Below are 83,486 nucleotides of genomic sequence, written 5' to 3'. Positions count from 1 at the left end.
CCCGAAAGCTGGCCAGAATTGCATTCGCCTTGATGAAGACTCAAGGCGAATACATGAGCAAAGGGGGCAAAAAGCATTGCCCACAACCATAGAATCTCCCACAGGGTATGCGGTGTGCTCACTGTTTCTTTGCTGCCGCCCATCGCGCGGCATTGCAACTCTCAGTAAACTGCACGCTCCAACACCAACATCCGTTGAACTCGAGGTTTCTGCATGACGCTCAGTCCTTTGGCAGGCAAGCCGGCTCCGGCCAGCGTGCTGGTCGATATTCCCCGACTGCTCACCGCCTACTACACCGGCCGCCCCGACGCTGCCGTGGCGGCCCAGCGGGTGGCCTTCGGCACCTCGGGGCACCGTGGCACTTCGCTTGAATTGAGTTTCAACGAGTACCACGTCCTGGCCATTACCCAAGCCATCTGCCTGTATCGCCAGGAGAAGGGCATCGGTGGCCCGCTGTTCATCGGCGCCGACACCCACGCACTGTCGGCACCGGCTACTGCCAGCGCCCTGGAAGTGCTGGCGGCCAATGGCGTGCAGGTAATGCTGTCCAAGGACGACGAATACACGCCGACGCCGGCTGTTTCCCATGCCATCCTCTGCCACAACCGTGGCCGCCAGCAGGGCCTGGCCGACGGCATCGTCATCACCCCGTCGCACAACCCGCCGCAGAGTGGTGGCTTCAAGTACAACCCGCCCAATGGCGGCCCGGCCGACAGCGACGTGACCAAGTGGATCGAGGCCAAGGCCAACGAACTGCTGGCCGCTGACCTGGCGGGCGTCAAGCGCATGGACCACGCCCAGGCGCTGCAGGCATCCACCACCCAGCGCCACGACTACGTGAGCAACTACGTGGCCGACCTGGAAAACGTCATCGACTTCGACGTCATCCGCGGCGCCAAGCTGCGCCTGGGCGTCGACCCGCTGGGCGGGGCAGGGGTGCGCTACTGGTCGGCGATTGCCGAGCATTACCAGCTGGACCTGGAAGTGGTGAACACCGAGGTCGACCCGACCTTCCGCTTCATGACCGTCGACTGGGACGGCCAGATACGCATGGACCCGTCCTCGCCCTATGCCATGCAGGGCCTGATCGGCCTGCGCGAACGCTTCGACGTGGCCTTCGCCTGCGACCCGGACCACGACCGCCATGGCATCGTCACCCCTGATGGCCTGCTGCAGCCGAACAACTACCTGGCCGTGGCCATCGACTACCTGTACCGCCACCGCCCGCAATGGCGCAGCGATGCCGCCGTCGGCAAGACCGTGGTCTCCAGCGGCCTGATCGACCGCGTCACCCAGCGCCTGGGCCGTGAGCTGTACGAAGTGCCGGTGGGCTTCAAGTTCTTCGCCCAGGGCCTGTTCGACGGCACGCTGGGCTTTGGTGGCGAGGAAAGCGCGGGGGCTTCGTTCCTGCGCCGCGATGGCTCGGTCTGGGCCACCGACAAGGACGGGCTGATCCCGGCCTTGCTGGCTGCCGAGATGACTGCCCGCACCGGGCGCAACCCGAGCCAGGCCTACGCCGACCTGACCGAGGCGCTGGGCAAGCCGTTCGCCACCCGTGTCGAAGCCAAGGCCGATGCCCGGCAAAAGGCTTTGCTGAGCAAGCTGGCGCCGGAGCAGGTGAAGTCGACCGAGCTGGCGGGTGAGCCGATCGTGCAGATCCTCAGCCATGCACCGGGCAACGGCCAGGCGATTGGCGGGCTGAAGGTGATGACCGCCAATGGCTGGTTCGCCGCGCGCCCTTCGGGCACCGAGGACATCTACAAGATCTACGCCGAAAGCTTCATTGACGAGGCGCACCTGCAGCGCCTGGTGCAGGAAGCGCAGGTGCTGGTGGATGCGGCGATTGCCTGACAGGTAACAAACCGCTTGGTTCTGCGGCATGGTGTAAATTAGAATTAATCTTATTTACGCCACCGCAGGGCCTTCCCCATGATCGACGCCGCGCCGCCACCGGAGCATAGCCTGCCTGCCCTGTACCGGGAACACCGCGGCTGGCTGGAAACCTGGCTGCGTCGGCGCATGGGCAATGCCTGGGATGCCGCCGACCTCAGCCAGGATACCTTCCTGCGTATCCTGGCCAGCGCCCAGCCGCTGGCAGACATTCGCGAACCGCGTGCCTACCTGCTGACCGTGGGCAAGCGCCTGCTGAGCAACTTCCACCAGCGGCGCAGCCTGGAACAAGCCTACCTCGATGCACTGGCGCAGTTGCCCGAGCAGCATGTGCCCTCGCCAGAGCAGCGTTGGCTGCTGCTGGAAACCCTGCAAGCCCTCGACGAGTTGCTCGACGGCCTCAAGGCGCCGGTACGCAAGGCCTTTCTCTGGAGCCAGCTGGAGGGCCTGGGCTATGCCGAGATCGGCAAGCGCCTGGGCGTTTGCGAGCGCTCGGTCAAACGCTACATGGCGCAGGCCTACGAGCATTGCCTGCTGGCCGAACTGTAATGACCAGCCATTCCCCCGAAACCCGCGAGGCACTGCAGGCCGCTGCGCGCTGGCTGGCGCTGGTGGACTCTGGCTCTGCCAGCGAGGGTGACCTGCAGCGCCTGGAACAATGGCGCACCAGCAGCACCTTGCACGAACACGCCTGGCAAAAGGCACTGCTGTTGCGCCAGCGCTTTTCCGCGCTACCCGGCGCATTGGCCATGGCCACCCTGGACCGCCCGGATAGCGGCCGCCGGGCGCTGCTCAAGCAGGCCCTGGGCGTGGCGGCATTGTTGCCGGCGGCCTGGCTGGCAAGCCGCGAACTGCCGCTGGAGGCCTGGACCGCCGACATGCACACCGCGGTCGGGGAGCGCCGGCAAGTGCTGCTGAGCGATGGCACTTTCGTGCAGTTGAACACCGACAGTGCGGTGGATATCGACCTGGGCGCGCGTCGCCTGACATTGCTGCGTGGCGAAGTGGCAGTCAGGTTGCCCGGCAATCTGAGCCTGACGTTGCAGGTGCCCTATGGCCAGGTCGCGCTGGATGCCGGCGAGGTGTGCCTGCGCCTGGTCGATCAGGCTTGCCGGGTATCGGTGCTCAAGGGCACGGCCAACTTGCAGCCGCGGCAAGGCCCGGCACTGTTGCTGCAGGCCGGGCAGCAGGCCAGCCTGCAAGTGGCCGGGGTTGGCCCTGTCACCGGCCTGGACGCCTGGCCGCTGGGCTGGCGCGAAGGGGTGCTGCGCCTGGAGGACCGCCCCTTGGGTGAACTGCTGCACGAGCTGCGCAGGTACCGCCCCGGCGTGCTGCGCTGGGCGCCCGAACTGGAGGCACTGCGCGTGACCGGTACCTTCCGCCTCGACGACACCGACCGGGTGCTGGCCTTGCTCGCCGCCAGCCTGCCGTTGCAGGTGCACACGCGCACGCGTTACTGGGTGAGCCTGGCCGCGCAAGAAAATCGCGCATGAGGCTGTCCCCTTTTTTTCGCTCACCGGTCATTACCGGTAGGAGCAAATAAAGGGGAGCCTTGTTCAATGCCTGTTGTCATGTCCTGCCGCCTGCGCCCACTGGCGCGTGCGGCACATCCGTTGTTCGCCATGAGCCTGTTGTTGTGTGCACCGGCCTGGGCCGATGAACCTGCCCGGCGCAGCTATCAGGTGCCAGCCGCCAGCCTGGGTGCCGCACTTACCCAGTTTGCCGACCAGGCCGGGGTCAGCCTGTCGCTGGACCCGGCGCTGGTCAACGGCCGGCAGAGCAATGGCCTGTCCGGCAGCTACAGTGTCGACGAAGGCTTCACCCAGCTGCTGCGCGGCAGCGGCCTGCAGTTGCTGCCGGTGGGCGAGGGTGCTTTCACGTTGATGCCGGCCCCCCAGGCGGGTGGTGCCCTGGAAATCGCCCCGACCAGCATCGTCGGCGGCCTGGCCGCAGGCAACGAAACGCAACCCTATGCCGGTGGCCAGGTGGCCCGTCAGGGTTCACAGGGTCTGCTGGGTACGCGCGACTTCATGGAAACCCCGTTCAGCATCACCAGCTACACCAGCGAACTGGTGAAGAACCAGCAAGCGCGAACCTTGGGCGAGCTGATCGCCAGCGACCCATCGGTGCGCGCCACCAACCCGGCGGGTGGGCGCTTCGAGCAGTTCACCATTCGCGGCTTCAGCCTGTTCAACAGCGATGTGGCCTACAACGGCCTGTACGGCATCCTGCCGACCTACTCGATCGACATGGAAATGGCCGACCGGGTCGACATCATCAAAGGCCCCAGCCAGCTGATCAATGGCATTTCACCGCGGGGCAGTGTCGGCGGCGGCATCAATGTGCAGCCCAAGCGGGCCGGCGACCAGCCACTCACCGAGTTTACCGGCAGCTACGCCTCGGCAGGCCAGGCAGGCGGTGCGGTGGACGTTGGCCGGCGTTTTGGCGAAGGCCAGCAGTTCGGCGTGCGTTTCAATGGCGTGAAACAGGCGGGCGACACCGAATGGGACCACCAGCGTGTCGAGCGCGAAATGGCGGTGCTGGGCCTGGACTTTCGTGGCGAGCGCCTGCGGCTTTCGGCAGACCTCGGCCATACCGAGCGCGACACCGATGCACCGCAGGAGCGGGTGCTGGTCGGTGCCAACGCCAAGGTGCCGGATGCCAACGACGTACGCCACAATTACGCCCAGGCCTGGAGCAAGGCGCGCACCAACGACACCTTCGGTGCGCTGCATGCCGAGTACGATATCAGCGAGTCGCTGCTGGCCTATGGCGCGGTCGGTGCGCGCAAGAGCAACCATGACTTCCTGCGCCACAACGTGTCCATCAGCAACGATGCCGGCGACTTCACCGTGCAGCCGCGCGACTTCACCCGGGATGAAACCGTGCGTACCGCCATGGCCGGCGTGCGCAACTGGTTCCATACCGGGCCGGTCAGTCACGAACTGAACCTGGCCGCCACCTACTTCTACATGGACTTCACCAACGGCGGCGCCCGCTATGCCTCGGCGCCCAGTAACCTCTACCACCCGGTGGCCACGCCGACACCGGGCACGCCAACCCGCATCGACCCTGAGGTGTACACGGAAAACCGCTTTTCCGGCGTGGCCCTGGCCGACACCCTGGGCTTCTTCGACGACCGCCTGCTGCTGACCCTGGGCGCGCGCTGGCAGCGGGTGCAGGTGGATGACTGGAGCGACGGTATCAAGGGGGATACCGCCTACGATGAAGAGAAGGTGTCGCCCTCGGGCGGCGTGCTGCTCAAGGTTACCGACCAGCTGTCGTTGTATGCCAACTACATGGAGGGCCTGAGCCAGGGCAAGATCGCGCCCTCGACATCGGTCAACGAAGACCAGATCTTCCCGCCGTTCACCAGCCGCCAGGTCGAGGTGGGGGCCAAGTACGACCTGGGCCAGGTCGCCGTTACCGCCAGTGCCTTCCGCATCCGCCAGCCCGCCTACGAAACCAACCCCACGTCGCGGGTGTTCGGCCCCAATGGCAAGCGCGACAACCGCGGTATCGAACTGAGCGTGTTCGGCGAGCCCGTGCAAGGCGTGCGCGTGCTGGGCGGGGTGATGTACATCGACAGCGAACTGACCGACACCATCGGTGGCGCCTACGATGGCAACCGCGCGCCGGCCACGCCTGAGTACAACGTCAACCTCGGCGCCGAATGGGACGTGCCTGGGGTGAACGGCCTGACCCTGACGGCGCGGGGCATCCACTCGAGCTCGCAGTACCTGGACCAGAACAACAGCAAGCAGATCGAGGGTTGGGAGCGTTACGACCTGGGGGCGCGTTATGCGTTCAAGGTGGAGGCCACCCAGGTTACCTTGCGCGCCAGTGTGGAGAACGTGCTGGACGACCGCTACTGGAGTTCGGCCGGGGCTTCGGATGACAGCGAGCCGGGGCTAACGCTGTCTACGCCGCGTACCTACCTGCTGTCGGCGACAGTGGGTTTCTAGCCCATTCTAAATGCTGGCGCATTCCCTGTAGGAGCGGCCTTGTGTCGCGAAAGGGCTGCAAAGCAGCCCCAGCAATTTCAACTGTTGCGCATCAATCCTGGGGCCGCGTTGCAGCCCTTTCGCGACACAAGGCCGCTCCTACAGGTTGAACCGATCGGTCAGACCGAATCAGGCACCACGGCGATCACATCGATCTCCATCAGCCACTCGGCCTGGGCCAACCCGGCCACCACCAGCCCGGTGGAAATCGGGAACACGCCCTTGAGCCACTTGCCTACCTCCTTGTACACCGGCTCGCGGAAGCGCGGGTCGGTGATGTAGGTGGTGGTCTTGACGATGTGTGACAGGTCCGAGCCGGCTTCTTCAAGCAGTTGCTTGACGTTCTTCATCGCCTGCTCGGCCTGCGCCCGTGGGTCACCCAGGCCCACCAGGTTGCCTTCGAAGTCGGTGCCGACCTGGCCGCGCACGTAGATGGTGTTGCCGGCGCGTACCGCCTGGCACAGGTCGTTGTCCAGGGTCTGGTTGGGGTAGGTGACCTTGGTGTTGAACATGCGGATGCGAGTATGGGTAGGCATCAGTGGGCTCCGAGGGTGCTGACGTTGCTGATCTTGGGTTGTTGCTGCTCATCCGCTGCGCGTTGTTCGCGGTCGCGGTAGGCGGTATAGGTGCGTTGCGTGGCGATGTGGCCGGCGACGTGCTTGGCGTCGTGCCACACGCCCCAGATGAACGACGAGCCACGGCGCGACAGCCACGGCAGGCCAAGGAAGTACACGCCCGGCTCGCGGGCCACACCGCGTTGGTGCTGGGGCTTGCCGTTGGCGTCGAAGGTGTCTACCTGCAGCCAGCTGAAGTCGACACCGTAACCGGTGGCCCAGATGATGCTGGTGACGCCGGCCTTGGCCAGGTCCAGTTGCTGCAGCGGGTTGCGCATGCACTCCGGGTCGGCCAGGCGTTTGCGGGCTTCGGGCTCCTCCGGCAGGTCCAGGCCGTTGCGTTCGATGTAGGCATCGGCGGCATCCAGCAGGGCCAGGTAGTTTTCGTCGCCGCGGTTGATGTTCTCGACCAGGTTGTCCTGGAAGCGCGCCACGCCGTTCTCGAACGACTGGGTCAGGCCGACCAGGGTCATGCCCTGGTGGGCGAGGGCGCGGAAGTCCACGGTGTGGCCGCCACGGGCACCACTGACGGCAATGGTCACGTGCTCGCGGCCAGGCTTGGCGATTTCCGCATCCCACTCACCCAGTACGCCCAGCCACCAGCAGAAGTCGCGGTTGCGGTAAGCGCGTGGCGGGCGATCGTGGGCGCCGACCGAGAGGTACACCTGGCGCCCGGCACGCATCAGTTCTTCGGCGATCTGCACGCCGGAAGATCCGGCGCCGACCACCAGCACAGCGCCTTCTGGCAACTGCTCGGGGTTGTAGTAGGCAGCGGAGTGGATCTGGTGCAGGTTGCTGTCTTTCGGCGCGATGGCCGGGATCACCGGCTTCTGGAACGGGCCGGTGGCGGCGACCACGCGGTTGGCGCGAATCACGCCTTCATTGGTTTCGATGGTAAAACCGGGGCGGTCGCTGTTGCGCAGCACTTTCTTCACTTCGATGCCGGTGCGTACGGGCAGGTTGTACTTGCGTACGTACTGCTCGAAGTAGTCGGCCACCTGGTCCTTGCCGGCGAAGGCGTCGGCGTCGAGGTTGAATTCCAGCCCCGGGAAGCGGTCGTGCCAGACCGGGCCGTTGGCCACCAGCGAGTCCCAGCGGCCGGTGCGCCAGGCCTCGGCGATACGCTTGCGCTCCAGCACCAGGTGCGGCACGCCAAGCTTGCTCAGGTGTTCGCTCATGGCCACGCCGGCCTGGCCGGCGCCGACGACGAGGGTGTCGATTTCGAGGTTGTTCAGTGTCATGTCCGAGCCCTTGTTCAGGCGGTTTTTGTCAGGTCGGTTTGGAGGACCGCCGTTGCCTGGGGCCAGACTAGGGATGCCGTGGAAATGGCGAAAATAGTATTTAGCTGGGGCTTGCCGATAAAACGGCGAAGGCCTTGATTCCTGCCGCCTGCAGCGGTTCCCGCAGCAGCTTTGCCGGGGTTTTTTCCGAACGTTTCGTGGTCATAGTTTTTTCCTCTGCAAACCCTCGGAAAAAGGTCGTTTCGCCGGCCGAAAGGTTCAACCCAGAATGCCGTGTATCGCACAGCACAACAGGAACCATGACATGACTTTTTCCATCATCGGTCGTTGCCAGGAAACCGGCCAGGTCGGTATCGCCATCAGCTCTTCGAGCATCGCCGTGGGCGCCCGCTGCCCGTGGGTGCGTGCCGGTGTGGGTGCGGTCGCCACCCAGAACATCACCTTGCCGGCGCTGGGCCCGCAGATTCTCGATGCCCTGGAACAGGGCCAGTTGCCGCCTGCCGCTGCGCTGGACCGGGTGCTGAGCGCCAATGGCTGGAGCGAGTACCGCCAGCTCACGGTGATCGACAGCCATGGCCAGGTGGCGCTGTTCACTGGCAAGGAAGCCCTGGGCACGCACTACGCCCTCGCCGGTGAGCAATGTGCGGCGGCAGGCAACCTGTTGGCCTCGACCCAGGTGATCGAGGCGATGGTGCAGGCCTTTGAACAAGCCGGCGGGCATCTGGCCGACCGCCTGCTGGCGGCCATGCACGCGGCGATGGCCGCAGGCGGCGAGGCGGGGCCTGTGCACTCGGCGGCGTTGAAGATTGCCGGCGAGCTGACCTGGCCGCTGGTGGACCTGCGCGTGGACTGGGCCGAAGCCGACCCGATCGGCGTGCTCGATGGCCTGTGGCAGGCGTATCGGCCGCAGATGCAGGACTACGTCACCCGCGCCCTCAACCCGACTGCCGCGCCAAGCTACGGGGTGCCGGGCGATGAGTGAATTTGCCAGCCGCGCGCTGCTGGCCAGGCTGATCGGCTTTGCCACCGTCAGCCGGGATTCCAACCTCGAACTGATCAGCTTCATCCGCGACTACCTGGCCGAGCTGGGGGTGGAAAGCGAACTGTTCCATAACCCGGAAGGCACCAAGGCCAACCTGTTCTCCACCATCGGCCCCCGGGATGTTGGCGGCGTGGTGCTGTCCGGGCATACCGATGTGGTGCCGGTGGACGGCCAGGCCTGGACAGTCGAGCCGTTTGCCCTGAGTGAGCGCGCCGGGCGCCTGTATGGCCGCGGCACGGCCGACATGAAGGGTTTCATCGCTTCGGTGCTGGCGGCTGTACCGGCGTTTCTCGCCCAGCCGTTGCGCATGCCGGTGCACCTGGCGTTCTCCTACGACGAGGAAGTCGGCTGCCTGGGGGTGCGCTCGATGCTGGCCGCGCTCGAGCAGCGCCCGCACAAGCCACGGCTGTGCCTGATTGGCGAACCCACCGAACTCAAGCCGGTGCTGGGGCACAAGGGCAAGCTGGCGATGCGTTGCCAGGTGCATGGCGCGGCCTGCCACTCGGCGTACGCACCGTATGGGGTGAATGCCATCGAGTATGCGGCGAAGCTGATCGGCAAGCTGGGTGATATCGGTGATGCCCTGGCGTTGCCGGAGCATCACGACGAGCGCTTCGACCCACCGTTCTCCACTGTGCAGACCGGTGTGATCAAAGGGGGCAGGGCGCTGAACATCGTGCCGGCGGAATGCGAATTCGATTTCGAAGTGCGGGCCTTGCCGGGGTTCGAGGCGCAGGCAGTGGCCGACCAGTTGCAAACCTATGCCGAGGCCGAATTGCTGCCGCGCATGCGCAAGGTCAATGCCGCCAGCGCCATTCGCCTGCAGCCGTTGAGTGCGTATCCGGGGCTGGCCACGCCTGCGGATAGCGAGGCGGCTGGCCTGGTGGCGTTGCTCAGTGGTTCGGATGAGTTCGGTACGGTGGCGTTTGGTACCGAAGGAGGGCTGTTCGACCAGGCGGGCATCCCGACTGTGGTGTGTGGGCCTGGGAGCATGGACCAGGGGCACAAGCCGGATGAGTTCGTCAGCGTCGAGCAGTTGCGGGGGTGTGATGCCATGTTGCTGAGGCTGGTGGATTACCTCAGGCAGGGTTGATTGCGCTGGCTTCTTCGCGGGCACGCCCGCTCCCACAGGATCTCGTCAGTCTCGAGGGCTGTGCAGTATCTGTGGGAGCGGGTTCACCCGCGAATGGGCCGCAGCGCGGCCCCGGGTATTCAGAAGGTAGCCTTGACCTGCAGGCCAACCACCAGCGCGTTGTCGATGTCCTTCCCGGAGAACGCGCCCGGCTCGATGATGTACTGCACATCCGGGCGCAGGTTCAGCCACGGCGTGGCCTGGTAGCCATAGCTCAGCTCGACCAGTTGCTCGGCGCTGTCGATATCGGGGAACTGCTGCCCGGCATTGAACGCGGCATCTTCCAGCACGTCGCGGCTACGCGGGTTGGGCACGGCACGGCCATAGCCCAGCGCCACGGTATCCTTCGGGCGGCCTGCGAACGGCTTGTACAGCACCACGCCGGCGCCATACCACTTGGTGAACGGCGAGGCGGCCTTGCTCGACGCCGAGTACTGGCCGAAGGCATGCAGGCTGCGGCCCGGCAAGCCCTGGTCGTTCCACACGGCCTGGTCGACCAGCAGATAGTGGCCGCCACGGCCGGACACTTCCTCGTCGCTGCCGATGCGCTTCACATCGGAGCTGTCGTAGTAGTAGCCCAGTTTGTACTCGCCAGGCAGCTCGCCCTGCAGCTTGTACACCAGTTCTACCGGTACCACGGTGCCGGTGGTGTGCTTGGGGCCCAGGTGCCAGGCGCGGCTGGAGTTGCCGTTGCTTTCCGGGTCGACGTTGAACGCCGCCACACGCAGTTGCCAGGACGGCGACAGGTCGTACTTCACCCGCACGCCCAGGTGGGCATTGGGGTAATTGGTCCAGCCACTGCCGCCAGACATGTTAAGCGGGTGGCCGCAGAAGCCGGCGTTCATGAAGTTGCACAGGATGCCACTGTCCAGGCCGCCCAGGTCGTTGCCCATGGCCATGTAGCCGAGCTTGACGTTGAGTGCCGGGGTGAACAGGGTGCGCTCGTAGCTCAACTCGGTCAGGCGGGTGTACAGGCCGCCGAAGTTTTCCTGGATCGGCAGGCGGTTGCCCACCAGGTCTTCCGAGGCGCTGTTGCCGCGGCGGTCGTTGATGGTCAGCTGGACCTTGCCGCCGTTGTCCAGGCCATACAGTTTCGACAGGTCGAACTGCACGCCCAGTTTCAGGTTTTGCGAGTAGCGCGCCGAGCGGTGCAGGCCACCGTGGGCGTTGTAGGCGGTTTCGCCGCTGTAGTCGCCGGTGAACTTGACGCCGTCTTCTTCCAGCTGGTGACGCAGGCCGCCCCAGTCACCGGTCAGGGTGCTGCGGGTCATCAGGTCGCCGTCGGCCAGGGCGGTGCTGCTGGCCAGGGCCAGCAGCAGGGTGGGGGTGATGCGAATTGCGGATGGCATTGCTGAATCTCAGGTTGTTTTTCAGGGACTCATCGCCGGCAAGCCAGCTCCCACAGGTCTGCGCTGCCTTTGCAGGTGGCACGATCCTGTGGGAGCTGGCTTGCCGGCGATGAAGGCGACGCGGTCTTACGGCAAGGCGTAAGAAATCACGTAGTCGCCACGGTCAGTCGACTGGCGCGCGCCGCCAGCCGTGATCACCACGTACTGCTTGCCGGTCTTCGGCGAGACGTAGGTCATCGGGCCGCCCTGGCTGCCCACTGGCAGGCGAGCCTTCCAGATTTCGTTGCCGTTGCTGCTGTCGTAGGCGCGCAGGTAGAAGTCCTGGGTGCCGGCGATGAACACCAGGCCACCCTGGGTCGACAGGGTGCCGCCGAGGGTCGGCAGGCCGATCTTGATCGGCAGGTGCATGCGGATGCCGAGTGGGCCGGTGTCCTCGACGGTACCCACCGGTACCTGCCACGCCACCTGGCGGGTCTTCATGTCGATGGCGGTCAGGGTGCCGAATGGCGGCGCCTGGCACGGGATGCCGGCCACCGACAGGAAGCGGTTCTTGTTCACCGCATACGGGGTGCCCTTGAGCGGTACTGCGCCCATGCCGGTGTTCAGCGCTTCGCCACCGGAAGCGGCGCCGCCCTTGTTCTGCGACGGGATCATCTGGATCCACAGGCCCAGGCGCATGTCGTTGACGAAGATGAAACCATGTACCGGGTCGGTGGAAATGCTGCCCCAGTTCATGCCACCCAGCGAACCCGGGAAGCTCAGCGACAGGTCGGTGCCCGGCGCGGTGTACAGGCCGTCGTAGCGCATTTTCTTGAAGTCGATGCGGCACAGCAGCTGGTCGTACGGGGTTGCGCCCCACATGTCCGATTCGGTCAGGGTCTGCGCGCCGATCTGCGGCATGCCCACCGACTTCGGCTGGGTTGGCGAGTACGGCTCGTTGGGGATGTTGCTTGGCTTGACCGGTACTTCGTCGACCTGGGTCAGCGGCTTGCCGGTGGCGCGGTCGAGCACGTAGATCTGCCCGGCCTTGGTGCCGATTACCACTGCAGGTACCGACTGGCCGTCGTCCTTGGTGAAATCGATCAGGCTCGGCTGCATCGGCAGGTCGAAGTCCCACAGGTCGTTGTGCACGGTCTGGAACACCCACTTCTGGTTGCCGGTGGTGGCGTCCAGGGCCAGTACCGAAGCGCCATAGGTGTGGTCCAGCTTGCTGCGTTCGACACCGTAGATGTCGGTGGACGACGAGCCCATCGGCAGGAACACGGTATTCATCGCCGGGTCGTAGGACATCGGGGCCCAGCTGTTGGGGGTGCTGCGCACATAGGTGCTGTCGCCCTGCGGCGCCTGGCGATCTTCCGGGTTGCCGGGGTCGAAGGCCCAGCGCATTTCACCCGTGATCACGTCGAAACCACGGATCACGCCGCCTGGCATGTCGGTCTGGACGTTGTCGGCGACGCGGCCGCCGACCACCACGGTGGTACCGGCCATCAGTGGGGCCGAGGACAGCTGGTAGTAGGAGTCCGGCACATCGCCCAGGCCGGCCTTGAGGTCGACCTGGCCGTTGTTGCCGAAGCCCTGGCAGAACTCGCCAGTGTCGGCGTCGACGGCAATCAGGCGGCCATCGATGGTGTTGGTCAGCAGGCGACGCTGGCAGTTGGCACCGGCCGGTACGCTGGCCGCGGTGATTGGCGAGCTGTTCGGCTGGGTCGGCTGGGCGATGGCGGCAGTGGCGTCGAAATAGGCCATGCCACGGCAACGCTGCCAGACCTTGGACTGGGCGTTGATCGCGTTCTTCCACAGCTCTTTGCCGGTGTCGGCATCGAGGGCGATCAGGTTGTTGTGCGGGGTGCAGATGAACACCTTGTTGCCGACCTGCAGCGGGGTCAGCTGGTCTTCTGCACCGTTGCCGTCGCTGAGCGCCACGTCACCGGTGTGGTAGGTCCAGGCCACTTTCAGCTTGTTGACGTTGTCGCGGTTGATCTGGTCCAGCGCGGCGAAGCGGCTGCCGCCTTCGGTGTTGCCGTAGTGGGCCCAGTCCTTCTGCGCCTTGTCGGCCTCGACCGGGGTCATGCCCGGGCCTTTGCCGGTGGGGGCGACGCTTGGGTGGGCGACGAACATGTTGCCGGCGGCGATCACCAGCAGCACGGCCATCACCCCGGCAACGCCATAGGCACCGCGGCCGGCGCTGGTGCCACTGGCACGGGCCAGCAGCGGGTAGACCAGCGCCACCACCATGCCGATTGCGCCGAACATGAACAGGCGCGAGAACAGCGGCCAGAACACCAGGCCAGCGTCGATCAGCGCCCAGATGGCAGTGCCGACAAGGAACGCCGCGTACAGCCAGGCGCCAGCCGGTTTGCGGCGAGCGATGAGGACGCCGGCGATGGCCATGGCCAGGCCGCCGACCAGGAAGTACCAGGAACCGCCCAGGCCGGCCAGCTTGACGCCGCCCGCAGCCAGGAGGAGGCCGAGCAGGGCGATGATCACGCCCAGGCCGACCAGGATGATGTTTGTGGCGCCAGAGGCGCGCGGTGTTTCTTTCATGCCAGGGATCTCAGCAGGTGGAATGCGCGCAGTGTAATCTCTTAGCTTGCTAATTAACAAGTTGGTACATAATTTTGTGGGGCGGATTGTCGCAGGGCTGAACTTTGCAAGGTGTGGCTAAAAGTCTAGATCATGCGCTTAAAATTGCAGTAAACAGGGTGTTCATGTCGGCTGCGTAACCCCGTTCGATTTTCGATTACCGGATTCACGCCGGCCACGGAGTGCCGCTGCTGTAGAACACCGCGAGCCAGATGGTGGCGGTGCCGGGGGCGGTCCATTCCACGCGGTGGCGGTAATGCGGCGGGATATCCAGGCAATCGCCCGGCGCCAGCAGGCGGGTGTGGCTCTCGTGCTCGAAGCGCAGGCCGGCGGCGCCACTGAGCAGCACGATCCATTCGCCTTCGGCCTGGTCGTACCAGAAACCGGGTGGGCTGGCCTGGCCGCTGGAGACGATACGTTCCACGCGCACGCCCGGGCGGCTGAGCAGTTGGTCGACCCATTCGGCGCTGGTGGGGTCGCAAGGGGGCAGGGCGGTCAGCAGGTTGGTCGGGATCATGGAAAACCTCGTTTGGAAGGGGGTGGTTCCACTATGGACGCAATTGCCGTGCGCCGCGCTTCTTGACCGGCCCGGCTGTTTGTAAGAACTTTCCGGGATTTGGAAGACGGGCAACAAATGGACAAACTCCTGGCGATGAAGATGTTCGTGGCCACCGTCGATGCTCAGGGCTTTTCTGCCGCTGCACGCCGGCTCGGGCTGGCGACATCGTCGGTGACGCGCCTGGTCGATGCCCTGGAAGCGGCGTTGGGCGCCACCTTGCTCAACCGCTCCACCCGCCAGGTCAGCCTGACCGAGGCCGGCGCCCGTTATTACGAGCGCGCGCGGGGTATTTTCGAGGCCCTGGACGAAGCCGATGCCAGTGTCGCCGATCGGGGCGAGGAGCCTGTCGGTGTGCTGCGCCTGTGCTTGCCGGTGGAGTTCGGCAGGCGGGTCATCGCCCCGCACCTGGGGCCGTTTTTGGCGCAACATCCGGCTCTGGAGCTGGACATCGATCTCAGCGACCGCCTGGATGACCTGCTTGACGGGCGCTATGACCTGTCGATTCGCCTGGGCGACCCCTCGCCCAATGACGAGCTGGTATGCCGCCAGCTGGGTCGCTTCCAGCGTTGGCTGGTAGCCAGCCCGGGCTACCTGGCCGGGCATGACGCGCTGGAGCATCCGCGGCAGCTGCTCGAGCACGCCTGCCTGCGCTTTCGCTACGGGCAGAAAGGCCGCCCCTGGCGCCTGGCCCGTGGGCAGGACAGTCTGGAACTGGACGTGAGCGGGCCGTTGCGCAGTGCCAATGCCGACATGTTGCGCGAAACCGCACTGGCGGGCAGCGGTATCGCGCTGTTGGCCGACTGGCTGGTGCAAGAGGATGTGGCGGCCGGGCGCCTGCAACGGCTGTTCCCCGATTGGCAGGCCAGCCCCGGCGCGGCCAATGACAGCATCAACGCCCTGTACCTGCCCAACCATCGTGGTTCGCGGCGGGTGAATGCCTTTATCGACTTTTGCGAAAATTTGCTGCAGCGCAGCACCTAGTGTTGCGCAGTGCGCAAAGCCCTGTTGCGCCAGCGCTGGATTCTCGCCAGGAGTGCGTCTGGGTAAGGTGGCCGGCATATTCCAGCCATTGTCGAGGACACTCGCATGAATCCCTCCCTTGCCGCCGCGCAGCCTGCAGTCACCGGCCTCAGCCGGGCCCTGGTCGCCCTGCTGGCGTTCTGCTGCGGCGCGATCGTCGCCAATATCTACTATGCCCAACCCATCGTCGGGCTGATCGCCCCGGACCTGGGGCTGTCCACCGAGCATGCCAGCCTGATCGTTTCGCTCACGCAGCTGGGCTATGCGTTGGGCCTGCTGTTGCTGGTACCGCTGGCCGACCTGCTGGAAAACCGCCGCTTGATGGTGGCGACCGCCGTGCTGGCCTGCGTCAGCCTGCTGCTGGCGGGCACCAGCAGCAGCGGCCAGGGCCAGCTGTTCCTCGGCTATGCACTGCTGATCGGTTTCAGTTCCGTGGCGGTGCAGATGCTCATCCCGCTGGCGGCGCACCTGGCGCCGGAGCAGCAGCGTGGGCGGGTGGTCGGCAACATCATGGGCGGCCTGCTGCTGGGTATCCTGCTGGCGCGTCCGTTGTCCAGCCTGGTGGCCGACTACTTCGGCTGGCGGGCGGTGTTCATTGGCGCTGCCGGGGTGATGCTGGCGATCATCCTGCTGCTGGCCCTGACCTTGCCGCGGCGGGTGCCCGAGCACAAGGCCAGCTATGCCGGGCTGATGCTGTCGCTGCTCACGCTGCTGCGCCGTTATCCCTTGCTGCGCCAGCGCTCGCTGTACCAGGCGTTGATGTTCGCGGCGTTCAGCCTTTACTGGACGGCGGTGCCGATGGCCCTGGCAACCGAGCATGGCCTGTCGCAGAGCCAGATCGCGGTATTCGCCCTGGTGGGCGCGGTGGGCGCCGTTGCCGCACCCATGGCCGGCCGCCTGGCCGATGCCGGGCATGCCCGGGCCGGTTCACTGTTGGCGTTGTTGCTGGCGCCGGCGGCACTGTTGCTGGGGCTGACGGTGCCGGGCTACAGCGTGATCGGCCTGGGCCTGACCGGCGTGCTGCTGGATTTTGCGGTGCAGATGAACATGGTCATCGGCCAGCGTGAAGTGTACGCGCTGGACCCGGCCAGCCGCGGGCGGTTGAACGCGGTGTACATGACCAGCATCTTCCTCGGTGGGGCGCTGGGTTCGGCGGTGGCCAGTGCGGTGTTCAGCCAGTTTGGCTGGCAGGGTGTGGCGCTGGTGGGGGCGGGGTTGCCGGGTGTGGCCTTGCTCATCTTCCTGGCCAAAGCGCGCCGGGGTTGAATGGTAGCGCGGTCACCTGTGGGAGCGGCCTTGTGTCGCGAAAGGGCCGCAAAGCGGCCCCGGCAATTCTGAAGTGATGCATAGATCGTGGGGGCGCTTCGCACCCCTTTCGCGACGCAAGGCCGCTCCCACAAAAAGAACTGCACACGCCTGTATCAGACGCTACCGCCCAAGCGGCAACGCCACACCAATCAAGGCAAACAGGCTGCCGCAGCAGCGGTTGAAGCCTTTGCCGCCCTTGGCCAGCCATGGCCGGATACGAAACGCCAGGCGTGCCAACAGGTATTCGACCAGGAACTCGACGCTGGCAAAGGTTGCCGCCATCACCACGAACTGCAGCAGCAACCCACGCTGCGGGTCGATGAACTGTGGCAGGAAAGCACCGTAGAACAGCAGCACCTTGGGGTTGGCCATGGCCGACAGCAGGCCTTGGCGGAACAGGCCGGCATTGCCCAGCCGCGCGCTTTGCGCGGTCAGTTCCAGGTGCAGGCCCGGGCTGCGCCACAGCTGGATACCCAGCCAGATCAGATAGGCGCCACCCACCCACTTGAGCACGCTCAGCACCGAGGCCGAGGCCTGCAGCAATGCGCTGAGGCCAAACATGGCCAGGGCGATCAGGGCGCTGAAGCCAAACACCCCGCCGACGATGGTGAACAACGTCCGGCGTGCGCCATACAGGGCGCCGTGGGTCAGGGCCAGCAGGCTGTTGGGGCCCGGGGTCAGCGACAGGCCGATGCTGGCCAGCAGGTAGATGAGCCAGGTGTCCAGTGCCATGGTGGGGAATGCCTTGTTGATGTGGAGGGCGCCAGTCTATGGCGCCGACCTTGGCCGGCCAGGGTATGATCCGGACATTGAATGGTCGATTCTGGACGCGATGCCAATGCTGCCCGATATCCGCTTGCTGATCTTGCCGTTACCAGATTTTGCCCTGCTGCCGTTCGGCGCCTTTCTCGACAAGTTGCGTTTCAGCGCCGACGACGAGGACTACAGCCAGCAGCGCTACTGCAGCTGGACCGTGGCAGGGCTGACCCTCGACCCGGTGCCGTCGAGCAGTGGCGCGGTGGTGCAGGTCGAGGCCGTCGCTGGCCAGCTCGAGCTGGCCAGTTTCGACTACCTGGTGGTGTTCGGCGGGCGCAACGCCATGGCCACTGCCGCGCTGGCGCCTCGCTACCGGGCCTTGCTCAGGCAGGCCGGCAAGGCTGGCGTCAAGCTGGTGGGGGTCGACAACGGTGCTTTCCTGTTGGCCGCCTGCGGGTTGCTGCAGGGGCACAAGGTAGTGGTGCACTGGCGCCACGAAGCCGAATTTCGTGCGGCCTTCCCGCATTTGCAGGTACTGAGTGAGCAGCTGTATTGCATCGACGGTAGCCGCATCACCTGCGCCGGCGGTACCGCGGCCATCGACCTGGCCGTCGCGCTGTTGTCACGCGCCTGCGGGCGGGCCCGGGCGCTCAAGGGCCTGGCCGACATGCTGGTGGATGAAACCCGCGATAGCCGCCATGCCTTGCGCTCGCTGGAGCTGGGGGCCGGGCAGGGGCGGCAGGTGCAGCGCGCGCAGGCGTTGATGCGTCATCACCTGGGGACGCCGTTGACCGCGGAGCAGCTGGCGGCGGAGCTGGGCATCAGCCGGCGCCAGCTGGACCGGCAGTTTCACGCCAGCCATGGCATGAGCGCCAAGGCCTGGTGGCTGGAGATGCGCCTGCAACAGGCGCGCTGGCGCTTGCTCAATTCCAGCCACAGCCTGGCGCAGATTGCCGATGAAGTGGGCCTGGGCGATGCCAGTTACCTGGGCAAGTGCGTGCGGCGACGGTTTGGTTGCACGGCCCTTGAACTGCGCGCAGGCACGAATCCGCTCTGAAACCGCGCGCGGTTTCCTGTGGGGGATTACCCAGCCCTTTGGGCTGCGCTGTCGCGCAGAGAACTCAGTGCGCAAGCGATCCGCGTACCGTGTGGGAGCGGGCGTGCCCGCGAAGAATCCAACGCGGTGCCTGGCACCGGCTCCGCCGGTATTCGCGGGCACGCCCGCTCCCACAGGGTCCCTGCTATTTCAATGAGTCCTGTGAGAGCCGGCCTACTGCGGCGTCCCGAACAACCCCGTCCAGTAAATCCCCGCGTCACTCTTCGGGTCCACTGCATACGCAGCGCCCAGTTCGCGGAAGTCCGGGTTCATCAGCGTCGCGCAATGCCCCGGGCTATCCAGCCAGCCATCGACCACCTTGCGCGCGGTATCCCGCCCGGCGGCGATGTTTTCGCCGATCTGCTGGTACAGGTAGCCGGCCAGCTCTGCCCGGTCACCGGGGGTGCGGCCATCCTTGTCGATGTGGTCGAAGAAGTTCTGGTTGGCCATGGCCCGGGTGTGGTTGGCGGCAACCCCGGCCAGCACCGTGCTCCAGCTCAGCGCGGGGGCGGCGGCGAAGGGCTGGCCACCGCATTGGCGCGGCACCTTGCGCGCGGCGTTGATCTCCTGCAGCACCTTCTGTCCCTCGGCCTGCCAGTCGCCCAGGCGGCCACTGAGCAGCGGCCGGGCCAGCACGATGCGCCAGTCGCGGCCTTCCTGGCTGACGCCGATATCGACGAACTGCGGGTCGAGCACCACCTGGCAGAAGCTCTCTTCGATGGCATGCATGGCAGCGCGCGCATCACGCGGCCCCGACAGGCTGATGGCCTGCACGTTGACCATCGGGTAGGCGGCGCGGGTCATGGCCTGCTGCAGGTCGCGGGTACCCTCTGGCGACAGCGCCAGGCGGGTATCGCTGTTGAGCGGCGGTAGCTCCAACGACGCTTCGCCACCGCAGGGCTGGGCCTTGCTGCGGTAGACATTGATCGAATCGATCAGTTGCGCCTCTTCGCCGGTGGCAGCCAGTGCCCCGGCCGAAACGACCAGGCCCAGCGACAAGGCGGCAACGGATGACAGGACGCGCATGTGGATCTCCCTATGACTGGCAGCGTCGTGGTTTGCGCTGCTCATCCTACACAAGCCCGGGGCTTTTGGCCCGGGATCGTGCAAAGCAATGAAAACGCCGGCATTCGTTGCTGGCGGCAAAAGAGGGAGTAGACCACTGATCATCGGAAAAGTGCGAACAGTTGGTAATCATTCTTATCAAAGCACAGCTGTCGGCCCGTTTGTCGGCGCCCGGCGGGTATCAGCGCGCCACCGCCTGGTTCGGTTTGTAGAACAGAAAATGCCGGGTCTGCGCCGTCCGGCGGTAGGCTTTGGCCCAGTCCGGGCGCACATTGCGGTCATGGAAGTACAAGGCACCCCCGGTGCGGTCTTTCAACTGCTGGTTGAGCGCCTTGCGCGCGATTTCCTTGGCAATGCCATAGCGTTGCGCTTCTTCGACCTGGTCCGGGCGCCCGTCGCACCACCAGGAGAACTGGCAGGCCTTGCTTTCCACACCCTGCTTGACCACGCCGCAGATGGTATCCGGGAAGCCATCGTGGCCCAGGCGGTTGAGCACGACGTTGGCCACGGCGGCCATGTCTTCGGCGTCGGCACCCTTGGCCTCCCAGTAGATGGTGCGGGCCAGGCAGGTGATGCTGTCATCCAGCGGCGCCTGGCCGGCCGGGTCCACTGCCTGCGCTTCGCCCGGTGTGAGGGTTTCGGCCTTTTTCGGGGGTGGTGTGTCATTCACCACTTTTTCCTCGAGCACCTCGGCCTTGTCCTCGGCGACGGCAGCCTTGGCCGTGTCGGCCGCGTGCAAGGGGCCTGCGAGCAGGGCCGAAACCAGGCCGATCACCATCCACGAAAGGCGCATGATGCAAGCTCCCGAACTGTGGGCTGGTTCACAGTCTAGCCAAGCGCGAGCATCAGCACCAAAGGCAGGGTGGCGGCGGCCAACACGGTCTGCAGGGCGATGATGGTGGCCATCAGCGGTGCGTTACCGCCCATTTGCCGGGCCATCACATAGGAAGATGACGCGGTCGGCAGTGCCTGGAACAGCACCGCCACCACCGCTGCCTGGCCACCCAGGCCAAGCAGGCGGCACAAGCCCCAGGTGGTCAGCGGCATGACCAGGAACTTGAATGCCGACGCCGCCATCAGCGGGCGCACCTGCTGGCCCAGGCGGGCACCACCCAGGGCTGCGCCGACGCACAGCAGGCCCAGCGGCAGGGCGGCCTGGCCCAGGGCCTTGACCGTGGGTTCGATACCCGCTGGCAGGCCCAGCCCGCTGGCGCGCAGCAGCAACCCGCCGGCGCAACCGACGATCAAGGGGTTGGCGAAGATGGCCCGCAGCACCGTGGCCGGTGAGCTATGGCGGGCGCTGAAGCGGGCGAACACCAGCACGCAAAGCAGGTTGACCAGTGGCACGATGGCGGCGTTGGCCACCGCCGCCAGGGCGATGCCGGCGCTGCCGTAGATACCCGCTGCAAGGGTGGCGCCGATGTAGTTGTTGAAGCGGATGCCGCCCTGGAACACCGAGGTGAAGTCGGCACCGTCGTGGTTGATTGCGCCCTGGTACAGCACCAGCAGCACGGCCCCGGCCAGGGTCGAGAGCATCAGCACGCCGACCATGCCCAGCACCGGCACGCCATCGAGGTTGGCGGTGGCCAGGCCATGGAGGAACAGCGACGGCAGCAGTACGTAATAGCTCAGGCGCTCGGCGCCGGGCCAGAAGTTATCGGCGAGAAAGCCGCGCAGGCGCAGGAAAGTGCCCAGGGCAATCAGCAGGATGATCGGCAGCAGGGTAGTCAGCAGCAGGTGGAGCATGATCGACGTTCCGTGGTCGGGTACGGGGCACAGACTACTGGTACGGATCGATCTGTAAAAACGTTGTTTTCTGCACTGACCATTGAGAAAAAATGCATGTTTCTGGCGGTGGTCTCTGTGGGAGCGGGCGTGCCCGCGAACACCGGCGCAGCCGGTGCCATCCACCGCGTTGAATTCTTCGCGGGCACGCCCGCTCCCACAGAGACCCTGCCAATACAACCAGACATGTGCAGTCACAAGAAAGTCGAGCCGTGCTGTTCACGCCTCCAGCGCAGTCTTCAGCACCGCACTCAAATGCCGCCGCTGGCTCTTCTCATGCTCCAGCAACACCACCCGCCGGGTCAGCTGCGGGTCGCCAAACGGCAGGCAGGTGGCCGGTGGCAAGCGTTGCAGGTCGTCATCGGCCATGGGGATGATTGCCACGCCCAGGCCCATCACCGCCATGCGCGCCAGCGCTTCCTGGCTGTCCAGCTCCATCTGCTCGCTCACCTGCAGATGCTGGCGGCGCAGCTCCTGCTCGATCTGCCGCCCGGCCCAGGCTCGCTTGTCGAAGCGCAGGAACGGCTGGCTGGCCAGCAACTGCGGCACGCTTAGCCCGGCCAGGTCGGGGCTGGCGATGGCCCAGAAGCGGTCTTCGAACAACGGCGTGAAGTCCAGGTTTTGCGGGTAGGGGCTGACCGGCTCGGTGGTGATCGCCGCATCGAGTTCGCCGTCTTCCACCCGCCGTGCCAGTTCTGCCGACATGCCGGAGGCCACGCTGACATGCAGCTGCGGATGGTGCGCCTTGATCCACACCAGCGCCTTGGGCAGGCGCCGCGCCAGCACCGTGTGGATCGCCCCCAGGCGCAGGCGGCCGCGCAGGCTCGGGCCGCTGGCCAGGGCGTCGGCCAGTTCGTCATAGCTAGCCAGGATGGTCTCGGCGCGGGCCACCGCCAACTGGCCGGCTTCGGTCAGCGACACCTGCCTGCGGCTGCGGTCGAACAAGGTCACCTGCAGTTCGTCTTCGAGGGTCTTGATGTGCAGGCTCACTGCCGAAGGGGTGAGGCTTAGCAGGTCGGCGGCACGGGCGAAGGTGCCGTGGCGGGCGATGGTCACCAGGGTGCGCAAGGCTTTGAGGGACATGCGGGTGAGGTCCGGTTTCAAGCTGACAGAGCTGCATTGTCAGGCCCGGCCCTATCGCCGGCAAGCCAGCTCCCACAGGGTGCCGCAATGGCCACCGCCGGTGGAGTACCTGTGGGAGCTGGCTTGCCGGCGATAGGGCCGGGGCAGGCAGCACTGCTCAACGCCCACCACGCCCATAAGCCTGGCTGATCCGGTCGATTACCATGGCCAGGGCGACGATCGCCAGCCCGGCCTCGACGCCTTGGCCGACATTCAGGGTCTGGATCCCCGACAGCACGTCCTCGCCCAGCCCGCGGGCGCCAATCATCGAAGCCACCACCACCATCGACAGGGCCATCATCACCGACTGGTTGAGCCCGGCCATGATGCTCGGCAGCGCCAGCGGCAGGGCGATGCGCCGCAACCGCTGCCAGCGGCTGGCCCCCAGGCCATGGGCGGCTTGCAGCAGCGAAGGGTCGATCTGGCTCAGGCCCAGTTCGGTCAGCCGCACCAGCGGTGGCAGGGCATAGATCAGCGTGGCGAACACGGCGGGCACCTTGCCCAGGCCGAACAGCATCAGCACCGGGATCAGGTAAACGAAGGCCGGCAAGGTCTGCATCACATCCAGTACCGGCAACAGCAACCGCTTCGCCAGTGGCCGGGCAGCCAGCAGGATGCCCAGCGGCACGCCCACCAGCACGCAGAGGCCGGTACTGACCAGCACCAACGCCATGGTCTGCAGCAGTTTGTCCCACAACCCGAGCATGCCGATCAGGGCCAGCAGCGCCACCAGTACCGCGCTGCGCAGTACGCTGCGGCTGGCATGCCAGGCCAGCAGCCCGATCAGCAACAGCAGCAGCCACCACGGCAGCAGGCGCAGGAGGGTTTCCAGGCCGACCAGCAGTTGCAGCAACTGGTCCGAGACGCTGCGCAGGTGATCGCCGTAATGCAGCACCAGCCAGTCGACCAGGCGGTTGACGCTGTCGGCAAAGGAGAATTGCAGGGCTTCGGGGAAGCCGCCGCTCACAGGCTGCCCTCGACTTTGCTGGCAATGTCCGCAGGCAACCAGGCTTTCCACACCTCGCGGTTATCGCGCAGGAAGGTGAGGGCAGCGTCGCGGGGCGGCGTGCGCTTTTCGCTCATGTCGGCCAGTGCCTTGTTCAGTCGGTCGATGGGCAGGTCGACCCGCTCGAACACGCTCACCAGCTCCGGGTAGCCCTCGCGAAAGGCCTTGGATACGCCAATCGACAACTTGGCCGGCAGCGAACTGCTGCCCTTGGGCTCGGGGTTGCCGGCATCGGTGAGGGTGGCCCAGGCCTGGGCATCGAACGGCGGCTCTTGCAGGCGTATGAGCTTGTAACGCCCCATCAAAGGGGTCGGGTTCCAGTAGTAGAACAGCACCGGCTGGCCACGGCGGATGGCCGAGCCGATTTCGGCATCCATTGCAGCCCCGGAGCCACTGCGGAAGTTGGTATACAGATCATTCAGCCCGTAGGCCTTGAGTTTCTGGCTGTTGACGGTTTCGGATGTCCAGCCGCTGGGGCTATTCAGAAAGCGCCCTTTGCCGGGTGACTCGGGGTCGCGGAACACCTGCGGGTAACGTTTCAGGTCCTCGACGCTGCGCAATTCCGGCGCCACGGCTTTCAGCTTGCGTGCGTCATCGCCCTCGATCACGTAGGCCGGCACCCACCAGCCTTCTTCGGCATTCTTGACCGTGTCGCCCAAGGCGAACACCTGGCCGGCCTTTTCTGCCTTGACCCAGGCAGGGCTGCGCCCGGCCCATTCCTCGGCGATTACCTGCAGGTCGTTGCGTGCGAGCGCCACTTCCATGCTGACGGTGCTGCCGGGCAGGGTGTCGGTGGTGTAGCCGTAGCCACGCTCCACGATCAGCCGCAGGATCTCGGTGGTGAGGGCACCGCTTTCCCAGCCGATGGCACCAAAGCGGATGGGCGTGGTGCGTTCTGCCGAGGCGGCGCTGTCGGTGCTGGCCAGGCCGACGGCGAGCAGCAGGCCGGCCAGCAACGTCGGAATCTTTTTCATGGGGCCTCTTGGAGTGGCGCTACTGAGTTGCCGCAAGTGTAGACGACCGGCTCCAGGCCCGGCAGGAAGGCCGCTGCACGCGATTGGCAGCGGCCTGCAAGTGACTCAGACGCGGAACTGGTCCATCAGCGCCTGTTGCTGGTTGGCCAGGCTGTTCAGCGACTGGCTTACGCGCGCCGACTCGTTGGCCTGTCCCGACAGCGATTCGGTGACATCACGGATGGTTGCCACGTTGCTGTTGATTTCCTCGGCCACTGCGCTCTGCTCCTCGGCGGCCGAGGCGATCTGCAGGTTCATGTCGGTGATCACCGTCACTGCCTGGCCGATGCGCTGCAGCGCGGTGACGGCCTGGCCAACCTGCTGCACGCCGCCTTGGGCCTGGCGGTGGCTGTTGTCCATGGCCCCGACCACTTCGCGGGTGCCGTTCTGCAAAGCCTCGATCACCTGGCGGGTTTCTTCCACCGATTCCTGGGTACGCTGGGCCAGGTTGCGCACCTCGTCCGCGACCACGGCAAAGCCACGGCCGGCTTCACCGGCACGGGCCGCCTCGATGGCGGCATTGAGCGCCAGCAGGTTGGTCTGCTCGGCGATCGAGCGGATCACTTCCAGCACCGAACCGATCTTCTCGCTGTTCTGCGCCAGGCCCTCCACCTCGGCCATGGCGTTGCTCATGTCGGCGGCCAGGGCATCGATGCTGTGGGTGGTGCGGTCGATCACCGCCAGGCCTTCGCGGGTGGCCTGATCGGCGTCGCGCGCGGCCTGCGCGGCCTGGGCGGCGCTGCGGGCGACGTCCTGGGCGGTGGCACTCATCTCGTGCGAGGCAGTGGCCACCTGGTCGACCTGGCGGTACTGCTGCTCCATGCCGGCGCTGGTCTGGGTGGCAATTGCCGAAGACTGGTCGGCGGTGCCACGGGCGGCCTGCACCGAGCGTTTGACCTCGGCGATGGTCGGCTGCAGCTTGTCAAGGAAGCGGTTGAACCAGCCGGCCAGTTCGCCCAGTTCATCCTGCTTCTGGTAGGTCAGGCGGCGGGTCAGGTCACCTTCGCCGCTGGCGATGTCCTTGAGCATGCTTGCCACGCCGAGGATCGGCCGGGTAACGCCGCGGGCCATCAGCCACACCATCAGCAGGCCGGCAATCGCCGCCGCCAGGCCCAGGCCAAGCTCCAGCAGGGTGCCGCTGGTGTTCAGCGCGTCCAGTTCCTGTTTCAGCGCTTCGGCCGGCCCGGTCAGGGCGTTTTCCGGCACATCCAGCAGCACGCCCCAGGGCTGGGCATCCGGAATCGGCCGGAACGCGGCCAGCACTTTCAGGCGCTGCTGGTCGTGCACGATGGTCATCTTGCCGTCAGCCAGCTTGCGCACCAGTTCGGCACCCTTGGCGGTGTCGACCTGGTCGAAGCGCTGGGCCAGCTTGCTGGCGTCGGCGCTGTAGCCGGCCAGCAGGCCGACCGGGCTGAGGATGCCGACCGTGGTGCGGCCTTCGTACAGGCTGCGGCTGGCCTCCTGGCTCAGGGCCTGCAGGCTGTTGAGGTTGATGTCGATGGACAGGGTGGCGATCACCTTGCCGTCGACTGCCAGCGGGAAGACGATGCTGGTCATCAGCACCTGCTGGCCATCGATGTCGTAGAAGTAGGGCTCCACCACGCACACCTTGCCGGATGTGCGCGGGCACACCCACCAGGTATTGGCTGGCTGGCCGCTGGGACCGATCTCGGTGTTGGCCATGTCATGCTCGGGCAGGGCCATGGCCGTCAGCTGGCCGACACGCGGCTGCGACCAGTACAGGGCGAAGCGCCCGGTTTCGTTGCTGCCCAGTTCCGCCTTGCCGGCGAACAGGCTGTCCTTGTTGTCCAGGGCGTTGGGCTCGAACACCAGCGACAGGCCGAGCAGATCAGGGTTGGCCTGCAGGGCGGCGCGCACCTGGCGGGTCATGTCCTCGCGCAGGTCGAAGGCATCGAGAAAGCGCTTTTCCGCCTGCTCGCGCAGGAACAGCACCTGGCGGGCAAAACCGGCGCCGTACTGGTAGGCGTCCATGAACTGGCGGCGGATGTTCTGCGCCTGCACCTCGCCCTGCGACTCGATGCGCGACTGCGCCGACTCGGTCAGCATCTGCATGCTGCTGGCCTTGACCAGGTCCGAGCTGTGGTCCATGCGGTACAGCGACAGGCCGACGAGCAGGGTGACGATGCCGGCCAGGCAGAGACCGGCGAGCAGGGTGATCTTCCACTGGATGGAAAGTTGTCGCAAAGGCATGGGGGTGGGTCCCTTGTAATAAGAGTGTGGCTGACGAATGTGTCGGCTGGCGCGGGCTTTTCTTTATTCAAACGTTCAATTTAATCCGCAGGTCGCGCGAGGCGTTGGTAATCCGCCGCAACATGGCGCTTTTGACATCTGCTGCCCACTGCTTCAGAGTGCGCGCTTTTTTTCTGTCGCAATGAGGTAAGCCAACCATGAATGCAGTGATCGCCGCAGTCGGCATCATGCTGATACTCAGCCTGTCCCGCGTGCACGTGGTCATCGCCCTGATCATCGGGGCCCTGGCCGGTGGGCTGGTGGGCGGCCTGGGTATCGAGGGTACGCTCAAGGCCTTCAACGGCGGCCTCGGCGGCGGGGCCACGGTGGCCCTGTCCTATGCACTGCTGGGCGCCTTTGCCGTGGCCATCGCCAAGTCCGGCCTGGCCCATGCCCTGGCCGACCGCGCCCTGGCCATGATCGACCGCCAGGGCCATGCCAATGGCGGCAAGGTCAAATGGTTGCTGGTCGGCCTGATGCTGGTGGTGGCGGTGTCGTCGCAGAACATCCTGCCTATCCACATCGCCTTCATCCCCTTGCTGGTGCCGCCGCTGCTGTACGTGCTGACCCGCCTGCGCATCGACCGCCGGCTGATCGCCTGCGTGATCACCTTCGGCCTGATCACCCCGTACATGTTCCTGCCGGTGGGCTTTGGCAACATCTTCCTCAACGAAATCCTGCTGGCCAACGTTGCCCGCGCGGGTGTCGACGTGAGTGGCGTGAATGTCACCCACGCCATGGCCATTCCGGCAGCCGGCATGCTGGCTGGCCTGTTGCTGGCGGTATTCATCAGTTACCGCAAGAAGCGTGACTACGACCTGGCGCGCATCGAGCAGGTGGAGCAGGTGAGCGTGCAGTACAACCCGCTGACCCTGCTGGTGGCCGGGCTGGCGATTGCCTCGGCGTTCATCGTCCAGTTGTGGCTGGACTCGATGATCATCGGCGCCATGGTCGGCTTCCTGATCTTCTCGCTGTCGGGCATCGTGCGCTGGAAGGACACTGACGACCTGTTCACCGAAGGCATGAAGATGATGGCCATGATCGGCTTCATCATGATTGCCGCCTCGGGCTTTGCCGATGTGATGAAGGCCACCGGTGAGGTGAAGAGCCTGGTGGAAACCTCGGCGCAGTGGATCGACCACAGCAAGGGCGTCGGTGCCTTGCTGATGCTGCTGGTGGGCCTGCTGGTGACCATGGGCATCGGCTCGTCGTTTTCCACCGTGCCGATCCTGGCCGCGATCTTCGTGCCGCTGTGCGTGCAGCTGGGCTTCGACCCGCTGGCCACCGTGTGCATCGTTGGTACCGCCGGTGCCCTGGGCGACGCCGGCTCGCCTGCCTCGGACTCGACCCTGGGCCCGACCTCGGGGTTGAACGTGGATGGCCAGCACCACCATATCTGGGACACCGTGGTGCCCACTTTCATCCACTACAACCTGCCACTGCTGGCGTTCGGCTGGTTGGCGGCGATGACGCTGTAGGGGGAGGGCGTCAGCCCTTGTCGGGCGGCGGCGAGATGCGGTTGAGCACGGTGCTGCCGTCCTTGCTGCGGGTCAGGTAGACCGGCAGCACCTTGGGCAGGTTGTTGACCAGGCGCCCCACCTCACGGGTGTTGTAGATGCCGCTGATGCGGATGCGGCCGGTGCTGGCGTCGGCCAGCAGCAGCGGTGCGTCGAGGTAGCGGTTGATAATCGGCAGGGCCTGTTCCAGGCTCAGGTTGTCGAGTACCAGCTTGCCGTCGCGCCAGGCCAGGCTGTTGCCGTAGTCGTCGCTCTGCTCCAGTTGCGGCTCGAAGTCGCCCTTGTGATAGCTGGCCTGCATCCCCGGGCCCAGGCGGTAGCCACCGGCGCTGCCGTCGCTGGATACCAGTACCGAACCCTCCACCAGTGTGACCTTGACCTGGTCCTGGTACTTCCACACGTTGAACTGGGTGCCGGTGACGCGGGTCTGGCCGCGACCGGCATGCACGATGAACGGGTGGCTGCTGTCGTGCTGCACCTTGAAGAACGCCTCGCCTCGCTTGAGCGTGACCTGGCGTTGGTCCTTGTAGTTGAGGTAGGTGAGCTCGGTGTTGAGGTTGAGCTGCACCGTGCTGCCGTCGCTCAGCTGCACGGTCTGCATGTGCGCGCCGGCTTCGAAGTGCTGGTAGTGGTTGGGCAGCCAGCCTTGCTCCCAGCCCACCCAGCCGGCCAGCGGCAGCACCGCCAGGGCGATCGCGGCAGCGGATGCCAGCGGCCGCCAGTTGCGCGGGCGTGCGGACTGTTGCACGGGCGGGTTGAAGTCGATGACGGTGGCATTGCGTGGCAGCAGGTCGGCGGTTTGCCAGATTTCCAGCATCGCCTGGTATTCCTCGGCATGCCGCGGGTCGGCCGCCAGCCAGCGGGCGAACGCCTCGCGCTCGCCCGCCGTGCAATCTTCGGCGTGCAGGCGCATGCACCAGTGCGCGGCGGCGTCGGTGATGGCATCGTCTGGGCTGGGATTGAGGCGGTCGTGGTTCATTGCGGCTCCGGGTTTTGCGCATTCTACCCTTGCTGGAGGGCTCCCGAGAACCGAGGTAATGGCGAATGACTATCAGTTGTGCCGGTTTTCGTCGGATTGGTGATGGTTTTCCAGCGTTTGAGAACCCTTCGCGCAGGTAAAACAATGGCTGAAATCGTTGGGGCTGCCTTGCAGCCCATCGCGACACGAGGCCGCTCCTACATGGAATCGCGTTCCCCTGTAGGAGCGGCCTTGTGTCGCGATGGGGCGCAAAGCGCCCCCATGGCCTCTCAGAACTGCGCCGCCTCCAAACCATAAAGGCTGCCACTACCCGCCCGGATACTGGCCTCCAACCCCAACCCCCGCGGCAAGACCCGCTGGAAGAAGAACTCCGCACACGCAAGCTTGGCCCCATGAAACGCGGCATCCTCGTCACGCCTGGCCAACGCCACCGCCGCCATCCGCGCCCACATGTAGGCATACGCAGTCAGCCCGAACAGCTGCAAATATTCCACCGCCACCGCGCTGACCAGGTTGGCATCCTCGCCGGCCCGCGCCCGCAGCCAGGCGCTGGTGGCCTCCAGCCGCGCCAGGCTCGCTTGCAGGGCTTCACGGTGCAGCGGCGCATCCACGCTGAAGGCCCGCACCTCGGCGGCAAAGCTGGCCAGCGCCTGGCCACCGTCGGCCAGCACCTTGCGCCCGAGCAGGTCGAGGGCCTGGATGCCGTTGGTGCCTTCATAGATCTGCGCAATGCGCACGTCGCGCACCCGCTGCTCCTGGCCCCATTCGCGGATGTAGCCATGGCCACCATACACTTGCTGGCCGAGCACGCAGCTTTCCAGGCCGTTGTCGGTGAAGAACGCCTTGGCCACCGGTGTCAGCAGCGCCACCAGGCGCTGCGCATGCTCGCGCTCGCCGGCGTCTTCGGCGTAGCGCGCCAGGTCCAGTTGCTGGCCGACGTAGGCGGCAAACGCCCGCCCACCTTCGGTGAGGGTGCGCATGGTCAGCAGCATGCGCCGCACATCGCCGTGGTGGATGATCGGGTCGGCAGCCTTGTCTTGTGCCTGCGGGCCGCTGGCGGCGCGGCTTTGCAGGCGCTCGTTGGCGTAGCGGGCGGCGCTCTGGTAGGACGCCTCGGCACAGCCGATGCCCTGGATGCCGATGGACAGGCGCTCGTAGTTCATCATGGTGAACATCGCCGCCAGGCCCTTGTTCGGTTCGCCCACCAGATAGCCGACGGCACCATCGAAGTTCATCACGCAGGTGGCCGAGGCCTTGATGCCCATCTTGTGTTCGATCGAGCCGCAATGGGCGGCGTTGCGCGCGCCCAGGCGGCCATCGGCCTCGACCAGGTACTTGGGCACCAGGAACAGCGAGATGCCCTTGGCGCCGGTGGGTGCATCCGACAGCTTGGCCAGCACCAGGTGGACGATATTCTCCGTCAGGTCCTGTTCGCCGCCGGTAATGAAGATCTTGCTGCCGCTGATGCGATAGCTGCCGTCGGCCTGGGGCTCGGCGCGGCTGCGGATCAGCCCCAGGTCGGTGCCGGCATGGGGTTCGGTGAGGCACATGGTGCCGGCCCAGCGGCCTTCGTACAGGGGCGGCAGGTAGGTGGCCTTGAGCGTTTCGCTGGCGTGGGCATCGATCGCCAGGCAGCTGCCGGCGCTCAACGCCGAATACAGGCTGAAGCTGCAATCGGCGGCGTAGAGCATTTCTTCGAACAGCACACCGAGCATTTTCGGCATGCCCATGCCGCCATGTTCGGGGTTGCCGCCCAGGCCGACCCAACCGCCTTCGCGGTAGGTGTGCCAGGCCTCGCGGAAGCCGTCAGGGGTAGTGACTTCGCCTGCGGCAAAGCGCACGCCTTGCTCGTCACCGTTGCGGCTGAGCGGGGCAATCAGCTGGCCGGTGACTTTGGCTGCTTCCTCGAGGATGGCATCGGCGGTATCGGCGTCGATGCGCTCGGCCAGGGCAGGCAGGCGGGCCCACAGGGCCGGGGCGTTGAACACATCATGCAGGACGAAGCGCATGTCGCGCAGGGGGGCTGTGTAGGTGGTCATCGGGGGCTCTTGGAAGATTGATGTTGTCTGTGCGGGCCTCATCGCCGGCAAGCCAGCTCCCACAGGTACTGCACAGGGTTTGAGACCTGCACAGTCCCGCTGCAGCCGGCAAGCCAGCTGCGACAGGTACTGCACAAGGCTTGAGGCTTGCACGATCCCTGTGGGAGCTGGCTTGCCGGCGATGAGGCCGCTACGGGTTCAGAGGGCTTTGGCCCGGTCGCGCAGCACGTACTTCTGGATCTTGCCGGTGGAGGTCTTGGGCAGTTCGCCGAACACCACGGTCTTCGGCACCTTGAACCCGGCCAGGTGCTCGCGGCACCAGCTGGTGATGTCGGCTTCGCGGGTATCTTCGCGGCCCGGCTTGAGGGCAATGAAGGCGCACGGGGTTTCCCCCCATTTTTCATCCGGGCGCGCTACCACCGCGGCTTCAAGCACCGCCGGGTGCTTGTACAGGGCGTCCTCGACCTCGATGGTGGAGATGTTCTCGCCACCGGAAATGATGATGTCCTTGAGCCGGTCCTTGATCTCGACATAGCCGTCGGCGTGCCACACGGCCAGGTCACCGGTGTGGAACCAGCCGCCACGGAAGGCTTCGACGGTGGCCTCGGGGTTCTTCAGGTAGCCCTTCATCACCGTGTTGCCGCGCATGAAGATCTCGCCCAGGGTGTCGCCGTCGCGCGGCACCGGCTCGAGGGTTTGCGGGTCGGCGACCATCAGGCCGTCGAGGGTCGGGTAGCGCACGCCCTGGCGGGACTTGATCCGTGCGCGCTCTTCCAGCGACAGGTCATCCCATTCGTCATGCCAGGCACACACGGTCACCGGGCCGTAGACTTCGGTCAGGCCGTAGGTGTGGGTGACCTGGATGCCCATCTCTTCCACGGCGCCGATGACCTTGGCAGGTGGCGCGGCGCCGGCGACCATGGCCTGCACCGGGTGCTCGATGGCCGCCTTGGCCGCCTCGGGCATGTTGACCAGGGCGTTGAGCACGATCGGCGCGCCGCACAGGTGGCTGACCCGGTGCTCGCGGATCAGGGTCAGGATCTTCTGCGGGTCGACCCGGCGCAGGAACACATGGGTGCCGGCCAGCGCGGTGATGGTCCATGGGTAGCACCAGCCGTTGCAGTGGAACATCGGCAGGGTCCACAGGTACACCGGGCGATGGCCCATGCCCCAGACCATCTGGTTGCCCAGGGCGTTCAGGTAAGCACCACGGTGGTGGTAGACCACGCCCTTGGGGTTGCCGGTGGTGCCGGAGGTGTAGTTGAGCGAGATCGCCTGCCACTCGTCATCGGGCCATTCCCAGGCAAAGTCCGGGTCGCCTTCGGCGAGGAACGCCTCATAATCCAGTTCGCTGACCGCACGGCCTTCGCCGTACTCCGGGTCATCCACATCCACCACCAATGGCGGGTGCTCGAGCAAGGCCAGGGCCGCCTCGATGACGCTGTGGAACTCGCGGTCGGTGATCAGTACCTTGGCCTCGCCATGCTGCAGCATGAAGGCGATGGCCTCGGCGTCCAGGCGTACGTTCAGGGTATTGAGCACGGCGCCGGTCATGGGCACGCCAAAATGGGCTTCGAGCATGGCCGGAATGTTGGGCAACATCACCGCCACGGTGTCGCCACGGCCGATACCCCGGCCCACCAGGGCGCTGGCCAGGCGTCGGCAGCGTTGGTAGGTCTGCTGCCAGTTGCGGCGGATGGCACCGTGGATCACCGCCGGATAATCGCCATATACGGCAGCGGTGCGTTCGATGAAACTCAGCGGGGTGAGGGCGACATGGTTGACGGCAGCGGGCATCAGGCCCTGGGCATAGATCGACATGCGGTAATCCTGTAGAGGAGGCAGGCACAACCTGTGCGCTTGACCCCCGGTGGCTGATTGTTAGCTCTGTTCAGGGTGCAGGGAGGCGGACGGTGGGCCGCTCCCCCTTGTCGCAGTTTTACGCGAGTCGCTATGGTATTAGGAATATCGACTATAGCAATATAGTAAAACTACTATAACAACGAGCCGCCTACCGTGGACAACACTGCCTATCCCTTGCTCGCCAAGGACCCGCAACCCAGCCTGATGCTGGCCGGCGACGCCAGGCCGCTGGCACTCAACCCGGCGCTGCAGGCCTGGGTCGATGAAGGCCCGGCACTGGCCAGCTGGCTGCCGGGCAACTGCGCCTCACTGGTGCGCGCCTGCCTGCGCCAGCGCCGGGCGATCGCCGATGTCGAGGTGCAGGTCGGCGAACGCATCGTGCTGTGGAGCTTCATCCCTGACGACCAGGGCCAGCAAGTGCTGGCGCGTGGCCGCGATGCCAGCGACGAGCGCCATGGCGCACGCGAGGCCAGCCGCGCCCGGCGCCTGTACCGGCTGATCATCGAGAACACCACCGACCTGATCTCCCGGCATAGCCCCGATGGCCGTTTCCTCGATGCCTCGCCGGCGGCATTCCGCCTGCTTGGCCTGTGGCCCGAGCAGCTGCGCGGCATGGCCGTGCATACCTTGCTGCACCCGCGCGAGCGCCGGCAGGTGCTGCGCCAGGCCGCCGCCGCGCTGGACCAGGACGGCTACCACACCATGACCTGCCGGGTGCGCCAGGCCGCAGGCGGCTACCGCTGGTTCGAGATCGCCAGCCGGGCCATCCGCGAAACCTACACCGGCGCGGTGGTGGAGGTGGTCAGCGTGTCCCGCGACATCACCCTGCGCATCGAAGCCCAGGAAAGCCTGGCGCACAGTGCCCGCTTGGCCACCTTGGGCGAGCTGGCTTCGGGCATTGCCCACGAAATCAACCAGCCGTTGGCCGCAGTGGTCAACTATGCCAACGCCAGCCAGCGCTACCTGCAGGGCCTGGAGCGCGACCCGCAGGCCCGCGAGCGGGTGGGGCAGGGCCTGCAACGCATCAGCGAACAGGCCACCCATGCCGCCGAAGTGATCCGCCGCCTGCGCGCCTTCCTGCGCAAAGGGCCACGCCGCCTGCAGGCGCTGGACGTGGCCGAGGTGGCCGGCGAAGCCATGCGCCTGTGCGCCTGGGAGGCCGCGCGTGACCAGGTGGTGGTCGAGTTGCGCATGAGCGCGCAGTTGCCCTTGGTGTATGCCGACCGGGTACTGCTGGAGCAGGTGCTGTTGAACCTGCTGCGCAACGCCATCGATGCCAACCGCGAGCAGCATGGCGAGCGGCCGTCACGTATCCTGCTGGGCGCCGCGCGCGATGGCGATGGCGTGCTGGTCGAGGTGGCCGACCAGGGCCCGGGCGTGGTGCCCGAGCGCCTGGATGAAATCTTCACGCCGTTCACCACCAGCAAGGCCGACGGCCTGGGCCTTGGCCTGAGCATGAGCCGCAGCCTCATCGAGGGCTTTGGCGGCAGCCTGTGGGCGCGTGCCGGTGACAATGGCGGTCTGGTACTGTGCTGCCGCCTGGCGGTCAGCAGGGGATAAGGGGAGATGGCGGTGCAAGCGAAAGTGTATGTGGTCGATGATGACCAGGGTATGCGCGACTCGACGGTGTGGCTGCTGCAGTCGGTGGGCTTGCAGGCCTTGCCGTTCGCCGGCGGGCAGGCGTTTCTCGACGCCTGCGTCGACGATGGGCCGGCCTGTGTGCTGCTGGATGTGCGCATGCCTGGGCTGGGCGGGTTGGCGGTGCAGCAGGCGATGCGCGAGCGTGGCCTGGGGTTGCCGGTGATCTTCGTCAGCGGCCATGCCGATGTGCCGATCGTGGTGCGGGCATTCAAGGCCGGCGCCTGCGACTTCATCGAAAAGCCCTACAACGACCAGTTGCTGCTCGACAGCGTACAGGCCGCGCTGGAGAACGCCGGGCGGGCACGCCAGGACGACCAGGCGCTGGCCCGTGTGCAGGCGCGCATCGACGGCCTGACCCCGCGCGAGCGTGACGTGTTCGTGCCGTTGGCCCAAGGGTTGAACAACCGCGAGATTGCCGAGCGGCTGGGCGTCAGCGTGAAGACGGTGGACCTGTACCGGGGGCGGGTGATGAAGCGGTTGCAGGCCGATAGCCTGGCGGAGTTGGTGGGCATGGCCATAGCCTGCGGGGCGGTGGAGGCACTGGGCCTGCGATTGCGGCAGTGACAGCAGTCACAGTTCCCTGTGGGAGCGGGCGTGCCCGCGAAGCAGGCACCGCGGAGGATGGCACGGGCTTCGCCCGTGTTCGCGGGCATGCCCGCTCCCACAAGGGCGCGCAGGTTTTAGGTGTGCTTAAGCAATTCATGAAATTTTCCATAGCAACCTAATCAAAGCTTTGACATTCACTGCCTAGGCAGTAATATTTTTACACAATTACCCGAGCAGCCTCCGATGGCCCATTTCTCCCCCGAAAACTTCCAGACCTGCGCCATCGGCATGCTGCTTGGCCGCGCGGCGATCCTCAAGGACCGCATTCTCGACTGGCACCTCGAATCCGAAGGCGTCACCGCCGCGCAGTTCAAGGTGCTGATCATCGTCACCCAGTACCAGGTGGACACCCCGGCCGAGCTGTGCCGCTACCTGGGCCTGGACAGCGGGTCGATGACCCGCATGCTCGACCGCCTCGAGCAGAAGGAGCTGATCGTGCGCAACCGCTGCGCCGACGACCGTCGCCAGGTGCGCCTGGCCCTTACCGCCGATGGCCAGCGCCTGGCTGACCGCCTGCCGGAAATCGGCGCGGCGGCCATGAACGAGTTGTGCGGCGCGCTGGCAGCCGAAGAGCTCGAGACCCTGGAAGGCCTGCTGGCCAAGGTCCTGCTCGCTGCCGGCGACCCGTTGACGATCCGCCGCTTCGGCGATCGTTGAACCCTGTCACGAATTTTCCAAGGTATTGTCATGGCCACTCCCGCAGACACCCCGACTCCCTCCGCCGCGCCCGAACCGTCGCGCAAGCGCAAGGCCTGGCTGCTTGGCCTGGTGTTGCTGCTGATCCTTGCCGGCGTCGGTGCCTGGGCCTGGTACAGCCTGGTCGGGCGCTGGCACGAAAGCACCGACGATGCCTACGTCAACGGCAACGTGGTAGAGATCACCCCGCTGGTCACCGGCACCGTCACCAGCATCGGTGCCGATGACGGCGACCTGGTCCACGCCGGCCAGGTATTGCTGCAATTCGACCCGGCCGACAGCCAGGTGGCCTTGCAGGCCGCCGAAGCCAGGCTGGCGCGCAGCGTGCGCCAGGTGCGCGGGTTGTACAGCAACGTCGACGCGCTCAAGGCGCAGCTGGAAACCCGCCAGGCCGAGCTGCGCAAGGCCCGCCAGGACTTCAACCGGCGCAAGGTGCTGGCCGACAGCGGTGCGATTGCCGCGGAAGAATTGTCCCATGCCCGCGATGACCTGAGCGTGGCCGAGGCCGCCGTCAACAGTGCGCGCCAGCAGCTCAGCACCAGCAGCGCGCTGGTCGACGACACCGTGGTGTCCTCGCACCCCGAGGTGATGGCCGCCGCCGCCGACCTGCGCCAGGCCTACCTCGACCATGCCCGCACCACCCTGGTGGCACCGGTCACCGGCTACGTCGCCAAGCGTACCGTGCAGCTGGGCCAGCGCCTGCAACCGGGCACCGCAACCATGGCGGTGATCCCGCTGGACCAGGTGTGGATCGACGCCAACTTCAAGGAAACCCAGCTGCGCGACATGCGTATCGGCCAGCCGGTGCAGATCAGCGCCGACCTGTACGGCAGCGAGGTCAGGTACAGCGGCACGGTCGACAGCCTTGGCGCCGGCACCGGCAGCGCCTTCGCCCTGTTGCCGGCGCAGAATGCCACCGGTAACTGGATCAAGATCGTCCAGCGCGTGCCGGTACGCATCCACCTCAGCCCCGACCAGCTCAAGGACCACCCGCTGCGCATCGGCCTGTCCACCGTGGTCGAGGTCGACCTGCACGACCAGAGCGGCCCGGCCCTGGCCCAGCAGCCACCGCAGCAGGCCAGCTACACCACCCAGGTGTATGACCGCCAGCTGGTCGAAGCCGACAACCTGATCGCCCGGCTGATCCACGAAAACAGCGCAACCGGCAAGACGGCCCAGCGATGAGCAACAACGCTGCTGCCCAGTTCACGCCACCGAGCCTGCTGCTGACCACCATCGGCCTGTCACTGGCGACGTTCATGCAGGTGCTCGACACCACCATCGCCAACGTGGCCTTGCCGACCATTTCCGGCAACCTGGGGGTGAGCTACGAGCAGGGCACCTGGGTCATCACTTCGTTCGCGGTGAGCAACGCCATCGCCTTGCCGCTGACCGGCTGGCTCAGCCGGCGGTTTGGCGAGGTGAAGCTGTTCATCTGGGCCACGCTGCTGTTCGTGCTGGCCTCGTTCCTGTGCGGTATCGCCCAGTCGATGCCGGAACTGGTCGGTTTTCGCGTGTTGCAGGGCGTGGTGGCCGGGCCGTTGTACCCGATGACCCAGACCTTGCTGATTGCCGTCTACCCGCCGGCCAAGCGCGGCATGGCCCTGGCGCTGCTGGCGATGGTCACGGTGGTGGCGCCGATTGCCGGGCCGATTCTCGGGGGCTGGATCACCGACAGCTACAGCTGGCCGTGGATCTTCTTCATCAACGTGCCCATCGGCCTGTTCGCCGCCGCCGTGGTGCGCCAGCAGATGCGCACCCGGCCGGTGGTCACCAGCCGCCAGCCGATGGACTACATCGGCCTGCTGACGCTGGTCATCGGCGTTGGCGCCTTGCAGGTGGTGCTGGACAAAGGCAATGACCTGGACTGGTTCGAGTCGTCGTTCATCATTGTCGGCAGCCTGATCTCGCTGGTGTTCCTGGCGGTGTTCGTGATCTGGGAACTGACCGACCGTCACCCGGTGGTCAACCTGCGCCTGTTCGCGCACCGCAACTTCCGCGTCGGCACCATCGTGTTGGTGGGGGGCTATGCCGGGTTCTTCGGCATCAACCTGATCCTGCCGCAGTGGCTGCAGACGCAGATGGGCTATACCGCTACCTGGGCCGGCCTGGCGGTGGCGCCGATCGGCCTGTTGCCGGTGCTCATGTCGCCGTTCGTGGGCAAGTACGCGCACCGCTTCGACCTGCGTGTGCTGGCCGGGCTGGCGTTCCTGGCGATCGGCAGCAGCTGCTACATGCGTGCCGGGTTCACCAGCGAGGTGGACTTCCAGCATGTGGCGCTGGTGCAGCTGTTCATGGGCATTGGCGTGGCGCTGTTCTTCATGCCGACCTTGAGCATCCTGCTGTCCGACCTGCCACCGCAGCAGATTGCCGATGGCTCGGGCCTGGCGACCTTCCTGCGTACCTTGGGCGGCAGTTTCGCGGCGTCGCTGACCACCTGGATCTGGATTCGCCGGGCGGACCAGCACCATGCATACCTGAGCGAGCACATCAGCCAGTTCGACCCGGCCACGCGGCATACCCTGGAGCAGCTGGGCGGGGCCAGCCCGCAGAGCTATGCGCAGCTGGAGCAGATACTCAACGGGCAGGCGTACATGATGTCGACGGTGGACTACTTCACCCTGATGACCTGGGTGTTTGCCGGGTTGATCCTGCTGGTGTGGTTCGCCAAACCGCCCTTTACCGCCAAGGCGGGGCCGGCGTCGGCAGGGCATTGAGCCGGGCCAGAACAAGGCCCAGGCTCTTGCCCTTGCCAAATGCCATGTCAGGCACTCGCTGCTGCGTACCAGGGCCGCTGCATGCGCAGCACCAACCGGTCGATTTGCGGCACCAGCAGGTTGCCGGCCAGCACGGCGAAGCAGAGGCCATCGGCATACAGCCCGAATTCGCGAATCAGCTCGGTCAGCGTGCCGACGGTCACGCCGAAGAGGATGCGACCGGCGCGGGTATTGGGGCTGGTGACCGGATCGGTGGCGATGAAGAAGGCGGTGAAGAGGTAGCCGCCGAGGCTGAGGTTGTACACGGCTTCCTGCAGGCTGTGGCCGGCGGCCATGCACAGCAATACCGTGCTCGTGACCATCGCCAGCGGAATCTCGATGCGGATCACCCGCAGCAAAGCCAGCAGCAAACCGCCGGCAATGTAGCCGTACCCCGACAGGTTGTGGGTGACATGGGTGAACTCGTTCTGCGCCAGTTGTGTGGCACCGGCGAACGCATCGAGATCCAGGCGTGGCGCCAACTGTAGCTGTTGCAGCAGAACCGCCTTGGCGTCCAGGGCTGCGGTCCAGGGGGCATGGTTCGATGGCGCGGGGTACAACTGCTGGTAGAAGCAGATGGCAACCACCCCCAGGCCAACCATGGCAGGGTTGAGGCGGTTGCGACCAAGGCCTCCACTGGCGTGCTTGCACAGTGCCAGAGCGGCAAAGCTGGCCAGGGCGATCATCCACAACGGCACCATCAGCGGCAATGCCCGAGCCAGTATCAGGCCCAGCACCAGCCAGCTGAGGTCGCTCAAACCTTTGCGTACGTCATGCCCACGCAGGCGCAGCAGGGCGGCTTCGAAGCCCAGGGCGAACAGCACGCACCAGAAGGCCTGCAACCAGACCACGACGCCGAATTGCCAGGCATACAGGACGGTGCCCGGCAGCAGGCACAGGACGACCAGCAGCATCACCGTGCGCAGTCGTTGCGGGATGGGGTGGCGTATCAGGCTCATGCGCGGACCTCCGTCTTGCTCTGGCGGAAGCGTTCGCGCAGCGGGATATTGCTCGGGCAGATGCTGCTGCAGCTGCCGCATTCGATGCAGGCATCCAGGCGCAGTTCCTGCAGGCTGGCCTTGTCCTGGCGTTCGGCGGCAGCGTAGAGGTCCAGCGGCCGCAGCGACATCGGGCAGACATCCACGCAGCGCGTACAGCGAATGCAACTGCTGGCGGGGCGAGCAGCCGGCAGGTAGCGCTCGGCGCCGAATATCAGGCAGCTGCTGGTCTTGCTGACGAAGGCGTTGGCGTCCGGTAGCGGCTGCCCCATCATCGGGCCGCCGACCTGGGTCAGCTGCCCAGTGGGGGACGCGCCAGCAATCGCGCGCAGTTCGCTGACCGGGTAACCCACCGGCACCCGCACATTACCCGGGCGCTCGCAGTCACCGGTCAGTGTCAGCACGCGGCTGGTCAGTGGTTCGCCCTGGAAGACGGCCCGGCCCAGTGCGTAGAGGGTTGCGACATTCAGCGCCAGCACGCCGATATCGGCGGGGCGGCTCCCCGGGGTCAGGTTGCGGCCACTGAGGCTCTTGATCATCAACGGCTGCCCACCTGCCGGGTAACGCTCCGGTAGCGGACAAATCTCGACCCGGGTGTGCGCCTGGCGAGCGGCGGCACGTAACGTGGCCATCGCCTCCGGCTTGTTGGTTTCGATGCCGAAACGGGTTGTCGTTATTCCCAGCAGCGCGGCGACATAGTCGGCGGCCTCGATCAACGCTTCGGCATTCTCACGCATGAGGCGGTCATCGCAGGTAAGGAAGGGCTCGCATTCGGCACCGTTGATCAGCAGCAGATCGGGCTGCTGTGCGCCGGCCAGCTTGAGGGCAGTCGGGAAACCCGCACCACCAAGGCCGACTATGCCCATCTGCAAGGCGCGCTCGACCAGCGCCTCTGGCGTTTGCGGCAGGCCCGGCGCCGGGCGTTCGAGCCACTCATCCAGGCCATCTGCGTTCAGGATGACGGCCATGACCGGCTCGGCCGAGTCGGCCGCGAAGACGTGATCGATCCGTTCCACGATGCCGGAGGTACTGGCATGCACCCAAGCGGTGGTGTTGTCGCCAATACCGATCACTTCGCCCTTGCGCACGTACTGCCCCGGCTGCACGCAAGGCTGGACAAACCGCCGACCCCGCCCGAGCGGGATCGCCAGCTGGATTTTTCCGATTGCGACCGGGGCAACCGGCGTGGCGTTGGATAGTTCCTTGTATCCCCTGAGCTCGATCCCTCCATGCCAACTACGCTGAGAGGATGAGGCGATGGCCAGCAGACGGCGCCAGAAAGGTTTCTGTTGCGGCTGACGCTGGGCGCGGATGCGGCTCTGCAGGCGTTCGACGCTCTGCAACGAATGGCTAGACATTTACTGTCCTCCAATTTTTGGGCAAAGAACGCCCCTATGCGCTTATGCGCATGATGGTTTTGTAGCTTCCGGGACGTTAAGCGGAAAGGGAGGGGGGATGATTGATCACCCGCGCAGATCAGAGTGCTCAATGAGGATTTTGTTCGGTTTTTGACCAGGTTTGCTGATGAACGGTAGGCCAATTGCCATCTCGCAATTCTGGTGAAATAGCCTGCGCCGCGAACGGGCGGGCAGAGTCGGCGAGGTGTCCAATGAAGCGCGCAAGCCTGCTGGTGATGCTGGTGACGTTGCTGTATGGCTGCGGCGAAAGGATCGAACGCTTTGGCGGGCCGACCATGGGCAGCACGTATTCGATCCAGTACGTACCCACCGCGCAGGCGCCCGGCGCGCAGCAGGTAAAGGCCGAAGTCGAGATGATTCTCGAGGCGCTCGACAAGCAGTTTTCCAACTGGCGCGGCGATTCCGTGGTTGCCCGCTTCAACGCTCTGCCGGCCGGCGCCTGTCAGGCGGTGCCGGAAGAGATGCAGCACTTGCTGGTGTACGGTGTGTCTCTGTTCCGCGAGAGTGGCGGGGCTTTCGACCTGACGGTCTTGCCATTGATGAACCTCTGGGGCTTCGGCCCGCAGTCACGAGGCAGGCAGGTGCCGGACGCCAGCACGCTGGCGCGAGAACAGGCACGGGTAGGCCTGCAGCATTTGCACCTGGATGGAGAAAAGCTGTGCAAGGATGTGGCGGCGCAGCTGGATTTCGACAGCATGCTCGCCGGTTATGCAGTGGATCGGGTGGGTGACCGGCTTGCGGCCCTGGGTATCCAGGCCTATCTGGTCGAGATCACCGGCGAACTCAAGGGTGTCGGCCGCAAGCCGGATGGCTCGCCCTGGCGCATCGCCCTCGAGGTACCGAGTGGCGGGGGCGAGCAGCAAGTGGAGCGCGCCATCGCCCTGGATGGCTACGGCGTTGCCACTGCCGGCGATTACCGCAACTATTTCGAGGAAGGTGGCCAGCGCTATTCGCACACCTTCGACCCCCGTGTCGGCAGGCCGGTCAGGCACGCGCTGGCGGCAGTGTCGGTGGTCGACCCTTCGGTGCTGCGTGCCGATGCCCTGGATACATTGTTGATGGTGCTCGGCCCGGAGGAAGGCTATGCCTTCGCCGAGCGGCATGAAATAGCTGCCTACTTCATCATGCACCAGGGGCTGGGTTTCGTTGCGCGGGCGACGCCGCGATTCGAGATGTTGTTTCCCCAGCAGGGCACGCCCAGGCAGTAGCAGAAGGAAAGGTCATTCCCACGCGCAGCCTTTTCCCCTATTGTCGATGCTCCCTTTTTAAAACGATTGGCAGACCCATGGAGAAAGTCATCGTCATCACCGGTGCCAGCCGCGGCATCGGCGCCGCCACGGCGCTGCTGGCCGCCCGCCAGGGCTACCGCATCTGCATCAACTACCACGCCGACGACCAGGCCGCCGAGGACATCCTCGGCCAGGTCCGCGCCCTGGGCGCCAAGGCCATCACCGTGCGCGCCGACGCCAGTGTCGAAGATGAAGTCATCCAGCTGTTCCAGCGCGTGGACGAAGAACTCGGCCCGGTTACCGCCCTGGTCAACAACGCAGGCACCATCGGCCAGCAAAGCCGGGTCGAGGACATGTCCGAATTCCGCCTGCTCAAGGTCATGAAGACCAACGTCGTCGGCCCCATGCTCTGCGCCAAGCACGCACTGAAGCGAATGGCCCGCAGGTACGGCGGGCCGGGCGGGGCCATCGTCAACGTGTCGTCGGTGGCCGCACGCCTGGGCTCGCCCAACGAATACGTGGACTATGCCGCTTCCAAGGGCGCCCTCGACACCTTCACCATTGGCCTGGCAAAGGAAGTGGCAGGCGAGGGCGTGCGGGTCAATGGTGTGCGGCCAGGCTACATCCATACCGGGTTCCACGCGCTGTCGGGCGACCCCGATCGGGTCAGCAAGCTCGAGCCCGGCTTGCCCATGGGCCGCGGCGGGCGCCCCGAGGAAGTGGCCGAGGCCATACTCTGGCTGCTCTCGGACAAAGCCTCGTACTCCACCGGCAGCTTCATCGACCTGGGCGGCGGGCGCTGAGCGTGCCGGTCAATCCTCCAGCAGCGTGCGTACCCGTTCGGCCAGCACTTCCAGCTCGAACGGCTTGGTCAGCACCTGAGTGCCTTGCAGCAACTGGCCGTCACTGAGCGCCGCGCTTTCGTCGTAGCCAGTGATGAATAGCACCTTGAGGTCGGGGTGGCGCTCGCGACAACGCTCAGCCAACTGGCGGCCATTCAGGCCGCCGGGCAGGCCGATATCGCTCAACAGCAGGTCTGGCCGCTCGCCAGCTTGCAGGTGGGCAAGGGCGGCCGGGCCGTTCTCGAATGCATCGACCCGATAGCCCAGTTCTTCCAGCACCTCGCAGACGACCACGCGCAAGGCGGCCTGGTCTTCGACCAGCAAGATACGCTGCGTGGCGCTGCTGCTTTTTTCCAGCAGTGTGCGCGGTGGCCTGGGTGCCGGGGCTTCGGGGTGCTGGTGGTGGCGGGGAAGCAGCAGCTCGATGCGGGTGCCTTCGCCAAGTGTCGACAACACCCGTAGCTGCCCGCCCGACTGGCGCACGAAACCATAGGTCATCGACAAGCCCAGCCCAGTGCCGTGGCCCATCGGCTTGGTTGTGAAGAACGGGTCGACGGCGCGCTCGGCCACCTCCGACGACATGCCTTTACCGTTGTCGCTGACGCTCAGCCGCACGTATTCGCCAGCTGGTAGTTCCAGTGCACGGGCTTGCTGGTCGTCGAGCAGCAGGTTGTCACCGAGGATATCGATCACGCCGCCGGCGGGCATGGCATCGCGGGCATTGATGCACACGTTGAGCAGGGCGCTTTCCAGTTGCGGCGGGTCGATGAAGGTCGGCCACAGCTGGCAAGGGAATTGGCTGGTGAGGGTGATGGAGGGGCCGATGGTGCGGCGCAGCAGCTCTTCCATGCCGCCCACCAGCGTGGCCACCTGCGTGGAGCAGGGCTGCAGGGTCTGCTGACGAGAGAATGCCAGCAGCCGGTGTACCAGCGAAGAGGCCCGCTGCGCCGAGCCGCTGGACAGCTTCAGCAACGGCTCCAGGGCGTCGAAACGGGATTGCTCCAGGCGTTGGAGCATCAGCTCCTGGGCACTGAGGATGCCGCCCAGCAGGTTGTTGAAATCGTGGGCGATGCCGCCACTGAGATGGCCGATCGCTTCCATCTTCTGTGCCTGGCGCAGGGCTTCCTCGGCCTTGGCCTGTTCTGCCAGTGCCGCATTCACCCGTTGTTCCAGCTCCTCGTTCAGGCGCTGCAGGGCCTGCTCTGCCCGTCGGCGTGCGGTGACGTCCTTGAACAGTACCGCCACCTGGCGCTTTTCGGCCGGCTCTACGCGGAAGGTGGTCACCGACAACACATGGCCGGTGGCGACCAGCTCCTGCTCGAAATGCAGCGGCTCGCCCGTGCGCAGCACCGCGCCATAACGAGCGACCCAATCGTCGGCCTCATCGGGCACCATCTCGCGCAGTTTCTGCCCGACCACGTTGGGGATGCCGGCGTGCTTGGCATAGGCCGCGTTGGCCAGCACATGCACATAGTCGCTCAGTGGGCCGTGCGGGCCGTCGAAGAACTCGATGATGCAGAAGCCCTCGTCCATGGTGTCGAAGAGCGAGCGGTAGAAGTCCTGGTCGTGTTGCTGATGGCTTGCCAGGCGGGCTTCCAGCAGCGCGTTCTGTTGCTGCAGGGCTTCGACTTGTTGGCGCAGTGAAAGCAGGTCGCGGGAGGGCATGCCGACGTCCGACAGTGGATGAAGCCCAGACTTTAGCGTGTTCGGCAACAGGCGAATAGCCAGTCAACGCGGGTGTGGCGCAATGCCCAGCAGCCGCTCGATCCGTTCGCCGAGGGTGCTCAGGTCGAAGGGTTTGTGCAGCAGTTCGGTGCGCCTGTCGGGCCGGGCAACGTGCACCGTATCGGCAGCGTCGTAGCCGGTAATCAGCAATACCGGGGCATGCTCCACAAGGTTTTGGTAGGCCTCTGCAAGCTGGTAACCGTCAACCCGCCCAGGCAGGCCGACATCGGTGATCAGCAAGTCCGGTAGCGGCCCTTCCTGCAACGACTCAAGCGCCGAGTGGCCGCCCTCGAAAGCTTGCACCTGGTGGCCCAGCTCCGTCAGCACTTCGACCAGCACCAGGCGCAAGGCCGGTTGGTCTTCCACCAGCATGATCCGGCACCCGCGCGCCTGCAGGGGCGCGGTGGCGGATGCGGCTGGCTCGTCATTGCCGGTTGCGGGAGCGCTCCGGTCCCGGGGCAGGTACAGGTGAATGCAAGTGCCTTGCCCGGTGACGCTATCGATCAGCAACTGCCCCCCGGACTGGCGGACAAAGCCATAAACCATGGACAACCCCAGGCCGGTGCCCTGGCCCAGTGGCTTGGTGGTGAAGAAGGGTTCGAGGGCGCGTTGCAGCACTTCACTGGGCATGCCCATGCCGGTGTCCTCGACACTAATGTGCAGATACTGGCCCGTCGGCAGGTGCAGGCGCTTGGCCTCGGCCGCTGCGAGATCGGCGTTTTCGCAGCCGATGCGCAGGGTGCCGCCCAGCGGCATGGCGTCACGGGCGTTGATGCACAGGTTGAGCAGGGCGTTCTCCAGCTGTTGCGGGTCGATGCGGATCGACCATTGGGCAGCCAGTGTGCGGTCCTGGAAGTCAATGTGCCGGCCGGTCGAACTGCGGATCAGGTCATGCATGTCGGCGACCAGGCGCTGCACATCCACCGCTTGTGGCATCAGCGTCTGCTGGCGCGAAAAGGCCAGCAACCGCTGCACCAGGGCTGTGGCGCGCAGTGCGTTGCTGCGGCCGAGCTCGAGCATGCGGGCGGTGTCGGCAAAGCGTTGCTGGGCCAGGCGTTGCTCTGCCAGTTCCAGTGCGCCAAGCAGGCTGCCCAGCAAGTTGTTGAAGTCGTGGGCGATGCCACCGGTCAACTGGCCGACCGCCTCCATTTTCTGCGACTGGCGCAGGGCTTCTTCGGCCTGGCGCAGGCGTTCCTGCTCGGCCACGCGCTCGGTGATGTCATAGGCGAACAGGTACCCGCCCTGGACTTGCTGCTGCGCATCGTGCAACGGGTGGTAGCGAATCTCGTAATGGCGCGGGGCGTCAGGCGGGCCGAGGGTGATGGTGTCGATGAAGGCTTCGCCGGCCAGCACGCGTGGCCACACCGGTGCCAGGCGGCCCATGATGTCAGGCTGGTTGAGCAGGAACTGCGGCACGTAATCGCCGATCTGCGGCACGAAACCACGGTAATGCGCGAAGGTTTCCCGGGCCATGCGGTTGATCGCTATCAGGCGCATGCTGCGGTCGGCAGCAAACACGTTGGCCAGGCTGTTGTCGAGCAATTCGCCCAGTAGCCGGTTGTGGGCCTGTGCAGTGTCGTCGCGCTCGGCCAGGCGAGCTTCCAGTTCTGCGACACGCGCTTGCAGCTGTGCCAGGGACGGGAGCGAATCTGCTTGCATGGCGAGGGCCCGGTGAGCGGATCGGGCAACTATAGTCGCCCACCGGGGTACCAGCCATCAGAACGAGCGGATGATCCGCCCCAGGGTTTCCATGGCCCGTTCGGCATCCTCGTGCCAGGGGCTGCCGTAGTTCAGGCGGATGCAGTTGCCGAAGCGCCGGGTGGGCGAGAAGATCGGCCCGGGGGCGATGCTGATGCCTTGGGCCAAGGCCATGTGGAACAGCTTGAGGGCGTCCATCTGTTCGGGCAGCTCCAGCCACAGGAAGTAGCCGCCGGACGGTTGGCTGACCCGCGTCTGCGCCGGAAAGTGCCGGGCAATGGCCGCCAGCATGTTGGCCTGCTGGCCTTCCAGGGCATAGCGCAGCTTGCGCAGGTGGCGGTCGTAGCCACCGTGCTGCAGGTAGTCGGCGATGGCCGCCTGGGCCGGCATCGAGGCACACAGCGAGGTCATCAGCTTGAGCCGTTCGATCTTCTGTGCAAAGCGCCCGGCTGCCACCCAGCCGATGCGGTAGCCGGGTGCCAGGCTCTTGGCGAACGAGCCGCAGTGCATCACCAGACCCTGGGTGTCGAAGGCCTTGGCCGGTTTGGGTGCCTGTTGCGAGTAGTACAGTTCGGCGTACACGTCGTCTTCGATCAATGGCACCTGATGACGCGCCAGCAGCTCTACCAGTGCCTGCTTTTTCGCTTCCGGCATGCTGGCGCCCACCGGGTTCTGGAAGTTGGTCATGCACCACACGGCCTTGACCGGGTGCTTTTCCAGCGTTTGCGCCAGCACGCCCAGGTCCATGCCTTCGCGCGGGTGCACAGGAATTTCCACGGCCTTGAGCTTGAGCCGCTCCAGTACCTGCAGGCAGGCATAGAAGGCGGGGGCTTCGATGGCCACCAGGTCACCGGGCTGGGTGACGGCCTGCAGGCACAGGTTCAGGGCTTCCAGCGCGCCGTTGGTGATCAGCAGCTCCTCCATCGGCAACATCAGCCCGCCAACCATGTAGCGCAGGGCAATCTGCCGGCGCAGTTGCGGGTTGCCGGGTGACAGGTCGGTCACCACCATGCGCGGGTCCATGCTGCGGCTGGCGCTGGCCAGCGAGCGCGACAGGCGTTGCAGCGGAAACAGCTCGGGGCTGGGGAAGGCCGAGCCGAACGGCACGGTGTTGGGGTCCTTGATCGAGTCGAGGATCGAGAACACCAGCGCGCTGACGTCGACATCGGTGGACTCGCTGACCGGCTGCAATGCCTGCGGTTCGCTGAACTGGCGCGGGGCGTGAGCGTTGACGAAATAGCCCGAGCGCGGCCGGGCGCGGATCAGCCCGCGCCGCTCCAGCAGGTAGTAGGCCTGGAACACGGTGGACGGGCTGACCCCGTGGGTCTGGCTGGCATAGCGCACCGAGGGCACGCGCTGGCCGGGGCCCAGCACCCCGGAGCGGATCAGTTCGGCGATGTCGTCGGCAAAGCGTTCGTAGCGTTTCATTCTGGCCTTCTGTCGAAGCCTGGCAGGCAAGGTGGAGTCAGTGTAAGGGATCAACGGTTCAGCGGTGCGACGAAGCGGCTGTGGGCCACGCTGCGGATGGCGGGGTCGTCGCGCTCGCTGATCTCGAAGCTCAGCGTCTGCGAGCTGCTGGCCGGGCGCTCGGCGAGCATCGCCACCGACACCGGCAGTTCACTCATTTCACCGGCCGGGATCATGAATGAGGTCTTGCCCTGCAGGCTGAAGCCGTCGGCGTCCAGCAGGCGCAGCTGGTAGTGCTGGGTGCTTTCGGTCTTGTTGATGACCTTGAGCAGGTAGATGTTCTCGATCTGGCCCTGGGCATTCTCGCGGAACAGGCCGCGGTCCTTGATCACGTCCAGCGACACCATCGGGCGCAGCTGCAAGGCCACCACCAGCGCCGCGATCATCACCCCCAGCGCGGCGGCGTAGCCCAGCAGGCGCGGGCGCAGCCAATGGGTGCTGCCACCTTGCAGGCTGCGTTCGGACTTGTAGCCGATCAGGCCACGGGCATAGCCCATCTTGTCCATTACCCCGTCACAGGCATCGATGCACGCCGCGCAGCCGATGCACGCCATTTGCAGGCCATCGCGGATATCGATGCCGGTGGGGCACACCTGCACGCACAAGGTGCAGTCGATGCAGTCGCCCAGGCCCTGGGCGCGGAGGTCGCTGCCTTTCTTGCGCGGGCCACGGGCTTCGCCGCGACGCGGGTCATAGGCGACCGCCAGGGTGTCCTTGTCGAACATCACGCTCTGGAAGCGTGCATAGGGGCACATGTGCAGGCACACCGCTTCGCGCAGCAGGCCGGCATTGATGTAGGTGGCGGCGGTGAAGAACAGCACCCAGAACAGCGCCACGCCGCCCAGTTGCAAGGTGAACAGCTCCGCGGCCAGTGGGCGGATCGGGGTGAAGTAGCCGACGAAGGTCAGCCCGGTGAGCACGCCAATGGCCAGCCACAGGCTGTGCTTCAGCGTGCGCCGGGCCAGTTTGTTCAGGCTCCAGGGCGCGGAAGCCAGCTTGATGCGCTGGTTGCGGTCGCCCTCGGTGACCTTTTCGCACCACATGAACAGCCAGGTCCAGGTGCTTTGCGGGCAGCTGTAGCCGCACCACACGCGGCCGGCATACACGGTGATGGCGAACAGGCCGAAGGCGCAAATGATCAGCAGCGCCGACAGCAGGATGAAGTCCTGCGGCCAGAAGGTGGCGCCGAAGATGTGGAATTTGCTGTTGCCCAGGTCCCACAGCACGGCCTGGCGGCCGTTCCAGTTCAGCCAGGCGGTGCCGAAGAACAGCACGAACAGGGCGCCGGCGAAGCCGATTCGCAGGTTGCGGTACAGCCCGGTGAAGCTGCGGGTATGGATGCCATTGTCGGCGCGGCGCGGCTGGGGGCTGGCTGGGGCGGTGGCGATCTCTGTGAAAGGGATTCTATCGTTCATGGCTCGGTGCTCATCAGGCCTCGATCAGGCATGAGCACTATGGCCCTGAGGCTGTTATCAGCACAGGCTCAGATTTTGCGATAAAAACCGTATCAGATTTCCGGGCAGGCCCCGCCAGGCCTCAGATTACCGAGCCTGGCGTGCTTGCCTTCAGATGCCTGCGGCTATCCACCGCACCCGCCACGGTCAGTGCATCGGCCTCGGCTTCGGTGATGGGCACACGCTGGCCGGCGAGCAGGGCCACGGACATGCGCAGCTGTTCGTCGGTGACGATTTCGATGGATGGGCCATCACCCTCGATGCGCAGGTCTTCGGCGATCAGGGTGCAGCGGCGGGTGGTTTCGTCGATTTCAATGGGCATGGAGTGGTCCTCCTGGGGGTGGTTACAGGGTGGACCGTGCTGAGGGGAAGGTTGCTGCATCAGCAGGCTGAACGGCACTTTGTCATTTGTTCGGGGGTCAACCCTTGCAGATGGCAGGCCTGGCCTCTTCGCGGGCACGCCCGCTCCCACAGGGATCTGAGAAACACTGTGGGAGCGGGCGTGCCCGCGAAGAGGTCGGGCCTGACAACACAATGCTCAGCATGGGAAAAAAGCAATGGACCTCATCTGGCAAGCAATCCAGGCCGAATTCGCCGATATCACCGACGAGCGCGAGGTCACGCAAATCCTCGTACGCCTGCTGATGGCAGCCCTGCTCGGCGCCGTGCTGGGCTTCGAGCGCGAGCACAAGGGCAAGGCCGCCGGGGTGCGCACGCATATGCTGGTTTCGCTGGGCGCTGCACTGTTCGTGCTGGCACCGAGCATGGCCGGGGCCGATGAGCAGGCGCTGAGCCGGGTGATCCAGGGCATTGTCGCCGGTATCGGTTTTCTGGGTGCGGGCACCATTCTCAAGGGTAACGGCCAGGACGCCAGCCATGTGAAGGGCCTGACCACTGCCGCCGGGTTGTGGATGACCGCCGCCATCGGTACGGCAGCCGGCATGGGCCGCGAAGCCACGGCGTTGATCAGCACGATACTGGCCCTGCTGGTGCTGGGCACGATGCCGTTGCTGGTGGACAAGCTCGAAGGGCAGGATGAGGGAAAGCAGGAGGAGGAGAAGGAGGAGGAGGGCAGGAAGCACTGAGGGGAGCCGAAGCTCCCCTCAAAGCGTTGTTGCCTGCTCTTTTTTTATTATTGGGACCGGCCTGTTGTTGTTTTTGTCAGCCTGTCCTGGTGTTGCGGGCGACCCCCATGCGGGGTCAAGAGCAAACGTATTTTTTTGAGCGCTGACCTGCCTTCATCATTGCTGATCCGAACCTGGCTGCCGCTACCTGGAGGTAGTTTTATTGTTCTGTGCCAGACCGCGGGGCCTACCCCTGAAAAGCGTGTCGACTCCAAAAAAATCTGCTTGCTACGCCTCTGCCGTGTTGTTCTTGTTATGTCAGAGCCGTTACCTGTTGTTTTTATTGGGTGTCACATTCTTTTTGTTGTTGTACCAGAGATATAGCAGGGTGCGTGCCAACTTTTGCAAACCCTTTAAAATCAAGCACTTGGCGATTTCGGTCGAAATCGACCGGCCTGAAATTCTCCCGATTTGTTTCCCTGTTACCCGATTTTTTGCTGCAAAACGTGGGGGCGGTAACACTTCACCCACACCAATGTGACACCCGTATGACTTATTGCGCGCTGCGCGCCCGCGCTACCCGCGACCCGTTGTCGCGGCCCAGCACACTGCTGATGCGGCGGCCGGCGGCGATCAGCAGGTCCAGGTCGATGCCGGTTTCAATGCCCAGCCCCTGCAGCAGGTACACCACGTCTTCACTGGCGATATTGCCGGTAGCGCCTTTGGCATAGGGGCAGCCGCCCAGCCCGGCCACCGAGCTGTCGAACACGCTGATGCCTTCGAGCAGGCTGGCATACACGTTGGCCAGGGCCTGGCCATAGGTATCGTGGAAGTGCCCGGCCAGTTGCTCGCGCGGTACCTGTGCCGCGACCACCTCGAACAGGCGCCGGGTTTCGCCGGCGGTGCCGGTGCCGATGGTGTCGCCCAGCGATACCTCGTAGCAGCCCATGTCGTGCAGGGCACGGGCCACCGGGGCGACCTGCTCGGCGCTGACCTTGCCTTCATAGGGGCAGCCGAGCACGCACGACACATAGCCGCGCACGCGCACACCGTGGTTGCGCGCGGCTTCCATGATCGGCTCGAAGCGCTTGAGGCTGTCGCTGATCGAGCAGTTGATGTTGCGTTGCGAGAAGGCTTCGGAGGCGGCCGCGAACACCGCCACTTCCTTCACACCGGCGGCCAGGGCGTCCTCGAAACCGCGCAGGTTGGGGGCCAGCGCCGCATAGGTGACACCCGGGCGCTGCTGGATGCCGGCGAACACTTCGGCGGAGCCGGCCATCTGTGGTACCCACTTGGGCGAGACGAAACTGCCCACTTCGATATAGGCCAGGCCCGCCTCGGTGAGGTCGTCCACCAGGCGCACCTTGTCGGCGACGCTGATGGGCTGGGCTTCGTTCTGCAGGCCGTCGCGGGGGCCTACTTCGACCAGGCGGACGTGTTTGGGCAAGGACATGGCGGGTTTCCTGTGGCGTTCAGCGGTTGTCTTTGTTGTTCAGGGTGGCGGCCAGGGCTTGTTCGCAGCGCTCCTGGGCGGTGTCCAGCTCCAGCTGCATCTGGTGGATGTCGAGCATCTGCTGTTCCAGCTGGGCGCGGCGCTCGGCGATTTTCGCCAGCATGCTGTTGAGCTGCTTGAGGTTGCCGCTGGAGGGGTCGTACAGCTCGATCAGCTCGCGGCATTCGGCTAGCGAAAAGCCGATGCGCTTGCCGCGCAGGATGAGCTTCAGGCTGACCTTGTCACGCGCCGAATAGATACGCTCCAGGCCACGGCGCTCGGGGCTGAGCAGGCCCTGTTCCTCATAGAAACGGATGGCGCGGGTGGTGATGTCCAGCTCGCGGGACAGGTCGGAGATGCTGTAGGTCTGGGTGCTCATGCTGGGGCTCGGCGTGGGGTATGCGGGTATCCTGAGGGCAGGTTGACGTATACGTCAAGCAGGGGCGCGGGATGTGTGTTGCTTGTGCCGGCCTCTTCGCGGGTAAACCCGCTCCCACAGGAAGTGCACAGGCCTTGAGGGCACCGCCGTCCCTGTGGGAGCGGGTTCACCCGCGAAGAGGCCAGCACAGGCGAAAAAATTACTCGGACAACCCCGACCTGCGATACCCATTCGGTGTCTGCCCACTCAACCGCTTGAACCACCGGGCAAAATAGGTGGGGTCGGTAAACCCCAGGCTATCCGACAACTGCCCGATGCTCATCCGCGTATAGATCAGGTTGCGCCGCGCCTCCAGCAGCAAGCGCTGGTGCACCACCTGCAGCGCGGTCTGCCCACTCAGCGCCCGGCACAGCTGGTTCAACTGCAAACTCGGAATATTCAGCCGGGCGGCAAAGTCCTCCACCGACAGGTGCTCACGGTAATGCGCCTCGACCAGGCGCAGGTACTGCCCCAGCAACTGGCGGTCGCGTTCATCGCGGTTGCGCGGCGCCTGCCCCAACTGCTGGCGGCGGCTGATCCACACCATCAGCGCCGTCACCAGCGCTTCGAGCAGTGCCGCCCGCGCCGGGGCGTTGCCCTGGTACTCCTGCTGCAGGGTCTCGATCAGGCTGCGCAGGTGCACCCGGTCCCGGCCCAGCGGGTAACACGCTGCCTTCGCCAGCACCGCCAGCGGCGCACCCAGGCGCTGCTCCAGGTTGGCCACCAGTGCCGTGCCGAAGGTCAGCACATGCCCCTGGATATCGGCGCTGAAGCGAAAGCCGTGCACGGTCATCGGCGGCACCACCTGGATCGCCGCTTCGCTGATGGCGCTGCGCACCCCCTCGACCTCCACCTCGGCCCGCCCGCGTTGCACATACAGCAACTGGAACAGCTCGGCATGCTGGTGCGGCTTGATTTCCCAGTGGTGCAAACGGCTACGCGCCGGGATCGACTCGCAGTGCAGCAGGTCGGTGCCGGGCCAGGCCTGGTTTTCGCCATACAGCTTGAACAAGGGGACGCCGGGGAGGGTGGATTTCATGCGTGCAGGCCTGTCCGTTAATCGAACGTTTTTTGTAAAAGTGCAGGTTATGCATGGAATAGCACACTTCAATGGCTGTTTTTGCCAGTAAAAATGCAAGGGCAAACCCTAACAGCAGATGCCGCCCCACTGCCAGTCCAGGGCCGGCATCGTCCGCACAGAGACAACAACAATGAAAACTCAGGTCGCAATTATTGGTGCAGGTCCGTCTGGCCTGCTGCTGGGCCAACTGCTGCACAAGGCCGGTATCGATACGGTCATCGTCGAACGCCAGACGCCCGAATACGTGCTTGGCCGCATCCGTGCCGGGGTGCTGGAGCAAGGCACGGTCGACCTGCTGCGTGAAGCCGGTGTGGCCGAGCGCATGGACCGTGAAGGCCTGGTACACGAGGGTGTAGAACTGCTGGTCGGCGGGCGCCGTCAACGCCTGGACCTCAAGGCCCTGACCGGTGGCAAGACGGTGATGGTATACGGCCAGACCGAGGTCACCCGTGACCTGATGCAGGCACGTGAAGCCAGCGGCGCGCCGATCATCTATTCGGCAAGCAATGTCCAGCCGCACGAACTCAAGGGCGAACGGCCCTACCTGACCTATGAAAAAGACGGCCAGGTGCACCGGGTGGACTGCGACTACATTGCCGGTTGTGACGGCTTCCACGGTGTCTCGCGGCAGAGCATCCCCGAAGGCATCCTCAAGCAGTACGAGCGGGTCTACCCGTTTGGCTGGCTGGGCATGCTGTCAGACACGCCACCGGTCAACCACGAACTGATCTACGCCCACCACGAACGCGGTTTCGTGCTGTGCAGCCAGCGTTCGCACACCCGTAGCCGCTACTACCTGCAGGTACCGCTGGAAGAGCAGGTGGAGGCGTGGTCCGACGAGCGCTTCTGGGAGGAGCTGAAGGCACGCTTGCCCGAAGACGTGGCTGCACGCCTGGTCACCGGCCCGGCGCTGGAGAAGAGCATCGCGCCGCTGCGCAGCCTGGTGGTCGAGCCGATGCAGTATGGTCATCTGTTCCTGGTCGGGGATGCCGCGCATATCGTCCCGCCGACCGGCGCCAAGGGCCTGAACCTGGCGGCATCGGACGTCAACTACCTGTACCGCATCCTGGTCAAGGTGTACCGCGAAGGGCGCACCGACCTGCTGCAGCAGTATTCGCCGCTGGCCCTGCGCCGGGTGTGGAAAGGCGAGCGTTTCAGCTGGTTCATGACCCAGCTGCTGCATGACTTCGGCAGCCACAAGGACGCCTGGGACCAGAAGATGCAGGAGGCCGACCGCGAGTACTTCCTGACCTCGCCGGCGGGGTTGGTGAACATTGCCGAGAACTATGTAGGGCTGCCGTTCGAAGAAGTGGCCTGAGGTCCTGTGCTGCCTGCCCTGGCCTCATCGCCGGCAGGCCAGCTCCCACCTCGACCGCATCGGCCTCGAGCCAGGCGCTATCCCTGTGGGAGCTGGCTTGCCGGCGATGAGGCCAGGACAGGCAGCACAGGACAGTTGCTCCCACAGGGACCGCGTATAGCTTGGAGTCGATGCGGTCCTGGTGGGAGCTGGCTTGCCGGCGATCACGGGCGAAGCCCGTGCCATGCAACCTTGCCTAGCGGGCCAGTAACGCCTCCATCTCCTGATACCCCCGCTGCCGCGCATGCTCCAGCGCGGTCACCCCATCCTTGTCGGCAATCTGCCGATCCGCCCCGGCCGCCAGTAGCCGGCGCACGATCTCCACATGCCGCGGCCCGCCGTCACCGAGGATCACCGCCTCCAGCAGCGCAGTCCAGTGCAGGCGGTTGAGATGGTTCACGTCCACCCCGGCATCGATCAGCAACTGCACGGTCTCGACATGCCCGCGTTCGGCGGCGGGTATCAGCGCAGTGCCTCCGTACCGGTTGGTGCTCTTGAGGTCGGCACCGTGGCTCAAGGTCAGCCGCAGGATGTCGTTCAGGCCTCGCGCCCCGGCATACAGGTACGGGCTGTCGTCGATGTTGTCCTTGGCATTCACATCGGCACCGGCCTCGATCAGCGCTTTCGCGGCCGCAACCTGGTTGCCGTGGGTAGCCACCAGCAGGGCAGTGCGCCCTTGCTCGTCTCGGCTCTCCAGCTTCGCACCTTGTGCCAGCAGTTGTTGCAGGGTGCGCACATCATCGTGACGGGCAGCGTTGTGCAGGCGGTTGTCCATGGCAGTGCTCTCGGCGTGGGCGGCAAGGCTGGTGCACAGGGCGAACAGCATCGCAGCAAGTAGTGAACGCATGGGGCAGGCTCCTCGATGACCTGCCCGCATCCTAGAAAAAACATGCCAGGGCTTGAAGTTAAGTTTGCGCATGACAGACAGTGCCTTGCTGAATAGGTAATGGCAGGAAGCATAACGATGACATTCTCCACCCCCCTGATGGGCGCCTTGTGCCTGGTAGCTGCCAGTGGCTGGGCCTGTGCCGACCAGGTGCTGCCCGCACCACCGGAACTGGCCTCCGGCTACCGTACTGGCCTGCAGCCGGTGCATGCCAGCCGGCACATGTCCGCCGCCGCCAACCCGCTGGCCAGCGAGGCGGGGCGGGCGATGCTGCGCGCCGGTGGCAGCGCCATCGACGCGGCCATCGCCATGCAGATGGTGCTGACCCTGGTCGAACCGCAATCCAGCGGCATTGGCGGCGGGGCGTTCATCCTCTACTGGGATGGGCAGCGCGTACAGGCGTTCGATGGCCGCGAGGCAGCCCCGGCGGCGGTGACGGAAAACCTGTTCCTGCAGGCCGATGGTTCACCGATGCCATTCAGGGCGGCGCAGATCGGCGGGCGTTCGGTGGGCGTACCGGGAGTTCTGCGTGCCCTGAAGCTGGCCCATGAGCAGCACGGCAAGCTGCCCTGGAGCGACCTGTTCGCCCCGGCCATTGCGCTGGCACGTAACGGTTTCGCGGTTTCCGAGCGCCTTCACACGCTGGTGGCGGGCGACCCGTTCATTGCCCGTTCACCCGCCATGGCCCGCTACTTCCTGGATGAACAGGGCAAGCCACTGGCGGTGGGGGCTACCTTGCGCAACCCCGAGCTTGCGCAAACCTTCGAGCAGATTGCCGCGCACGGCCCCGAAGTGTTCTACAGCGGCGAGATCGCCGAAGCCATCGTCGCCAAGGTGCGCAGCCATGCCAATGCCGGCTACCTGTCGTTGCAGGATATGCAGCAATACCGGGCCAAGATGCGCGAGCCGCTGTGCGGCCCCTACAAGGCCTGGCGCATCTGTGGCATGCCGCCGCCGTCGTCGGGCGGGGTGACGGTGCTGCAGACCCTGGGCATCTTGGAGGCACTGCAACGGGCTTCGCCACAGCGCGACCTTGCCGCCATGCGGCCGCTGCGCACTTCGTCGGTTGCCGGGCTGGAAGCCCCGCCGCTGGCCGTGCACCTGGTTGCCGAGGCCGAGCGCCTGGCCTATGCCGACCGCGCCCAGTACCTGGCCGACAGCGATTACGTGCCGGTGCCGCTCAAGGCCCTGACCGACTCCGCGTACCTGGCCAGCCGCGCTGCGCAGGTCGGCGAGTACAGCATGAAACGCGCCCGCCCGGGCCAGCCGCAGGGGGCCGACCTGGCCCTGGCGCCTGACCGCTCGCCGCTGCGCATATCCACCTCGCACCTCAGTGCGGTGGATGACCGCGGCCAGGCCCTGGCCATGACCACTTCGGTGGAAGCAGCGTTCGGCTCGCACCTGATGGTCAAGGGCTTTTTGCTCAACAACCACCTGACCGACTTCTCGTTCATCCCCCGGGAACAAGGCAAGCCTGTGGCCAACCGGGTGCAACCGGGCAAACGGCCACTGTCGGCCATGGCGCCGACCCTGGTGTTCTCGCAAGCTTCCGGCGAGCTGGTGGCCAGCCTGGGCTCGCCCGGCGGCTCGCAGATCATCGGCTACGTGAACAAGGCGCTGATCGGCCTGCTGGATTGGCAGCTCGACCCGCAGCAGGCCGCCGGCCTGCCCAACTTCGGCAGCCGCAATGCCGGCACCGAGGTAGAGGCGGGGTTGGCCAGCCCGGCACTGATCCGCCAGTTGGCAGCCTGGGGGCATGAGGTGACGCCGATGACCATGACCAGTGGCATGCAGATTATCCTGCGCAGTGGCGAGGGTTGGTCGGGTGGTGCCGACCCTCGGCGCGAAGGCGTGGCAGTCGGCGACTAGCAGTGCGCGTTGCGGTGCAGCAGGTGGCGTGATAGAAGTCAGTCTTGTCATTCAGAAGTTGAATATCAAGATGTCCATCAGCGTGAAATCGAATAGGGCCCTGTTCGACCTCGACCTGTTGCGTGCCATTGTCGTGGTGGCCGATTGCGGCAGCTTCACCACGGCTGCTGCGCGCCTGCACTCCACCCAATCGACTATCAGCCAGAAGGTGCGCCGCCTGGAGGATATGGTTGGCCACCGTCTGCTGGTGCGTGGCAATCGCGACGTGCTGCCGACCGACGCCGGGCAGACCCTGCTCGGCTATGCCCGGCACATGCTGGCCCTCAACGACCAGATGCTCGAAGCCTTGGCCGGGGCGATGGTTGGCATGACCGTGCGCCTTGGCGTGCCTGAGGACTTCGTGGGCGGGCGTACCACCAATGCGCTGTCGGCGTTCAGCCGGCTGCACCCGCAGGTGAAGCTGGAAGTGACCAGCGGCCTGTGCCGCGACCTCAGCCAGGCCTACGACAACGGTGAGCTCGACCTGGTGTTGCTCAAGCAGCGGCGCAACAGCCGCGAAGGCGTGGCCTGCTGGCCCGAGCGCCTGCAGTGGATCGACAGCGCGCGCACGCCCGCCTTCGAACTGGACCCGATCCCGCTGGTGACCTTCCCGCCCCGCGGCCTGTACCGCGACGACATGATCACCGCCATCGAAGGCATGGGCCGGCGTTGGCGCATCAGCTTCACCAGCTCCAGCCTCAGCGGCATCCAGGCAGCGGTCGCCGATGGCATGGGTATCAGCCTGCTGCCGCCACGGGCGGCCACTGGCGAGCACCGGGTGCTGGGGGCAGGGCAAGGGTTGCCGGAGGTCGACAGCTATGAAATCGTCATCGTCCACCGGCCGACGGCGGATGTGATGGTCAAGGCGTTGGCCGAGGTGATGACGCAATTGCTTGCGGGTGGCGGGATCTGACAGGGTTGGGGCCGCTTTGCGGCCCATCGCCGGCAAGCCAGCTCCCACAGGGTTTGCGTATGGCATTGAGGCCAATGCGGTCACGGTGGGAGCAACTGTCTTGTGTTGCCTGTCCTGGCCTCATCGCCGGCAAGCCAGCTCCCACAGGGTTTGCGTATGGCTTGAGGCCAATGCGGTCGAGGTGGGAGCTGGCTTGCCTGCGATGGGCTGCGCAGCAGCCCCAAAAAATTGCAGCATCAACGCTAGCTTCTGGGCGACAAATGAATCCCGGCAATCATGCAGCGCACCGAGCCCCCTGCCATCTCGATGGTCGGTACGTCCAGTGGCACCAGCCGCGCCGAGCGTTCGATGCGCTGGCGCTGTTCGCCGGTCAGGCTGTCGAAGGCCTTGCGTGACAGCGCCAGGATGCGCCCGTCACGCCCGGACAGTTCGATGGCATTGCCGGCGAACTGGCTGATCTGCCGGTTGCTCAGGTCGATCACATCGCGGCCCGACTCAAGCAGGCGCATGCGCACTTCCTCGGCCCGCACCTTGTTGGTGAAGGTGCCAAAACCCACCAGCGCAAACTCCGTCGCCACGCACATCAGCACATTGGTGTGGTAGATCGGCGTGCCTTGTTCATCGGCGGTGTCGAACACCATCGGCTCGAAGTTGAAGTGCGTACTGAAGCGCTCCAGGGCAATCGGGTCGGCGCGGTTGGAGCGCGCGGTGTAGGCCACCCGCGACAGGTGGTCGAAGACCATGGCGCCGGTCCCTTCAAGGAACAGTTCGTCCTGCTCCAGCCCCGAATAGTCGATCACATCCTGCACCCGGTACTCGTGCTTGAGCATCTCGATCACATCGGCGCGCCGTTCGCGGCGGCGGTTGCGCGAGTACATCGAGTAGATCGCGATGTGCCCCCCGGGGTGGGTGGAAAACCAGTTGTTGGGGAATACCGAGTCGGGGGTGTTGTGCTCGCCGAAGTCGTCGAACAGATGCACCCGCACGCCCTCGGCCTCGAGCCTCCCGGCAGCCTGGGTGACCTCATCGCGTGCCACCTCGGCCAGGGCCTGGGCGGCGATGTCGGGGTTGCTGCGCTGGAACGAGTTGTCGGCTGCGGTTTCCGGGTTGGGGGTGAAGGCATGCGGCCTGACCATGACCACTGCTGCAGGTGCCTGAATGGAACGCGTTGGAAATGCCATGTGAAATACCAGGTTGGGAGCAGGGTTAGGCAACGCGTCGGATGCGGCTTTTGGCAGCGCGACCGCGGGTATGGCTGAACAGGTCCTTGGGGTCATCCTCCACCCAAGGCACCAGGTCGATCTTGCTGCCCATGCCGCGTTTTTCGGTCTGCTGTAGTACGTACCGTAGTACGGTGTAGTCCTCCAGGGCGAAGCCCACCGAGTCGAACACGGTGACCTGGGCGTCACTCTGGCGGCCCTCGGTCTCGCCGCGCAGCACACGCCACAGGTCGACCACCGGGAAGTCCGCCGGCAACTGCTGGATATCACCTTCGATGCGGGTTTGCGGCTCGTATTCGACGAACACCCGGGCGCTGCGCAGCACATCGGCATGCAGTTCGGTCTTGCCCGGGCAGTCGCCACCCACGGCATTCAGGTGCATGCCAGGCTCGAGCATGTCGGGGGTGATGATGGTGGCGTAGGCCTTGTCGGCGGTCACCGTGGTGATGATGTCCACGCCTTTCACCGCTTCTGCCACCGAGCCGGCGCGGCGGATGGTCAGGCCGCTGTATTCCTTGAGGTTGGCGATCAGCTTGGCGGTGGCCTGCGGGTCGGTGTCGTAGGCGACGATTTCTTCGATGCCCAGGTGCTTGTGGAAGGCCAGTGCCTGGAATTCGCTTTGCGCACCGTTGCCGATCAGCGCCATCTTGCGCGAGTTCGGCCGGGCCAGCGCCTGCGCTGCCATCAGCGAGGTGGCCGCAGTGCGCAGGGCGGTGGCGATGGTCAGTTCGGACAGCAGCACCGGGTAGCCGGTATCGACATCGGCCAGCACGCCGAAGGCCATCACCGTATGCAGGTCGCGGGCGGTGTTGGCCGGGTGGCCATTGACGTATTTGAAGGCATAACGGCTGTTGTCGGCGACCGGCATCAGTTCGATCACGCCGACTTCCGAATGGCTGGCAACACGCGCGGATTTATCAAACTCCTGCCAGCGTTTGTAATCTTCGCGAATGGCTGCGGCCAGTTCGCCAATGAACGGCGCTACGCCAATGTCATGTACCAAGTCCGACATGGTTGGAACATCAATGAAATACGTCATGCTCTTGCACCTTATTATTGCGCTTTCACTCCAGTGGCCTGCGGGGTGAACGCTTGAGATTGTTGAAGTGGCGTGAACATTTTGATGAAAGGTTGCGTCAAGATGAAGAGAGCAGGTTGCCAGTTTCATCAACTTTCTAGACAATCTGCCACCCCAAAATAGCAATCTGATTATTTGGCAGGCATCCATGGATACTATCGATCGGGAACTGATTGCGCTGTTGCGGGACAACGCGCGCACCCCCGTGCTGACCCTGGCGAAGAAGCTCAAGGTAGCCAGGGCAACCGTGCAAAACCGCATCACCCGGCTCGAAGAGCAGGGCGTGATCATTGGCTACACGGTACGCCTGCGCTCCGATGCGCTGGAGCAGGGTGTGCGGGCCATCACCAGCATCGGCATCAGCGGCCACCACGCCGCAGAGGTCAAGCACGCGCTGCGTGGGCATCCCAACGTGGTGGCCATCCATACCACCAATGGCCGCTGGGACCTGATGGCAGAGCTGCGTGCCGACACCCTCGAGGCCTTCGACCGGGCGTTGAACACCATCCGCTCGATACCGCACATCGAAAACACCGAGACCAGCATCCTGCTCTCGACCTACAAGATGTGACCGCTGGGTCAGGCCTTGTGGCAGGTGCATTGTGCAAACTGTCACCCAGGCTTTTCACACTGCACAAAATCCCTTTGGCTGTGTGCATTCTGTAGCGTTCCGCTTGACCCGGGCCGCTGGCAGAATGAAACGGCTTTCGCGGGACTGTATCGGGCGCGCCACTCTGGTGCGTTTCAATAGAATAAGTAAGCCCGCTGCGAAGTTGCATCGGGAACTGTTCTTCATCTGTGTCAATACCCACGCTTCGACAGTCTTGAATGACTAAAAGCCTGCGCTTGAGTACCAACTAACTGGTGCGGCGCGGGGCGCTGAGGTTTTACAAAAAAAGAATAAGAGGTCAACTATGCAGCAAACGTGCAACGCGCAAAGCGCAGTTCCGGAAGATGGCCGCGTGCTCAAGCGCCGGCTGGAAAACCGGCATATCCAGCTTATTTCGATCAGTGGCGCAATTGGCACCGGCCTGTTCATGGGCTCGGGCAAGATCATTGCGCTGTCCGGCACGTCGATCATCCTGGTGTACGCCATCATCGGCTTTTTCGTGTTCTGCGTCATGCGGGCCATGGGCGAGATGCTGCTGGCCAACCTGCAGATGGAATCGTTCGCCGACCTGGTGCACAACTACCTGGGGCCAAGGGCCGGTTACATCCTCAGTTGGTCGTACTGGCTGAGTTGGGTGGTCGCGGCGGTGGGCGATGTGGTGGTAGTGGCGGGGTTCGTGCAGTACTGGTACCCGGATGTACCCACCTGGCTACCGGCATTCGCCACCATGTTCCTGCTGCTGGGGCTGAACATGCTGGCGGTGAAAGCGTTTGGCGAGGTGGAGTTCTGGTTCGGCCTGATCAAGATCGTGGCCATCGTGCTGCTGGTGGTAACCGGCCTGGTGATGGTCGCCACCTCCTACACCTCGCCGGCCGGGGTGACCGCCTCGTTCAGCCACCTGGTGGCCCCGGGCGTGGTCATGCCGCATGGCATCCTCGGTTTCCTCGCCGGGTTCCAGATCGCCATATTCTCCTTTGTCGGTACCGAGCTGATCGGCACCGCAGCCGCGGAGGCCAAGGATCCGGAGCGGACCTTGCCCAAGGCCATCAACACCATCCCGGTGCGTATCCTGCTGTTCTACATCTGCTCGCTGGTGTGCATCATCAGTGTCATCTCCTGGGCCAATGTGCCGGCCAATCGCAGCCCGTTCGTCGAACTGTTCCTGCTGGGTGGGTTGCCCGCCGCCGCTGGCATCATCAACTTCGTGGTGCTGACCTCTGCGGCCTCGTCGGCCAACAGTGGCGTGTATTCTGGCTCGCGGATGCTCTACGGCCTGTCTCACCAGCAGCAGGCACCGCTGGCGTTCGGGCGGTTGTCGGGCTCGGGTACGCCGGTACGCGCGCTGGTGTTCTCGGGGGTGTGCATGGCGATCGCGCTGACGCTGCTGTTCGTGATCCCCGAGGTGATGACCGTGTTCACCCTGGTGTCGACCATTTCCGCGGTGATGATCATCGTTACCTGGTCGCTGATCCTGCTGTCCTACTTCGCCTACCGCCGACAGGATCCGCAGGCGCATGAGCAGTCGACGTTCAAGCTGCCTGGTGGCAAGGTCACCGCTGCGCTGTCGCAGCTATTCCTGATCTTCGTGCTGTGCCTGCTGGCGCTGGAGCCGGATACCCGCACCGCGCTGTACGTGATGCCGCTGTGGTACGCAGGCCTGTTGCTGGCCTATCGGCGCAGGGCCAGGGCCTGTGCTCGGCCGCAGGCAGCTACTGCCGCTTAGCACTTTGGGGCTGCTGTGCAGCCCATCGCCGGCAAGCCAGCTCCCACAGGTACTGCGCAGGCTCAAGGGCTGTGGTCCACCTGTGGGAGCGGCTTGCCGGCGATGGGCCGCAAAGCCGCCCCAGTTACTTGTTCAGCTGGCAGGCAAAGTATCGCGCAGCCAGTCCACCAGCCCCAGAATGGTCGGGGTAGTGGTGCGCCCGTGAGGCACCACCAGGTAATAGGCCTCACGCGGCCGCACCACCAGGTCGGTCAGGCGCACCAGCTCGCCGGACGCCAGCAGGTGGTCGAGCATGCGCCCCCAGCCCAGTGCCACACCATGCCCATGCAGTGCGCCCTGGATGGTGTCGGTATACAGCTGGCAGCGCAGGTTGTAGTGCAGCTTCGGCGGGTTGCCGCCCAGTGCGCGGAACCAGGTGGGCCAGGTCATCCAGCCTTCGGTGGTGGCATCGGCGTCCAGCAGGTCGGCCCGGTACAGCGCCTCCAGCGAGTCCGGCAGCGGGTTGCGCGCCAGCCAGGCCGGCGAGCACACCGGGAAGATCTCTTCATCGAACAGGTGCAGGGCATTGCCGTCTTCCCAGCGGCCATTGCCATAGCGCACCAGCAGGTCGACATCGTGGTTGCGCAGGTCGCCGGTGAACATCTGCGTGGCCAGGCGCAGGCGCACCTGGGGCAGGGCGCTGCGCAGGCTGCCCAGGCGCGGCATCACCCGCAACTGGGAGAAGGTGGCGGTGGAACTGAGCACCAGTTCCTGCTCGCTGTCGCCTTCGCTGAGGCGGTCGAAGACCGAGGCGATCTTCTGCATGGAATCGGAAACCACCGCGTACAGCGCCTGGCCCTCGCTGGTCAGGCGGATGCCGCGGTGCAGGCGCTGGAACAGTTGGCGGCCGAGGTTTTCTTCAAGCTGCCTGACCTGCTTGCTGACCGCGGCCTGGGTGACGCCCAGCTCCTGGGCGGCCAGGGTGAAACTGGTGTGACGGGCTACCGCTTCGAATTCGAGTAGCGCGGTCATCGACGGGATGATGCGCCGGTAGCCTTTGTGCGTGTTGCCATTTTCTTGTGTTTTCATGTGACGTCCTGGCCAGGCGCGGCGCGCTGGTCCGCGCCGCGCGGGCACAGTGGCAGAAAAAGCGCGATGGCGGTAGCCCGAAAGGGCCGTTGGAGCAACTGTCTTGTGTTGCCTGTTCTGGCCTCATCGCTGGCAAGCCAGCTCCCACCTCGATTGCATCGACCTCAGGCTTTGCACAGTACCTGTGGGAGCAACTGTTGCGCACCAAATCCTGGGGCCGCGTTGCGGCCCTTTCGCGACACAAGGCCGCTCCCACAGGTACAGCGACAACCTCGAGAGCAACGCTACCTGTGGGAGCTGGCTTGCCGGCGATGAGGCCGGTGCAGGTTTTCAACACCCTCTAGGGCTGGCGCTCGGCCACCGCCCGCAAGGTCCGCAACGTCACCACTGGCGCATCCACCACAAACCGGTTGGCCAGCCACCCCGGCACATCCCCGGCAGGGTCGGCCTGCAGTTGGTAGGTCACCTCGGTCCTGCGCTCACCCAGCGGTTTCATCCGCCACTCGCCGTTGAGCTGCTGCACACGGATCAGCCCATCTACCTTGGGGATCCTGTCTGGCTCGGCGCTCAGGTGGCGCAACAGCGTGCCGTCGTCCAGGCGTTCGGTGGTGACCTTCAGCACGATGTCCCGCGGCATTGTCGGCCACGGCAGGTTGGTGGTCAGGTACACCCAGGTGTTTTCGCCCTGCACATCCAGCAAGCGCATCTCGGCGCAGGCGTACAGCCACTTGCAGGCGACCCGCAGGTTCTCCTGCAGGTCGGTGAGCGTGCGAACGCTGGCTTTCATGGTGCTGACACCCCGGAATTGCTGGTAGGGCGAGTCGGGGGCGGCGCTCAGGTAAACGCGGATGCCTTCGCGGTCGTAGGCCAGGTTCCAGTCATCGGCGGCTGGGGCGGGGGTGCAGAGCAGCAGGGCGGCGAGCAGCAGGCAGCGGTTCATGGCTGGTACCGCGCGGGGGCAGGATTTTCAGTATGCGGCTAATGGGGCTGCTTTGCAGCCCTTTCGCGACACAAGGCCGCTGCCACAGGGTTCGGCGTACACCGTACTTTTGTGGGAGCGGCCTTGTGTCGCGAAAGGGGCGCAAAGCGCCCCCAATGCATCAACGCTTAGGGTTGAGCGTCAGGTGCACGTGACGGTTCACGTCCTTGTACAGCAGGTAGCTGAACTTGCCTGGGCCGCCGGCGTAGCAGGCTTGCGGGCAGAAGGCGCGCAACCACATGAAGTCGCCGGCTTCCACTTCGACCCAGTCCTGGTTCAGGCGGTACACCGCCTTGCCTTCCAGCACGTACAGGCCGTGTTCCATCACGTGGGTCTCGGCGAACGGGATCACGCCGCCCGGCTGGAAGGTGACGATGTTCACGTGCATGTCGTGGCGCATGTCGGCCATGTCGACGAAGCGGGTGGTGACCCAGCGGCCTTCGGTGCCCGGCATCTCGATGACGGTGGCGTTGTCACGGTGGGTGACGAACGACTCGGGAACGTCCAGGCCTTCGACCTTCTGGTAGTGCTTGCGCAGCCAGTGGAAGGTGACGTTGGACTTGCTGTTGTTGCGCAGGCTCCACTCGGCGCCCGGGGCCAGGAAGGCGTAGCCGCCCGGTACCAGGGTGTGGTGCTTGCCTTCGACGGTGATGTCCAGTTCGCCTTCGACGATGAACACCACGGCTTCGGCGTTCGGGTCCAGCTCAGGGCGTTCGCTGCCGCCTTCCGGGGCCACTTCGACGATGTACTGGGAGAAGGTTTCGGCAAAACCGGTCAGCGGGCGGGCGATGACCCACATGCGCATCTTGTCCCAGAACGGCAGGTGGCTGGTGACGATGTCACGCATCACGCCCTTGGGGATGACGGCATAGGCTTCGGTGAACATGGCACGGTCAGTCAGCAGCTCGGTCTGAGCCGGGTGCCCACCGTGGGGGGCGAAGTACGAATGGTTCGACATGGACGATCTCGACTTGTTGTTCTCTCCCCATGCCGTGAACCGCACCGGCCGGTGCGGCGCAGGGGATGTGGCGACAGAATAGGGTCGAGTGTGCGCCATCCACAAATTAAATGTTGGAATACCCGGTATTTGCCGGCTGAATGCGAACCTGCCGGCCAGCGTGCCCTTCCGGCAAGCGGTCGCCCTGGCCGAACAGCTTGTGGCGCAAGGTGCCTTCGGCATGACTCAGCGGGTAGCGGCCACGGCGTTGCAACTCCGGCACCAGCAGCTCGACCACATTTGCCAGGTCGTCCGGTTGCACTGCGTAGGTCAGGTTGAAGCCATCGATGCCGGTCTGGTCCAGCCAGCTTTCCAACTGGTCGGCCACCTCGCTGGCAGCACCCACCAGCACCGGGCCACGGCCGCCCAGGCCAACGAACTCGGCAGCCTCGCGCACGGTCCAGCGGCGGTTCGGGTCGGCGGCGGTGAAGGCGGCCAGGGCTGCGCGGCCGGCATCGTTCTCGACGTATTCGATGGGCGCATCGGGGTCGAGGCCGGCAAAGTCGATGCCGGTCCAGCCCGACAGCAGTGCCAGGGCGGCGTCCAGGTCGACATAACGGCGGTATTCGGCGAAGCGCGCCTCGGCCTCCTCCCGGGTAGGGGCGACGATCAACAGCGCCTGGGCGTAGATCAGCACCTCGTCCCGGCCGCGCCCGGCCACCTCGCTGGCCTGGCGGATGCCGTCGGCGTAGCGGCGCAGTACCGTGGGCGTCGGCCCGCTGATGAACACGCATTCGGCGTGCCGCGCCGCGAACTGCTGGCCGCGTGCCGAAGCACCGGCCTGGAACAGCACCGGCGTGCGTTGCGGCGAAGGTTGGCACAGGTGCATGCCCGGCACCTGGAAGTGCTCGCCCACATGGTTGATGGGGTGCACCCGGGTGGGTTCGATATAGCGCCCGCTGTCACGCTCCAGCAGCACCGCGTCGTCGTCCCAGCTTTTCTCCCAGAGCTTGTACAGCACCTGCAGGTATTCCTCGGCCAGGTCATAGCGCTGGTCGTGGCCCAGCTGGCGCGCCAGGCCCAGGTTGCGTGCGGCGCTGTCGAGGTAGCCGGTGACGATGTTCCAGCCGACCCGGCCATTGCTCAGGTGGTCGAGCGTCGACATGCGCCGGGCGAACGGGTAGGGGTGTTCGTAGGTGAGCGAGAAGGTGACGCCGAAGCCCAGGTGCTCGGTAACCCCGGCCATGGCCGGCACCAGCAGCAGCGGGTCGTTGACCGGCACCTGCACGCCACCGCGCAGGGCGGCTTCGGGGCCGCCCTGGTAGACGTCGTAGATGCCCAGCACATCGGCGATGAACAGGGCATCGAACAGGCCGCGTTCGAGCAGGCGGGCCAGGTCGGTCCAGTAGCCCAGGCGGTTGAAGGCCACGCTGGTGTTGCGCGGGTGGCGCCACAGGCCGGGGGACTGGTGGCTGGCGGCATTCATGCTGAAGGCGTTGAAGCGAATCGGGCGGGGCATGGTGGGCGCGCTCCGCTCAAGGCAATACGGAAGCCGGGTAGACCGCGTCGGCCACCTGCAGCTTGCGTGGAATCAGGCCCAGGCCCTGGAAGGTATCGGCCAGCTTCTGTTGCTCGGCAACGATCTGCGGGGTAATGGCCACGGCGTTGTAGTTGCGCCGCTCGCTGGCCACTTGCAGCACGTTGGCGTTGATCCCCAGTTGCGGGGCCAGCAGCGCGGCAACTTCCGCAGGCTTGGCATTGGCCCACTGGCTGACCTTGCCCAGTTCGGCGAAGAAGGTCTTCAGCAAGGCGCGATGCTGGTCGGCGAAGCTGGCGGTGGACAGGTAGAAGGTGCGGTTGTTGGACAGACCGCTGCCGTCGCGCAGGTTCTTCAGGCCCGGCTGGCTTTCTGCCGCGGCGAGGAACGGGTCCCACAGGGTCACGGCCTGGACGCTGCCCGATTGCAGGGCAGCCACGGCATCGGCGGCGTTGTTGACGTAGGCCGGGGTGATGTCCTGGTAGCTGAGGCCGGCCTGTTCCAGGGCAACGGCCAGCAGGTATTGGGCGTTCCAGCCGCGGCCGGTGGCCACGCGCTTGCCCTTGAGGTCTTGCACGCTGGCCAGGTGGTCCTGCTCGCGCACCACCAGGCCGATGCCGCGTGGGTAGGGTTGCTCGGCGGCCAGGTACACCACCGGCTTGCCTGCGGCCTGGGCGAACACCGAGGGTGCGTCGGCGGCATGGCCGAGGTCGATGGCGCCGGTGCTCAAGGCTTCGAGCAACTGCGGGCCGGCGGCGAACTCGTGCCAGCTGACTTTCACGCCTTGCGGTGCCAGGGCCTTTTCCAAGGCGCCGCTGCCCTTGAGGATGTTGATGCTGTTGAACTTCTGGTAACCGATGCGCAGGGTCCTGGCCTCATCGGCCAGGGCTTGGGACCAGGGCAACAGGGTACTGGCGACACTGGCCAGCAAGCCGCCGATCAACAGGCGGCGCAGGGGGGAGAAGGCACGGGCGGGCATGGGCATTGCTCCTTGAATTGGAAGGGAAACGATGTGCCCAGACTAAGGAGGTGGCGTTTGGCTTTCAATTTTAATATTCCTGTCTGTTAGATTGTTTTGTTATTTTTATATCCTTTTGTTTTGTAATGGTTGGTCCATTTCGACATTTTTTTCACATTCGCTTGCTAGGCTCCCCGGCATTCCCGAGGAGCCCCACATGTCGTACATCCTGCGCAAGCGCAGCACCCGCATCGCCTTGGCCGCCACCGCCGGCCTGCTCACGGCCACCCTGGGCTTCTTTGCCTGGCAGAGTTTCTACCCGGTCCAGGCCGCCTCCGGCTGGGGCGTCGAGGTGCTGCACCGCGACGTGACCAAGGCCGCGTCGCTGTTGCCGCAAGCCGATGGCAGCCTGCTGGTCAGCCGCGAACTGGACGATGGCCGTGGCAGCATCCTCAGGATCACCGCCCAGGGTGATCGGGTGGTGGTCATCGACAACCTGTCCAAGCCCGACGGCATGGTCGCGGCGCAGGGAGGCTGGGTGTTCAGCCAGGAAGGCGGGTTTGCCCCGGTGAGCCTGGCCCGCGATGGCCAGGTCACGCGGCTGTTCGATGGCGAGAGCGTGCAGGGCCTGTGGAACGACGGCGAGCACCTGTACGCCATCGAGGACCGCAAGGGCAATGGCCGTTTGATGCGCTATGACTGGCGCAGCGGCCAGCTCGATGTGCTGCGCTCCGGCCTGACCGAAACCGAAGGCCTGACCCGCTGCAGTGACGGGCGTTTGCTGTATACCGAAAAGGCCAACGGCAAGGTCCGCGCCCTGTCCGACGATGGCCGGGACCCGGTGGTGGTCGATGGCCTGCGCAACCCGACGTTCCTGTTCTGCGACCAGCGCGGCCTGTGGATCAGCGAAGACAACACTCACCGGGCCCGGCTGCTGCGCATCGGCGCCGACGGCACGCGGCAGACCGTGCTGTCGTTCCTCAAGGCGCCGCAGTCGATCGTTGCCGATGGCAAGGGCGGCTACCTGCTGGCCGAAGGCGGGCGCAACCGCGTCCTGCACCTGACCCCGCCGCTGGAGCGCAATACCGCCCAGCGCGACTGACCCCGCGTCTGGCTGGGCAGACGCCGTTTGCGGGTGGGCAGCCGCCGCGGGTGATGGCTACCCGACCAACAGCGCGCTTCCCTGCATGGCCGCGCTCGCGGATAATCCCTCCATTCCAATAAACAGCCTGTGAGTGGGTATGAGTGATTCCGTAGTCAGCCTCGGCCAGCCTGAAACCGAAGGGGGGCGCAAGACGCGCAAGAACAACCCCGAGAAAACGCGCGAGGACATCCTCCAGGCCGCCATCAACGAGTTCGTCCAGCAAGGGCTGGCCGGTGCCCGCGTCGACGCCATCGCCGAGCGCACCGCCACTTCCAAGCGCATGATCTACTACTACTTCGGCAGCAAGGAGCAGCTGTACTGCGAGTGCCTGATCAAGCTGTACGGCGACATCCGCAAGACCGAGCAAAGTCTGGACCTGGAGTCGCTGCCGGCCGAGCAGGCGATTCGCCGGCTGGTGGAGTTCACCTTCGATCACCACGACCGCAACGTCGATTTCGTGCGGATCATCTGCACCGAAAACATCCACTACGGCGAGTACGTCAAGCAGTCGCCGGCGATTCGCGAAATGAGCAGCCTGGTGCTCGAGGCCCTGGGCAGTACCTTGCGACGTGGGGTGCAGGAAGGTGTGTTCCGCGCCGGCATCGAGGTCATCGACCTGCACATGCTGATGAGCTCGTTCTGCTTCTACCGGGTTTCGAACCGCCATACCTTTGGCGAGATCTTCCAGATCGACCTGTCCGATGAGCAGGTCAAGCTGCGTCACAAGGCCATGATCTGTGATGCGGTGTTGCGGTACATCCAGATCGAGCGCCGCCCCTGAAGGTTTTCCAGTGCCTGGGCTGGCCCCTTCGCGGGCATGCCCGCTCCCACAGGTACTGCATCTGCCTTGAATGCTGTGGTGATCCTGTGGGAGCGGGCGCGCCCGCGAAAAGGCCCGTCCAGGCCATACATATCTGACATTTTTCCCGTGCTCACTCGCCCAACCGCTGCTCACGCGACGGCGGGTAGCCAAAGTAAGCCGCGTAGCATTTGCTGAAGTGCGACACCGAAACAAACCCGCAAGCCACTGCCACTTCCATCACCGACAGGTCGGAATATTGCAACAGGCGGCGGCTCTTGGTGATGCGCAGCTCCATGTAGTAACGCCGCGGCGAAGTGCCCAGCTGGGCCTGGAACAGGCGGTCGATCTGCCGGCGCGAGCGCCCGCTGTAGGCGGCCAGCTGGTCGAGGCTGAGGGTTTCCTCGAGGTTGTTCTCCATCAGTTCGACGATGGTGCGCAGGTGCAGGCTCATGGATTTCTTCGCGCCTGGGCCGACCTGGCGGTAGCGGGCACCGGAGAACGACAGGATTTCCTCGACGCCTTCGGCCAGGCCGTCGCCATACAGCCGGCGCACCAGGCCGAGCATCAGCTCCATGGCGCCATTGGGGCTGGCAGCGCTGAGGCGGTCGCGGTCGAGGGTGAAGCTGGCCGGGGTGATCCGCGTCTGCGGGCTGCGCTCGGACAGGCTGGCGCGCTGTTCGGGGTGGATACTGCAGCCATAGTCGTCCAGCACCCCGGCGCGGCCAAGGAACCACGCGCCGTTCCACAACCCGCCCAGGGCCATGCCGTGGGCCGCGCAATCACCCAGCAGGCGGTCGAGCTCGGGGTACTTCAATGGCGTGCGCAGGCCGCCGCAGATCACCAGCAGGTCCAGCTCCTTCAGCGCCTCGGCGGACAACTCGGTGGCCACCAGCTCCAGCCCCAGGTCGCTGAGCACGCGGTCGCCTTCCAGCGACAGCGGGGTGAACTGGAAGCTGTCGGCGCGCAGCAGGTTGGCCGTGACCAGCACGTCCATGGCCACGGTGAAGCTGGCCATCGAGAAGTGTTCGAGCAATACGAAATCGACCCGATAGGGGGCCTGGGCATTGGCGCTGGTGGACTTCAGCCGCAGCATGTTGCTGGTACTGGTCTTCTTGCTGAACTGGCGTGGCGTGGGCACTCTGGACTCCGCTTCCTGGCTGGCCTCGAGAGTGTGGCGGGTGGCCGGGGGAAAGACAATCTCCCGGGTGGCCGTGTCGTGTTCCAGGTCGTGTTCAGGCAACCTGTCTGGCTTGGCCGGTTGCCGCTATGCTGATGCTCCCGTGACTGAGGATACCCTTGATGAAGTACGCCGCTGCTCTGTTGCTTTGCCTGATGCCATTGCTGGCCAATGCCCTGGAACCGGGCGACAAGCTCGCCCCGTGGACGCTGCTCGACCAGCACGACCAGGCTTACAGCCTCGGCGCCGGTACGCACATCCTGCTGGTGGCGCGCGACATGGACGGTGCCAAGCTGGTGAAGGCGGCGCTGGCCGAACAGCCCAAGGGTTACCTGGAAGCGCGCGATGCGGTGTTCGTTGCCGATATCCAGCGCATGCCGGCACTGATCAGCAAGCTGTTCGCCATCCCCGCCATGCGCGATTACAACTACCGGGTGCTGCTCGACCGTGACGGGCGGGTGGCCAGCCGTTATCCCGGGCAGGATGGCCAGGTGCAGTGGTTGCAGTTGGAGCAGGGTACGCTGGTGAGCCAGCGGGCCTTTGCCGATGCGCCGGCGTTGAAGGCGGCGCTGGAGACTGCACCACGGCATTGAGAGCTGTCACTGCACCCTGTAGGAGCGGCCTTGTGTCGCGATGGGCTGCAAAGCAGCCCCCTGCGGTCTTTCGTAGGGCAAAAATCCTGGGGCTGCTGCGCAGCCCATCGCGACACAAGGCCGCTCCTACAACGGGCCGCGGTGCCATGCCGCCAGCCAAATCAATCTGAACCCTCGGCAGCCTCTGCAACCCAACCCATTACATGCCAAATGGGAGAGCGCTATGGAAATCGGAACGATCTGGATCATCGTCGCGGCCTTTGTGATCCTGCTGGAAATCTGGGCCATCTGGCACATCATCGGCAGTGACCGGCGCGCCGAACGCAAGATGCTGTGGATCGTGTTCGTGGTCTACGCGCCATTCCCCGGTTTGCTGTTCTGGGCCTGGCGCGGGCCTCGGGCGGTGAAGGGCAGGGCGGTACTGCAGGAAAAATGACGGTGCGCGGCATCAGGCGCGGGGGCGCCTGATGCCATCGCTGTTCATTTGGGCAGGATGTCGAAGCGAATGGCTGCGCCCAGCCCGTCCACCATCAGGCAACCGTAGAACTTCACGGTCGACAGCACACGCAGTTGCTTGAGCGCTTCATGGATGTAGTCGTGAAGCAGCTTTTCGGCTTCGCGCTTGCGCTCTGCAAGTGTGGCGCCTTTGAGTGTGACCATCCCGAGCAGGGTGGTCTCAATGTGCTCGACGGTGTCCAGGCCAATTTTCTCGCGCAGGTGCAGACGGGCCTGCGCCGCATCGGTTTCATCTCGGGCAGGGTTGTTTGGCTTGATGGTGTAGGCCAGTTGAAAATTGTATTTGCTCATCGCTTTATCCTTGTTACGTACAGGCCTCCATGCCGGGCCTCGCAATCTAGCGCCTGATGGCCACTTCGCATATGAACGCGTGGTTCACGGAAGCTCGTGCGCTGTGCGAAACGTCCTACAGTCGACGCCTGTTTCGCGGGCAAGCCCGCCCCTGAAAACCGCGCTTGACCTCGAGTTAACTCAAGGTTCGATACTCCGTCCCTCTTCCAACTGATCGAGGGTTTACCGTGAGCCATTCAACCGCGTTTCAGCTGAGCAATCCCGAAGGCCTGTACGACCCCAGCGGCAATGCCTATTCCCATGTCGCCGAGGTGCATGCTGACAGCCGCCTGCTGTTCATCGCCGGCCAGGGCGGGGAGGGCCGCAACGGGCAGCTGTCGCCGCTGTTCGCCGAGCAGGCGCGCCAGGCACTGGCCAACCTGGAGGTTGCCCTGGCGTCGAAAGGCGCCAGCCTGGCCCAGGTGTTCAAGCTGACCCTGCTGATCGTCGAGCATTCCGAAACGCGCCTGCGTGAGTGGGTAGCCGAGGCTGACAGGGCCTGGGGCCCTTGCATGAAGCCGACCTGCACGCTGATACCGGTACCCCGGCTGGCGCTGGACGGCATGCTGGTGGAGATCGAGGCGGTGGCAGCGGTATAGGTCCGGGCGATTCGGTGGTGGCGTCAGATAAACACTATGTTGTATATCGGTGCTGGCCCTACCAGCATGGCCGCCATGACAACAATTGATCTCAGAGGTGACCACACCATGAGCAGCGGCACCACCACGCTCACCGACCGCAAGGCCCGGGCCTGGGTCTGGCCTGCGCTTTTCAGCCTGGTGGCCTTCGCTGCCAACTCGGTGTTCTGCCGGCTGGCACTGAAGGACGGGGCCATCGACCCGGCATCCTTCACCGTGGTGCGCCTGGCCAGTGGTGCATTGTTTCTGCTGCTGTTGATCCGCCTGCGCAAGCCCGCGCTTGCCATGGGGGGCAGCTGGCGCGGCGGCCTGGCACTGTTCCTCTACGCATTCCTGTTTTCTGCGGCGTACCTGCAGCTGGGCGCAGGCGCGGGGGCGTTGCTGCTGTTCGGCGCGGTGCAGATCACCATGTTCGGCTTTGCCTGGCACAAAGGCGAACCTATCACCGCGCGGATGCTGCTGGGCATGCTGATCGCCTTCGCCGGCCTGCTGGTGCTGCTGTTGCCCGGTACCGCGGCGCCACCCTTTGCCAGTGCCTTGCTGATGGCCCTGTCCGGCGTGGCCTGGGGCGTGTACACGCTGCTGGGCAAAGGCTCACCCAGGCCGCTGGCCGACACTGCCGGCAATTTCGCCCGGAGCCTGCCGTGCCTGGTGCTGCTGGTGCCGATGCTGTTGCTGGGCGCCGGCTTGCACCTGAGCCCGCTCGGCTTGCTGTATGCGCTGGGCTCCGGTGTGCTGGCCTCGGGTGCGGGCTATGCCGTGTGGTACGGCGTGGTCAGGCAAGTCAGCGCGCAGCAGGCGGCGACCATGCAACTCAGCGTCCCGGTGATTGCGGCGTTGGGCGGGGTTGGCCTGATCGGCGAGCCATTGTCGTTGCGCTTGCTGGTGGCGTGCGTGGTGGTGCTGGGCGGTATCGCCCTGGCGCTGGCGCCACGGCGTTAAAAGAAACTGCGTTGCGCCTTGAGCGTGACCATGCTGTTGCAATAGGTGTTGATGCCCGAGTACGCATCACACCCGCCTCCACTGAGGTTGGAGTTGCTGTAGATCAGGTTCAGGTCGATGCCGAGCCAGGGCCGGGACAGCTCCAGCGACCAATCGGAAAAGGCATTCACTTGGCTGCCATCACCAATGGTGAATGGCGTACCCAGACGGTGATGGGCGAGCTTGACGCTCAGGTCGACGTCAAACAGTGGCAATTGGCCGAAGTCTGCGAATAGCGTGCCGGTGCGGTTGTCGGGGTTGTTGCGCAGCGCTCCACCGAAACGGCTGCCCAGCACCGAAACGCCGCCGTACAGGGCATAGCTGTCGGGGCCTGAGATGTTTGGCTGACTATAATGGATCAACCCCACCTCGTAACCCAGGCTACTGTCGAACTGGTGCTTGTAGCCCAGGTAACTGTCCAGCCGCAGGGTGGAGTCGGGCGTCACGCCCATGCTCGGGGCGTACTGGCCAAGGTACCAGCCGCTGGGGTGGCTGAAGTCGAGGCCGCCGTGGAATGCACCGATGGCGCTGGGCGATATCAGCCCCTGGGCCATGCTGCGTGAGGGGGTGGTGCCGAGCGTGAAGTCGAAGCCGCCCAGTTCGCGTTTGATCTGTTGGGCCAGCAGCATGGGGCTGAACAGCAGTGCAGCACTCAGCAACAGAAGGGGCCTGGTCATGGTCTCCGTCCTGGAAGGCTTGCGGTTGAGCGGTAGAGCATACCTGTGCAGGTAACGGGAGGGAACCGCTGACTAGCCCACTCAGCCTTTGGTCGAACGGTCGGCGTCGGCAGCTTCGGTCACCACAGGCAGGTTGCCGGCACGCTGGATTACCCGCCGTTGCTGCTCGTAGTCGTCCAGCGACAGGCCACGGCGTTGCAAGGCTTCCAGTTGCAGCTGACGGGTTTCTTCGGCGGTGTAAGGGCGCAGTTCGGGATGGCTGGCACAGCCGCTGATGATGGCGATGGCAATAACGGCGAGGGTGGCGGACAGCAGGCGGGCCAAGGTGTTCATCAGGTAGCTCCAGGGGCCGGGGTGGTGGGCGGCGAGTCGATGGAGCTAGGTTATTCGGCCATGTCGTTCGGCAGAAATTGCCATTCTCGATAGTGACTATCGATGGTTCCTGGGAGGGTGCGATGGGGCAAGACGAGCAACCGCGTAAATGGGGCGTGCTGGAACCGATCGACCGGATCACCGAAGTCATCTTCGGCCTGTTGATGGCGATGACCTTCATCGGCTCGCTGAGCGTGGCCACCGCAGGGCGCGAAGACGCGCGGCTGATGCTGATTGCCGCGCTCGGCTGCAACCTGGCCTGGGGCCTGGCCGATGCCGTCATCTACCTGCTGCGTACCTGGACCGAACGCACCCGCAGCCGGACCTTGCTGGCCCGCCTGCAAGCCGGTGATATCACCCAGGGGCGCAGGCTGATTGCCGATACGCTGCCAGAGCGCATCGGCCTGGCGCTGGATGAAGACGGGCTGGAGATGCTTCGCGGGTGCATGCTGCGTGATGCTGGCCGCCCGCTGCCGGCACGCCTGGGGCTGGATGATTTCAAGGCTGCCCTGGCCACTTTCCTGCTGGTGGTACTGGCAACCTTCCCGATGGTCATTCCGTTCCTGCTGATCGAGACCACCGGTACGGCCATCCGTGTATCGAACCTGGTCGCCCTGGCCATGCTCTTCCTTGCGGGCTGGCTGCTGGCACGCTATTCCGGTGGCCGTACGCTGTTGACCGGCGTGGTCCTGGCGGTAGTCGGTGCGTCACTGATCCTGGCGATCATCGCCTTGGGCGGCTGAGCACCGCCCGCTCAATATTTCATGTCGCGGGCGCGCTCACGGCCTTGCTGCTTGGTGTGGCGTTTGTCCTGTCGGCAGCCGGCGTTGCTTTGCTGGTCGGCGTGGCGGCAGTCCTGTTTGGTCTGCCGCGCGTCCTGGCGGGTTTCCTGCCGCACATCGCGGGCCTCGCGGCGCCGTTCGGCACGGTCGGTGGCCGCCCAGGCCGAGGTGCAGAGCACGGCCAGCATGATCACGGCGATGAGGCGGGGCGTGTTCATCAGGGTGGGCTCCTTTTTTTTTGGATACGGTCTTGTGCATGCGCCGGCCTCTTCGCGGGCACGCCCGCTCCCACAGGTACTCCACAATGTTCGAACCTGTGGTGGCCCTGTGGGAGCGGGCGTGCCCGCGAAAGGGCCGGTACAGTCAATTACAGATCTCAGCCCAGCCCTGGTATAGATTCAAAAGCAGCAACCACCCTCACCTTTAGAGCGCGAAAAGTTTGCGCCCGCACATCTGGCCAAAAGCATCGCCATTGCTACCCTTAATCCACGCGGTCTGATCTCATGGAGAGAAGCGATGCGCATCCCACTGTCAGCGGTCCTGTCGGTAATCCTGTATCTGAGCGCCACGCCCGGCCTGGTGCTGGCAGAAGACGTACCTGCCCCCGACCCGGCACCACAAGCCGACACGGTCGCGGCCAAGGACCCGGTGTTCACCCAGGAGCAACTGGACCAGATGCTCGCGCCCATCGCGCTGTACCCCGATGCGCTGCTGGCCCAGGTATTGATGGCTTCCACTTATCCGGGGCAGGTGAGCGAAGCGGTGACCTGGTCCAAGGCCAACCCCAAGGCCACCGGCGACGATGCCGTCAAGAAGGTCGCGAACCAGCCCTGGGACCCAAGCGTACAAGCGCTTGTGGCCTTCCCGCAGGTGCTGGCAACCCTGGGGCAGGACCCGGTCTGGGTGCAGCGGCTGGGCGATGCCTTCCTCGCGCAGCCCGACGATGTCATGGGCGGCGTGCAGCGCCTGCGTCACCAGGCCCAGGCCGCCGGCAACCTGCAGAGCAACCAGTACCAGAACGTGACCGTGCAGACCGCCCCGGCACCGGCACCGGCCTCCAGCGGTAGCAGCACCCAGGTGGTTACGGCCAGCAGCCCGCCCACCACCATCATCATCGAGCCCTCCGACCCGCAAGTGGTTTACGTGCCCAGCTACAACCCGACCACCACCTACGGCACCTGGGCCTACCCGGCTTCGCCGCCGGCGTACTACCCGCCGCCGCCCATGTACTACCCCGGTTCCGCACTGGTGGCGGGCCTGGCCTTCGGTACCGGCGTGGCGATCGTTGCCTCGCTGTGGGGTGACTGTGACTGGGGCAACAACGACATCGACATCGACGTCAACCGCTACAACAACATCAACGCCAACAACCGCATTACCAACAACCAGAACAAATGGCAGCACAACGCCGCCAACCGCGACGGCGTGCCGTACCGCGACTCCCGCAGCCGCCAGCAGTACGGTCGCCAGCTGGACGGTGCCACCCAGCGTACTGCCTTCCGCGGCGATGACGCCCAGCGCGCCCAGGCGCGGGACAAGGCCAGGGCGTCGATGGACCGGGCCGGCATCGAACGGCCGGCCACCAGCAACCGCCAGGCACGCCAGCAGATGCGCGAGGCGCAAGCGGGCAATTCGGTCGGCAACCGCATGCAACCTCGTAGCGACAACCCGCGGACGACCGACCGCCGACAGGAAACCCGCAACACCCAGGCTCGGCAGCAGAACAACCAGGTGAATCAGCGCAGGCAGGGTGAAGGCCAGGGGCGGCAGCTGGCGCAAAACCGGCCGTCCAATACCGCCGGCCGGGCGCGTAACAATGCCTTCGACGGCGTGCGTTCACCTTCGCGCACCAGCGCGCAGGCCAGCCGTGGCCGCACCAGCCAGTCGTTCGCCCAGCGCCCGAGCGCATCGCGTGCCGCCGGGCACCAGATTTCCCGGCCCAGTGCGCCCGCACGCCGCGGGGGAGGTGGCCGTCGATGAACCGTCAATCGATAGCGGCACTGGTACTCGCAGCCGGTATGGCCTGGTCAACCCTGGCCGCAGCGCAGGAAGCCTTCCCGACACCGGAGAAGGCCGTGGAATCCTTTGTCGCGGCGCTGGGCGAGGGGAAACCTGATGAAGCCCGCCTGGCCCTGTTGCTGGGCGATGACTGGCGTACCTACATACCGCGCGGCGGTGTGCAACGCAGTGACGTGGACACGTTCCTGGCGCAGTATCGCGCGCAGCACAGCATCGACATGTCGGGGGCGAGCAAGGCCATCCTCGCGGTGGGCAGTGATCACTGGACGTTGCCCATACCGTTGACCAAAGGCGGCGAGGGTTGGCGTTTCGACCTCAAGGCCGGCAGCTCTGAAATCCGCGCCCGGCGTATTGGCCGCAACGAGCTGGGCGCCATGCAGTCGATGCTGGCCTACCACGATGCGCAGATGGACTATGCCAGCCAGGACCACAACGGCAACGGTGCGCTGGAATACGCGCAGAAGATATTCAGCGAGCCCGGCAAGCATGACGGGCTGTACTGGGACGACGACGGCGATGGCCAGGTCAGCCCGCTGGGCCCGCTGTTCGGCCAGGACATGGTCGGCGACGCCTGGTATGGCTACCACTTCCGCATCCTCGATGCACAGGGCCCATCCGCCCCCGGCGGCGCCTACAGCTACCTGATCGGCAACCAGATGAGCCGTGGCTTCGCCATGGTTGCCTGGCCGGCCAGGTACGATGACACCGGGGTGATGAGCTTCATGATCAGCCATGACGGCGAGGTGTTCGAGAAAGACCTCGGGCCGCACGGGGACAAACTGGCCAAGGAGATGAAACGCTTCGACCCGGATGACAGCTGGAAGGTGGTGGATGTGCCGGCGGGAGATTGAGTGAGGCGCACCCGCCGTGGCCGGTTCAAGGTGCGGTTCGCGATTCAAGGTCCATATCAGCTGGCCAGCCCACTTTGGGTGCCAGGCGCAGGGCGAACTCACACCAGAGCACATCGTTGTGATCCTTGGGGGGGCCGGGTGGTGGCAGGGCTGAGGGGCCTTCCTGCATGTAGGTGCAGATGTAGGCCCAGGCATGCTGGTCGGCACCCATCGTACTCAGGTGAAAACGGTCGATGACGTTGTTCGTGCCCGGCGCGACGATGGACAGCATGACACCCCATTTGAAAATGACCCCACCGTTTGGCAGGGCGCCGGTTTGTGACCAGCGCTCGGCGCGGACTTGGGACCATTCATAACTGACCGGCACGACCTTGCCTTTGTCGAAGGGGTTCCACCATTGGCGTTTGAAGTTGTAGGCGTAGATTTTCTGGCGTGCACGGTTGAACCTGATGGGTAGGTCGCGAGGGGGGCATATATCAACTTGGTATCCAAAAAACGTACACCAGACGCCAAGGAACAGTACAAGAATTCCAATGATGACTAGCTCTATGCTGCCAATACTCCAACTTTTGAAGATCATGTGAGGAACCTGCAGCGTAAATATGGCCGCAGGTACGGAGAGTGCCGAGAGGATACCTCTAGGTGAAATAGGGGACCGAGGTACTTCAAGGTAAATCGTATCTTGATGGTTTGGTATCTGCCTGCCCAAATTCCTGTCAACGGCTGGAGGAGCGGCTGGGCCAGGCAGATCCTCCTTCCAGCCAGCGCAAGGAGGGACTAGTAATGGGGAGGCCAATTGAGGTGCTCCAAAGATCTGATATTGTTCTCTTTCATTGTTATCTGTGCTCGAGCTGAGTTGTAATCAGGACCAGGTCAATAAACAAGGCAAGTCCAGCTTCCATTGATAAGCGTTCAGTACAAAGCCTACGGCCACCGTACTGCTATCACTGATGACTGTTTCACTTTCCTTCTGTTCCAACCTCAGGGGGCGGTTCTCGACTCCAGATCCATTTCCGTTGGCCACGCTACTCGGGGGGCCAAGCGCAGGGCGAACTCACACCAGAGAATATCGTCATGGTCTTTAGGTGTGCCGGGCGGGGGTAGTGCCGAGGGGCCTTCTTGCATGTAGGTGCAGATATAGGCCCACGTAAGCTCATCGGTACCCATCATACTCAGGTGGAAACGATCGATAACATTGTTCGTACCCGGTGCGACGATTGAAAGCATGACGCCCCATCTGACAATGAGCCCACTTCTGGTTTGTGCCCACAATTCAGCTCGGACTTGCGACCAGTCGTAACTCACGGCTGCGATTTTGCCCATGTCGAAAGGATTCCACCACTGGCGCATAAAATTGTAGGCGTAGATTTTTTGGCGGAGGCGGTTGAATCTGATAGGTTCGTCGAGTGGTGGCGTAGTATCAATAAGAATTCCTGTGGCAACTCCCCAGGTTATCAGCATGAGCTCAAGGGTCGAATGTATTATGGATTCTGGGTTTTTGATGTCGAGTGACGAGAGCATTAAATAAATATTGAGCGTGAGTGGAATGCATAGTATCACGGTAAGTATTGAGCTTGCACATCGCGGTGTAGTGCTTTGTCGGGCGATCTCTAAGTAGATTGCACACTGATGATTCGGTGCTTGTTTTTTCATGAGGGGTTCTACAGTAGGCGACTCACAAGGTGTGGGTAGGTCCTTTATCCAGCGTGGGCTAGGTGGATTTAATAGTGGGCGATTCATATTGTCAGAGGTCCTTGATTTTTATTTTATTTTCCTTGATCTCCAGGCGTGCATTACCTGTATCGTCATTTTTATTTGGGCGATAATCTAAGATGAATTTGATGTCGCGAATGTGGTGGTTGTCATGCAGCGGTAAGGAATATTGGGTGGTAAATACTCCTCGTTCGCTGTCGAATTTGCTCTGGTGTCGTTTGTCATTGTCAAGTGGAAAAATATTTACATTGCTGGGTTGTGTGATCGTTAGTGCGGAGTTTGGTGCGCTCTCGCCTGAGAGGATTATTGTGTTTTAGTGTAACCCGGATTGATAAAGATGTAATTCCCAGCGATAGTAAGATCGGTTGGTTTGATAGTTTGGTAAGGTAAAGTGGAAGTCGAGCATGAAAACTGCAGGTACCGCGTGACCATCGCTAATGATCGTTCCTTCCGGAGCGGCAGTATCAAGATGAACATTCGATGCCAAGCTAAGGTTGACCCTAGCATCTGCCTGGACACCAAGAGTTGCTGCATTGAGAGCTCCAATCGCAGCGTCAAGATGCTCGGCTTCGGACCACGCACGTTGCGCTGTTGGAATGCCCCATCTACAGCGCCGTGACCATAGCTCCGTAGGCGTTGACTCTTTCCGTTTTGCTATTGTGGCTAATGTGTATGTGGCCAGTACTAGCACTATCGTAATGCCAAGGGGGCCGAGCAGAGCGGCTTTTCCGAATGCCACAGCTACTCCAGAAAATGTCGATAGAAACGCTGTTGCGCTGGCAATACGATATTTTGATGAGGCCGTATTGTCGCCATTTTCAATTGTGCGGAAAGTTGCAAAGGCATACTGGGCTCCATCCATGAGGCCTGCCATAGCTGTGATAGCACCACCATACCTGGCTAATTTGCTTGCCAACGATGAATTGGTGATTGTTCCAGGCCATTCTGGATTGGGACGTACCAGCGCTATGGTGAAACCTGCTGTTTCAACACTTGCCCCAAGTACCCCAAGCGATGATGACCAGATTGTTGCGAGCACCTCCGGGTTGTTTGTATTTGTTTCATGCAGCGCTCGATAGTTCTTGCCCAGGCTGTCCTGCTGAAACCATATACTGCCCAAGGTAAGGAGCAGGCCTACACTTCCGGTACTAGTCGCCGCATCCCGCATGCTGCGCATAGCATCACTCGCCATGTTTTGTGCGGCTATCGAGCTGATTTTCAAACCATCGGAAACCTGCGCACGCAGCGTACCCGCACCAATTGCAACATTGCGTACCAGCGCCCCGACGCCACCGGCTGCACCCTCGCGCAACTGCACCAGCCGCGCCTGCAGGCTCTCGGCGCTTTCGAGCGTCCAGAGCATCACCTCGATCATCTGGCTACGGTTACCCGCTGCCGCAATATTGATCGCGCCACTGAGCACCATGGCCCGCACCTTGCGGCCCAGTGGGTCACGGAACTGCTTGTCTACCTGCTGCAGAAACGCATCGGTCCGCGCCTCCAGGGCTTCATTGAGCAGGCTCATGTATTCGCCCACTGTCAGCGACACCCGCAGCGGCGTTACCTGCTGCCCGGCGAACAGGGCAAACGCCGAGCGATGCACATGGCCGATCAGGATCTTGGTCCGTTCACTCAGGTGCTGGCTGAGCGCATTCCCTGCGCTGTTGGTCGCGGCCAGCAACTGGCCAACGGCATCCTGTATCGGCTTGATCATCAACAGCTGGCCGTCTGCGGTGCCGGCGATGCCCTTGATGATGTCGTACACCTTGCCGAAGTCGTCCCCGGACAGCGTGTTGGCCGCCTGCTGCATCAGCTTCTGGTTCTTGGCCAGCAGTGCCTGGTAAAGCAGGCTGCGGTCGTCTTCCAGCAGCTGCTGCCAGATATGCTGGGTGATCCCGA

Annotated in this window: 74 protein-coding genes and 2 pseudogenes; 32 read left to right on the top strand and 44 right to left on the bottom strand. The window is 64.7% G+C overall.

What is annotated here, in order from left to right:
• Positions 1–213: 213 nt before the first annotated feature.
• The 4 genes from pgm (at position 214) to CAG44_RS25050 (ending at position 5,855) form a co-directional block, all read left to right on the top strand.
• The gene (gene pgm, locus CAG44_RS25065) at positions 214–1,851 is read left to right on the top strand and encodes a phosphoglucomutase (alpha-D-glucose-1,6-bisphosphate-dependent) (RefSeq protein WP_085693191.1); all 1,638 of its coding nucleotides are present in this window, start codon (positions 214–216) and stop codon (positions 1,849–1,851) included.
• 78 nt (positions 1,852–1,929) lie between these two features.
• Positions 1,930–2,439: a sigma-70 family RNA polymerase sigma factor gene (locus tag CAG44_RS25060; RefSeq protein WP_085591511.1), complete on the top strand. Its 510-nt coding sequence runs from the start codon at positions 1,930–1,932 to the stop codon at positions 2,437–2,439.
• Entirely contained in the window at positions 2,439–3,383 is a 945-nt protein-coding gene (locus CAG44_RS25055; protein ID WP_085693190.1) for a FecR domain-containing protein, read from the top strand. Before CAG44_RS25060 ends, CAG44_RS25055 begins: the two co-directional genes overlap by 1 nt.
• Positions 3,384–3,449: 66 nt before the next feature.
• Positions 3,450–5,855, top strand: a complete 2,406-nt coding sequence (locus tag CAG44_RS25050; protein WP_085693189.1) for a TonB-dependent receptor — start codon at positions 3,450–3,452, stop codon at positions 5,853–5,855.
• Positions 5,856–6,013: 158 nt separating this feature from the next.
• Here the strand turns inward: CAG44_RS25050 and CAG44_RS25045 are convergent, their stop codons facing one another.
• The 3 genes from CAG44_RS25045 to CAG44_RS28670 form a co-directional block, all read right to left on the bottom strand.
• Positions 6,014–6,430 (bottom strand): RidA family protein, encoded by a 417-nt coding sequence (locus tag CAG44_RS25045; protein ID WP_025338851.1) that lies wholly within the window; start codon positions 6,428–6,430, stop codon positions 6,014–6,016.
• Positions 6,430–7,749, bottom strand: coding sequence for an NAD(P)/FAD-dependent oxidoreductase (locus tag CAG44_RS25040; protein WP_025338852.1), 1,320 nt, complete (start codon positions 7,747–7,749; stop codon positions 6,430–6,432). The genes CAG44_RS25045 and CAG44_RS25040 overlap by 1 nt, the downstream gene beginning before the upstream one ends.
• Before the next feature lie 100 nt (positions 7,750–7,849).
• Positions 7,850–8,050: a hypothetical protein gene (locus CAG44_RS28670; RefSeq protein ID WP_139833429.1), complete on the bottom strand. Its 201-nt coding sequence runs from the start codon at positions 8,048–8,050 to the stop codon at positions 7,850–7,852.
• Positions 8,051–8,053: 3 nt separating this feature from the next.
• On the opposite strand from CAG44_RS28670, the gene CAG44_RS25035 reads away from it, so the two are divergent.
• Together CAG44_RS25035 and argE are read left to right on the top strand one after the other, a co-directional pair.
• Entirely contained in the window at positions 8,054–8,731 is a 678-nt protein-coding gene (locus tag CAG44_RS25035; protein ID WP_025338853.1) for a DUF1028 domain-containing protein, read from the top strand.
• Positions 8,724–9,884, top strand: coding sequence for an acetylornithine deacetylase (gene argE, locus CAG44_RS25030; protein WP_085693188.1), 1,161 nt, complete (start codon positions 8,724–8,726; stop codon positions 9,882–9,884). The genes CAG44_RS25035 and argE overlap by 8 nt, the downstream gene beginning before the upstream one ends.
• 119 nt (positions 9,885–10,003) lie before the next feature.
• Here argE and CAG44_RS25025 read toward each other — a convergent pair whose 3' ends face one another.
• From CAG44_RS25025 to CAG44_RS25015, 3 genes are all read right to left on the bottom strand, one after another.
• On the bottom strand, positions 10,004–11,272 hold the full coding sequence (locus CAG44_RS25025; RefSeq protein WP_085693187.1) for a carbohydrate porin: 1,269 nt from the start codon (positions 11,270–11,272) through the stop codon (positions 10,004–10,006).
• Between the two features lie 126 nt (positions 11,273–11,398).
• Positions 11,399–13,816: a glucose/quinate/shikimate family membrane-bound PQQ-dependent dehydrogenase gene (locus CAG44_RS25020; RefSeq protein ID WP_085693186.1), complete on the bottom strand. Its 2,418-nt coding sequence runs from the start codon at positions 13,814–13,816 to the stop codon at positions 11,399–11,401.
• Positions 13,817–14,021: 205 nt separating this feature from the next.
• On the bottom strand, positions 14,022–14,372 hold the full coding sequence (locus CAG44_RS25015; RefSeq protein WP_046615410.1) for a cupin: 351 nt from the start codon (positions 14,370–14,372) through the stop codon (positions 14,022–14,024).
• Positions 14,373–14,489: 117 nt separating this feature from the next.
• On the opposite strand from CAG44_RS25015, the gene CAG44_RS25010 reads away from it, so the two are divergent.
• The gene (locus CAG44_RS25010; protein ID WP_085693185.1) at positions 14,490–15,395 is read left to right on the top strand and encodes a LysR family transcriptional regulator; all 906 of its coding nucleotides are present in this window, start codon (positions 14,490–14,492) and stop codon (positions 15,393–15,395) included.
• 105 nt (positions 15,396–15,500) lie between these two features.
• Positions 15,501–16,700, top strand: a complete 1,200-nt coding sequence (locus tag CAG44_RS25005; protein ID WP_085693184.1) for an MFS transporter — start codon at positions 15,501–15,503, stop codon at positions 16,698–16,700.
• Between the two features lie 162 nt (positions 16,701–16,862).
• On the opposite strand, the gene CAG44_RS25000 is transcribed toward CAG44_RS25005, so the two are convergent.
• On the bottom strand, positions 16,863–17,474 hold the full coding sequence (locus tag CAG44_RS25000; protein WP_075045011.1) for a LysE family translocator: 612 nt from the start codon (positions 17,472–17,474) through the stop codon (positions 16,863–16,865).
• A 106-nt stretch (positions 17,475–17,580) separates the two neighbouring features.
• On the opposite strand from CAG44_RS25000, the gene CAG44_RS24995 reads away from it, so the two are divergent.
• Positions 17,581–18,555 carry a GlxA family transcriptional regulator gene (locus tag CAG44_RS24995; protein WP_085693183.1) on the top strand — a complete coding sequence of 325 codons (975 nt, stop codon included), beginning with the start codon at positions 17,581–17,583 and terminating at the stop codon, positions 18,553–18,555.
• A 213-nt stretch (positions 18,556–18,768) separates the two neighbouring features.
• Here CAG44_RS24995 and CAG44_RS24985 read toward each other — a convergent pair whose 3' ends face one another.
• From CAG44_RS24985 to CAG44_RS29375, 8 genes and pseudogenes are all read right to left on the bottom strand, one after another.
• Complete coding sequence (locus CAG44_RS24985) at positions 18,769–19,620, bottom strand: CAP domain-containing protein (protein WP_025338862.1); 852 nt, start codon at positions 19,618–19,620, stop codon at positions 18,769–18,771.
• A 220-nt stretch (positions 19,621–19,840) separates the two neighbouring features.
• Entirely contained in the window at positions 19,841–20,452 is a 612-nt protein-coding gene (locus CAG44_RS24980) for a cell wall hydrolase (RefSeq protein ID WP_085591489.1), read from the bottom strand.
• A 35-nt stretch (positions 20,453–20,487) separates the two neighbouring features.
• On the bottom strand, positions 20,488–21,405 hold the full coding sequence (locus CAG44_RS24975) for an AEC family transporter (RefSeq protein ID WP_075045014.1): 918 nt from the start codon (positions 21,403–21,405) through the stop codon (positions 20,488–20,490).
• Between the two features lie 258 nt (positions 21,406–21,663).
• A complete protein-coding gene (locus CAG44_RS24965; RefSeq protein ID WP_025338865.1) occupies positions 21,664–22,527 on the bottom strand; it encodes a LysR family transcriptional regulator in 864 nt (287 codons plus the stop codon).
• A 157-nt stretch (positions 22,528–22,684) separates the two neighbouring features.
• A complete protein-coding gene (locus tag CAG44_RS24960; RefSeq protein WP_013972953.1) occupies positions 22,685–23,533 on the bottom strand; it encodes a proline/glycine betaine ABC transporter permease in 849 nt (282 codons plus the stop codon).
• The gene (locus CAG44_RS24955; protein WP_085693181.1) at positions 23,530–24,546 is read right to left on the bottom strand and encodes an ABC transporter substrate-binding protein; all 1,017 of its coding nucleotides are present in this window, start codon (positions 24,544–24,546) and stop codon (positions 23,530–23,532) included. Before CAG44_RS24955 ends, CAG44_RS24960 begins: the two co-directional genes overlap by 4 nt.
• Before the next feature lie 105 nt (positions 24,547–24,651).
• Positions 24,652–25,407, bottom strand: coding sequence for a methyl-accepting chemotaxis protein (locus CAG44_RS29380; RefSeq protein ID WP_370290277.1), 756 nt, complete (start codon positions 25,405–25,407; stop codon positions 24,652–24,654).
• A gap of 102 nt (positions 25,408–25,509) precedes the next feature.
• Positions 25,510–26,475: pseudogene (locus CAG44_RS29375) on the bottom strand (HAMP domain-containing protein); the annotation flags it as partial.
• Positions 26,476–26,993: 518 nt separating this feature from the next.
• Here CAG44_RS29375 and CAG44_RS24945 point away from each other — a divergent pair.
• Positions 26,994–28,313 carry a Na+/H+ antiporter family protein gene (locus tag CAG44_RS24945; protein ID WP_025338869.1) on the top strand — a complete coding sequence of 440 codons (1,320 nt, stop codon included), beginning with the start codon at positions 26,994–26,996 and terminating at the stop codon, positions 28,311–28,313.
• A 10-nt stretch (positions 28,314–28,323) separates the two neighbouring features.
• Here CAG44_RS24945 and CAG44_RS24940 read toward each other — a convergent pair whose 3' ends face one another.
• The 3 genes from CAG44_RS24940 to CAG44_RS24930 all read right to left on the bottom strand — a co-directional run bounded on the left by CAG44_RS24940 (position 28,324) and on the right by CAG44_RS24930 (position 33,191).
• A complete protein-coding gene (locus CAG44_RS24940; RefSeq protein ID WP_085693179.1) occupies positions 28,324–29,331 on the bottom strand; it encodes a FecR family protein in 1,008 nt (335 codons plus the stop codon).
• Between the two features lie 269 nt (positions 29,332–29,600).
• On the bottom strand, positions 29,601–31,370 hold the full coding sequence (locus CAG44_RS24935) for an acyl-CoA dehydrogenase C-terminal domain-containing protein (protein WP_085693178.1): 1,770 nt from the start codon (positions 31,368–31,370) through the stop codon (positions 29,601–29,603).
• A 198-nt stretch (positions 31,371–31,568) separates the two neighbouring features.
• Positions 31,569–33,191, bottom strand: a complete 1,623-nt coding sequence (locus CAG44_RS24930) for an acyl-CoA synthetase (protein ID WP_085693177.1) — start codon at positions 33,189–33,191, stop codon at positions 31,569–31,571.
• A 195-nt stretch (positions 33,192–33,386) separates the two neighbouring features.
• On the opposite strand from CAG44_RS24930, the gene CAG44_RS24925 reads away from it, so the two are divergent.
• The 5 genes from CAG44_RS24925 to CAG44_RS24905 all read left to right on the top strand — a co-directional run bounded on the left by CAG44_RS24925 (position 33,387) and on the right by CAG44_RS24905 (position 38,893).
• The gene (locus tag CAG44_RS24925; RefSeq protein WP_085693176.1) at positions 33,387–34,793 is read left to right on the top strand and encodes a sensor histidine kinase; all 1,407 of its coding nucleotides are present in this window, start codon (positions 33,387–33,389) and stop codon (positions 34,791–34,793) included.
• Between the two features lie 6 nt (positions 34,794–34,799).
• On the top strand, positions 34,800–35,438 hold the full coding sequence (locus tag CAG44_RS24920; RefSeq protein ID WP_085693175.1) for a response regulator transcription factor: 639 nt from the start codon (positions 34,800–34,802) through the stop codon (positions 35,436–35,438).
• Between the two features lie 225 nt (positions 35,439–35,663).
• Positions 35,664–36,137 carry a MarR family winged helix-turn-helix transcriptional regulator gene (locus CAG44_RS24915; RefSeq protein ID WP_025338875.1) on the top strand — a complete coding sequence of 158 codons (474 nt, stop codon included), beginning with the start codon at positions 35,664–35,666 and terminating at the stop codon, positions 36,135–36,137.
• Positions 36,138–36,167: 30 nt separating this feature from the next.
• Positions 36,168–37,361, top strand: a complete 1,194-nt coding sequence (locus CAG44_RS24910; protein WP_085693174.1) for an HlyD family efflux transporter periplasmic adaptor subunit — start codon at positions 36,168–36,170, stop codon at positions 37,359–37,361.
• On the top strand, positions 37,358–38,893 hold the full coding sequence (locus CAG44_RS24905; protein ID WP_025338877.1) for a DHA2 family efflux MFS transporter permease subunit: 1,536 nt from the start codon (positions 37,358–37,360) through the stop codon (positions 38,891–38,893). Before CAG44_RS24910 ends, CAG44_RS24905 begins: the two co-directional genes overlap by 4 nt.
• Positions 38,894–38,940: 47 nt before the next feature.
• Here the strand turns inward: CAG44_RS24905 and CAG44_RS24900 are convergent, their stop codons facing one another.
• Together CAG44_RS24900 and rsxC are read right to left on the bottom strand one after the other, a co-directional pair.
• Positions 38,941–39,891 (bottom strand): RnfABCDGE type electron transport complex subunit D, encoded by a 951-nt coding sequence (locus tag CAG44_RS24900; RefSeq protein WP_085591467.1) that lies wholly within the window; start codon positions 39,889–39,891, stop codon positions 38,941–38,943.
• Complete coding sequence (gene rsxC / locus CAG44_RS24895) at positions 39,888–41,288, bottom strand: electron transport complex subunit RsxC (protein ID WP_085693173.1); 1,401 nt, start codon at positions 41,286–41,288, stop codon at positions 39,888–39,890. The genes CAG44_RS24900 and rsxC overlap by 4 nt, the downstream gene beginning before the upstream one ends.
• Positions 41,289–41,539: 251 nt before the next feature.
• Here rsxC and CAG44_RS24890 point away from each other — a divergent pair, with 251 nt between their 5' ends.
• Together CAG44_RS24890 and CAG44_RS24885 are read left to right on the top strand one after the other, a co-directional pair.
• Positions 41,540–42,556, top strand: coding sequence for an FAD:protein FMN transferase (locus CAG44_RS24890; protein ID WP_085693172.1), 1,017 nt, complete (start codon positions 41,540–41,542; stop codon positions 42,554–42,556).
• Positions 42,557–42,633: 77 nt separating this feature from the next.
• Positions 42,634–43,380 carry an SDR family oxidoreductase gene (locus CAG44_RS24885; RefSeq protein ID WP_061305325.1) on the top strand — a complete coding sequence of 249 codons (747 nt, stop codon included), beginning with the start codon at positions 42,634–42,636 and terminating at the stop codon, positions 43,378–43,380.
• A gap of 9 nt (positions 43,381–43,389) precedes the next feature.
• On the opposite strand, the gene CAG44_RS24880 is transcribed toward CAG44_RS24885, so the two are convergent.
• The 5 genes from CAG44_RS24880 to CAG44_RS24860 form a co-directional block, all read right to left on the bottom strand.
• The gene (locus tag CAG44_RS24880) at positions 43,390–45,084 is read right to left on the bottom strand and encodes a response regulator (protein ID WP_085693171.1); all 1,695 of its coding nucleotides are present in this window, start codon (positions 45,082–45,084) and stop codon (positions 43,390–43,392) included.
• A gap of 63 nt (positions 45,085–45,147) precedes the next feature.
• The gene (locus tag CAG44_RS24875; protein WP_085693170.1) at positions 45,148–46,803 is read right to left on the bottom strand and encodes a PAS domain-containing sensor histidine kinase; all 1,656 of its coding nucleotides are present in this window, start codon (positions 46,801–46,803) and stop codon (positions 45,148–45,150) included.
• Positions 46,804–46,860: 57 nt separating this feature from the next.
• Complete coding sequence (mapR, locus tag CAG44_RS24870) at positions 46,861–48,270, bottom strand: GntR family transcriptional regulator MpaR (RefSeq protein WP_025338884.1); 1,410 nt, start codon at positions 48,268–48,270, stop codon at positions 46,861–46,863.
• Between the two features lie 50 nt (positions 48,271–48,320).
• Positions 48,321–49,724: a cytochrome c oxidase accessory protein CcoG gene (gene ccoG, locus CAG44_RS24865; RefSeq protein ID WP_085693169.1), complete on the bottom strand. Its 1,404-nt coding sequence runs from the start codon at positions 49,722–49,724 to the stop codon at positions 48,321–48,323.
• Positions 49,725–49,845: 121 nt separating this feature from the next.
• A complete protein-coding gene (locus CAG44_RS24860) occupies positions 49,846–50,085 on the bottom strand; it encodes a DUF3203 family protein (RefSeq protein ID WP_013972933.1) in 240 nt (79 codons plus the stop codon).
• A 235-nt stretch (positions 50,086–50,320) separates the two neighbouring features.
• On the opposite strand from CAG44_RS24860, the gene CAG44_RS24855 reads away from it, so the two are divergent.
• The gene (locus tag CAG44_RS24855) at positions 50,321–50,848 is read left to right on the top strand and encodes an MgtC/SapB family protein (RefSeq protein WP_085693168.1); all 528 of its coding nucleotides are present in this window, start codon (positions 50,321–50,323) and stop codon (positions 50,846–50,848) included.
• Between the two features lie 532 nt (positions 50,849–51,380).
• On the opposite strand, the gene CAG44_RS24850 is transcribed toward CAG44_RS24855, so the two are convergent.
• The 3 genes from CAG44_RS24850 to CAG44_RS24835 form a co-directional block, all read right to left on the bottom strand.
• Positions 51,381–52,280: a hydroxymethylglutaryl-CoA lyase gene (locus CAG44_RS24850; protein ID WP_061551595.1), complete on the bottom strand. Its 900-nt coding sequence runs from the start codon at positions 52,278–52,280 to the stop codon at positions 51,381–51,383.
• A gap of 19 nt (positions 52,281–52,299) precedes the next feature.
• Positions 52,300–52,698 carry a MerR family DNA-binding transcriptional regulator gene (locus CAG44_RS24845; protein ID WP_013972930.1) on the bottom strand — a complete coding sequence of 133 codons (399 nt, stop codon included), beginning with the start codon at positions 52,696–52,698 and terminating at the stop codon, positions 52,300–52,302.
• Between the two features lie 199 nt (positions 52,699–52,897).
• Positions 52,898–53,776: a helix-turn-helix domain-containing protein gene (locus CAG44_RS24835; protein WP_075045031.1), complete on the bottom strand. Its 879-nt coding sequence runs from the start codon at positions 53,774–53,776 to the stop codon at positions 52,898–52,900.
• A gap of 172 nt (positions 53,777–53,948) precedes the next feature.
• Between CAG44_RS24835 and pobA the strand changes: the two genes are divergently transcribed.
• Positions 53,949–55,136 (top strand): 4-hydroxybenzoate 3-monooxygenase, encoded by a 1,188-nt coding sequence (pobA, locus tag CAG44_RS24830; protein WP_085693166.1) that lies wholly within the window; start codon positions 53,949–53,951, stop codon positions 55,134–55,136.
• Positions 55,137–55,371: 235 nt separating this feature from the next.
• Here the strand turns inward: pobA and CAG44_RS24825 are convergent, their stop codons facing one another.
• The gene (locus CAG44_RS24825) at positions 55,372–56,022 is read right to left on the bottom strand and encodes an ankyrin repeat domain-containing protein (protein WP_085693165.1); all 651 of its coding nucleotides are present in this window, start codon (positions 56,020–56,022) and stop codon (positions 55,372–55,374) included.
• A gap of 117 nt (positions 56,023–56,139) precedes the next feature.
• Between CAG44_RS24825 and ggt the strand changes: the two genes are divergently transcribed.
• Together ggt and CAG44_RS24815 are read left to right on the top strand one after the other, a co-directional pair.
• Entirely contained in the window at positions 56,140–57,930 is a 1,791-nt protein-coding gene (gene ggt / locus CAG44_RS24820) for a gamma-glutamyltransferase (protein WP_085591443.1), read from the top strand.
• 70 nt (positions 57,931–58,000) lie between these two features.
• On the top strand, positions 58,001–58,882 hold the full coding sequence (locus tag CAG44_RS24815) for a LysR substrate-binding domain-containing protein (RefSeq protein ID WP_085591441.1): 882 nt from the start codon (positions 58,001–58,003) through the stop codon (positions 58,880–58,882).
• Between the two features lie 242 nt (positions 58,883–59,124).
• On the opposite strand, the gene ctlX is transcribed toward CAG44_RS24815, so the two are convergent.
• Positions 59,125–60,063, bottom strand: coding sequence for a citrulline utilization hydrolase CtlX (gene ctlX, locus CAG44_RS24810; protein ID WP_178076941.1), 939 nt, complete (start codon positions 60,061–60,063; stop codon positions 59,125–59,127).
• A gap of 25 nt (positions 60,064–60,088) precedes the next feature.
• Positions 60,089–61,141 carry an ornithine cyclodeaminase gene (locus CAG44_RS24805; protein WP_085591437.1) on the bottom strand — a complete coding sequence of 351 codons (1,053 nt, stop codon included), beginning with the start codon at positions 61,139–61,141 and terminating at the stop codon, positions 60,089–60,091.
• Between the two features lie 187 nt (positions 61,142–61,328).
• On the opposite strand from CAG44_RS24805, the gene CAG44_RS24800 reads away from it, so the two are divergent.
• Entirely contained in the window at positions 61,329–61,751 is a 423-nt protein-coding gene (locus CAG44_RS24800) for an Lrp/AsnC family transcriptional regulator (protein ID WP_012272037.1), read from the top strand.
• A 343-nt stretch (positions 61,752–62,094) separates the two neighbouring features.
• On the top strand, positions 62,095–63,513 hold the full coding sequence (locus CAG44_RS24795) for an amino acid permease (RefSeq protein WP_085693164.1): 1,419 nt from the start codon (positions 62,095–62,097) through the stop codon (positions 63,511–63,513).
• Between the two features lie 132 nt (positions 63,514–63,645).
• On the opposite strand, the gene CAG44_RS24790 is transcribed toward CAG44_RS24795, so the two are convergent.
• The 5 genes from CAG44_RS24790 to CAG44_RS24770 form a co-directional block, all read right to left on the bottom strand.
• A complete protein-coding gene (locus tag CAG44_RS24790) occupies positions 63,646–64,581 on the bottom strand; it encodes a LysR substrate-binding domain-containing protein (protein ID WP_085693163.1) in 936 nt (311 codons plus the stop codon).
• Positions 64,582–64,921: 340 nt separating this feature from the next.
• Positions 64,922–65,521: an START domain-containing protein gene (locus CAG44_RS24785; protein WP_025338897.1), complete on the bottom strand. Its 600-nt coding sequence runs from the start codon at positions 65,519–65,521 to the stop codon at positions 64,922–64,924.
• A 160-nt stretch (positions 65,522–65,681) separates the two neighbouring features.
• Complete coding sequence (locus tag CAG44_RS24780; protein WP_013972924.1) at positions 65,682–66,518, bottom strand: bifunctional allantoicase/(S)-ureidoglycine aminohydrolase; 837 nt, start codon at positions 66,516–66,518, stop codon at positions 65,682–65,684.
• 106 nt (positions 66,519–66,624) lie between these two features.
• Positions 66,625–68,016, bottom strand: a complete 1,392-nt coding sequence (locus CAG44_RS24775) for an LLM class flavin-dependent oxidoreductase (protein WP_085693162.1) — start codon at positions 68,014–68,016, stop codon at positions 66,625–66,627.
• Between the two features lie 16 nt (positions 68,017–68,032).
• Positions 68,033–69,013 (bottom strand): aliphatic sulfonate ABC transporter substrate-binding protein, encoded by a 981-nt coding sequence (locus CAG44_RS24770; protein ID WP_025338898.1) that lies wholly within the window; start codon positions 69,011–69,013, stop codon positions 68,033–68,035.
• 196 nt (positions 69,014–69,209) lie between these two features.
• On the opposite strand from CAG44_RS24770, the gene CAG44_RS24765 reads away from it, so the two are divergent.
• Together CAG44_RS24765 and CAG44_RS24760 are read left to right on the top strand one after the other, a co-directional pair.
• Positions 69,210–70,094, top strand: a complete 885-nt coding sequence (locus tag CAG44_RS24765; protein WP_085693161.1) for a hypothetical protein — start codon at positions 69,210–69,212, stop codon at positions 70,092–70,094.
• 139 nt (positions 70,095–70,233) lie between these two features.
• Positions 70,234–70,917 (top strand): TetR/AcrR family transcriptional regulator, encoded by a 684-nt coding sequence (locus tag CAG44_RS24760; protein ID WP_025338900.1) that lies wholly within the window; start codon positions 70,234–70,236, stop codon positions 70,915–70,917.
• Positions 70,918–71,068: 151 nt separating this feature from the next.
• Here CAG44_RS24760 and CAG44_RS24755 read toward each other — a convergent pair whose 3' ends face one another.
• Positions 71,069–72,076 carry a GlxA family transcriptional regulator gene (locus CAG44_RS24755; protein ID WP_025338901.1) on the bottom strand — a complete coding sequence of 336 codons (1,008 nt, stop codon included), beginning with the start codon at positions 72,074–72,076 and terminating at the stop codon, positions 71,069–71,071.
• Between the two features lie 161 nt (positions 72,077–72,237).
• Here CAG44_RS24755 and CAG44_RS24750 point away from each other — a divergent pair, with 161 nt between their 5' ends.
• Both CAG44_RS24750 and CAG44_RS24745 read left to right on the top strand, forming a co-directional pair.
• Positions 72,238–72,708, top strand: coding sequence for a hypothetical protein (locus tag CAG44_RS24750; RefSeq protein WP_025338902.1), 471 nt, complete (start codon positions 72,238–72,240; stop codon positions 72,706–72,708).
• 223 nt (positions 72,709–72,931) lie between these two features.
• Positions 72,932–73,144, top strand: coding sequence for a PLDc N-terminal domain-containing protein (locus CAG44_RS24745; RefSeq protein ID WP_013972488.1), 213 nt, complete (start codon positions 72,932–72,934; stop codon positions 73,142–73,144).
• A 44-nt stretch (positions 73,145–73,188) separates the two neighbouring features.
• Here the strand turns inward: CAG44_RS24745 and CAG44_RS24740 are convergent, their stop codons facing one another.
• Complete coding sequence (locus CAG44_RS24740) at positions 73,189–73,515, bottom strand: hypothetical protein (RefSeq protein WP_025338903.1); 327 nt, start codon at positions 73,513–73,515, stop codon at positions 73,189–73,191.
• Positions 73,516–73,742: 227 nt separating this feature from the next.
• On the opposite strand from CAG44_RS24740, the gene CAG44_RS24735 reads away from it, so the two are divergent.
• Positions 73,743–74,153 (top strand): RidA family protein, encoded by a 411-nt coding sequence (locus CAG44_RS24735; RefSeq protein WP_025338904.1) that lies wholly within the window; start codon positions 73,743–73,745, stop codon positions 74,151–74,153.
• A gap of 108 nt (positions 74,154–74,261) precedes the next feature.
• Positions 74,262–75,134, top strand: coding sequence for a DMT family transporter (locus CAG44_RS24730; RefSeq protein WP_085693160.1), 873 nt, complete (start codon positions 74,262–74,264; stop codon positions 75,132–75,134).
• Here CAG44_RS24730 and CAG44_RS24725 read toward each other — a convergent pair.
• Entirely contained in the window at positions 75,131–75,850 is a 720-nt protein-coding gene (locus CAG44_RS24725) for a TorF family putative porin (protein ID WP_025338906.1), read from the bottom strand. The genes CAG44_RS24730 and CAG44_RS24725 overlap by 4 nt on opposite strands.
• A gap of 81 nt (positions 75,851–75,931) precedes the next feature.
• Entirely contained in the window at positions 75,932–76,183 is a 252-nt protein-coding gene (locus CAG44_RS24720) for a hypothetical protein (protein ID WP_025338907.1), read from the bottom strand.
• A gap of 122 nt (positions 76,184–76,305) precedes the next feature.
• Here CAG44_RS24720 and CAG44_RS24715 point away from each other — a divergent pair, with 122 nt between their 5' ends.
• The gene (locus tag CAG44_RS24715; RefSeq protein ID WP_085591419.1) at positions 76,306–76,965 is read left to right on the top strand and encodes a VIT1/CCC1 transporter family protein; all 660 of its coding nucleotides are present in this window, start codon (positions 76,306–76,308) and stop codon (positions 76,963–76,965) included.
• Between the two features lie 11 nt (positions 76,966–76,976).
• Here the strand turns inward: CAG44_RS24715 and CAG44_RS24710 are convergent, their stop codons facing one another.
• The gene (locus CAG44_RS24710; RefSeq protein WP_085693159.1) at positions 76,977–77,222 is read right to left on the bottom strand and encodes a hypothetical protein; all 246 of its coding nucleotides are present in this window, start codon (positions 77,220–77,222) and stop codon (positions 76,977–76,979) included.
• 298 nt (positions 77,223–77,520) lie between these two features.
• Here CAG44_RS24710 and CAG44_RS24705 point away from each other — a divergent pair, with 298 nt between their 5' ends.
• Together CAG44_RS24705 and CAG44_RS24700 are read left to right on the top strand one after the other, a co-directional pair.
• Positions 77,521–78,984 carry a DUF3300 domain-containing protein gene (locus CAG44_RS24705; RefSeq protein ID WP_085693158.1) on the top strand — a complete coding sequence of 488 codons (1,464 nt, stop codon included), beginning with the start codon at positions 77,521–77,523 and terminating at the stop codon, positions 78,982–78,984.
• A complete protein-coding gene (locus CAG44_RS24700; protein WP_085693157.1) occupies positions 78,981–79,874 on the top strand; it encodes a DUF2950 domain-containing protein in 894 nt (297 codons plus the stop codon). Before CAG44_RS24705 ends, CAG44_RS24700 begins: the two co-directional genes overlap by 4 nt.
• 25 nt (positions 79,875–79,899) lie before the next feature.
• Here CAG44_RS24700 and CAG44_RS24695 read toward each other — a convergent pair whose 3' ends face one another.
• The 3 genes and pseudogenes from CAG44_RS24695 to CAG44_RS28865 form a co-directional block, all read right to left on the bottom strand.
• A complete protein-coding gene (locus tag CAG44_RS24695; RefSeq protein WP_256573562.1) occupies positions 79,900–80,454 on the bottom strand; it encodes a DUF6708 domain-containing protein in 555 nt (184 codons plus the stop codon).
• A gap of 401 nt (positions 80,455–80,855) precedes the next feature.
• Positions 80,856–81,527 carry a DUF6708 domain-containing protein gene (locus CAG44_RS24690; RefSeq protein ID WP_256573561.1) on the bottom strand — a complete coding sequence of 224 codons (672 nt, stop codon included), beginning with the start codon at positions 81,525–81,527 and terminating at the stop codon, positions 80,856–80,858.
• A 373-nt stretch (positions 81,528–81,900) separates the two neighbouring features.
• Positions 81,901–83,486: pseudogene (locus CAG44_RS28865) on the bottom strand (hypothetical protein); the annotation flags it as partial.

Origin of the sequence: Pseudomonas sp. B13(2017), from assembly GCF_002113245.1 — a bacterium.
Lineage (GTDB): Bacteria > Pseudomonadota > Gammaproteobacteria > Pseudomonadales > Pseudomonadaceae > Aquipseudomonas > Aquipseudomonas putida_Z.
The sequence above is the reverse complement of the archived record's forward strand: the minus strand, read 5'-3'. Positions and strand labels throughout refer to the sequence as shown.

Excerpts from the sequence above, each read along its gene's own strand:
- CAG44_RS24860 (WP_013972933.1), bottom strand. The coding sequence starts at position 50,085 with ATGCCCATTGAAATCGACGAAACCACCCGCCGCTGCACCCTGATCGCC.
- CAG44_RS25040 (WP_025338852.1), bottom strand. The coding sequence starts at position 7,749 with ATGACACTGAACAACCTCGAAATCGACACCCTCGTCGTCGGCGCCGGC.
- CAG44_RS24740 (WP_025338903.1), bottom strand. The coding sequence starts at position 73,515 with ATGAGCAAATACAATTTTCAACTGGCCTACACCATCAAGCCAAACAAC.
- pobA (WP_085693166.1), top strand. The coding sequence starts at position 53,949 with ATGAAAACTCAGGTCGCAATTATTGGTGCAGGTCCGTCTGGCCTGCTG.
- rsxC (WP_085693173.1), bottom strand. The coding sequence starts at position 41,288 with ATGTCTAGCCATTCGTTGCAGAGCGTCGAACGCCTGCAGAGCCGCATC.
- CAG44_RS25025 (WP_085693187.1), bottom strand. The coding sequence starts at position 11,272 with ATGCCATCCGCAATTCGCATCACCCCCACCCTGCTGCTGGCCCTGGCC.
- CAG44_RS25000 (WP_075045011.1), bottom strand. The coding sequence starts at position 17,474 with ATGGCACTGGACACCTGGCTCATCTACCTGCTGGCCAGCATCGGCCTG.
- CAG44_RS24980 (WP_085591489.1), bottom strand. The coding sequence starts at position 20,452 with ATGCGCCTTTCGTGGATGGTGATCGGCCTGGTTTCGGCCCTGCTCGCA.
- CAG44_RS24885 (WP_061305325.1), top strand. The coding sequence starts at position 42,634 with ATGGAGAAAGTCATCGTCATCACCGGTGCCAGCCGCGGCATCGGCGCC.
- CAG44_RS25050 (WP_085693189.1), top strand. The coding sequence starts at position 3,450 with ATGCCTGTTGTCATGTCCTGCCGCCTGCGCCCACTGGCGCGTGCGGCA.
- CAG44_RS24825 (WP_085693165.1), bottom strand. The coding sequence starts at position 56,022 with ATGCGTTCACTACTTGCTGCGATGCTGTTCGCCCTGTGCACCAGCCTT.
- pgm (WP_085693191.1), top strand. The coding sequence starts at position 214 with ATGACGCTCAGTCCTTTGGCAGGCAAGCCGGCTCCGGCCAGCGTGCTG.
- CAG44_RS24710 (WP_085693159.1), bottom strand. The coding sequence starts at position 77,222 with ATGAACACGCCCCGCCTCATCGCCGTGATCATGCTGGCCGTGCTCTGC.
- CAG44_RS24705 (WP_085693158.1), top strand. The coding sequence starts at position 77,521 with ATGCGCATCCCACTGTCAGCGGTCCTGTCGGTAATCCTGTATCTGAGC.
- CAG44_RS25005 (WP_085693184.1), top strand. The coding sequence starts at position 15,501 with ATGAATCCCTCCCTTGCCGCCGCGCAGCCTGCAGTCACCGGCCTCAGC.
- CAG44_RS29380 (WP_370290277.1), bottom strand. The coding sequence starts at position 25,407 with ATGGAGCAGCAGTACCGCCAGGTCGACCAGGTGGCCACTGCCTCGCAC.
- CAG44_RS24795 (WP_085693164.1), top strand. The coding sequence starts at position 62,095 with ATGCAGCAAACGTGCAACGCGCAAAGCGCAGTTCCGGAAGATGGCCGC.
- CAG44_RS24930 (WP_085693177.1), bottom strand. The coding sequence starts at position 33,191 with ATGTCGATCTATGCCCAGGGCCTGATGCCCGCTGCCGTCAACCATGTC.
- CAG44_RS24875 (WP_085693170.1), bottom strand. The coding sequence starts at position 46,803 with ATGCAAGCAGATTCGCTCCCGTCCCTGGCACAGCTGCAAGCGCGTGTC.
- CAG44_RS24790 (WP_085693163.1), bottom strand. The coding sequence starts at position 64,581 with ATGAAAACACAAGAAAATGGCAACACGCACAAAGGCTACCGGCGCATC.
- CAG44_RS24900 (WP_085591467.1), bottom strand. The coding sequence starts at position 39,891 with ATGAGCCTGATACGCCACCCCATCCCGCAACGACTGCGCACGGTGATG.
- CAG44_RS28670 (WP_139833429.1), bottom strand. The coding sequence starts at position 8,050 with ATGGTTCCTGTTGTGCTGTGCGATACACGGCATTCTGGGTTGAACCTT.
- CAG44_RS24935 (WP_085693178.1), bottom strand. The coding sequence starts at position 31,370 with ATGACCACCTACACAGCCCCCCTGCGCGACATGCGCTTCGTCCTGCAT.
- CAG44_RS24815 (WP_085591441.1), top strand. The coding sequence starts at position 58,001 with ATGTCCATCAGCGTGAAATCGAATAGGGCCCTGTTCGACCTCGACCTG.
- CAG44_RS24785 (WP_025338897.1), bottom strand. The coding sequence starts at position 65,521 with ATGAACCGCTGCCTGCTGCTCGCCGCCCTGCTGCTCTGCACCCCCGCC.
- CAG44_RS24720 (WP_025338907.1), bottom strand. The coding sequence starts at position 76,183 with ATGAACACCTTGGCCCGCCTGCTGTCCGCCACCCTCGCCGTTATTGCC.
- CAG44_RS25060 (WP_085591511.1), top strand. The coding sequence starts at position 1,930 with ATGATCGACGCCGCGCCGCCACCGGAGCATAGCCTGCCTGCCCTGTAC.
- CAG44_RS25020 (WP_085693186.1), bottom strand. The coding sequence starts at position 13,816 with ATGAAAGAAACACCGCGCGCCTCTGGCGCCACAAACATCATCCTGGTC.
- CAG44_RS24745 (WP_013972488.1), top strand. The coding sequence starts at position 72,932 with ATGGAAATCGGAACGATCTGGATCATCGTCGCGGCCTTTGTGATCCTG.
- CAG44_RS24845 (WP_013972930.1), bottom strand. The coding sequence starts at position 52,698 with ATGAGCACCCAGACCTACAGCATCTCCGACCTGTCCCGCGAGCTGGAC.
- CAG44_RS24915 (WP_025338875.1), top strand. The coding sequence starts at position 35,664 with ATGGCCCATTTCTCCCCCGAAAACTTCCAGACCTGCGCCATCGGCATG.
- CAG44_RS25015 (WP_046615410.1), bottom strand. The coding sequence starts at position 14,372 with ATGATCCCGACCAACCTGCTGACCGCCCTGCCCCCTTGCGACCCCACC.
- CAG44_RS24725 (WP_025338906.1), bottom strand. The coding sequence starts at position 75,850 with ATGACCAGGCCCCTTCTGTTGCTGAGTGCTGCACTGCTGTTCAGCCCC.
- CAG44_RS24760 (WP_025338900.1), top strand. The coding sequence starts at position 70,234 with ATGAGTGATTCCGTAGTCAGCCTCGGCCAGCCTGAAACCGAAGGGGGG.
- CAG44_RS24750 (WP_025338902.1), top strand. The coding sequence starts at position 72,238 with ATGAAGTACGCCGCTGCTCTGTTGCTTTGCCTGATGCCATTGCTGGCC.
- CAG44_RS24690 (WP_256573561.1), bottom strand. The coding sequence starts at position 81,527 with ATGAAAAAACAAGCACCGAATCATCAGTGTGCAATCTACTTAGAGATC.
- CAG44_RS24975 (WP_075045014.1), bottom strand. The coding sequence starts at position 21,405 with ATGCTCCACCTGCTGCTGACTACCCTGCTGCCGATCATCCTGCTGATT.
- CAG44_RS24805 (WP_085591437.1), bottom strand. The coding sequence starts at position 61,141 with ATGACGTATTTCATTGATGTTCCAACCATGTCGGACTTGGTACATGAC.
- CAG44_RS24835 (WP_075045031.1), bottom strand. The coding sequence starts at position 53,776 with ATGAAATCCACCCTCCCCGGCGTCCCCTTGTTCAAGCTGTATGGCGAA.
- CAG44_RS24985 (WP_025338862.1), bottom strand. The coding sequence starts at position 19,620 with ATGCGCGTCCTGTCATCCGTTGCCGCCTTGTCGCTGGGCCTGGTCGTT.
- ccoG (WP_085693169.1), bottom strand. The coding sequence starts at position 49,724 with ATGAACGATAGAATCCCTTTCACAGAGATCGCCACCGCCCCAGCCAGC.
- CAG44_RS25055 (WP_085693190.1), top strand. The coding sequence starts at position 2,439 with ATGACCAGCCATTCCCCCGAAACCCGCGAGGCACTGCAGGCCGCTGCG.
- CAG44_RS24770 (WP_025338898.1), bottom strand. The coding sequence starts at position 69,013 with ATGCCCGCCCGTGCCTTCTCCCCCCTGCGCCGCCTGTTGATCGGCGGC.
- ctlX (WP_178076941.1), bottom strand. The coding sequence starts at position 60,063 with ATGGCATTTCCAACGCGTTCCATTCAGGCACCTGCAGCAGTGGTCATG.
- CAG44_RS24995 (WP_085693183.1), top strand. The coding sequence starts at position 17,581 with ATGCTGCCCGATATCCGCTTGCTGATCTTGCCGTTACCAGATTTTGCC.
- ggt (WP_085591443.1), top strand. The coding sequence starts at position 56,140 with ATGACATTCTCCACCCCCCTGATGGGCGCCTTGTGCCTGGTAGCTGCC.
- CAG44_RS24800 (WP_012272037.1), top strand. The coding sequence starts at position 61,329 with ATGGATACTATCGATCGGGAACTGATTGCGCTGTTGCGGGACAACGCG.
- CAG44_RS24965 (WP_025338865.1), bottom strand. The coding sequence starts at position 22,527 with ATGTCCCTCAAAGCCTTGCGCACCCTGGTGACCATCGCCCGCCACGGC.
- CAG44_RS25010 (WP_085693185.1), top strand. The coding sequence starts at position 14,490 with ATGGACAAACTCCTGGCGATGAAGATGTTCGTGGCCACCGTCGATGCT.
- CAG44_RS24855 (WP_085693168.1), top strand. The coding sequence starts at position 50,321 with ATGGACCTCATCTGGCAAGCAATCCAGGCCGAATTCGCCGATATCACC.
- CAG44_RS25035 (WP_025338853.1), top strand. The coding sequence starts at position 8,054 with ATGACTTTTTCCATCATCGGTCGTTGCCAGGAAACCGGCCAGGTCGGT.
- CAG44_RS24715 (WP_085591419.1), top strand. The coding sequence starts at position 76,306 with ATGGGGCAAGACGAGCAACCGCGTAAATGGGGCGTGCTGGAACCGATC.
- argE (WP_085693188.1), top strand. The coding sequence starts at position 8,724 with ATGAGTGAATTTGCCAGCCGCGCGCTGCTGGCCAGGCTGATCGGCTTT.
- CAG44_RS24905 (WP_025338877.1), top strand. The coding sequence starts at position 37,358 with ATGAGCAACAACGCTGCTGCCCAGTTCACGCCACCGAGCCTGCTGCTG.
- mapR (WP_025338884.1), bottom strand. The coding sequence starts at position 48,270 with ATGAAACGCTACGAACGCTTTGCCGACGACATCGCCGAACTGATCCGC.
- CAG44_RS24945 (WP_025338869.1), top strand. The coding sequence starts at position 26,994 with ATGAATGCAGTGATCGCCGCAGTCGGCATCATGCTGATACTCAGCCTG.
- CAG44_RS24920 (WP_085693175.1), top strand. The coding sequence starts at position 34,800 with ATGGCGGTGCAAGCGAAAGTGTATGTGGTCGATGATGACCAGGGTATG.
- CAG44_RS24890 (WP_085693172.1), top strand. The coding sequence starts at position 41,540 with ATGAAGCGCGCAAGCCTGCTGGTGATGCTGGTGACGTTGCTGTATGGC.
- CAG44_RS24850 (WP_061551595.1), bottom strand. The coding sequence starts at position 52,280 with ATGTCCTTGCCCAAACACGTCCGCCTGGTCGAAGTAGGCCCCCGCGAC.
- CAG44_RS24910 (WP_085693174.1), top strand. The coding sequence starts at position 36,168 with ATGGCCACTCCCGCAGACACCCCGACTCCCTCCGCCGCGCCCGAACCG.
- CAG44_RS24700 (WP_085693157.1), top strand. The coding sequence starts at position 78,981 with ATGAACCGTCAATCGATAGCGGCACTGGTACTCGCAGCCGGTATGGCC.
- CAG44_RS24955 (WP_085693181.1), bottom strand. The coding sequence starts at position 24,546 with ATGAAAAAGATTCCGACGTTGCTGGCCGGCCTGCTGCTCGCCGTCGGC.
- CAG44_RS24695 (WP_256573562.1), bottom strand. The coding sequence starts at position 80,454 with ATGATCTTCAAAAGTTGGAGTATTGGCAGCATAGAGCTAGTCATCATT.
- CAG44_RS24780 (WP_013972924.1), bottom strand. The coding sequence starts at position 66,518 with ATGTCGAACCATTCGTACTTCGCCCCCCACGGTGGGCACCCGGCTCAG.
- CAG44_RS24880 (WP_085693171.1), bottom strand. The coding sequence starts at position 45,084 with ATGCCCTCCCGCGACCTGCTTTCACTGCGCCAACAAGTCGAAGCCCTG.
- CAG44_RS24940 (WP_085693179.1), bottom strand. The coding sequence starts at position 29,331 with ATGAACCACGACCGCCTCAATCCCAGCCCAGACGATGCCATCACCGAC.
- CAG44_RS25045 (WP_025338851.1), bottom strand. The coding sequence starts at position 6,430 with ATGCCTACCCATACTCGCATCCGCATGTTCAACACCAAGGTCACCTAC.
- CAG44_RS24730 (WP_085693160.1), top strand. The coding sequence starts at position 74,262 with ATGAGCAGCGGCACCACCACGCTCACCGACCGCAAGGCCCGGGCCTGG.
- CAG44_RS24775 (WP_085693162.1), bottom strand. The coding sequence starts at position 68,016 with ATGCCCCGCCCGATTCGCTTCAACGCCTTCAGCATGAATGCCGCCAGC.
- CAG44_RS24765 (WP_085693161.1), top strand. The coding sequence starts at position 69,210 with ATGTCGTACATCCTGCGCAAGCGCAGCACCCGCATCGCCTTGGCCGCC.